General features: G+C 37.3%; 113 protein-coding genes, 1 other RNA gene and 2 pseudogenes (2 of these 116 only partly in view). 75 read left to right on the plus strand and 41 right to left on the minus strand.

What is annotated here, in order from left to right:
* The 5 genes from B1B04_RS03620 to B1B04_RS03640 all read left to right on the plus strand — a co-directional run.
* Positions 1–653, plus strand: partial view of a GNAT family N-acetyltransferase gene (locus B1B04_RS03620; RefSeq protein ID WP_079559969.1) — the 3' portion only. It extends 199 nt beyond the left edge of the window; only the last 653 of its 852 coding nucleotides appear in the window; the start codon falls outside the window, past its left edge; the stop codon is at positions 651–653.
* Positions 654–793: 140 nt separating this feature from the next.
* Complete coding sequence (locus B1B04_RS03625) at positions 794–1162, plus strand: hypothetical protein (protein WP_079559970.1); 369 nt, start codon at positions 794–796, stop codon at positions 1160–1162.
* A 66-nt stretch (positions 1163–1228) separates the two neighbouring features.
* Positions 1229–1450, plus strand: coding sequence for a DUF2829 domain-containing protein (locus tag B1B04_RS03630; RefSeq protein WP_079559971.1), 222 nt, complete (start codon positions 1229–1231; stop codon positions 1448–1450).
* A gap of 56 nt (positions 1451–1506) precedes the next feature.
* Positions 1507–2262, plus strand: coding sequence for a 3-oxoacyl-ACP reductase (locus B1B04_RS03635; RefSeq protein WP_079559972.1), 756 nt, complete (start codon positions 1507–1509; stop codon positions 2260–2262).
* Positions 2263–2414: 152 nt separating this feature from the next.
* Positions 2415–2924 carry a QueT transporter family protein gene (locus tag B1B04_RS03640; RefSeq protein WP_079559973.1) on the plus strand — a complete coding sequence of 170 codons (510 nt, stop codon included), beginning with the start codon at positions 2415–2417 and terminating at the stop codon, positions 2922–2924.
* Between the two features lie 105 nt (positions 2925–3029).
* On the opposite strand, the gene B1B04_RS26345 is transcribed toward B1B04_RS03640, so the two are convergent.
* The 4 genes from B1B04_RS26345 to B1B04_RS03655 all read right to left on the minus strand — a co-directional run bounded on the left by B1B04_RS26345 (position 3030) and on the right by B1B04_RS03655 (position 10035).
* Positions 3030–3161, minus strand: coding sequence for a hypothetical protein (locus tag B1B04_RS26345; RefSeq protein WP_276207737.1), 132 nt, complete (start codon positions 3159–3161; stop codon positions 3030–3032).
* Positions 3162–3424: 263 nt separating this feature from the next.
* Complete coding sequence (locus B1B04_RS03645) at positions 3425–6835, minus strand: copper amine oxidase N-terminal domain-containing protein (protein WP_079559974.1); 3411 nt, start codon at positions 6833–6835, stop codon at positions 3425–3427.
* Positions 6836–7299: 464 nt separating this feature from the next.
* Complete coding sequence (locus B1B04_RS03650; protein WP_079559975.1) at positions 7300–8643, minus strand: TldD/PmbA family protein; 1344 nt, start codon at positions 8641–8643, stop codon at positions 7300–7302.
* Positions 8644–8646: 3 nt separating this feature from the next.
* Positions 8647–10035 carry a TldD/PmbA family protein gene (locus B1B04_RS03655; RefSeq protein ID WP_079559976.1) on the minus strand — a complete coding sequence of 463 codons (1389 nt, stop codon included), beginning with the start codon at positions 10033–10035 and terminating at the stop codon, positions 8647–8649.
* Positions 10036–10275: 240 nt separating this feature from the next.
* Here B1B04_RS03655 and B1B04_RS03660 point away from each other — a divergent pair, with 240 nt between their 5' ends.
* The 3 genes from B1B04_RS03660 (at position 10276) to B1B04_RS03670 (ending at position 13065) form a co-directional block, all read left to right on the plus strand.
* The gene (locus tag B1B04_RS03660) at positions 10276–10500 is read left to right on the plus strand and encodes a transcriptional regulator SplA domain-containing protein (RefSeq protein ID WP_079559977.1); all 225 of its coding nucleotides are present in this window, start codon (positions 10276–10278) and stop codon (positions 10498–10500) included.
* A gap of 278 nt (positions 10501–10778) precedes the next feature.
* A complete protein-coding gene (locus tag B1B04_RS03665) occupies positions 10779–11714 on the plus strand; it encodes an arginine deiminase family protein (RefSeq protein WP_079559978.1) in 936 nt (311 codons plus the stop codon).
* A gap of 25 nt (positions 11715–11739) precedes the next feature.
* The gene (locus tag B1B04_RS03670; RefSeq protein WP_079559979.1) at positions 11740–13065 is read left to right on the plus strand and encodes an amino acid permease; all 1326 of its coding nucleotides are present in this window, start codon (positions 11740–11742) and stop codon (positions 13063–13065) included.
* Here the strand turns inward: B1B04_RS03670 and B1B04_RS03675 are convergent.
* Complete coding sequence (locus B1B04_RS03675; RefSeq protein WP_079559980.1) at positions 13062–13832, minus strand: YqcI/YcgG family protein; 771 nt, start codon at positions 13830–13832, stop codon at positions 13062–13064. The genes B1B04_RS03670 and B1B04_RS03675 overlap by 4 nt on opposite strands.
* Positions 13833–13929: 97 nt before the next feature.
* On the opposite strand from B1B04_RS03675, the gene B1B04_RS03680 reads away from it, so the two are divergent.
* Together B1B04_RS03680 and B1B04_RS03685 are read left to right on the plus strand one after the other, a co-directional pair.
* Entirely contained in the window at positions 13930–14826 is an 897-nt protein-coding gene (locus B1B04_RS03680; protein WP_240518185.1) for a GNAT family N-acetyltransferase, read from the plus strand.
* Between the two features lie 11 nt (positions 14827–14837).
* A complete protein-coding gene (locus B1B04_RS03685) occupies positions 14838–15239 on the plus strand; it encodes a GNAT family N-acetyltransferase (protein ID WP_079559982.1) in 402 nt (133 codons plus the stop codon).
* A 51-nt stretch (positions 15240–15290) separates the two neighbouring features.
* On the opposite strand, the gene B1B04_RS03690 is transcribed toward B1B04_RS03685, so the two are convergent.
* Complete coding sequence (locus B1B04_RS03690; RefSeq protein WP_079559983.1) at positions 15291–15728, minus strand: MarR family winged helix-turn-helix transcriptional regulator; 438 nt, start codon at positions 15726–15728, stop codon at positions 15291–15293.
* Positions 15729–15848: 120 nt separating this feature from the next.
* On the opposite strand from B1B04_RS03690, the gene B1B04_RS03695 reads away from it, so the two are divergent.
* Complete coding sequence (locus B1B04_RS03695; RefSeq protein ID WP_079559984.1) at positions 15849–16436, plus strand: NAD(P)H-dependent oxidoreductase; 588 nt, start codon at positions 15849–15851, stop codon at positions 16434–16436.
* A gap of 42 nt (positions 16437–16478) precedes the next feature.
* Here the strand turns inward: B1B04_RS03695 and B1B04_RS03700 are convergent, their stop codons facing one another.
* Genes B1B04_RS03700 through B1B04_RS03710 form a run of 3 tightly spaced genes read right to left on the minus strand, consistent with a single transcriptional unit; the run spans position 16479 to position 19998 of the window.
* The gene (locus B1B04_RS03700) at positions 16479–17552 is read right to left on the minus strand and encodes a HAMP domain-containing sensor histidine kinase (protein ID WP_079559985.1); all 1074 of its coding nucleotides are present in this window, start codon (positions 17550–17552) and stop codon (positions 16479–16481) included.
* A complete protein-coding gene (locus B1B04_RS03705) occupies positions 17549–18226 on the minus strand; it encodes a response regulator transcription factor (RefSeq protein ID WP_079560354.1) in 678 nt (225 codons plus the stop codon). Before B1B04_RS03705 ends, B1B04_RS03700 begins: the two co-directional genes overlap by 4 nt.
* 17 nt (positions 18227–18243) lie before the next feature.
* Positions 18244–19998, minus strand: a complete 1755-nt coding sequence (locus B1B04_RS03710; protein ID WP_079559986.1) for an ABC transporter ATP-binding protein — start codon at positions 19996–19998, stop codon at positions 18244–18246.
* Positions 19999–20388: 390 nt separating this feature from the next.
* Between B1B04_RS03710 and B1B04_RS03715 the strand changes: the two genes are divergently transcribed.
* On the plus strand, positions 20389–21651 hold the full coding sequence (locus tag B1B04_RS03715) for an MFS transporter (protein WP_079559987.1): 1263 nt from the start codon (positions 20389–20391) through the stop codon (positions 21649–21651).
* Positions 21652–21931: 280 nt separating this feature from the next.
* Here the strand turns inward: B1B04_RS03715 and B1B04_RS03720 are convergent, their stop codons facing one another.
* Both B1B04_RS03720 and B1B04_RS03725 read right to left on the minus strand, forming a co-directional pair.
* Positions 21932–22465 (minus strand): hypothetical protein, encoded by a 534-nt coding sequence (locus tag B1B04_RS03720; RefSeq protein ID WP_079559988.1) that lies wholly within the window; start codon positions 22463–22465, stop codon positions 21932–21934.
* 179 nt (positions 22466–22644) lie between these two features.
* Positions 22645–22836, minus strand: a pseudogene (locus B1B04_RS03725) (hypothetical protein); the annotation flags it as partial.
* Positions 22837–23027: 191 nt separating this feature from the next.
* Between B1B04_RS03725 and B1B04_RS03730 the strand changes: the two are divergent.
* Complete coding sequence (locus B1B04_RS03730; protein WP_079559989.1) at positions 23028–23792, plus strand: MerR family transcriptional regulator; 765 nt, start codon at positions 23028–23030, stop codon at positions 23790–23792.
* A 76-nt stretch (positions 23793–23868) separates the two neighbouring features.
* Entirely contained in the window at positions 23869–24048 is a 180-nt protein-coding gene (locus B1B04_RS03735; protein ID WP_079559990.1) for an efflux RND transporter permease subunit, read from the plus strand.
* A 118-nt stretch (positions 24049–24166) separates the two neighbouring features.
* On the opposite strand, the gene B1B04_RS03740 is transcribed toward B1B04_RS03735, so the two are convergent.
* Positions 24167–26170: a multicopper oxidase family protein gene (locus tag B1B04_RS03740; protein ID WP_079559991.1), complete on the minus strand. Its 2004-nt coding sequence runs from the start codon at positions 26168–26170 to the stop codon at positions 24167–24169.
* Positions 26171–26689: 519 nt separating this feature from the next.
* Between B1B04_RS03740 and B1B04_RS03745 the strand changes: the two genes are divergently transcribed.
* From B1B04_RS03745 to B1B04_RS03770, 6 genes are all read left to right on the plus strand, one after another.
* Positions 26690–27172 carry a cell wall elongation regulator TseB-like domain-containing protein gene (locus B1B04_RS03745; RefSeq protein WP_079559992.1) on the plus strand — a complete coding sequence of 161 codons (483 nt, stop codon included), beginning with the start codon at positions 26690–26692 and terminating at the stop codon, positions 27170–27172.
* Between the two features lie 16 nt (positions 27173–27188).
* On the plus strand, positions 27189–28382 hold the full coding sequence (locus tag B1B04_RS03750) for a pyridoxal phosphate-dependent aminotransferase (RefSeq protein WP_079559993.1): 1194 nt from the start codon (positions 27189–27191) through the stop codon (positions 28380–28382).
* A gap of 28 nt (positions 28383–28410) precedes the next feature.
* The gene (gene asnS / locus B1B04_RS03755) at positions 28411–29706 is read left to right on the plus strand and encodes an asparagine--tRNA ligase (RefSeq protein WP_079559994.1); all 1296 of its coding nucleotides are present in this window, start codon (positions 28411–28413) and stop codon (positions 29704–29706) included.
* A gap of 108 nt (positions 29707–29814) precedes the next feature.
* Positions 29815–30543: a DnaD domain-containing protein gene (locus B1B04_RS03760; protein WP_079559995.1), complete on the plus strand. Its 729-nt coding sequence runs from the start codon at positions 29815–29817 to the stop codon at positions 30541–30543.
* A gap of 12 nt (positions 30544–30555) precedes the next feature.
* Positions 30556–31218, plus strand: a complete 663-nt coding sequence (nth, locus tag B1B04_RS03765; protein ID WP_079559996.1) for an endonuclease III — start codon at positions 30556–30558, stop codon at positions 31216–31218.
* A complete protein-coding gene (locus B1B04_RS03770) occupies positions 31215–31529 on the plus strand; it encodes a YpoC family protein (protein WP_079559997.1) in 315 nt (104 codons plus the stop codon). The genes nth and B1B04_RS03770 overlap by 4 nt, the downstream gene beginning before the upstream one ends.
* Before the next feature lie 68 nt (positions 31530–31597).
* Here B1B04_RS03770 and B1B04_RS03775 read toward each other — a convergent pair whose 3' ends face one another.
* Positions 31598–34318 (minus strand): penicillin-binding protein 1A, encoded by a 2721-nt coding sequence (locus B1B04_RS03775; RefSeq protein WP_079559998.1) that lies wholly within the window; start codon positions 34316–34318, stop codon positions 31598–31600.
* Positions 34315–34965, minus strand: a complete 651-nt coding sequence (gene recU / locus B1B04_RS03780) for a Holliday junction resolvase RecU (protein ID WP_079559999.1) — start codon at positions 34963–34965, stop codon at positions 34315–34317. The genes B1B04_RS03775 and recU overlap by 4 nt, the downstream gene beginning before the upstream one ends.
* Before the next feature lie 423 nt (positions 34966–35388).
* On the opposite strand from recU, the gene B1B04_RS03785 reads away from it, so the two are divergent.
* The 3 genes from B1B04_RS03785 (at position 35389) to B1B04_RS03795 (ending at position 38787) form a co-directional block, all read left to right on the plus strand.
* Positions 35389–35583 (plus strand): endonuclease, encoded by a 195-nt coding sequence (locus B1B04_RS03785; protein WP_079560000.1) that lies wholly within the window; start codon positions 35389–35391, stop codon positions 35581–35583.
* Between the two features lie 578 nt (positions 35584–36161).
* A complete protein-coding gene (locus B1B04_RS03790) occupies positions 36162–36545 on the plus strand; it encodes a YppE family protein (RefSeq protein WP_079560001.1) in 384 nt (127 codons plus the stop codon).
* Positions 36520–38787 carry a DEAD/DEAH box helicase gene (locus B1B04_RS03795; RefSeq protein ID WP_079560002.1) on the plus strand — a complete coding sequence of 756 codons (2268 nt, stop codon included), beginning with the start codon at positions 36520–36522 and terminating at the stop codon, positions 38785–38787. The genes B1B04_RS03790 and B1B04_RS03795 overlap by 26 nt, the downstream gene beginning before the upstream one ends.
* Positions 38788–38822: 35 nt before the next feature.
* Here B1B04_RS03795 and B1B04_RS03800 read toward each other — a convergent pair whose 3' ends face one another.
* Complete coding sequence (locus tag B1B04_RS03800) at positions 38823–39131, minus strand: hypothetical protein (protein ID WP_079560003.1); 309 nt, start codon at positions 39129–39131, stop codon at positions 38823–38825.
* A 48-nt stretch (positions 39132–39179) separates the two neighbouring features.
* Positions 39180–40166, minus strand: a complete 987-nt coding sequence (locus B1B04_RS03805) for an ETX/MTX2 family pore-forming toxin (RefSeq protein WP_079560004.1) — start codon at positions 40164–40166, stop codon at positions 39180–39182.
* A 474-nt stretch (positions 40167–40640) separates the two neighbouring features.
* On the opposite strand from B1B04_RS03805, the gene B1B04_RS26025 reads away from it, so the two are divergent.
* Positions 40641–40775 carry a DUF4062 domain-containing protein gene (locus tag B1B04_RS26025; RefSeq protein WP_094075063.1) on the plus strand — a complete coding sequence of 45 codons (135 nt, stop codon included), beginning with the start codon at positions 40641–40643 and terminating at the stop codon, positions 40773–40775.
* A gap of 168 nt (positions 40776–40943) precedes the next feature.
* On the opposite strand, the gene B1B04_RS03815 is transcribed toward B1B04_RS26025, so the two are convergent.
* The gene (locus B1B04_RS03815; protein WP_079560005.1) at positions 40944–41534 is read right to left on the minus strand and encodes a copper amine oxidase N-terminal domain-containing protein; all 591 of its coding nucleotides are present in this window, start codon (positions 41532–41534) and stop codon (positions 40944–40946) included.
* A 402-nt stretch (positions 41535–41936) separates the two neighbouring features.
* Here B1B04_RS03815 and B1B04_RS26635 point away from each other — a divergent pair.
* Positions 41937–42038, plus strand: a pseudogene (locus tag B1B04_RS26635) (S-layer homology domain-containing protein); the annotation flags it as partial.
* Between the two features lie 132 nt (positions 42039–42170).
* Complete coding sequence (locus B1B04_RS26030) at positions 42171–42545, plus strand: outer membrane protein assembly factor BamE (RefSeq protein WP_240518186.1); 375 nt, start codon at positions 42171–42173, stop codon at positions 42543–42545.
* A gap of 160 nt (positions 42546–42705) precedes the next feature.
* Here the strand turns inward: B1B04_RS26030 and B1B04_RS03825 are convergent, their stop codons facing one another.
* On the minus strand, positions 42706–43296 hold the full coding sequence (locus tag B1B04_RS03825; RefSeq protein WP_079560006.1) for a hypothetical protein: 591 nt from the start codon (positions 43294–43296) through the stop codon (positions 42706–42708).
* A gap of 380 nt (positions 43297–43676) precedes the next feature.
* Between B1B04_RS03825 and B1B04_RS03830 the strand changes: the two genes are divergently transcribed.
* From B1B04_RS03830 to B1B04_RS03955, 26 genes are all read left to right on the plus strand, one after another.
* On the plus strand, positions 43677–44933 hold the full coding sequence (locus B1B04_RS03830) for a ribonuclease H-like domain-containing protein (protein ID WP_079560007.1): 1257 nt from the start codon (positions 43677–43679) through the stop codon (positions 44931–44933).
* A gap of 117 nt (positions 44934–45050) precedes the next feature.
* Positions 45051–45344 (plus strand): cell division regulator GpsB, encoded by a 294-nt coding sequence (gpsB, locus tag B1B04_RS03835; protein WP_079560008.1) that lies wholly within the window; start codon positions 45051–45053, stop codon positions 45342–45344.
* 60 nt (positions 45345–45404) lie between these two features.
* Positions 45405–45785: RNase P RNA component class B (gene rnpB, locus B1B04_RS03840), an RNA gene on the plus strand.
* 293 nt (positions 45786–46078) lie between these two features.
* A complete protein-coding gene (locus B1B04_RS03845; protein ID WP_079560009.1) occupies positions 46079–47818 on the plus strand; it encodes a putative bifunctional diguanylate cyclase/phosphodiesterase in 1740 nt (579 codons plus the stop codon).
* 3 nt (positions 47819–47821) lie between these two features.
* A complete protein-coding gene (locus B1B04_RS03850; RefSeq protein WP_079560010.1) occupies positions 47822–48958 on the plus strand; it encodes a THUMP domain-containing class I SAM-dependent RNA methyltransferase in 1137 nt (378 codons plus the stop codon).
* An 85-nt stretch (positions 48959–49043) separates the two neighbouring features.
* Positions 49044–50951: an ATP-dependent DNA helicase gene (locus tag B1B04_RS03855; RefSeq protein ID WP_079560011.1), complete on the plus strand. Its 1908-nt coding sequence runs from the start codon at positions 49044–49046 to the stop codon at positions 50949–50951.
* 256 nt (positions 50952–51207) lie between these two features.
* Positions 51208–52638: a sensor histidine kinase gene (locus tag B1B04_RS03860; RefSeq protein ID WP_079560012.1), complete on the plus strand. Its 1431-nt coding sequence runs from the start codon at positions 51208–51210 to the stop codon at positions 52636–52638.
* The gene (locus B1B04_RS03865; RefSeq protein WP_079560013.1) at positions 52631–53209 is read left to right on the plus strand and encodes an ANTAR domain-containing response regulator; all 579 of its coding nucleotides are present in this window, start codon (positions 52631–52633) and stop codon (positions 53207–53209) included. Before B1B04_RS03860 ends, B1B04_RS03865 begins: the two co-directional genes overlap by 8 nt.
* Before the next feature lie 81 nt (positions 53210–53290).
* Positions 53291–54544: an ethanolamine utilization protein EutH gene (gene eutH, locus B1B04_RS03870; RefSeq protein WP_079560014.1), complete on the plus strand. Its 1254-nt coding sequence runs from the start codon at positions 53291–53293 to the stop codon at positions 54542–54544.
* Between the two features lie 15 nt (positions 54545–54559).
* Complete coding sequence (gene eutS / locus B1B04_RS03875) at positions 54560–54901, plus strand: ethanolamine utilization microcompartment protein EutS (protein WP_079560015.1); 342 nt, start codon at positions 54560–54562, stop codon at positions 54899–54901.
* 10 nt (positions 54902–54911) lie between these two features.
* Positions 54912–55409 carry a EutP/PduV family microcompartment system protein gene (locus tag B1B04_RS03880; protein WP_079560016.1) on the plus strand — a complete coding sequence of 166 codons (498 nt, stop codon included), beginning with the start codon at positions 54912–54914 and terminating at the stop codon, positions 55407–55409.
* A 21-nt stretch (positions 55410–55430) separates the two neighbouring features.
* On the plus strand, positions 55431–56855 hold the full coding sequence (locus tag B1B04_RS03885; protein WP_079560017.1) for an ethanolamine ammonia-lyase reactivating factor EutA: 1425 nt from the start codon (positions 55431–55433) through the stop codon (positions 56853–56855).
* Positions 56856–56860: 5 nt separating this feature from the next.
* Positions 56861–58231, plus strand: a complete 1371-nt coding sequence (locus tag B1B04_RS03890) for an ethanolamine ammonia-lyase subunit EutB (protein WP_079560018.1) — start codon at positions 56861–56863, stop codon at positions 58229–58231.
* The gene (gene eutC, locus B1B04_RS03895) at positions 58232–59266 is read left to right on the plus strand and encodes an ethanolamine ammonia-lyase subunit EutC (protein ID WP_481817171.1); all 1035 of its coding nucleotides are present in this window, start codon (positions 58232–58234) and stop codon (positions 59264–59266) included. It begins immediately after the preceding gene.
* 11 nt (positions 59267–59277) lie between these two features.
* On the plus strand, positions 59278–59928 hold the full coding sequence (gene eutL / locus B1B04_RS03900) for an ethanolamine utilization microcompartment protein EutL (protein ID WP_079560020.1): 651 nt from the start codon (positions 59278–59280) through the stop codon (positions 59926–59928).
* A 14-nt stretch (positions 59929–59942) separates the two neighbouring features.
* Positions 59943–61433 carry an aldehyde dehydrogenase family protein gene (locus B1B04_RS03905; protein ID WP_079560021.1) on the plus strand — a complete coding sequence of 497 codons (1491 nt, stop codon included), beginning with the start codon at positions 59943–59945 and terminating at the stop codon, positions 61431–61433.
* A gap of 16 nt (positions 61434–61449) precedes the next feature.
* Positions 61450–61728: a BMC domain-containing protein gene (locus B1B04_RS03910; protein ID WP_053482447.1), complete on the plus strand. Its 279-nt coding sequence runs from the start codon at positions 61450–61452 to the stop codon at positions 61726–61728.
* A 238-nt stretch (positions 61729–61966) separates the two neighbouring features.
* A complete protein-coding gene (gene pduL / locus B1B04_RS03915; RefSeq protein ID WP_079560022.1) occupies positions 61967–62557 on the plus strand; it encodes a phosphate propanoyltransferase in 591 nt (196 codons plus the stop codon).
* 12 nt (positions 62558–62569) lie between these two features.
* The gene (locus tag B1B04_RS03920) at positions 62570–63436 is read left to right on the plus strand and encodes a phosphate propanoyltransferase (protein WP_079560023.1); all 867 of its coding nucleotides are present in this window, start codon (positions 62570–62572) and stop codon (positions 63434–63436) included.
* Between the two features lie 37 nt (positions 63437–63473).
* Positions 63474–63758: a EutN/CcmL family microcompartment protein gene (locus B1B04_RS03925; RefSeq protein WP_079560024.1), complete on the plus strand. Its 285-nt coding sequence runs from the start codon at positions 63474–63476 to the stop codon at positions 63756–63758.
* Positions 63751–64110: a BMC domain-containing protein gene (locus B1B04_RS03930; protein ID WP_079560025.1), complete on the plus strand. Its 360-nt coding sequence runs from the start codon at positions 63751–63753 to the stop codon at positions 64108–64110. The genes B1B04_RS03925 and B1B04_RS03930 overlap by 8 nt, the downstream gene beginning before the upstream one ends.
* On the plus strand, positions 64110–65057 hold the full coding sequence (gene mdh, locus B1B04_RS03935; RefSeq protein WP_079560026.1) for a malate dehydrogenase: 948 nt from the start codon (positions 64110–64112) through the stop codon (positions 65055–65057). Before B1B04_RS03930 ends, mdh begins: the two co-directional genes overlap by 1 nt.
* A gap of 292 nt (positions 65058–65349) precedes the next feature.
* Positions 65350–66174 (plus strand): MerR family transcriptional regulator, encoded by an 825-nt coding sequence (locus tag B1B04_RS03940; RefSeq protein ID WP_079560027.1) that lies wholly within the window; start codon positions 65350–65352, stop codon positions 66172–66174.
* A 16-nt stretch (positions 66175–66190) separates the two neighbouring features.
* Positions 66191–67204: a serine hydrolase domain-containing protein gene (locus B1B04_RS03945; RefSeq protein ID WP_079560028.1), complete on the plus strand. Its 1014-nt coding sequence runs from the start codon at positions 66191–66193 to the stop codon at positions 67202–67204.
* 301 nt (positions 67205–67505) lie between these two features.
* On the plus strand, positions 67506–67946 hold the full coding sequence (locus B1B04_RS03950) for a DUF1453 family protein (protein ID WP_079560029.1): 441 nt from the start codon (positions 67506–67508) through the stop codon (positions 67944–67946).
* A gap of 492 nt (positions 67947–68438) precedes the next feature.
* The gene (locus B1B04_RS03955) at positions 68439–69935 is read left to right on the plus strand and encodes a carboxypeptidase M32 (RefSeq protein WP_079560030.1); all 1497 of its coding nucleotides are present in this window, start codon (positions 68439–68441) and stop codon (positions 69933–69935) included.
* Between the two features lie 276 nt (positions 69936–70211).
* On the opposite strand, the gene B1B04_RS03960 is transcribed toward B1B04_RS03955, so the two are convergent.
* The 4 genes from B1B04_RS03960 to B1B04_RS03970 form a co-directional block, all read right to left on the minus strand.
* Complete coding sequence (locus tag B1B04_RS03960; RefSeq protein WP_079560031.1) at positions 70212–71873, minus strand: b(o/a)3-type cytochrome-c oxidase subunit 1; 1662 nt, start codon at positions 71871–71873, stop codon at positions 70212–70214.
* Positions 71857–72351, minus strand: coding sequence for a cupredoxin domain-containing protein (locus B1B04_RS03965; protein WP_079560032.1), 495 nt, complete (start codon positions 72349–72351; stop codon positions 71857–71859). The genes B1B04_RS03960 and B1B04_RS03965 overlap by 17 nt, the downstream gene beginning before the upstream one ends.
* Before the next feature lie 30 nt (positions 72352–72381).
* Positions 72382–72504, minus strand: a complete 123-nt coding sequence (locus B1B04_RS26350; RefSeq protein ID WP_255505077.1) for a hypothetical protein — start codon at positions 72502–72504, stop codon at positions 72382–72384.
* Between the two features lie 357 nt (positions 72505–72861).
* Positions 72862–73317, minus strand: coding sequence for a chemotaxis protein CheX (locus tag B1B04_RS03970; RefSeq protein ID WP_079560033.1), 456 nt, complete (start codon positions 73315–73317; stop codon positions 72862–72864).
* Between the two features lie 582 nt (positions 73318–73899).
* Between B1B04_RS03970 and B1B04_RS03975 the strand changes: the two genes are divergently transcribed.
* Positions 73900–74514 carry a pyroglutamyl-peptidase I gene (locus tag B1B04_RS03975; protein ID WP_079560034.1) on the plus strand — a complete coding sequence of 205 codons (615 nt, stop codon included), beginning with the start codon at positions 73900–73902 and terminating at the stop codon, positions 74512–74514.
* A 205-nt stretch (positions 74515–74719) separates the two neighbouring features.
* Here B1B04_RS03975 and B1B04_RS03980 read toward each other — a convergent pair whose 3' ends face one another.
* Positions 74720–75139, minus strand: a complete 420-nt coding sequence (locus B1B04_RS03980; RefSeq protein ID WP_079560035.1) for a DUF4183 domain-containing protein — start codon at positions 75137–75139, stop codon at positions 74720–74722.
* A 567-nt stretch (positions 75140–75706) separates the two neighbouring features.
* On the opposite strand from B1B04_RS03980, the gene B1B04_RS03985 reads away from it, so the two are divergent.
* Positions 75707–79318 carry a dynamin family protein gene (locus B1B04_RS03985; RefSeq protein ID WP_079560036.1) on the plus strand — a complete coding sequence of 1204 codons (3612 nt, stop codon included), beginning with the start codon at positions 75707–75709 and terminating at the stop codon, positions 79316–79318.
* A 10-nt stretch (positions 79319–79328) separates the two neighbouring features.
* A complete protein-coding gene (locus tag B1B04_RS03990; protein WP_079560037.1) occupies positions 79329–80138 on the plus strand; it encodes a sulfurtransferase in 810 nt (269 codons plus the stop codon).
* Here the strand turns inward: B1B04_RS03990 and B1B04_RS25290 are convergent.
* The gene (locus B1B04_RS25290) at positions 80043–80696 is read right to left on the minus strand and encodes a hypothetical protein (RefSeq protein ID WP_139376939.1); all 654 of its coding nucleotides are present in this window, start codon (positions 80694–80696) and stop codon (positions 80043–80045) included. The two genes, B1B04_RS03990 and B1B04_RS25290, sit on opposite strands and share 96 nt — an antisense overlap.
* Positions 80697–80811: 115 nt before the next feature.
* Here B1B04_RS25290 and B1B04_RS04000 point away from each other — a divergent pair, with 115 nt between their 5' ends.
* A complete protein-coding gene (locus B1B04_RS04000) occupies positions 80812–81642 on the plus strand; it encodes an MBL fold metallo-hydrolase (protein ID WP_079560039.1) in 831 nt (276 codons plus the stop codon).
* A 403-nt stretch (positions 81643–82045) separates the two neighbouring features.
* Positions 82046–83248: an NAD(P)-dependent malic enzyme gene (locus B1B04_RS04005; RefSeq protein WP_079560040.1), complete on the plus strand. Its 1203-nt coding sequence runs from the start codon at positions 82046–82048 to the stop codon at positions 83246–83248.
* Positions 83249–83308: 60 nt separating this feature from the next.
* Here the strand turns inward: B1B04_RS04005 and B1B04_RS04010 are convergent, their stop codons facing one another.
* The 3 genes from B1B04_RS04010 to gdhA all read right to left on the minus strand — a co-directional run bounded on the left by B1B04_RS04010 (position 83309) and on the right by gdhA (position 86366).
* Positions 83309–83962 (minus strand): Yip1 family protein, encoded by a 654-nt coding sequence (locus B1B04_RS04010; RefSeq protein ID WP_079560041.1) that lies wholly within the window; start codon positions 83960–83962, stop codon positions 83309–83311.
* 170 nt (positions 83963–84132) lie between these two features.
* Positions 84133–84819 (minus strand): phosphoribosylaminoimidazolesuccinocarboxamide synthase, encoded by a 687-nt coding sequence (locus B1B04_RS04015; RefSeq protein WP_079560042.1) that lies wholly within the window; start codon positions 84817–84819, stop codon positions 84133–84135.
* A 173-nt stretch (positions 84820–84992) separates the two neighbouring features.
* Positions 84993–86366: an NADP-specific glutamate dehydrogenase gene (gdhA, locus tag B1B04_RS04020; protein WP_079560043.1), complete on the minus strand. Its 1374-nt coding sequence runs from the start codon at positions 86364–86366 to the stop codon at positions 84993–84995.
* A 187-nt stretch (positions 86367–86553) separates the two neighbouring features.
* On the opposite strand from gdhA, the gene B1B04_RS04025 reads away from it, so the two are divergent.
* Complete coding sequence (locus tag B1B04_RS04025; protein ID WP_079560044.1) at positions 86554–87027, plus strand: YaiI/YqxD family protein; 474 nt, start codon at positions 86554–86556, stop codon at positions 87025–87027.
* A complete protein-coding gene (locus tag B1B04_RS04030; RefSeq protein WP_079560045.1) occupies positions 87017–88336 on the plus strand; it encodes a D-serine ammonia-lyase in 1320 nt (439 codons plus the stop codon). Before B1B04_RS04025 ends, B1B04_RS04030 begins: the two co-directional genes overlap by 11 nt.
* Positions 88337–88465: 129 nt before the next feature.
* Here the strand turns inward: B1B04_RS04030 and B1B04_RS04035 are convergent, their stop codons facing one another.
* From B1B04_RS04035 to B1B04_RS04050, 4 genes are all read right to left on the minus strand, one after another.
* Complete coding sequence (locus B1B04_RS04035; RefSeq protein ID WP_053482024.1) at positions 88466–88657, minus strand: hypothetical protein; 192 nt, start codon at positions 88655–88657, stop codon at positions 88466–88468.
* Positions 88658–88884: 227 nt separating this feature from the next.
* A complete protein-coding gene (locus B1B04_RS04040) occupies positions 88885–89826 on the minus strand; it encodes an alpha/beta hydrolase (protein WP_079560046.1) in 942 nt (313 codons plus the stop codon).
* A gap of 29 nt (positions 89827–89855) precedes the next feature.
* Positions 89856–90929: an LLM class flavin-dependent oxidoreductase gene (locus tag B1B04_RS04045; RefSeq protein WP_079560047.1), complete on the minus strand. Its 1074-nt coding sequence runs from the start codon at positions 90927–90929 to the stop codon at positions 89856–89858.
* 22 nt (positions 90930–90951) lie between these two features.
* Positions 90952–92169: an MFS transporter gene (locus B1B04_RS04050; protein ID WP_079560048.1), complete on the minus strand. Its 1218-nt coding sequence runs from the start codon at positions 92167–92169 to the stop codon at positions 90952–90954.
* A gap of 252 nt (positions 92170–92421) precedes the next feature.
* On the opposite strand from B1B04_RS04050, the gene B1B04_RS04055 reads away from it, so the two are divergent.
* Complete coding sequence (locus B1B04_RS04055) at positions 92422–93003, plus strand: TetR/AcrR family transcriptional regulator (protein ID WP_079560049.1); 582 nt, start codon at positions 92422–92424, stop codon at positions 93001–93003.
* 448 nt (positions 93004–93451) lie between these two features.
* On the opposite strand, the gene B1B04_RS04060 is transcribed toward B1B04_RS04055, so the two are convergent.
* Positions 93452–94633: a pyridoxal-phosphate-dependent aminotransferase family protein gene (locus tag B1B04_RS04060; RefSeq protein WP_079560050.1), complete on the minus strand. Its 1182-nt coding sequence runs from the start codon at positions 94631–94633 to the stop codon at positions 93452–93454.
* 214 nt (positions 94634–94847) lie between these two features.
* Here B1B04_RS04060 and B1B04_RS04065 point away from each other — a divergent pair, with 214 nt between their 5' ends.
* Complete coding sequence (locus B1B04_RS04065) at positions 94848–95540, plus strand: nuclease-related domain-containing protein (RefSeq protein WP_079560051.1); 693 nt, start codon at positions 94848–94850, stop codon at positions 95538–95540.
* A gap of 139 nt (positions 95541–95679) precedes the next feature.
* On the plus strand, positions 95680–95895 hold the full coding sequence (locus B1B04_RS04070) for a nucleoside triphosphate pyrophosphohydrolase family protein (RefSeq protein ID WP_346426983.1): 216 nt from the start codon (positions 95680–95682) through the stop codon (positions 95893–95895).
* A gap of 383 nt (positions 95896–96278) precedes the next feature.
* Here B1B04_RS04070 and B1B04_RS04080 read toward each other — a convergent pair whose 3' ends face one another.
* Positions 96279–96764 (minus strand): hypothetical protein, encoded by a 486-nt coding sequence (locus tag B1B04_RS04080; RefSeq protein WP_079560053.1) that lies wholly within the window; start codon positions 96762–96764, stop codon positions 96279–96281.
* Between the two features lie 432 nt (positions 96765–97196).
* Between B1B04_RS04080 and B1B04_RS04085 the strand changes: the two genes are divergently transcribed.
* From B1B04_RS04085 to B1B04_RS26035, 3 genes are all read left to right on the plus strand, one after another.
* Positions 97197–97940, plus strand: coding sequence for a hypothetical protein (locus B1B04_RS04085; RefSeq protein ID WP_079560054.1), 744 nt, complete (start codon positions 97197–97199; stop codon positions 97938–97940).
* Between the two features lie 364 nt (positions 97941–98304).
* Positions 98305–98526: a YdbC family protein gene (locus B1B04_RS04090; protein WP_079560055.1), complete on the plus strand. Its 222-nt coding sequence runs from the start codon at positions 98305–98307 to the stop codon at positions 98524–98526.
* 220 nt (positions 98527–98746) lie between these two features.
* The gene (locus tag B1B04_RS26035; RefSeq protein ID WP_240518187.1) at positions 98747–98854 is read left to right on the plus strand and encodes a putative holin-like toxin; all 108 of its coding nucleotides are present in this window, start codon (positions 98747–98749) and stop codon (positions 98852–98854) included.
* 165 nt (positions 98855–99019) lie between these two features.
* Here the strand turns inward: B1B04_RS26035 and B1B04_RS04095 are convergent, their stop codons facing one another.
* The gene (locus B1B04_RS04095) at positions 99020–99646 is read right to left on the minus strand and encodes a nitroreductase family protein (RefSeq protein ID WP_079560056.1); all 627 of its coding nucleotides are present in this window, start codon (positions 99644–99646) and stop codon (positions 99020–99022) included.
* A gap of 391 nt (positions 99647–100037) precedes the next feature.
* Positions 100038–101282, minus strand: a complete 1245-nt coding sequence (locus B1B04_RS04100) for a ferredoxin reductase family protein (protein WP_079560057.1) — start codon at positions 101280–101282, stop codon at positions 100038–100040.
* 204 nt (positions 101283–101486) lie between these two features.
* On the opposite strand from B1B04_RS04100, the gene B1B04_RS04105 reads away from it, so the two are divergent.
* Positions 101487–101975, plus strand: coding sequence for a metal-dependent hydrolase (locus B1B04_RS04105; RefSeq protein WP_079560058.1), 489 nt, complete (start codon positions 101487–101489; stop codon positions 101973–101975).
* A gap of 58 nt (positions 101976–102033) precedes the next feature.
* On the opposite strand, the gene B1B04_RS04110 is transcribed toward B1B04_RS04105, so the two are convergent.
* Positions 102034–102855, minus strand: coding sequence for a squalene/phytoene synthase family protein (locus B1B04_RS04110; RefSeq protein ID WP_240518188.1), 822 nt, complete (start codon positions 102853–102855; stop codon positions 102034–102036).
* Between the two features lie 770 nt (positions 102856–103625).
* Between B1B04_RS04110 and coaW the strand changes: the two genes are divergently transcribed.
* The 4 genes from coaW (at position 103626) to B1B04_RS04125 (ending at position 105409) form a co-directional block, all read left to right on the plus strand.
* The gene (gene coaW / locus B1B04_RS04115; protein WP_079560060.1) at positions 103626–104462 is read left to right on the plus strand and encodes a type II pantothenate kinase; all 837 of its coding nucleotides are present in this window, start codon (positions 103626–103628) and stop codon (positions 104460–104462) included.
* Between the two features lie 121 nt (positions 104463–104583).
* Positions 104584–104820 carry a hypothetical protein gene (locus B1B04_RS04120; RefSeq protein ID WP_386827991.1) on the plus strand — a complete coding sequence of 79 codons (237 nt, stop codon included), beginning with the start codon at positions 104584–104586 and terminating at the stop codon, positions 104818–104820.
* 14 nt (positions 104821–104834) lie between these two features.
* The gene (locus B1B04_RS25525; RefSeq protein WP_170938888.1) at positions 104835–104978 is read left to right on the plus strand and encodes a hypothetical protein; all 144 of its coding nucleotides are present in this window, start codon (positions 104835–104837) and stop codon (positions 104976–104978) included.
* Between the two features lie 101 nt (positions 104979–105079).
* Positions 105080–105409: a DUF3889 domain-containing protein gene (locus B1B04_RS04125; RefSeq protein ID WP_240518189.1), complete on the plus strand. Its 330-nt coding sequence runs from the start codon at positions 105080–105082 to the stop codon at positions 105407–105409.
* Positions 105410–105445: 36 nt separating this feature from the next.
* Here the strand turns inward: B1B04_RS04125 and B1B04_RS04130 are convergent, their stop codons facing one another.
* Positions 105446–106000 (minus strand): DJ-1/PfpI family protein, encoded by a 555-nt coding sequence (locus B1B04_RS04130; RefSeq protein WP_079560061.1) that lies wholly within the window; start codon positions 105998–106000, stop codon positions 105446–105448.
* A gap of 241 nt (positions 106001–106241) precedes the next feature.
* Between B1B04_RS04130 and B1B04_RS04135 the strand changes: the two genes are divergently transcribed.
* The 4 genes from B1B04_RS04135 to B1B04_RS04150 all read left to right on the plus strand — a co-directional run bounded on the left by B1B04_RS04135 (position 106242) and on the right by B1B04_RS04150 (position 110577).
* Positions 106242–106640: a MarR family winged helix-turn-helix transcriptional regulator gene (locus B1B04_RS04135; RefSeq protein ID WP_079560062.1), complete on the plus strand. Its 399-nt coding sequence runs from the start codon at positions 106242–106244 to the stop codon at positions 106638–106640.
* A gap of 5 nt (positions 106641–106645) precedes the next feature.
* A complete protein-coding gene (locus B1B04_RS04140; protein ID WP_079560358.1) occupies positions 106646–107833 on the plus strand; it encodes an MFS transporter in 1188 nt (395 codons plus the stop codon).
* Between the two features lie 379 nt (positions 107834–108212).
* The gene (locus B1B04_RS04145) at positions 108213–109490 is read left to right on the plus strand and encodes an IS110 family RNA-guided transposase (RefSeq protein WP_079560063.1); all 1278 of its coding nucleotides are present in this window, start codon (positions 108213–108215) and stop codon (positions 109488–109490) included.
* A 436-nt stretch (positions 109491–109926) separates the two neighbouring features.
* Positions 109927–110577, plus strand: a complete 651-nt coding sequence (locus tag B1B04_RS04150) for a hypothetical protein (protein ID WP_079560064.1) — start codon at positions 109927–109929, stop codon at positions 110575–110577.
* Between the two features lie 690 nt (positions 110578–111267).
* Here the strand turns inward: B1B04_RS04150 and B1B04_RS04160 are convergent.
* Together B1B04_RS04160 and B1B04_RS04165 are read right to left on the minus strand one after the other, a co-directional pair.
* Positions 111268–111906, minus strand: coding sequence for a C40 family peptidase (locus tag B1B04_RS04160; RefSeq protein ID WP_079560066.1), 639 nt, complete (start codon positions 111904–111906; stop codon positions 111268–111270).
* A gap of 336 nt (positions 111907–112242) precedes the next feature.
* Entirely contained in the window at positions 112243–112635 is a 393-nt protein-coding gene (locus B1B04_RS04165; protein WP_079560067.1) for a ribonuclease HI family protein, read from the minus strand.
* Between the two features lie 171 nt (positions 112636–112806).
* Here B1B04_RS04165 and B1B04_RS04170 point away from each other — a divergent pair, with 171 nt between their 5' ends.
* Positions 112807–112998, plus strand: coding sequence for a zinc-finger domain-containing protein (locus tag B1B04_RS04170; protein WP_079560068.1), 192 nt, complete (start codon positions 112807–112809; stop codon positions 112996–112998).
* Positions 112999–113259: 261 nt separating this feature from the next.
* Here the strand turns inward: B1B04_RS04170 and B1B04_RS04175 are convergent, their stop codons facing one another.
* Together B1B04_RS04175 and pepF are read right to left on the minus strand one after the other, a co-directional pair.
* Complete coding sequence (locus tag B1B04_RS04175) at positions 113260–114243, minus strand: SEC-C domain-containing protein (protein WP_079560069.1); 984 nt, start codon at positions 114241–114243, stop codon at positions 113260–113262.
* A 223-nt stretch (positions 114244–114466) separates the two neighbouring features.
* Positions 114467–115343, minus strand: partial view of an oligoendopeptidase F gene (gene pepF, locus B1B04_RS04180; RefSeq protein WP_079560070.1) — the 3' end only. It continues 932 nt past the right edge of the window; 877 of the gene's 1809 nt are visible here — the last part of the coding sequence; its start codon lies off the right edge, out of view; it ends in the stop codon at positions 114467–114469.

Raw genomic sequence — 115343 nt, forward strand, 5'->3', positions numbered from 1 at the left:
TTAGACAAATAGGTGGTAAGAAAACCTCTTGGAATGGAGGAACAGGTATCTCTCCAGACTTTCGCGGTAAAGGTGTTTCTCGTGTTTTAATGGAAGAAACCATCGCCATCTATGAAAGAGAGAATGTGGAAGTTGCAACGCTGGAAGCTATAAAAGAGAATAAGGTAGCAATTGCGCTATATGAGAAGTATGGCTATACCATTACAAATCAATTGCTCTTTTTAAGTGGCGAATATGAAGCAAAAGTAGAGAAGCCAGTCGGAATTCATGTGGAAACTATTCGTCCAGAGCAGCTACCGCATTTATCTTTTTATCTGGAGGATGTTCCTTGGCAATGTAGCTGGCAAAGCAATAAACAAGGAGAAGCTAAAGTTTTTTATAATGAGAATAATGAAGCAATTGGCTATATGTTATATAAAACTGTATGGAATCAGGAGGGAGCCATAGACAGCATAGTACTTTATCAATTAGAGCTATTAGGGAATGGCAATGTTGAACATATTCCACACTTTATCGCAAGCATTACAAAACACAAAGTAAAACTGGGAACAGTTAACTTTTTAGTAAGTAATCCTGCTACGAGCTATTTGATGGAAAACGGGCTAGAAGTGAAGACGGAGCAAGTGCAAATGAAGAAGAAAATGGATTCGTAGTTTGCGAGATGAGAAGAGTCAATTTCGACGTGAAGCTAGGTAAAATGATGTTGCTTAAATTTGGGGAGTTATAGATGTGAAGAGTTTTAAATTGAACCGTAATTGTTCCAAGTAGTTATAAAAAGAAGGTGTTATTAGTTATGAGGAAAATACTCATATGTAATTTACTAATATTGGTGTTGGTAGGTTGTACACCGGCTATAAATACCACTCCCACTGCGAAATCTATTCTTACAGAACATTCTCAAGCGGATATTCTTCAATATAATAATTTGATTTACATTAATACTACAAGCTTGGAATCGATGAAACAATTAGAATATACGAAATGTGAGATTATAGGGGAAATTATTAAAACTACAAATTCCTCTAAAAATTTTAACGATTTTTATGCTACTAAATTGGAAAGTGGAACAAAGATTTTCTCAACAAATGATAATAATACGGATACAATCATTGTGGATTTAAATGGGCAATATATACTTTATACGGTTTTGCTTGAGGGCTAGGTTGTAAACAATTGAGAATTCCAGTATACTAATCCGATAAAGAATGTAAATAAAGGATGAATTTAAATGACGTTTGAAGAAATTTTACCTCGCTTAAAGGCGGGCGAAAAAGTAATTCGTAAAGGTTGGGGCGGTGCCGAATTATATGTGAAGCTTGTTGGACAATGCGAACATGATGGCGAGACTTTGAATCCTTATTTTTTAATTAATGTACGCGGTGAGGGCTATACAATGTTCACACCGACAGTCTGTGATTTATTAGCGGAAGATTGGATAATTGTCAATTAATCGAAAGGAGCCATCTCAAATGAGGTGGTTTCTTTGTTTATAGAGGAGAGAGATCAATGACGTTCGAAGAATATATGGGCAAAACGATATTTGTGACGGGGGCTAGTTCAGGTATTGGTCAAGCTCAAGCTATTGCATTTTTAGAAAATGGGGCAAACGTATTCGGGTTTGATTTAGATGAGCAAGGGTTAGGAAAACTATATCACCAATACCCTGAACAATTTGCCTATAAAGTAGGTAGTGTATGTAATAAGGACGATGTAGAGCAAGCATTTGAAGCTGCAATTTCAAAATTTAAGCAGGTAGATATTTTATTAAATACCGCAGGCGTTTTAGATGGTTTTGCAAAAACACTCGATACAGATGAGACGCTTTGGGTTAAAATTATGAATACCAATGTTAAGGGAACTTTTTTTGTGACGAATACGGTATTACCCCATATGGTAAAACGAAAATCAGGCGTCATTGTTAATATGGCATCTATTGCAGGGCTTGTTGCTGGCGGTGGTGGTGCAGCGTATACAACATCTAAACATGCGATTGTCGGCTATACGAAGCAGTTAGACTTAGATTATTGTCGTGAAGGAATTCGCGCAAATGCCATTGCACCTGGGGCCATTCAAACACCGATGAATAAGGCAGATTTTGAAGGTGATGGGGAAATGGCCAAATGGGTCGCTAATGAAACGCCTGCTGGACGCTGGGCACAACCACATGAAGTAGCGAATTTAACACTTTACTTAGCAAGTTCGGCTGCTGATTATATTCATGGAGCTATTATGCCAATCGATGGTGGCTGGCTAACGAAATAAGATTGTTCAATCATAAATTCTTCTGATATAATACGCAGGTAAGCAAAAATCTGCTTGCACTACGGCACTTCAGATAGGGCGAAAAGCTCTCTTCCTTTGGTCGTAGTTATTACTAAAATAGCGGATGTGCTATTTTACAAAGGAGAATAAAATTGAATACATCTATTGTAAAAGATTCAAGCCGTACTTCTGTAACCGAGCTTACAAAGACGGCACTTGTTGCAGCTTTATATGTGGCTGTAACTGTTTTATTGTCAGTCATAAGTTTTGGGGCAGTTCAATTACGTCTATCGGAGATGTTTAACTACCTGGCCCTCTACAATAAACGCTATGTAGTAGCCGTGACTCTAGGAGTAGTACTCGCAAATTTCATGTCACCAACGTGGATATTAGATGTACCCATTGGTGGAATTGCGACATTCCTCGTTTTAGTTCTTTGCCGAAGAGTAACGAAAAATATAACAAATGATCTTGTGAAAATGGTTATAACTGCATTGATTTTTGCTATATCAATGTTCACCGTTGCAGGACAATTAACAATTCTCTATGATCTTCCGTTTTGGGCAACATGGTTTACGGTTGGAATTGGAGAGCTATTGTCAATGACTGTTGGTGGTATGACTATTTATTTATTAAATAAAAAAATTGATTTATCGAAATAATTTTATGCATAAAAAGTGAGTCTTTTTTATGAAGTAAGGGTGCTCAGTTTTGACCACAATCTTACCTAGTACACCTTGGGTTCAGCTCAAATACTTCCGCCTGAATCAGACAATATAAACCTCATCGCCCGGATTCTTACTGGTATATTCCAGCAAAAGATCCGGGCGATGATTTTTTTCGAAGAGGATCACGACTTCCAGTTCTTTAGCAATATTCCGCAGCTGTTCGTTAAACACTTTTGGACCCTGCGCCTCCACAAATTGCGCATCACTAAACCTACCTTTTTCATGAATCTATGTCCACGTTATCCTAAATTTTAGTGCTATAGTTTGTCTTATTATTGTCCATCAACTTGATTACCTATGCCAGTATAGACCAGACATTCATAGAAACAGTCGGAGGACAAATGAGCTGTGCCAACAAGAAGGGACTCCTCTTATGGTCCATGAAGCACCACCTGAGGAGTCCCTTCTGTGAAGAAGTTATTTTAGCCTCTCTCTTAAGATTGTAGGGTAGGTGTTACCACATCTAATGAGAAAGGTTCGGATAAAGCTGCTTTTTTAGCATTTACATTATCCGGTTTCGATAGAACGTAGAGCTTATAAGACCCAGGTGTCGTTAAATTAAGCTTGATGGGTTCCCCAGAATACTCTTTAGAAACTGTATTAATCATATAATTCGAATTAAGATTATTTACACTAAAATCCGTTACAGTACTCGGAACTGCATAAATCTCGTACCCACTAATATTTCCCTTGTTGCTCGGTGTACTAAATGTGAGTGTAATTTCGTTAGCTCCAGGAGTAGCATTTGTAATCGTAGCTGGATTTACAGCTGTATCAACTGGATTTGACTTGAGTGTCACTGCGTTAGATGGCGTTGACAACGCATTGGCTCCCACCTTAGCAACTGTAAGTACTTTAGCAACATACGAGGTTCCTGCTTTGATTGGATCGCCAAAGGCGTCATTTGATACCATCAAGGTTTGTCGGATGTTGTTATTACCATTGGGTTTAATGATGGTATACAAACTGATATTTTGAATTGATTCTGCACGCTGTTTAGTGAAAGTAGAGGCCTGCCCCTCTGGAATCAGAAACACTCTATACTCTAATACATTCTGCTCATCACTAACCTTCGTAAAGCTTACCTCGATATCAGTAGAGTTACTACTTCCTTTAGCATCCAAAGATACTGATCCTACTTCATCAACTTTTGCATTATTAACCAGTTTAATAACATCAGAAGGACCGGACAAGTTATACATTCCCTGGGAGCTTCCCGTACCTACTGACAATACATACACTCGATATTCTGTATCATTTTTAATCTGTTGGTTCTCAGTATCTTTATCACCAGCTTTCAAGATCGCACTATACTGACCTTTACTTATACTAGTATAAGAAGTAGCTTTAATGGCTTCATTTAAGCCAAAGCCATTCGCCTTTGACACAGGGACAACCAGAATACGGTAATTACTTAAATTCGATTCATCGGAAGGCTTCGTGAACAATACTTGTAAATCTCGGCCATCTCCATTATCACCAACATCGCTTGCTTTAACATTGCTTACCGCTTGAAGGGCTTTGTTCTTACTAAGCTTGATTCCCGATGCAGAAGATAGAGCATTTGGGATTGAAGAATTTCCATTCGCTACAGTCAATACATAGACACTGTAGCTTGTGCCTTCCGTAATGGAATTACCGCGAACATCTCGAGCCCCATCTAACGTTCTAGTTACTGATTTATTTCCGCCCTTGCTCTCTGAGATGTAATAAGAGCTGCTATTAGCTTGCGATAGGCTGAAACTGCTGTACTCCGCTGTAGGGACAATCAAAATGCGATATTGATTGACATTTGTTTCATCGGAAGGTTTCGTGAACGATACCTGTATATCACGGCCATTTCCATAATCACTTACATCAGTAGCATTCAGACTAGATACAGCCTGCACATTGATGTTTTTACCGAGCGTAATCGTAGACGTTGGCGAGGACAGCACATTGCTACCGGAATAATTGCCATAGCCTACCGAGAGAACATAGACACGGTAGCTAGTTCTATCCGTGATATAATTGCCGCGCACATCCCGAGTATTTCCCGAGAGCGTCAGCCCATAATTGTTATTTCCTGACTTGTTCACAGTCGTATAATTACTGCTGGATACATTATTAGCATCCGACAGACTGAAGCTACTGTAATAAGTTGTTGGCACAACCATGACGCGATAGTGACTAATATTAGACTCATTTGCCGCTTTAGTGAAAGAGACATAGAGATCACGACCGTCGCCATAATCATTCACATCGCTGGCATTGAGGTTCGATACTGCACCAACATTGCTACTATATAGTGTAATCGCATTGGAAGCCGACGATAATACGTTATTCCCTGAGTTTTTAGCTACGGCCATAACGAATACACGATAGCTGACCCCATTCTGAATGGCATAACCGTCTGTATCTCGAGCCCCTGAAGAGAGAACTTGAGAAATATTGTAGCCCGTCTTGTTCACTTGTGTGTAATTAGAGCTGGACAGACTGTTCGCCTTCGTCAATGTAAAGTTCGAATAGTTGTTTGCTCTTACAACAAAGATCCGGTATGCGCTAATGTTAGACTCATCGGATGCTTTGTTAAAGCTAACCCGCAGATCACGTCCATCCCCATAGTCATTGACGTCATCAACTTGAGTAATAACCGGAATAGGCAATGTATTCGCACTAAGCGTTACTGAAGATGAAGCAGAAGACAACTTATTACTAGCTGAAATAGTGTTGCTTACAGACAGAACGAACGCTGTATAAGGGACGCCGTTTTTAATATAATCACCGGAAGAGTCGCGCGACGAAGAAGTCAGAGTTCCTGTCAACGTGCCGCCATTGCTTCCCGATTTATTGACTGTCGTATAGGATTTACTAGTTAAATTATTCGCGCTAGAAAGGCTGAAATTGTTAGCATCCTTAGTCTTTACGATAAACACACGATAATTCGAAATATTATTGTCACTTTGTGGACGAGTGAAGCTAACCGAGATATCGCGTCCATCTCCAAAATCGCTAATATCGTTAATTTTTACATTTGTTACCTCTGTAACCGAAGACATGTTCGTTAAGGTAATCTTCTGAGAAGATTTCGATAATACGCTGGAATAAGAACCTTTTCCAACTGCAAGTACATACGCTACATAAGGCTCGTCATTTCTAATATAGTCTCCGTCCACATCCCGCGAACTTTGAGTTAATATTATGGAACGATCCGAGCCGGCAGGTGATACTTTCGTATAATTTGAAGCGGAGACCTTTAGGGCCGACGCCTGATTAAAGCTTTTTGAAGCCTTCACAACGAGAACCCGGTAATGATCCACAAGTGATTCAGTAGACGATTTGGAGTAGGTAACCTCCAGGTCACGCCCATCTCCTTGATTACCAATATCTCTAACCGACACATAGCTCACTGGAGAAATACTGATATTGCTCGGAGTGTCAGATTTAATAGATACGATCTGATTATACGGGTTCCAGTCAACATCCTGACCAAGCGCTTCACTAACGAAGCGTACTGGCACCATTGTTCTGCCATTTATTATCTGTGCTGGTACATCAAGCGTAACTCTCTCGCCATTAATAGTAGCTACCTTCGATTTAATCTTGAGAACTACCGTTGTACCTCCTTTAATCCCAGTAACGGTTTGATTCTTTCGATCCCAATCTACGTTTGCATCCAATGCCTCAAAGATTGCTCTAAGCGGCAGCATGACACGCCCTTGAACCATCACTGGCGGCTGGTCGGTCTTTAATTGAACCCCGTCCACATAAATAGTGATGGCCCTTGCCGCTTGAGCAGTTACTGGCTGCAGCAATATCGGTACAATAAGTATCGCTGCAAGAAACAAAGTCCATATTTTCTTCATAAATTCCACCCCTTCCGATACCCTTATATTAATCTGGCAATGATAAATATCATTGTATAATTAGTACGCACCAATAGGTGAAAAAGTTTCGTATTTTTACCTATATAAGAAAATTTAACCTGTAAGGTGATTCCATATCGGCCTTATTGGGCGTTTTCCTATATGAAATAATAAATGTACCTTCGTCGTGTCTTTCTCGACGTATTTTTCATAATACGAATGGAGAAGAATACATTTCTATGATTATAAAACGAATCGTAATGTAGGGATGATGACTTTCTTCATAATATGGGGGTCAAGTATACGAGGACAGACTACCGCCGTTGAAAGCGCTGGCTATTATCCCGGTCAAGCAGGTTGACAAGAACAATAGCAATTCAGCTGTAATTAAAAAGCTTGTCGCAATGATTAGCGACAAGCATTGCCGAGGAGTACAGTTTAAAATCCGACGCACTTTTACCGTTTTATTCCACTGTTACTGATAGCTCCTTCACAAGGAGGGAAGGGGAGCCGTACCCATCTGGTAGGAAGAAAAGCTCTGAGCTAATTTCTTCGATAGTATTTAAGAACTTAAAGAAGTTTCCGGCTATAGTCATTTGCTTCACAGGTGATGCAATTTTGCCATCTTGAATATGGAAACCTTTAGCTGCGACTGAAAAATCACCAGAAACCGTATTCGTTCCTGAGTGAAGGCCAGCTAATTCGGTAATAAGTACTCCTTCAGAGACTAAGGCGATTAACTCCTCTTGTGATCGATTACCTGGTGAAATATATAAATTTTGAGGTGCGATTGATAAAGTGCTTTTGTAAGAGTCTTTATGTGCATGTCCGCTCGTTTTGCAGCCTTCCTTCTTTGCCGTTTTTCTATTATGCAATAGTGTTTGCAGTGTTCCGTCTAAAATGATCGCCTGCTCCTTTGTTGCAACACCTTCACCATCAAAGCTTGCTCCTGATAAAGCTTCAGGATGGAATGGGGCATTCAGTAATGTCAAAGCATCTGACGCCACTTTTTGTCCGACTTTACCTTTTAATAAAGATTGATCTTTTTGTGCATTTTCTGCAGACAATATAGGCATAAAAGTACTTAGTAAAGATGCTGTCGCATCTGAGCGTAGGATGATTGGATATTTTCCAGATGGAATCGATTTTTCACCTAGGTTTGCAAGTGCTTCTTCGGCTGCTGCTTTGGCAATTTCATCAGCATTGAGAGAATGAAAATCACGAGTCATTTTCAAATAACTACCCGTTTTCAGTTCCTCTCCTTCTTTGACCACTGTGGAAAGGTAGATGACTAGACCATTCTCCTTATGTGATAGAGAAAGATTTTTACTATTCGCTAATGAACGTTCAGTAGTATATTCTTGAAGAAAACAGTAATCAAGCGTTACAATGCGCGAATCGTAGGCACGGATTTTTTGTTCAATTAAAAGTAGTAGCTCGATTTTTTCAGGAATCCCGATTGACTCTAATTCTTCATTGTAAAATTCATGTGGCGTGTATTCATTATTGCCTTCAAAAATATCTATGCCCTCATCTTCATCTAGAACGTCTGCATTTGCTTTTACACTGTTGATTAAAAAGGAAATAGAATCATCGTCTAGTTTCTCTGTATAGGCGTACCCCATTTTTCCGTTATGCAGCCCACGTAGACTTAGACCCCCATCCTCAGACGTTTCATAGCTATCAATCTGTCCTTCGTAAAGCATACATTGAAAAGAGCTTTTTCGTTCGAAATAAACTTCAGTCTCTGTAAAACCGGCTTCTATCGCCTGATCTAGTAGTTTTTCTTGATATTCAGCAATATTCATCAATTATTCCCCCTTTGTTCCTCCAACTGTCATTTCGCTAACACGAATCATCGGCTGACCAACATTGACAGGAAGACTACCACTAATGGATCCGCACATGCCAGCACCGTGCGCAAGATTATTACCAACACGATCAACTAGCTGCAATGTTTTTGCTCCGTTACCTATAAGTGTTGCACCACGTACAGGATGATCGATTTTTCCATCCTTCACAATATAAGCTTCCATAGCCGCGAAGTTATAGTCACCTGTTGATGGATTTACTTGCCCGCCACCCATATATTTTGCATAAATACCATATTCGGTAGATGCAATTATTTCATCAGGTGTAGAAGTGCCTGGCGCGATAAATGTGTTCGTCATTCGGGATGTTGGATTGAAACGATAAGATTGGCGACGTGAAGATCCAGTTGGTTCAGCATTCATACGGCGCGCATTAAATTTATCAATCAAGTAGCCTTTTAAAATTCCATTTTCAATTAAGATGTTTTTTCGCGTTTTTTCCCCTTCATCATCAATGTTAAGGGAACCCCATTCTTTTGGAAGTGTGCCATCATCAATATATGTAACAATGTCAGGGGCAACTTTTTCACCAAGACGATTTGCAAAAACGGAATTGTTTTTCGCGACGGCTGTAGCCTCAAGTCCATGACCACAAGCTTCATGGAATATAACACCGCCGAATTCATTATCAATGATGACTGGGAATTTTCCGCTAGGACATTCATCGGCATGAAGCATCGTGACCGCAATACGTGCAGCTTCACCAGCATAGTGCTCTAGATCTAGATTTTCGATAAATTCAAAGCCTGCATGTGCGCCAGGACCGTAGGAGCCAGTTTGCGTTTCTTTGCCCTCGGAGGCAGTTGCCTGGATAGTAAGTCGACTATAAATACGCGTATCTTCTACAAATTTTCCTTCTGAGTTGGCGATTAAAACATGCTGCTCATCGTCAAGATACCGAACTTTAACTTGACTGATACGTTCATCATAATTTCTAGCAATGTCATTAGCCTTCCGCATGATTGTTGCTTTTCTAGCATGAGCCACACTGTTTGGTAGGATGATAATGTTATGAACAGGTGTAATAATTTCTTTTTTTAGTGGTTGAATAGTTCCGGTAGCGCCGCCTTTAATAGCAAGTGCTGCTCGTTTTGCTGCTGCTAGTAAGCCTTCCTCTGAAAAATCGTTTGTGTACGTGTAGATGCTCTGAAGACCGGAAAAAATGCGTATACCAATACCAAAGTCACGACCTGAAATACTTTGTTCAATTTTTCCACTTAGCAATGTACATTCATTGACAAACTTATCCTCGATGAAAACTTCGGAAAAATCGCCACCTGTTGAAAGGGCAGCTTCAAGTACATTTTCAATAACTGATTGTTTTATCATATTTTTTCCTCCTTTTCTCAATTATACCAAGCAATCGGAATGTTCAGTGTTCGTATATTGGGATTAAATCTAGTGAAATTTATCACGTAAATTAATATATATTCTAATTGAGACGTTTTATGATAGGAGCGTTGGTAGGTAGGGCATATTTTTAATGAACATCTACACGAAAATCAAAAATTAATTATAATTTACTGCTTCTATCACCAAACTAATGGAAAATCAGAGGAAGGTGATGGAATGAAGCAGCAATATAATGCAGGGGATATTGTTTATATTTTTTATCGTCATCCATATTTTCAAGAAGTTGCGAACATACAGGAAGCGGCAGTTGTGAATAATCCGGATCACCCAAATGAACAGGTGCTTTTTCTATTTGAGACTTATTATCCGATAACAAACGATATTCTAATATTTACAAGCGAAATGGCAGCTGTGCAAGCTTATCATCAGTATTTTCACTGATAAAGGTTATGAAATGGAATTATTTTGTAGCGAGAGAAACTAGTTATAATTAATAGGTTTTTTCTCTAAATTTTAATACTGCGGAATCTCTTAGCTTTTTCCCAATTTCATTAAATTCCTTGGAAGCCTCAACCTCCATCGCATCTCTTATGCAACAATATCTCATTCTTATCTTTTGAAATGGATACTAATAGTTCTGCTACCTATTTTGTCTGTATAATCCCAGTTTTGATGGTAACGCTAAGCCGAGATAGTCATTCAAAAAGGGGAGAATCTATTTGTACTCATTTCAACCGAAATGTTTGTCGGAGCATGAAGAGCTTGAGGTTGTTATGCTTTGTGCGCCATCAAAATTAGATGTAACAGATTTAACAATAGCTGAAAATGTAGGGTGGAGTGCTACTGTCAATCACGTAAAAGCAATGGAGAATTTCATGGAATTAAAGACGACGCTAGAAAATGAAGGTGTCAAGGTTATTGATTATTCGAAAGAACTAACAAATGGTGAGAAAACAGTAAGTGAGCAGCTTATTAATAGGTACTTTGTACGCGATCTAGCCTGTGTTTTGGGAAATAGGATTTTCCTTGGAGAGGCGGGAAGCTCGCTAAGGCGACCGGAGTATCCACATGCGCACTCATTATTAGATAAATGGTTTCCAGCAAAAAATTTAAAAGTGAAACAACCTTCTACTGCTTTAGAATGTGGAGATGTAATGATTTTAAATAGGGATGCAGTGCTTATTAATATTGGTATGAGAACAACGTTAGAAGCTGTAGAAAGTATGAAGGATCACATCTTCCAAGAAGGATTTACAGAAATCGCGATTATTGATTTGCCGAGACGATCCGATACACTTCATTTAGATATGAATTGTAATGTGACAAACGCTAATCTAGTAATCGCTAAAAACTTTATGCGTTATTTTCCTGTACAGGTGTTAACGCCTCAAACAATTCGTTTCGAAATGACCGAGCAATTTTTAAATCATCATGGCTTTGATGTCTACTGGCTTGAAAAATATAATACAATCCCTGATATCAATTTTATCAATCTTAATCCCGAAACACTGTTGATTAGTAAACAAGCAACGAAGCAGCAATGGACGAAACATCCACTGTTACAAAAAAAGAACTTAATAGAAATTGAAGTCACAGAACTTGAAAAAGGCGGTGGTGGCATTCGTTGCATGACATTGCCATTGTTAAGAAAGTAAGCAAAAGGCAGGAGGGCTGATCAAAATGACATCTAAAACAAGTAAAGGAAGGTTGTCTTGGTGGCAACTTTCGCTTCTCGGTATAGGTTGTACATTAGGAACAGGATTTTTCCTTGGGACAAGTATGGCCATTCATAAAAGTGGTCCTGCTGTTTTAATTCCTTTTTTGTTAGCGGCGATTGCTACGTACATTGTCTATGATGCTCTTGTTAAGATGTCAGTTGACAATCCAGATAAGGGATCATTTCGTACTTATGCAAAGCAAGCTTTTGGAAATTGGGCAGGATTTAGTAATGGCTGGATTTACTTGATTTCTGAGATGCTTATTATGGGCAGTCAATTGATGGCGCTGGGTATTTTTACAAAGCTTTGGTTTCCAATGCTTCCATTATGGAGTGCTGCATCTATTTATGCAGCACTTGGATTAGCCGTTATTCTTATGGGCATGAAGGGCTTTGAAAAATTTCAAAATATTTTTGGGGCGTTAAAGGCTGCAGTGGTTGTCATGTTTATATTAGTAGCGGTTGTATTAATAATAAAAGGATTTAATACGGAAACTACTACACTCGATGCGCTGTATGCAAATTACGAAGAATTTTTCTCTCAAGGTGTGAAAGGGATTTGGCTTGGACTGCTATACGCTTTTTATGCATTTGGAGGAATTGAGGTTATGGGTTTAATGGTCATTGACTTAAAAAATCCTAAAGAAGCGCCGAAAGCTGGAAAAGTGATGATTATTGCTATTACTGTCATTTTTATAATAGCTATCATGCTTGCCTTGGCACTTGTTTCTTGGAAGGACTTTACTATTGAGGAAAGCCCATTTATTACAGCGCTTAATGGCTATCATATACCTTTTTTTGCAGATATTTTTAATGGTGTTTTAATTATTGCAGGTTTTTCAACAATGGTAGCCTCTTTATACGCGGTCATAACGATTCTTATTACACTCGCAGAGGATCACGATGCTCCAGCTTCTCTAGCGAAGAAGGGGAAAATGAAGATTCCATTTCCTGCATTTCTCTTTTTAGCTAGTGGTTTAATCGTAACGATTGTTATAGGATTCCTCATGCCAGAAAAGATATTTGAATATTTGGTTACAGCTGCAGGCTTAATGCTAATTTATAACTGGCTCTTTATATTAGTGACCTATATGAAGCTAATGGACCTGTCAAAGTGGGAGTATGTGAAGAATGGAATAGGGATGTTACTCATTGCGGTGACAGTGTCTGGAACGTTAGGGGAAAAAACAAGCAGACTCGGTTTTTTCGTGAGCCTGCTTTTTATCATCTTAATAGGGGTTGCGACTTGGATTGTAATGAAAAGGCAAAAACAAGGTAAGGAAGCTTAATGTTCTTTGTTCTGTGGAAAAATCAGAGAATTTTGCATACGTAAAAAAGGACATTTTGATGGACTAACATTATCATCGCTTAAAAAATACTGCTTCCATTCATTACTTCCTTCTTGCCCATACCATTTTAAATCAGGATGGGCAGGGATATCATCGTATTCGTTAATGCGTTGCCGAATAAGTTTCTTTAATTTTCGACCAAATGCAGTAGAGTCGTTTATTTCTTCAAATATCCAGCGTGGCTGGAATGCCATTAATAAAGTAGAGAAATGACGACTCTTTCTTAATTTGTGTGCGGGCGTTGCACAAGATACAAAATAAGGCTCACCGTTAAAACAAAATTCCCATTCATTATGTGATGGATCGGTTGGAATTTCCTTTGGCCAATCAATTTCATCGAATTTAGTTAAATTGTTTAAAACTGACCAAAATAAATTATTATAATCCGCAACGTCGAATTTATGCATCTCATTGGGCGTTTTGAAGAAAATGGTATGTGTTGTATAGTTGCCGAATGTTTGACAGTGCTTATTGTATTCCTTTAAGCAAAGTGCTAATGTCTTTATCGATTGTTCCTCTCGTGGATCTCCGATAAAACTGTAGCGAAGATGGTTCGATAAAAAACCTTTTCTTGCTGGAATACAGGGGAACGTATTTGCTTCATCTGCAACCATGGCAGCGAAGTCGGTATATGCTGACTGTTGCCATAATGGAAGTGTTTCAAAATGTTCTTCGATCCACCTCTTGTCTAACACTGCTACTTCCACTTGAGTCTCCTCCTTCTATACATCCTTATATTATTAAATAAAGTGGGGATGAGTGACGATGTATAGGCATTAACGTTAGTGTAAAAAAATTAAGAAGTTGAAAAAAATCCAAGAAAGGATGATCAGGCATTTGATTTCAACTAAAATAAAATTAACAAAGCGTATGTTAAGGATTATAAAGAATGCGGAAGAAGAAGCTTCCTCCTCACAGCAAAAATTGTTACGCCCAATTCATTTCCTGCTTGCTTGTTTCAAAGAAAAAGAGGGGGCACTTGGTGAATTAGTATTAAAATTTACTATCGATGAAGCGTCTTTAAGAAACTTGGTGAATGAATTTCATCAAAAAACAGAAATGAAAGTTACTAGCCATAGCTTATTTTCTATTCCAATATCAAATGATGTTTTAACAGTATTGGAACAAGCAAATTGCTATATGCGAAACTATAACCAGGTTTATTTAAATGAAGGTCACTTTCTTAAAGCTCTTATCAAGACGAAAATGCTTGAGGAATTCGTTTCAGAAGAAGATACGAAACTGATTTTAAAGCTTGCTACGACTTCGCGGGATATGGTTACTCATCTTCGCCATTACAATTTCCCCGATGCGATTTCTACTAATATTCGTAGAGTCAACCGAGATGATAAAAACAAGCTTATTCATTTTGTAGAAAGTCATTTTTCGCAAGAGTGGTCAGAAACGATTAAAAGTGCATTTTTAAATACTACACCTTCCATATATGTTGCTTTTGATGATAGAGGAGATCTTGTTGGATTTGCTGGATTTGACATTTATCAAAATAAAAAATGTTATTTTGGCCCAATGGGTGTAGCGAAAACTAATCGGGTGAAGGGGATAGGATTTTCCCTCCTCCATCATTGTTTAAAAGATATGAACGAGTTGGGGTATGAATATGCAATTATCGGAGGAGCGGGTCCAATCGAGTTTTATGAACAAGCTTGTAAGGCTGTTGTCATTCCTGCTACCGATTTTTAAGGAGATAAGAGATGAATATAGTTCAAGCAAACACTATTTCTCCAGCTATTAGAAAACTACTTTCATTTGCAACTTCAGATAAAAAAGTTCAACAAGAGTATGAAAAATATATACTTTTATCGAATAGGACTTTATATAGCTTTGAATCCGAAGGTGAAATAATTGGTTGTATTGGTATAGAACAATTCAATTTATCAAAGTGTGAGATTAAACATATCGCTGTATTTACTGATCAAAGAGGTAAAGGCATTGGCAATAAAATGATTAATTATATAGCAAGTAAGTACTCATCAATTGTTGCTGAAACGGATTGTGAGGCTGTAGATTTTTATCGTCGCTATGGTTTTTTCATAACTAGCCTTGGGGAGAAATACCCTGGTGTGGAACGCTTTTTATGTCAATATAATAAATAATGAAAAAACCTGCAATGCTTTTCTTATAGTGAAAAGCAATGCAGGTTCTTTTTATAATTTTGGATTAAAGACCTTTTCGTCAAGAATGTTTAATGCTTGATGAATGTCCTCTAAATCATTTGTAGATACATGTTGGATAAGCTGCTGAAAGCGCTCTTCTATACAGGAGAATGCTTCCTCCATTATTTCTTCTCCTACTTCTGTCAGGCAAATATAGTGCTTTCTTCGATCCTCAGTATCGCTAATTTTTTCAATAAACTTTCTTTCCTGTAGTTTTCTTAATTCACGGCTTGTATTAGGTAAGGACATATGCTGGCAATCACTAATTTCTGTAGGTGTAACTGGCTGGCTTACCTTTATATATTCTAAAATTTTATATTGTACAGGTGTAATATTATCTATTTTAACGTTTTGGGTTAGTTCGTGCGTTACTTGGTGTACCGCTGCTGTAAATGCTACGAACTGTTGAAATAATTGTTTTTTGTCCAAATGGGTTCACCTCTTACTGACAAGATAACAAAAAACTTATCTTAAAACAATTATCATTTGACAACTATAATTGGATAGTTTACTATTTTGTTATCAAATGATAACTAATGGAGGCGCTTAATGAATACATTAATTATTTATACATACCCCAATCATAAAAGTTTGAATTATGCTTTTTTGCAGGAGGTTATTAAAGGCTGTCATGACAATCCTTCCATAAAGGAGACTCAAGTTTTAGATTTATACGAGGAACAATTTAACCCGATTTTAGTATTTCATGAACATAAACGTCGTCGTGATATGTTTCGTGATCCAAAGCTTGAGAAATATCGTGAACAAATTAAGTGGGCTGATAAAATCGTTTTTGTTTATCCGATATGGTGGGGTAGACCACCAGCAATGCTTTTAGGGTATATTGATCAATTATTTGCGGCCAATTTTGCGTATAAAGATAAAAAGGGGCTATTTCCTGAGGGGCTTTTAAAGGGAAAATCAGTAGTGTGTATTTCGACAATGAAGGGGCCAACAAAGTATCCACTCTTATGGCTGAATAATGCGCATAAAGTATTAATGAAAAGAGCGTTATTTAATTATGTTGGCATTAAACAAGTGAAGTTTTTTGAATTTGGCAATATGGAAAGTAAGAAGGGGAGACAAAGCAAAAAACTCGAAAAAGTTTATCAATATTTTAGAAAAGTAGCTTACTAGTTCATCCGCCAAATAGACTCGTGCAGACAAAGTAAGAATCTCTTATTTGTTTGCATGAGTCATATTGATTTCTAGTGGCAGTGTTACAAAAAATGTTGTAAATTCAGCAGACTTGCTTTCAACAGTAATTGTGCCGTTATGCATATCGACGATTTTCTTGACAATAGATAGTCCTAAGCCACTTCCACCATTCTCAGCCGTCCTCGATTGGTCCGCCTTATAAAATCGTTCGAATATATGATTTTGTTGTTCTTCTGTTAAACCAATTCCATTATCATGAATGGCAATAGTTATCGTATCTATTTGCTTCGTCATAGATAGTGTAATAATGCCAGCAGATGGCGTGAATTTAATGCTGTTGCTTAGTAAATTCATCCATACTTGATTCATTAAGTCCTCATCCGCCACGACCGAAATGTTTTCCAGTTGAAGATCCAGGTCGATGTTTTTAGCTAGCCAATTTGGCTCGAGCGTTAATACGACGTTGCGCAATTGCTTATCGAGTCGGTAATGACTTGGCTCGAAGGGGTGATGCTGTGATTCTAATGAAGTAAGCTTTAGTAAATTGTCACTTATTTTTGATAGTCGATTACTTTCCATCTCAATGATTGCTAAATAATGCTGTCGCTTATCCTCTGGGAGGTCAATGTTTTTTAATGCTTTAGCAAAGCCATTAATAGAAGTTAGAGGTGACTGAATTTCATGCGATACATTCGAGATAAATTCTTGGCGCATTCTTTCCATTTCACCTAACTCAACCGCCATATGGTTGATGCCATGTATTAATTGACCAAATTGATCTTCGTCATCTGCTTTAAGATCTAATTTGACAGTGAAATCACCTTTAGCAATCCGACTTAATGCATCTACAATCGTATTCCAATAGTTCCGTTGTTTTTTTAGCCCAATTAAAAAGGTGATGATAACAGTGCAAGCAAAGAGAACAAAAACACCGACTACGGTCCATAATTGGAGCCAGAAACCTTGTGGATGCTTGCCTAACCAATCATAAAGCCAAGACGTTATGTGGTAGGAAATAAAAGCAAATACGATGCTAATGGTAAGAAGAAGCATTAAAATTAAAAAAAGCTTTAAACTATTTTTTAATCTTCTCATGAAACAAGTTCCAATCGATAGCCTAGGCCGCGAATTGTACGAATAATAAATCCACTTGTATCTTGTGGGAATCGTTGACGAAGTCTTTTAATGTGAACATCGACTGTACGTTCATCACCTTCATAGTCGTATCCCCAAATTTCTTCGATTAACTGTTCACGGGAAAAAGTTTTTCCAGCATAGCTTGCTAATGTAAATAACAGTTCAAATTCCTTTAAACGAAGTGTTAAAGATTTACCGTTATACAAAACCTCATGTGTATTACGATTTAACTTAATATTGCCAGCCTCCACAAGTTGAGAAAGGGAAATTTGGTATCTTTTAAGTATTGATTTCACACGAACAATCAGCTCTGCTGGTTCAAATGGTTTAACAAGATAATCATCTGTTCCAAGATTAAAACCTTTTACCTTTTGTGAAGTTTCTCCCTTTGCGGTTAACATCAAAATCGGTAGATTATCATTAAATGAACGTATTTCTTCGCATAATTCCCAGCCATCCATATTTGGCATCATAATATCCATAATAATCATATCCACCTTATCAGAATCCAATTTGGACAGTGCATCCACACCGTCCGTAGCTTCAATTACTTCTAAACCTTCATTTTGTAAAAATATCTTTACTAATTCTCGAATATGGGCGTCATCATCTACAACTAATAATTTTGTCATGCTAACAAATCCCTTCATTATTCCTCTTTAATACGTAATTGTTGTTTGGCAAACTCTCGGTACATATTATGCGTCTCAAATAAAGTCTCATGTGTGCCACTGCCTGTAATATGTCCTTTCTCTACAAAAAGAATTTGGTCTGCATCTACTACTGTTGAAAGGCGGTGTGCAATGACGAGCGTTGTTCTACCTTGCATTAAATTATCCAATGCTTTTTGAACATAGATTTCCGAGTTACTATCTAGACTAGATGTTGCCTCATCTAGCATTAATATTTGAGGGTCGCGTAAAAGTGCCCTAGCGATCGAAATTCGTTGTCGTTGACCGCCAGAAAGCTTTATGCCACGTTCTCCAACTTCTGTATCGAATTGTTCTGGTAGTTCATTAATAAATTGATCGGCATAGGCCATTTTAGCAACTCTTTCAAGCTCTTCATCCTGTACTTCTCTGTTAATACCGTAGCAAATATTTTCGCGAATCGTACCAGACAGGAGTGCACTCTCCTGAGCAACATAGCCGATTTGGCTTCTCCAAGAATGTAGGGAGTACGTGTTGATAGGGGTTTCTCCGAGTGTAATACTTCCATTAGTAGGTTGATAGTATCTTTCTAACAGAGAAAATGTTGTTGTTTTTCCTCCACCACTAGGCCCGACGATAGCCGTAACTTTTCCAGGTTCAATAGTAAAATTAATATCCGATAAAATCAGTTCTTCTCCATAAGCAAAGTCAACGTTTTTTACATAAATCGGCTGATTTACTTTTTCTAATGTTTTTCCTTCAAAAATATTCTCTTCTTCATGCTCAAGTAAAGCACTGATTCGCTCTGTAGCACCCATTGCTTTTTGAAGCTGTGTAAAGAACATCGTTAATTGGGTCATCGGCATAATAATTTGGATTAAATATAAAATAAAGGCTACCATGTCACCAGCTGTAAGTTCTCCTGAAGAAACTCGTACACCACCATAACCAATAATGGCTACAAGGACTGACATTAATACAAACGAAATTAGTGGCGAAATAAGTGCATGGATTTTTGCTTCTTTTAAGCCAAACGTAAAGAGGTTTGTAATTCCCTTTTTGCCACGCTCATATTCAATATTTTCGGCATTTGAAGCTTTTACTAATCGTGTTTCAGGTAAAACTTGATTGAGCACGGACGTAAATTTTGCTGTTTCATCTTGCATTCCTTTTGAAATGACAAACATACGTCTTCCTAGAAGCAATAAAATAACCATAGCAAGTGGAACAGCGATCAGCATCACTAAGGTCATTTTCCAATCTAAGATTAATAGAATGATGATGGAGCCAATAATGGAAATAACACCAGATAAACAGTTTGCAAGGTGTTCGGTAATGAGCTCCTTAACGACAGCTGTGTCATTCGTAACTCGACTTAATGTTTCACCTGTATCGTTCTCATCATAATAAGGGATAGGTAAATGAAGAAGCTTTCTCCAAAGCTGATCGCGTAATTTCGCGACAACATGATGTCCGATACGATTTAAATAATAAATGGAAAGTCCACTCGCGATGGCTTGCGCGATAAAAGCAAAACCTAATAAAATAATTTGCCAATAATCAAGTGACTCTAATGAAAATCCATCGACTAATTTTTTTGTAAATAACGGAACAATAAAGCCAACGCCTGTAGTCGCTAAGCTCATAATTAATGAAATAATTAAAAGCCACATCGGTGGCTCAGCCTGTTTGACTAAGCGAACAAAGCGTCGCCAATCCTTCGTTTTAGTAGTATCTTGCAATGTTTCTTGCAACGTTAAAATCTCCCTTCAATTTCTTCAACATTAAATATGAATCTTTTATTTATCTTACTATAGCATGTCTTTATGAACTGAATATGAAATGAGCAAGAGGTGATGACTCGATATGGACCTATTCCTAAAAGTATGATCAATTATAAATTTTTTGCGAAAGATCAAAATAAGTTCCTTTTTTTGGATAATTATCATACAATATCATAAACCGACAGTCGGTCTAGTTTTATTTTTGTCAATTTATTTCCATTTTAACTGATTGTAGCGTAGGGCTACTCGACTCCCGCAGGAAAGCTAGTAGCCCGTAGCGGAAATCAGAGCCTTCTCATTGGTTCAGATAGGCGTGGATGATTGTTACTTTAATAGTTCTAAAAGAAAGGGGTCTAATGTATGGAATCACAGATTAAAAGAAAAGGCTTTTCAAAAGATTTTAACCTGATGGTGATTGGGCAAATTATTTCTATTTTAGGTTCTGCGCTTTTAAGGTTTGCCTTATCACTTTATGTACTTGATATTACAGGACGTGCAGATCTTTTTGCAGTACTGTTTGCGATATCGAGCGTTCCAATATTACTAGCACCACTTGGAGGAGCCATTGCTGACAGGTTCAATCGACGCAACTTAATGGTGATTTTCGATTTTACGAGTAGCATAATTGTGTTTACTTTCTTTGCAATGCTAGCAATTGGTAATAGTTCTGTTTTGCTAATTGGTGTTGTGATGGTACTGCTTTCCCTTGTTAGTGCTATGTATGCACCTGCAGTGATGGCCAGTATACCAGTACTTGTAGAAGAGGAGAAGCTTGAGCAAGCTAATGGAATTGTTAATGGTATTCAAGCATTGTCTAATGTAGCTGCTCCTGTATTAGGTGGAATACTATACGGTTTGATTGGCTTAAAAGTGCTAGTCGTGGTGAGTGGTGTGTTCTTTTTCCTTTCGGCCATATTAGAGATGTTTATTCATATCCCATTTATGCAACGAGAGCAGGATGGTCATATTATACCGACGCTGGTAAATGATTTGAAAGAGGGCTTTAGCTATGTAGTGAAGCAATCTTTTATCTTCAAATGTATGATTTTAGCGGCATTATTAAATTTATTATTAACACCGCTATTTGTCGTAGGTGTACCGATTATTCTCCGTGTTACAATGCAAAGTAGTGATACATTGTACGGAGTAGGGATGGGGTTAATCGATTTTGCTACGATCTTAGGAGCTTTATCTATGGGGTACTTTGCAAAAAAAATGGGTATCACTAATTTGTATAGTTGGATTTTCATTACTGCTTTATTGATTATCCCAATGGCTATAGCGGTTACGCCTCTGTTGCTGAATATTGGCTATTATCCATCTTATATTTTATTTGTTTTGAGCGCACTTTTAATCGCTATGATTATGACAATCATCTCCATTTATGTTATTACGCTTGTACAAAAAGAAACACCTAATGAAAACTTAGGGAAGGTCATGGCTATTATCATTGCCGTTTCACAATGTATGGCACCAATTGGGCAAATTGTGTATGGCTTATTATTCGAAGCATTTAGTGTTAAAGTCTACGTTCCTATTTTAATGATATGTATTGCCATGGTAGTGATGGCAATTACCACGAAGAGGATTTTACGATTTGAAAAGAGCGAGGTAGCAAATTGATTCTCGCTATCCACATTTTCTCTGAGATTTTTATTATGTGTAAAGGAAAGCTTTTACAGGCAAGTTTCTGACGCAACCACATTTTTGAATAATAATAAAGTTGGCTGTTTTCTAAAAGATTGTTGCTGTTAAAGACAGATTTAATCTACAAAATGTGTAGGATAAATTTGTCTTTTCGGTTTGATATTTCGTGAATCGAAAATTTAACGAAGGCTCTGGTTAGTTGAAGAAAAAACATTCATTATTTTTAAAATATTTTACTTACTTCTATGTAAAATAACTATTTTCCTTGTGGCCAAATGAAATATGAAATAGATATGATAAAATCAATTCCCAGTACTAAAGACCATACTTTTAGTGTTTCAAAAAGTTTAGAGCTACGGTCCGCATCATTTACTAAGTATATCAATATTAATAAAAATCCTGCTCCGATGATATATGCAAATAAATGTTGAAAAGACCCTTTCAAAGAATTACGAGCATATGCGAAACCAGTCTTTTTTTCAGGTTTTGTTCCCTCTTTTTTTATGTAGTATAAGAACCTTTCATCAGCCCAACGAACGATACTCTTTCCAAAAGCAATCGACACACCTAAATAGATAGCAGCAATTGCGTGAGACGTAGTTGCATTTCCACCCTTTAATAGATCTATAGCAGTTACGATTAACAGAAACAAATCAATCACCGGTGTTAGAAGTAAAAAGAACGATCCCATTTTTTTAAAGTTATATACATAACGTAAAGTTAGACCGAGTATTATAACAATCCAAAAACCAATTTCTGCTGCAATAATTGACCAAGTAATAAAATTCAATTAACCACCCCACACTTTTACTTACAAAAAATCTAGTAGTATGAAAACACACGCTTATATATTGTATATTATAAGGAGAAACAATAAAAAATTCCACCTTTTATCAAATTTACCATATTAATTAAGCGAAAACCTCTTTTTGCTTCGCTAATTGAATAACAGTAAACCACTGAATCCGCTTAAAAAGCATCTGATAAATGGTGCTCTTTGCCTTTTCTTATTGCTTCAATTGTGAAATAGTTAGATTTTTGACAAGTTGAAATAAGCATTTGCTCTACCCGATTTTCAAATGCCAAGTATTTATGTAACTCAAGCCAACGACACCAGTAAAGGTAACTATCCAAATAATACGTACCAACGCCCTGAAATCGTTAGCTGACAATTAGGTTCCTGTTATCCAGGAAGGGGCATAGTCGGAACGAATATCGACTCAAAGTTACAAGGCGGGTCTTTATTTATTGGCGATAAAGGATGATTGTATAAAATAGAAAAATATCGCTAATATGTATTGACCTTCAAGTTGGTTGAAGGTTTACATTGGAATTAAGAGAGGTGTGATGATTTGAAGAAATATATGACCATTCAGGAATTCTCTGAAAGAACAGGTATAGCTAAAAGCACATTACGCTTTTATGAAACTAAAAAATTACTGTTACCGGAGGAAAGAAGTTCAAATGGTTATCGAGTATATACAGATAGTCAAATTGCGACAGTAAAGTTAATATCCACTTTGCGATTAGCAGATGTATCAATTCAGGAAATTCAAAATTATTTACACGAGCAGGATGAAACGATTCGCCAGGAAATGATGAAAACATGGATTCAAAAAATGAAACAAAAACGAAATCTGCTGGATATTAGCTTACGCTACTTGGAAAGTAACTCGATTCGAGATGGTATCTATTTGATTGATAAAAATGATGAAAAAATTATTTGGTATACAGCTCAATCAGCAACGGGTAAATTTGGCGCGCACTTTGAAAAAAGAGCAAACGAATTAAAACAATTAAATATAAGTATTAAAAGTTATTATTTAAATTATTTATCAGGTCAAGATGTAATCAAAGCTCAAATCGGCTTTGGTGTTCCAGCAGATACAAAAATACATGATCTTGTTGAAAGTGATTTTATTGAACATATGCCTTCTTGTATATGTCTGGCATTACCATTTAAAGAACAAATGACAACGATCAAGGATGGATACATAAAATTACTTCAATATGCGCTTCAACATAAATGGGTGCCGACACGCTCCATTCTTGAGTGGTATCGAGGTGATGACTTTACTCAATTAGATTTATTGTTGCCTGTTATACAAATGGAGTAGAAAATACTACTAGGAATAGTTTGAGGAAGGTGCAATATGAAACGGTTCACCGCTTAAGTATGAAAATGCTTAAACAATGATATTAGTAATACCACTTATTATTGTTGGAGGAATTTATTCATTACAAACTTTACATATTGAAAAATATCCGAGAATTGATATGCCATATTTAACAGTAGTTATCCCTTATCAAGGAGCTTCACCTAAACAAGCGATGAATGATATAGGGGGAGCAAATGGAAAGGGAATTGATTAATAAAAAAACCGCAGAAAATCAAATTTATAAACCTTGATTTCCTACGGTTTTATATTGTACGTTTCTTACTAAAAAACAATTAGTTTTCGACTTATGTCTCCGTTTTAGACCTGCAGTATTAAAACCATCTTCTCCGATGCCTAGGTGATATTCTTTGGCGTGTTTGGAACTCAGCAGACGAGTGGGTTGGCTGAGGGATACTTTCAATATCAGAAACTTTATGATGTTCTAAGTGTTCTACTTTTGAAAAAATGATATTTTTAGTATTGTTCAAAAATGGTTTAGATAGCTGATTATATTCCACATTGTTTTCTGAATAAGCTGTTTTAGTAGGGCGAGTGATGTTTTGGGCACTAGTTAAGAGAGGAATAGTTTGCGGAATATATTCTATTTCATCTTCTAAATAAGTTGTTTGCACAGAAGCATGTGTCGGAGTGATGTTTTGAATATTGTTAAGGAGCGGTACAGTGTGCTCATTATTGCTTGTTATAATAGTAGAGTCACCATGATTCTGTTTTGGCGAATGCTCAATTTCATGGTTCTCTATTTCAGTATGTGGCTCTTGCATAGGGGGAACCTCCTTCATGACGAGTATTGGTCGCATCATGTCATGATCTTCGTGCTCTAGAAAGTGGCAATGCCACATATAATGACCGACATGATCCTTCCAATGCATGATAATTTTCGTAACCTTTCCAGCTTCCACTTTTACAGTATCCTTCCAACCTTGCTCATAGATATGCGGATTTTCAGGGGGACCTGTAAACTCCAGTCTGTCTTCATTTTGATAGAGCTCCATATTGAAAGGGCGTCGTTCTAGTATTTTGAATTGAATTAAATGAAGATGGATAGGGTGATCAAACGGTGTAGCATTAATGAAATTCCATATCTCTATACTATCTAGTGTAGGTTTTTCAGTTACAGGGTCATGATACATTCGGTTATTTAATAATAACATTGGTCGACCAAAATCATCTGTCGCGGCGGATAAGGGTAAATGCCTTTCAGTATTTGCATCGTGGGGATGTAAATCCATTGATACTGCGAGTCTTTCAGGTATTTCACTAGTATCCTCACACTTTAGAGGAAGACATACTTTAAATTGCATGATGACTTTTGTATGTTCATCGAAAAAATCTTCATCAGAATTGATTAACGTTATATCCTGACCCTCAAATTTTGAAAAATCAACGATAACATCTGTTCGTTCTGCCGGCAATAACTCGACAGATTGAATTTCTTGAGGAGCTGTTAAAAACCCTCCATCTGTTCCGATTTGTATCATAGGCTCATCATTTGAAAGGCTAATGATATAACCTCTTCTATTTGAACCATTGAGAAAACGAAATCTATATTTACGAGGCTCGACATTTAAATATGGCCAGACCTTACCGTTTACGACGATTGTATTGCCGACGAAGCCAGGTGTAATAGATGGATGTACGGGAACGGGGAATGGTGGTTCATCAGGATAGAAAAGCGAGCCGTCTTCATTAAACGATTTATCTTGAATTAAAATGGGGTACTCATAGTCACCACAAGGAAGGTTAATACGCTCTTCAAGTGTATCCCGCAGTAAATAAAAACCTGCTAATCCCGCATACACATTTAAACGGGTGATCGCCATTGCGTGATCATGATACCACAGTGTTGTGCCGGGTTGATGATTGGTATATTCATGTATTTCTTTTTTGAAATTTGGACCTGTTTGTGCATAATCTCGTGTATACCATGCCTCGGGATGACCGTCACTCTCCCAATCTACATTTGCGCCATGTAAATGTGTAACAGTTCTTACTTCTTGAGAATCGTTTGCCGTATGAAGTGTAAAATCGATTGGTAAAAAGTGTTCTGAGGGCAATTGGTTTTGATAGCGTACATAAATGCTTTTGTCTTTTTTAGCTTCAATAGTTGGCCCGGGATAAAGCCCGTTATAGCCCCATATAATTGATTTTGGGAAATCTTCGTGGAAACAATGCTCTGCTTGCATCATTTTAAGTTCATAATAATCTTTTCTTTGAGGCCCCTTATAGTATTTTGGTTTAACGGTAACCGGTTTTGGCAGCTCATCCACAAATTTTGGTATTGTTGCTGGATCTGTAGGATTGACTTCTTTCGTCAAAACATCACGTCCCTTTTTTAATTCTTAAAATTGCTAATTACCTCATCATATGGGTAAAAATAATGGGCGACTAGGACAATAATGGAGATACTGTGCGAATATAAAAATACAAAAATTTTAGCATCTAAAGGAGTTCGATATTTTAAGCAAACAAGGCGTTTGAGCAAAAAAAACATTTCAATAAATAAAATCCAGTTGAGCAAGTAGATTGATTCCTGTATTCCTAATTGCAGTGGTGAATAGGGCTTTTTACATTAAAAAGGGTACTTTTTTTAGAGCTGAACGAAAAAGAAAAAAATTACTACTCGAATCATTTGAAAACGTTATGTTATCAACGTACAATATATGAAATTAAGAAACACGACAGCACAAAATTGTTGTATAATGTTGTGGTATGAGGAAAGAAAGCAGGTTGACAAAAATGGAAAGCAAAATGAATGTATACGCAGTTATAAACATGCAAAAGCATCAGGCATTCGTGTTAAAGAATAAGCTAGATGTGAAACATAAGGTGAATATATGAAAAACTGGTTGATTTTCATTTCTGTCTTTATGGTTTCGTTGTCACTTGTCATTAGTATTTTAGTACTCTGGAAAGCCGAGGCTCCATTCGATTCAATTGAAGAACAGGCTGAGCAGTTGGCACTTGATGCCAAAGCCCTCGCAATTGTCTCGGAGTCCTACACATATAATGGCAAACATTCGTATGTCACTGTGTTCGGGGTAGATGAATATGGTGATAAAAAAGCTGTCTTTGTTCCGACGAATCTAAAAGCTGATTCGATTAAGGATGTGCATTTAAAAGATGGTATTACGGAAAAGGAAGCATTATCGGTTTTAAAAAAGGAAGGAAATGTACAAAAAGTCCTCAATGTGAAATTAGGCTATGAGGAGCCAGGTGCTGTTTGGGAAATTTCATATCTAAACGATCACGATAAGCTCAACTATGTCTATATTATGTTTAAGGACGGCGACTGGTGGAAGCGCATTACGAATTTATAAGAGGAGTAGATCCCGTATGAAAAATTTATTAGCAAACCGTGTAAAAACTTTAACACCATCTTCAACTTTAGCCATTACTGCGAAAGCGAAGGAGTTAAAAGAGCAAGGTATTGATGTTATTGGCCTAGGCGCTGGTGAACCAGACTTCAACACGCCACAAAATATTTTAAATGCTGCCATTGATTCGATGGAAAAAGGCTTAACAAAATATACACCTGCTGGCGGTCTTCCGGTACTTAAGAAAGCTATTATCGATAAACTTCAACGCGACAACAATCTTACATACAAGCCGAATGAAGTAATTGTAGGTGTTGGAGCAAAACATATTCTATACACTTTATTCCAAGTTATTTTAAACGAGGGCGATGAAGTTATTATTCCGATTCCTTATTGGGTATCTTATCCGGAGCAAGTAAAATTAGCGGGTGGTGTACCTGTTTATGTGGAAGGCACAAGTGAGCAAGGCTATAAAATTACTGCAGATCAATTAAGAGCTGCTGTGACAGATAAAACAAAAGCAGTTATCATTAACTCTCCTAGCAACCCATCAGGTATGATTTATTCCCGCGAAGAGCTAGCTGAAATTGCTGCTGTTGCAGAAGAAAAAGATATTTTAATCGTGTCAGATGAAATTTATGAAAAGCTTGTATACAATGGTATTGAGCATTTTTCAATTGCACAGCTATCTGATGCGGTGAAAGCACGTACAATCGTTGTAAACGGTGTTGCCAAATCTCACTCTATGACAGGCTGGCGTATCGGGTATGCTGCAGGGGATGCGGACATTATTAAACCAATGACTGACCTTGCATCACACTCTACTTCGAACGCAACAACAACTGCACAATATGCAACAGTGGAAGCTTATAACGGATCACAAGATGCTGTAGAAGAAATGCGTCAAGCATTCGAAATACGTCTTGAAAAAATCTATCCACAGTTAAGTGCGATTCCTGGCTTCAACGTATTAAAACCACAAGGTGCATTCTACTTATTACCAGATGTAGCAGAAGCTATGGCTCATACTGGCTATGATTCTGTAGATGCATTAGCTGCGGATATTTTAACAGAAGCAAACGTAGCAGTGATTCCAGGTTCTGGCTTTGGTGCACCAACTACAATGCGATTATCTTATGCTACATCTTTAGACTTATTAGAAGAGGCAGTCCGTCGAATTGATTCATTTGTAAAATCAAAATGGCAAGACTAATCCTTTTAACCAATTTTGGAGGATTTCTATGAAAAAAATTATGATTCAAGATATGCCAAAGCATATCGGCGAAACAATCAAGCTAGGTGCTTGGTTATCTAACAAACGTTCAAGTGGTAAAATTGCCTTTTTACAACTACGTGATGGTTCTGGCTTTGTACAGGGCGTTGTTGTAAAAGAAGAAGTAGGCGAAGAAATTTTTGCAATTGCAAAAGGTATGTCTCAAGAAACTTCCATGTACATTACAGGTGAGGTTAAAGCAGATGAGCGTTCAAGCTTTGGTTGTGAGCTTGTTGTAACGGGTATTGAAGTACTACATGCTGCCACTGATTTTCCGATTACGCCAAAAGAGCACGGTCCTGAGTTTTTAATGGATAACCGTCACTTATGGCTACGTTCTCGTAAGCAACATGCGATCATGAAAATTCGTAATGAAATTATTCGCGCAACTTATGAGTTCCTTAACAACAAAGGCTTTACAAAAATGGATCCACCAATTTTAACGGGTTCAGCACCTGAAGGTACTTCTGAGCTATTCCATACAAAATATTTTGATGAAGATGCATTCCTCTCTCAATCTGGTCAGCTTTACTTGGAAGCGGCTGCGATGGCTTTAGGTAAAGTATTCTCATTCGGTCCAACATTCCGTGCTGAAAAATCTAAAACACGCCGTCACTTAATCGAGTTTTGGATGATTGAGCTGGAAATGGCATTTGCTGAATTTGAAGAAAACTTAGAAGTACAAGAACAATACGTGGAGCATATTGTGCAATCCGTTCTGGCAAATTGCAAATTAGATTTAGAGCGACTTGGTCGTGATACATCTAAACTTGAAAATATTAAAGCGCCATTCCCGCGTATTTCTTATGACGATGCTATAAAATTATTGCATGAACAAGGGTTTGATGATATTAAATGGGGCGATGATTTCGGTGCACCGCATGAAACGGCAATTGCTAATTCATTTGACAAACCTGTATTCATCACTTGCTACCCAGTAGGCATTAAACCATTCTACATGCAACCGCATCCAGACCGCGATGATGTAGTATTATGTGCAGATTTAATTGCACCTGAAGGTTATGGTGAAATCATTGGTGGTTCTGAGCGTATCCATGACTTTGATTTATTACAATCTCGTCTTGAAGAACATCATTTATCTTTAGACGCTTATGCATGGTATTTAGAGTTACGTAAACAAGGCTCTGTACCACATTCAGGCTTCGGTCTAGGATTAGAACGTACAGTGGCATGGATTTCTGGCACGGAGCACATTCGTGAAACAATCCCATTCCCACGTTTACTAAACCGCCTATATCCATAAGCTATAACTAGTTTGTTTTAGGTATTGAAAGTGTAAAATTAAAAAAGTCGCGTAGTGATATATCTACGCGGCTTTTCTACTTACGATGGAAAAGGAGTCAAGTATCATATGAGCGCAAATAATAATCGACTCCGTACATGGACTGAGCAGAGAATGATTCAAATTCCTCAGCTTTTTTTTCAGTTTTATAAGGAGTTAAAAATTGAGGATGATGAGGCACTGATTGTTATTCATTTACTTGCATTCTATACGGAGGGTAATGATTTTCCAACGCCTAATGATCTAATGAATCGTCTAACAATGCCTAGCAGTGATATTACTTCACATCTACAGCGATTAATGCAAAAGGGTTTCCTTGAAATAACAAGCGACGTTGACGCAAATGGCAAACTATATGAAAAATACTCGGTATACCCACTTTGGGAGCGCATTATGCAGATTATTGAAATGAAGGAACAGCAAAAATCAGCGGCATCACTCCGACAAGAAGAGGGGGAGATTTTCCGATTATTTGAAGAGGAAATGGGACGACTTTTATCTCCTTTAGAGCTAGAAAAAATAGGGTCTTGGTTAGATGACGATAAGCATAGTCCGGCGCTTATTAAAGAGGCGTTGAAGGAGGCTGTATTTGCTGGCAAGTTAAGTATTCGTTATATTGATCGAATATTACTGGAGTGGAAAAAGAAAAATATTACGACACCACAGGCTGCGCAAAAACAAAGCGAGCAGTTTCGCGAAAAGCAAACATTTAACAGACCGTCAGTTCGTACAATGCAGCAAGAATCGCAGTCAACAAATAAAGTACCATTTTATAATTGGTTAGAAGAAAGAGAATAGGGGGCTTCCGACATGTTAACAAAAAAACAATGGGAACATTGTCTAGCGGAAATGGATCGTATGTTCCCTGATGCACATTGTGAGCTAGTGCATGACAATCCGTTTGAACTAACTATTGCCACGCTATTATCTGCACAGTGTACGGATGTTCTTGTAAACAAAGTAACGAAAACATTGTTTCAAAAATATAAAAAGCCTGAAGATTATTTAGCAGTATCTTTAGAGGAGCTACAACAGGATATTCGCTCCATCGGCTTGTATCGAAATAAGGCGAAGAACATACAAGCATTATGTCAACGACTATTAGAGGAATACGGGGGAGAAATACCAGCAAATCGTGAAGCACTAGTTACGTTACCGGGTGTTGGTCGTAAGACGGCTAATGTCGTGTTGTCTGTAGCTTTTGATATTCCTGCACTTGCAGTGGATACACATGTAGAGCGCGTATCTAAACGATTAGGGCTTTGCCGCTGGAAGGATTCAGTATTAGAAGTCGAAGAAACAATTATGAAAAAAACACCGATGGACAAGTGGTCGAAAACACATCATCAGCTTATTTTCTTCGGTCGTTATCATTGTAAGGCTCAAAATCCTGGCTGTCACACATGCCCTTTATTTGATGATTGTAGAGAAGGGCAAAAGCGTTTGAAAAAAGGGCTGGTGAAGGAATCGTGAATGTAGAGGCAATCGCAAAGGAAAAAATGGATGCTTGGTTTGCAGAATGGACGGAACTTGAAGCCAAAATTCATGCAGCACATGATGCAAGGAATGGTGAAGCAAAAGGATTGATGGAAGAGGCCGTTGTATTGTTTGAGCGTTTAGTGCAGGAAGCAGGGGATGAAGTATTACCCATTAACGGTGTCGAACGACTAAACTTTATAAAAGCAAAGCCAAGCCAATATGCTTGTTATCGTCAGCTTGATGAATTATTTAAGGAAACAAAAAAACGAACAGCGCGACTACGTTTGCAGGCTACAAAAAAGTAATACAGATAAATAATCTCAGGAATCAGAACAACAAAAAAGTAGAGTAGCGGTAAGCTACTCTACTTTTTTTATTCAGTACTACCGGTACCATCATCCGGAGCGGTTGGGTCAGTTGGCGTTGTTGGTGGCTGGCTACCATTATTGTTGCCATTGTTACCTGGCGGGGTACCGCCATTTCCTGCATTGCCGTTGTTACCATTTCCATTTCCATTTCCATTGCTGTTCCCATTACCGTTGCCGTTGTTGCCGTTGCCATTGTTGCCGGTATTGCCATTGTTATCATTTCCGTTACCATTGTGGTTACCGTTGTCCTCGGTATTGCCATTTTCGTCCGGTTCCGTTGGTTCCTCAACATCAGGTTCCTCAGGAGTATCTGGCTCTTTATCTTCTTCAGCCGTACCTGTTACTTGGAAAGTAGTTGTACCTGGTTTACTGCGTGTACCATCTACAACTGCTACTACGGAAATCGTGTAGTTGCCATCTTCCAATTTGTTGCTAACTGTTAAACCTTTGCTATCCGCTGTACCAAGAGAAATAGTCTCTCCACCTTCTTTTTTAGCGGATACTTCGAAGGTTGTTGGTAGCGGTTCATTTGAATCCGGATTAAGCATTGCATCATGCTCCCAAGAAATATTAATAGATTGACCTTCTAAATCTAGGCTTGCACTTACATTGTAAGGTGTAGAAAGCTCTGGTGCAGCGTATTTATTTGATTCTTCATTAGGCTCTGAACCACGTACAAATAGCTCTGTTCGACGTAACTCATTCGGAGTAAAACTACTTGCTAATTTAAGTGGCTTTGATCCTACTTCAATTGTAGCTTCAACAACTGAATTTGGCTTTTTGAAACGTGGTGTTTCAACGTTCTCCGAAATATCTTGCATAATTTGTTTAAATAAAATTTGTGGTAAACGACGCTCATCCCAAGTTGTAATTGGATCAAAGTGTTCTTCATAACCACTCCAAATAGCGATTGAATAGTTTGTAGTGTACCCAGCAAACCATGAATCCGGTACACTTGTATCCGGTAAATTATGCTTGCTAAAATCAGCAGCTGCGTAGTTCGTTGTACCTGTTTTACCTGCGATATCTAATCCAGGTACATTGGCGTAAGTACCTGACGCATCCGGCTTATTGCCGACAACATCACGTAACATATCTGTCACCATATAAGCTGTATAATCGCTCATTGCTACATTAGACTCTGGTGTGTAGTCTTTTGTTGTTTTACCGTCACGGTAAACGATTTTTGTAATTGAATAAGGATCAGTGTAAACACCATTATTTCCAAATGCTGCAAAGGAAGCAGCCATTTGCGTAGGAGACATCGTAATATCCCCACCACCGATTGCATCAGATTCATAAACATTTTTAGCATTTATACCTAAACGACCAATAAATTCTTTAGCTTTATCAATACCAACTTCTTGTAATGCTTTAACAGCTGGAACGTTACGTGAAGCATATAAAGCTTTACGTGCTGTTATGGCACCCATATATTTATTATCCCAGTTTGTAATCGTTTGACGCGAATTAGTGTAGTTCATTGGTTCGTCCACAAGTGTTTGACCTGTTGACCATTTTAAATTTTCGATTGCTGGACCATAATCTAGTAATGGTTTCATAGTCGAACCTGGTTGATGTTGTAAGTCATATGCATAGTTCCAACCGCGTTCAGCCCCGTAATTGCGTCCGCCACCGATTGCTTGAATTTGACCAGTTTTCGTATCAATGACAGACACACCCGATTGGATTTCTTCTGTTGGGAAGTTACTGTCATCATTCATAATATTTTCAACAATTTGCTGAGCATTCGGATCAAGTGTTGTGTAAACTTTAATACCTTCTGCCATGGCACTACCATCACCGTTATCCTCTAGTTCATTAATAACGACATCAAGGAAGGCATCGTATTTAGAGCCAGCAAATTTTTGACGTGTCGCATCGTCAGCTAGACCAGCTGTAACTTTTACTTTCTTTGCTTCTTCCATCTCGGCTTTTGTAATTTTTTTATGTTGATACATTAATCCTAGAACGGTATTACGGCGTTTTTCCGCAAGTTCAGGATTTTTTAATGGATTGTAAGCATTTGGGCGCTGTACTAAACCTGCAAGTAATGCTTCTTCAGCTAAATCTAAATCTTTTAGTTCTTTCCCATAGAAATATTGGGCTGCTGTTCCGAAGCCATAAACACGACCTGACATCAGCATTTTATTAAAGTACATTTCAAAAATTTCTTCTTTTGAATATTTACGTTCTAATTGGTAGGCTAGCCAAGCTTCCTGTGCTTTACGTTTTAATTTTTTCTCATTTTGTAAAAATGAGTTTTTAACAACTTGCTGTGTTAATGTAGAGGCCCCTTGTGCCCCGAAGCCATCACGGAAGTTAGCGAGTATTGCTCCACCAAGGCGGTAAAAGTCCATACCACCGTGCTCGAAAAAGCGCACATCTTCCGTTGCAAGGATTGCATTAACCATATCCTTAGGTATATCTTCATATTTTACATATTTACGGTTTTCTGCACCAATTGTGGCAAATAATTCACCGTTTTTATCATAGAACTCAGAAGAAACGGGGTCCTTCAGTAAGCTTTCATCTAATTTAGGTGCGGTACTTGCGTAATAGGCGAATAATCCAGCACCACCAATAAAACATGCAGCCATAATTGCTACAAGTGTTAGCGTAATGCGCTTAAACCATTTTTTCTTCGATGGTTTCGGAGCGCTTTTTTTATTTTTTTGAGCGAGAGCTTTTTGATGCTCACCGCGTGTTGGACGACGTTCAGTCATTCTACTATCTCCTCACTTTCAGAACCATGACTTTGTGCTTCAATGAGCTGTTGGATAATCGGTAAATAATCGATACGTGGATAATAGCTTGTAGGAATTTCAAAAGCTTCCTTTTCTATAGTTGAAAAGGGAATCGATTTACGTTCACCGTTTTCCATCGCTAGCCAGGCCTTTTGTAAAACATCATATGGCACAATAAAATACCGTTCAAAAGCCGAGAAACGAACGATAATAAAGGCCACACCATTTTGTTCCGTCACTTGCTGCATATGTGTCATTTGATGTAAGTGAATATTCTTTAGGGGAAAACTGGTTTTTGAAGCGGTTTCCTTTGCATCAAAATCAATATAACGCCCGTTCCATACACCGTTGTAATCTGTTGTTGACGGTGTTCGAAAATAAGCCTCACGAATAACTGCAGCACTTCGTGATGGGTACTCTACTTTGACGATTTGCACGGGAACAGGTTTCTTATGAATGATAGCAAGTCGTCTTTTTACATAATAATCGTTTGCTTCATCAATTTCATCTTCTAGTGTTTTTCCTCGATTACTAAAAGAAACATCTTTTTCTTTCCCCTTTTTAACCGTTTTTTGAACAGTAGGATTGGGGGAATACAATTTCCCATTCGGATAACGAATTGTCATTTAGTTCACCCTCTATAATACTGCTATTATACAATAGTTTACCACGATTAAGTAGCAGTTCTCTACTTCCATTAATAGTATGATTGACGCTAGATTTTTTATAGTTAAATTTACCCGCAGATGATCAATCTTTGGGCAATTTTCGCCTCTTAAAGTCGAAAAATAGCAAGTAATTTAATTAGCTCTTTCACGCGAATCGCCAAAAAAACTGATGAAATTTTCAAGCGGATTTATAGAAAATACGGTATTCCACGCTAACTTCTCTATTTGATTCCAAGTTTCAAGACAAGGGAATTTAATAGACTAGTTCAACTTTTTATCGAAATACTTCTTCTTTCAGCTAACTTACGCTTATTTTGTCACGCATGAAGGTAATTTTATACATACGAGGAATACATAAATTAAAGCAAAGGAGGCGTTATTTTGAACAAGTTAAAACAATTAGTTGCGCAGTTGGATCTGGTCAATCAATTACTGTTAACAAGAGTGTCTTTGGAAAACAATGCACAGAGTATGCATTTTTTTGAGCAGCTCAAATCTGTTAGCCAGAAAGTAAGCTTAGCAGAAAAGAACTGGCAAGTAAAGAATGCTTGTTCGCCTATTAGTAGTGAAAAATGATAGACTTTGGTACACTTATCTCATATGCAGTGTAACTAACTCAATATGAGCATTTTTCATACATTATTTGTCAATGTTTGATTAGACATTTACTGAAACAGGGGACTCCTTGGTCAAAGGCGTGAGTGGGACGAAGGTTAAAAAGCATACGTTTTGTGATAAAGGCTTCAGGACTGTGGAACGAAAATCAATCCCGAGTTATGATGATGAGCCATAAATAAAGACTTCTATCTATTGTTGGGAGAAATTACTCATATAGCATAAATTATTTTGTAGACGAATTTTAAAATAGCAGGTTCGAAACTAGCTTATAATGAGATTATGCGTTTATATTAATGTAGTTCAATCTTATTTTAAGTAGTACTGACCTAATAATAAAAATATATTTTAACGCTCATCGCCAAAAATTTTGGGAGACATTTTTTAAATGTATGCCTTGTTATAAGGCTTGGAGCACCTATAGAGGAACAAAGTGATGCCCAAATGGCTTATCAAATGTCCTAAGCAAGTGCCCAGTTGGAACGGAAATTCACCCATTTTGGTGATGAGCCTTAATTGAATAAGAAGAGGTGCGAAATTTGTTATTATTACAGCAAACTTCCAAATTAATAGATGAATGTGAAAAATGTGTTTCACGCTTCTGGCAAATGCGTGAGGAGGATCGTACGCCCGACTTTTTTGAGGAGGTTAAACCACACGCAGATATCATTCACCAACTTTTAAAAGAATGGCAACAAGAGGCGAATGTGTGGATTCAAAAAAATCGACCAAAATATATGCATATACAACAAATTGCTTCAGCGGCAGAATCGATGGAGCAATTTGTTGTGCAATCCTTTTATAAAGAAACAAGTAAAAAGCGTTTTTTAGATGCGATTCATTCAACCTCATATACGCTGGAAATTTTAGAACGGGTAGTGAAGGAGACACAACCAGATGTTATCGAAAAAAAGGACCATTAGTGAACTGTTAAGCGAATGGAGATATGATGAGGAATTGAAGGAACGCATAGTACACTGGCAAACACTTGAAGGGCGAGAGGCTAAATATGCACCTTTCCCTGCCAACTTACATCCTTCACTTGTAAAGGCTCTTCAATCAAGAGGAATTGAACAACTGTATACTCATCAACGTCAGGCATTTGATTACGCAATGGAAGGTGTTTCTTTTACTGCTGTAACACCAACTGCATCTGGAAAATCATACTGCTACCATTTACCGGTACTTCAAAAAATAGTAGAAGATAAAAATGCACGCGCTATTTATTTATTTCCTACGAAAGCTTTAGCGCAGGATCAAAAAAATGATTTAAATGAATTAATCGAACAGAGCGGCGAAGAAATTTTAAGTTATACGTATGATGGGGATACTGCGCCAGGCATTCGTCAAAAAGTACGTAAGGCAGGGCATATTGTGATGACAAACCCGGATATGCTTCATTCGGGGATATTGCCACATCATACGAAATGGGTTTCACTATTTGAAAATTTACAGTATATCGTCATTGATGAGTTGCATACATATAAAGGTGTGTTTGGCTCACATGTTGCGCATGTTATTCGAAGGCTGAAGCGTGTTTGTGAGTTTTATGGTAGTAAGCCGATTTTCATTTGTACATCAGCAACCATTAAAAATCCAAAAGAGCTGGCGGAAGCTTTAACAAATGAAAGTCATGCCTTAATTAGTGATTCTGGAGCGCCTGTTGGGAAAAAGACATTTCTTTTTTATAACCCACCGATCGTCCATAAAACATTTGGCGTACGTCGAAGTGCTGTTTTGGAGGTGAGTGACCTCGCTAAAAGATTATATACAGCAGGTATTCAAACCATTATTTTTGCCAAAAGTCGTGTGCGAGTAGAAATGATTGTGACGTATTTAAAGGAGCTTACACGCAATAAGCTTTTAGATGAATCGGTACGAGGTTATCGTGGAGGTTATTTACCCTCTGAGCGACGTGTTATTGAACGAGGGCTTCGCGACGGTACTATTCAAACCGTAGTGAGTACAAATGCGCTAGAATTAGGCGTCGATATTGGCCAATTACAAGCATGTATCATGACAGGGTATCCGGGAAATATCGCAAGTGCGTGGCAGCAAGCGGGTCGTGCTGGCCGTCGTCAGGACGAGGCGCTAATTATTTATGTAGCACAATCAGCCGCACTTGACCAATATGTAGTGAACCATCCACTCTTTTTACTTGGTAGTGCACCTGAGGAAGCGCGTATTTATCCTGAAAATATGTTAATTTTAATGGATCATTTGAAATGTGCAGTGTTTGAGCTACCATTTTCCACGCATGATACGTATGGTGAATATGAGATTCAGGAGTTACTTGACTATTTAGCGGAGGAAGGCGTTATTTTTAAAACGAGTGAGAAGTGGCATTGGATGAGTGACCGTTTTCCAGCACATGATATTAGTCTTCGTTCTGCTTCGCAAGAAAATGTTGTAATCATTGATATGACTGTCCCTGCGCAAACAAAGGTTATTGGTGAAATGGATCGTCATAGTGCGATGACGTTGCTACATGAAGAGGCTATTTATTTGCATCAGGGCATTCAATTTCAAGTAGAAAAGCTTGATTGGGAAGAGAAGAAAGCCTATGTACGAGAAGTAGATGTCGATTATTATACTGACGCTAATCTAGCAGTTGAGATGAAGGTGCTAGAAGAAGATCGGAGCCGAGATTATAAAGGTGGCATTATTGGCTTCGGTGATGTCGGCTTAGTCGCACAGGCAACGATATTTAAAAAAATAAAGTTCAATGGAAATCATGATAATATAGGTTCGGGGCCGATTTATTTACCACCGGACGAAATGCATACAAGCTCGTCTTGGCTATCATTCAAAAATACATCAGAATGGTCGGAAGCGGAGCTTACAGACGCTATGGTAGGGGCAGCTTATGCAATGAATGCATTCATTCCGATATTCATTCAATGTGACAGCAGCGATGTCGCAGTAGTTCCACAAGTAAAGGCTGCTCATAATGAATTGCCGACGTTCTTTGTTTACGACAAGTATCCTGGGGGTATTGGTCTAAGTGAAAAGGTGTATGATTTATGGGAAGAGCTTTTAATTAAGACATTGGAGCACGTAGCAAATTGTGCTTGTAAATCCGGCTGCCCATCATGTATAGGGGCTCAGGATAGCTTGGAACAAGCGAAGAAAAGAGTAGTAGAGTTACTTCGAATTTTAAATTAGAGATAAAAAGAGGGCATGAGAGGAAAAGTCTAGCACTATTCCTTCAAGCCCTCTTCTTTAATTAATTTATAAATCATTTTACAGTTAATTCCTGTAATTTCTTCTAGTTGACGTCCAGAAGCGTTAGGGTGTTTTTTCAAAGTTGCGCGGAGTAACTTAAGCCTTTTTGTTCTCAACTCGTCACTACCTTTTGCTAGTGCTACATTTTTAAATTTCCCAAATCGACTCTGATCTGATTCAAGAATTGAAACATTTGAATGCATAATTTCGGAAAGTCGATGTAAGTTTTTGTTGAGAATGATGTAGTAATCTATCGATGTCATTGTATATAAATGAACACGCATAAACCAATGACAAAGCCCAGGTACTCAATTAATGGGGGAGCATATCACTCAATCTGTTAGTGATTTTATTTTAGGTTGTATAACTATATGTTCTGTTTTATCAATCTTTTTGGTTTTTATATTTATAAATTCAACTTTAACATTGAAAATACTGCCGTATTCTGATTCAAAGTTCCCCACTCCACTAGTTAAAAAGTAATCGGGATTATTAGTACTTCTTGAAAGAGCTTTAATCTCAGGTATTTCACTATACCCATCTTTTTCTGCTTGCTTGTAGGCATCGTCATAAATAGAACCAAGGCTTACCGAACCTTTTATACCTTCAAATACATGATACATTGTGATTTTATCGGAACCATATACTTCTTTATTCAATCCAATTTCTGAATGAAGGTCCATTTTACCTTTAATTTTTTTTACATCTAATGTTGCCGTTACACGAGCAATTGTTTGTGGTGGAACAATAATTGCTTGAGTTGGGGCTACATACTCTACAGTCTCAGTAGATTCATGCGTCTGAGTACTATTAAAATTATATTCTGCTTTTAAGGTGATTTTTCCTTCTGCTAGAAAGGGTATGCCAGTTGAAAGAGATGTTTCAGTCCCTAGCATAAATCCATGTTCTGTAGAAGAAGTTGTAGTGTTGGTATATGTTTTACGAAATTCTGTTGAATTTAAAGTTTGTTCACGGTCAGTCGCATTTTCTAAATCACTTTGTCCAGCCCAAAGTGGGGTAGTACTTATTACTTGGGGTTCCATTGCTAATTGACCATAAGAATTTTTAACTTCTAAATCTTCCGCAGTTACAACTGGAGCAACACGAAGTAATCCATTCGCTCTTAAATATTTATCGTAATATTGGAAAAGCCACTGAGTGCCTAGTCCTACATTAGGGAAACTATTCTCCCTCTGGTTAATCTGTGTAATCAATTGTTGCTCGTTATTATCCTCTGTTTTGGCGGATACCGCTAAGGGTGTTAAAATACTTATCCCCATAGTCGCACATAATAATGTTTTCGTAATTTTTTTCTTCATATCTTTCCTCCTAGCTTCCTCATATTTTTATTTTCCATTACATTACAATCATACATAACAATATTTTAAAATGCGAATTTTCCAAAAAGTTAGTAAAATTACCAAATATAACATAGTTTATTATTATATATAAGTTTATTTAGGGTATAAATGTTACTAAAATATACGAAAATACTCATAATTCTAATGAGGAGACTCATTTGATTTATATAAAATGTCACAAAAAATATAAAAGATAATATCCCAATATTTAACAAGGTTTAAGTGTAAGATAAATATTTTAATGGTTTAGATTGTATCCGCAAAATTTTGAATAATAAATCCATCTTCTCTTTAGAAAGCTAAAACTTTAATAAATTCCATATCAACATTAATTAAATGAGGCCTGTTTTTGATTTTTATCCCTTAACTGCATTGGGATATTTTACAAAAAATAATGCGATGTTTGTATAGTAAAGCTAGGAGACTGATTAAGTGGAAAAGAAATTGCAGGTTTTTGTTTCTTCAACATATCTGGATTTAAAAGATGAAAGGCAAAAAGCAGTTGAAGGGATTTTAATGAGGATAATAGAACTTCTTCGGATCTTAAATCAAATTAATCAAAATTAAATTAAAAAGAGGGCTTAAGGAATAACCAAGTTATTTCCTCAAGCCCACTTTATTTATCAGTTTAAAGATTATCTTACGGTTACGAGATCGCATTGTTGAATAAGACTTACTAGAAAGATATAAAAAATCACCATTAAATAATATGCTGCCCCGTGTGATTCAACCTAATTATTTTGTTGTAATATATACAGCTCCATCAAACGTAATACCTGCACCTAGTGCTTCGCTTACAAAACGTAAAGGCACCATAGTAGTTCCTTTATAAATTTCAGCTGCATGATTTAAATTAATTGTAGTTGTAACGCCGTTTGAATTAACGTATGCTTTTTTATTTCCAATGCCAATGACGATTTTTTTATTATCTTTGTGTGCAGTCACTTTTTTTGTTGCATTGTCATAAGTAACAGTTGCACCAAGTGATACAAAAATAGCTTTCATAGGAACTAAAGTTGTTCCGTTTTTAATATAAGCACTTGGGTTGTAATATTGCTTAACGTTATTGATATATACATCTACAGTTGTAAGCACTGGTTCTGGTGTGCTTTGATGTGTTGGTTTTTTCTGATTTATATTGGTAGAAGGCACTGGCTCGTTGGCTTTATTATGATAATGATAACCTGAGCAAAGACCTTTTTCTTTAGACTTATCAGAACAGTTATGACCACCATTACTATCAAGACGACCCGGGTGTGCATCAGCCGTTAAGGATGTCGCCATAAACAAAGACAACATTGTAATAAATAAAACTAATTTTTTCATAAATATCCTCCCATTAACAAAGTATGTAATTATTATACTAATAGTTGGGTTATATTAACATGGTTTTATAGCAAATATCTTCAAAATACAGATTCTTAATTGATTTGGACCTGGTCATTTTTGTATTTATTCAAGTTGCTTTTTTCTCTTAGATAAATGACCGTAATTCAAAATATTGGTTGTAATTGGAAAGAGATGGATGGCTTAGGTTACCAATATTTACTTGGATATTAATATCCGACTCTATGATAGCATCAATAATTGTGGAAAATATATGTACATAAGAGAGGAAATTGGATACGCAGAAGAAAACGTTAAAAGGCTTTGTTTTAGGATTTACATAGCGATTATATTAGGGGGGCTACACTAACTGTAAGCGCAGCGAGTGGAACATTTAAGGATATCAAAGCTGCGTGGTACGAAGATGCAGTTATTTGGGCACAAGAAAAGGGAATAGTTAGTGGTTATCCAGATGGTACGTTTAAACCAAATGGCAACGTCACGCGTGCTGAATTAACAGGTGTTGTACAAAACCTAGCCGAAGAGGGTTATATTGATACAGATGTTCCTTTAGATGGTATTGAGAAGTATGCAGCTATCGAAATTGGAAAAACAACATCAGACGATTCGATTAAGATGTTTGGAAAGTACAGTCCAGGCTCTAATTATGGTGAATATTATATAATTACAAAAGACTTGAGCATAACTGTAACGTTTAACAATGACGACACAGTAAGGTCTAAAGATGCTAGTGGTAATGAATCCTCCAATAAGAAATACCCTCAAGTAACAGAACAGAACTTAAAAAAGTTAGAGTCTGGTATGAGTTATGAACAAGTTAGTTTTTTACTAGGAGGAAAAGGTTTGTTTCAATATGAAACTACGAGTGAAAAATATTATGGTTGGATGGGCACCGAAGCTAAAACTTCTACAGGTGCCAGTTTAGTTTTCGATAAGATCGGAGATGGATTATCTTTAGCGCTTGATCGTAGTGTGATTATCTACAAGTAATAAGCAATGATTTAATCAAACTGTCGTTTTCATATTTGATCTATTAATCATCAACGCCCAGGTACTCAATTAATTTTGAGCCTGGGCTTTTTTATAGTATAGAGGTTTTTATCCATAAATTTGTGAGGTTTAGTGCCTTTACGGTTAAGTGAACTGTTAATTAGTCGATAGAATATTTTTGGAGAACATCATCTTTAAACTTCTTATCCTCTGAAGATTTTTTTTCTCCCATATCTAAAGCATCTTTATTATCTAAGTTAAATTTACCTAAATTATTATTAATTATTCCGTACTGTCCCTTTGAGTTTTGCTGTAAAAATATAATGTAAGAATTTTTTTCTTTGAGCTCCTCATATTGATTAGTGACTAGCTTTCTCTTCCCTGTACCTCGACCTACAATTCCAACAGGTTCAATAATTTTGATCATATTATTTTTGGAAAGATGAAAGTTGTTAGGTGCTTTAATAACTTTTTCAACTTGGACTTCTGTTAAAGTATAGTAGTCTTGGATTGTATCGTCATCAAAAAATGTTACCTTGTGTTCACGGTCCATAAACTCTTTAGATGGAGATGCGATCATAATGAGATCTGCCGCAGCATCCAGTTCTTCAGGAGTATTAAATGTAATTTCATTTGCGTCTACCTGAACTTCTGGAATCGGTTTTATATTCATTATTAATAACAAAGATAAAAAGATTACGAGTATAACAACGGTTAGTGCGATAGCACGTTTCGAAGAAGTGTTCAGCATACTAAAACCTCCTTAATTTCCCCATTTCTTAATTTATTTTTCATTTTCCTATGCATGTGTGCCGATAATTTGAATATCTTGTTTTTATGTTCCTTGATCCGGTTGCGCGAATTAAGTGTCCAATTTCGCTATATTCAATTATTTATTGTATTATAATACATCCTAACTATACCGTATAACTACATCATCCATAAGGCTTCATATATATATAGCCACTTAAATTTACCTGCGGAGAAAGAAAAGTGGTAAGAACACTCGTCTAACCTTACTACTTTTACCTTCTCTTTGTGCAGAAGCTAAAAGATGAGTTATGATTACAGTAAATGAGAAAAAATACTATAAGTTTTAGCAATATAAAATGTAGAAAATGAGTGAAGGTAATGTCTTACGAAAATAAAATTTTACAAATGAAAAAAATGCTCGGTAAAAAAACGACAACAACTATAAAAAAAGAGGCTAAACCCGCTTTTCAAAAACCTGTACCTCCAAGCTATACAGAGCAGTGGGAAAAGGCGGGACTGACAGTTGTTGAAAATGAATTCGGTATTGTTTTTAAACGGCAAGTGCGTTATCCATTTAGTTATCAGCATGGTCATTATAAATTGCAGTCATTTTTTGATGCATTAGTAAAATGGCAAGAGGCAAAGTTCGAACATCCATATGCGTTAGAAATGAATGAAAAAGTATTGTTTTTTGATACGGAAACGACTGGCTTAAAGGGTGTAGGTACACAAATTTTTCTTCTAGGTTTTTTAGAAGTGTCAGAGGAAGATGAAAGTTTTATTTTAACTCAATATCTTTTAGCGGATCCTGCTCATGAAGCAGCGTTACTTTTTGAATCAAAGCTTTGGCAAAAAACTGCGACGGTTATTACTTACAATGGAAAAAGCTTTGACTGGCCACAACTTGAAACACGTTGGACACTCCACCAAAAAGAGTTACCTAAGCTACGTACACAACGTCAAATCGATTTATTGCATAGTTCAAAGCGTTTATGGAAAAATGATATGGAGCGAATGAAATTAAAATCTGTGGAAGAAGAGAAGCTTGGCTTTTCCCGCATTGGAGATATACCTGGATATCTTGCACCTATTATATATTTAGATGCCATTAAAAGCGGTGTTCCTGATGCACTGATGAAAGTCCTTCTTCATAATGAATGGGATTTACTTTCACTGATTACGCTTTATGTCCATTCTACAAATTTGCTATTTGAAGAGACAGGTGAAGAATCGGCCAAAACGTTTACAAATATCGGTAAGTGGTATGCCGATTTAAAAGAGAGTTCGCAGAGTGTAAAGGTTTTAGAGAAAGTTACGACCCAATTTGATGCACTTGAAGCGGGAAATGCACAATATTATTTGGCCATACAGCATAAAAGAAATAAAAAGTTTAGTGAAGCGATCGATGCATTTGTTGCTTCTCTACATTTTGTTGATCAACGAAAAAAGTTGCACGTATTAGAACAGCTAGCTATGATATATGAGCATCAAATGAAAGATTATGACCAAGCCCTTTATTATACGCAAGAGGGTATAAATTTAATTAAGAAGAATGAGCAATGGAGAGTAGAACAAAAGCAAAAATGGGGAATTTCTTGGGAGAAGAGGTTGCTCAGGTTAGGAAATAAGAAATAATTTCCCGGGTAAGCGCAAGAAACGACAAGTTTTGCCTTACATTTGATGTTTTCAGACGATATAATGTGATGAAGTATGCTATAATGAAACGACGTAGTGTGAGGAAGGGCGATGTAAATGGATATTAAATTAACGTCAAAAATGATCCTTGAAAAGGAATTTAAGAAAAACTTTAAAGGCTACAATGTAGAAGAAGTCGATTCATTTCTTGATGAGATAATACAAGACTATGAAACGTTCGAAAAAGCGGTGGCCCAACTTCGTGAAGAAAATAAACAGTTAAAAGAAGAAATTGATAATACACCTAAGAGACAACCTGTCGCATCGACATCTGGTACGACTAACTTTGATATTTTAAAACGTCTTTCTAATTTAGAGAAACATGTCTTTGGTAGTAAATTGTACGAATAAATTTTTGTCAATAATGTTGTATTTATCATAAAACTCTAGTATAATCTTTTTATCATCATGAAATTCTGGTAATCGCTGCGGCGCTAGACGTCGTAGAGGAAAGTCCATGCTCGCACGGTTCTGAGATGACCGTAGTGTTCGTGCTTACTGAAAAAATAAGGTAAGGCAGCTGTAAAAGCTGACGGCGGAAGGAAAACCTAAGTCTTTATGATATGGTTGAAACTTCCTGAAAGTGCCACAGTGACGTAGCTTGTTTGGAAACATGCAAGGTGGAACGAGGTAAACCCCACGAGTGAGAAACCCAAATTATGGTAGGGGCACTCTCTAAAAGGAATTGAACGGATAGAGGGACAGAGTTCGCTCTGTAGATAGATGATTACTACCCGGTCGTACGAGGCGATAGCTGTTTGAGTACTCGGGAACAAAACATGGCTTATGGAATTTTTTTGATGCTTATTATGAAATGACAAGCGCTCTCCAATTTGGTGGAGAGCTTTTCTTTTGACTATAGTAAGAAAAAATTACTTGTGAAGCATGTCTAAACATGCGCGATATACGTTTGAGAATAAGGCTGTACACTGTTGGTCATGCCTCTGTCGCTACGATTCGAAACAAACATCTAGATCAAACTATTATCGCAACGATGTACATATTGTCTACATACGAGTAGACTGGCGCAAAAGCGCTTTTCTAAAAAATGAGGGTAGTAAAGAGAGATAGGATGGAGCGGAATCATGAGCGGAGTGAACGATAGTCTGGAGAAGCTAAATTCGATTTCCAAATATCCTACTGCCTTATTGACAAAAATCTTCGAAAGTGTATCTGAAGGTATCATGATCACGGATAAAAATAAAAGAATTGAATTGGTCAATCCTGCATTTGAATTTGTAACTGGCTATAAACGTGATGAAGTGATTGGAAAAACACCAGCCGTTCTACAGTCAGGTGTACATGAAATACAATTTTATTTAGATATGTGGCAAATGATACGACAAGAAGGCATTTGGCAGGGGGAAATATGGAATCGTCGTAAAACCGGAGACGTATATCCAGAATGGTTAACAATTGTCGGTGTAGCTAACGATGATGGAGAGATTACAAATTACTGTGGCATTTTCTCAGATTTGTCTGAAAGAAAAATCGTAGAAAATGAACTAGAAAAGCGATTGTTAACGGACTCATTAACGGAAGTATCAAATCGATTTGCTTATATTGAAAGAATGGATAATTTATTAGAATCAACTTCTACTATCTCTCATTCGGTACAGCATGCAGTCTATTTTTTAGACTTAGATCGATTTAAGCAAATTAATGATACGTTAGGAAATGCTGTTGGAGATACCATTTTAGTAGAAGTAGCAAAACGCTTAAAAACATTGTTGAAAAATAAAGATATCATCGCTAGATATGGCGGTGATGAGTTTATTATTACGTTGACAAATGTAAAAAGTGCTAAAGAAGCTGCAAATTTTGCTGAACAAATTATAGGTATTATTGAACAGCCTTTAGATATTAATGGCCAAGATATTTTTATTTCTACAAGTATTGGTATCAGTATGTATCCAATTGATGGTGAAACAACAGAGCAATTGATTCATTGTGCTGACAAGGCGATGACTTATTCAAAAAAGAATGGCCTTAACGACTATGCATTTTATTTTGATGAATTGAAGACGGACTCACAGCGTGTTTTATTATTAGATTCGGAACTACGGAGAGCCATTGAAAGCCGGGATTTTGAGCTGCACTTCCAACCTAAAATATCTATGGAAAATGAAGAGATACAAGGGGTAGAGGCACTTATTCGCTGGAAATGTGAAAGTCTAGGATTTGTCTCTCCAGCAGAATTTATTCCTTATGCGGAGGAAACAGGATTAATCATACCTTTGAGCGAAGTAATTATAGCAAAAGCTTGTGAAGCAGTTATAGAGATGCGTCAATATGGCTTTAAGACTCCAGTTGCTATCAATATTTCCAGCATTCACTTTAAGCAACAAAACTTTTTAGACTCTGTTCAAGCGATATTAGAGCGTTATAACACACCTGCTAACAATTTTGAAATCGAAGTTACAGAACGAACAGTGATGAACAGCGCAAATGAAACGGTTAGCAAGCTTGTGCGACTCAAGAACATGGGCTTTAAAATTTCTATTGACGATTTTGGGACGGGCTATTCGTCTCTTAGTTATTTAGTTCGTTTTCCCCTTGATTATTTAAAAATCGATCGGAGCTTTATTCAGCATATTGGCTCGCTCGATGAAAAACAGGCAGTAGTGGATGCGATTATTCAAATGTCGCATCGCTTAAAAATGAAAGTTGTTGCTGAAGGTGTAGAACAAGCACAACAAGTGGATATACTACGTAAAATGAACTGTGATATAATCCAAGGCTATTATTACAGTAAACCTTTACCACTTCACGAACTTATGGAGTTTCTGGAGTATTGGGAAATTGAACATCAAGGAAGGAATTAGTGTATGGCAAACTATAAATTAGTAGCAACTGCTGCAATGGGATTAGAGTCGATTGTGGCACAAGAGGTAAAGGCTCTAGGCTATGAAACAACAGTCGATAACGGTAAAGTGTATTTTGAAGGTGACGAGACGGCCATTGCAAGAACAAACTTATGGCTACGTGTAGCAGACCGAGTAAAAATCGTTGTAGGTCAGTTTCCGGCTAAATCTTTTGAACAATTGTTTGAAAGTGTAAAAGCGTTACCTTGGGAAAAATACTTACCCGTTGATGCAGCTTTCCCAGTATCGGGGAAGTCTGTAAAATCAAAATTATTTAGTGTACCCGATTGTCAAGCTATTACTAAAAAAGCAATAGTAGAGCGCATGAAACAGCATTATAAGCGTTTAGGATTTTTAGATGAATCTGGTGCAACTTATAAAATTGAAGTTTCAATCTTAAAAGATGTGGCTACACTTACTATTGATACATCGGGTGTGGGCTTGCATAAGCGTGGGTATCGTCAAGCACAGGGTGAAGCACCATTAAAAGAAACATTAGCAGCGGCACTCGTACAAATTTCAAAGTGGAATCCAAATCGACCGTTCGTTGATCCATTTTGTGGTTCGGGCACAATTGCTTTAGAAGCAGCAATGTTTGGACAAAATATTGCACCGGGCTATAATCGTGAATTTATTTCAGAGGAATGGCCATGGATGAAGGCAAAAATTTGGGATGCAGTGCGAGATGAAGCTGATAGCTTAGCGAACTATGATCAACCATTAGAAATTTTCGGGTCAGATATCGATCATCGCATGGTGAATATTGCACAAGAAAATGCACTAGAAGCGGGCTTTGGTGATATGATTACGTTCAAGCAAATGCAAGCACGTGATTTTACAACACAGCTAACAGATGGTGTTATGATTGGTAATCCACCATACGGGGAGCGTATTGGGGACATTGAGATCGTGGAGCAGGTAATTCGTGATTTAGGAAAAGTCATGAAAAACAACCCGACTTGGTCTGTGTACATGCTATCTTCAATGAAAAACTTTGAGGAGCTGTACGGTCGTCAATCGACAAAGAAACGTAAATTATTCAATGGCTTTATTGAAACGAATTATTACCAGTTCTGGGGACAAAAGTCTAAAAGAGATTAACGAATGATAACGGAAGATAAGATTTTTTCTTATCTTCCGTTTCGTCGCGTATAATAGGACCAGATAGTTAGAGGGGGAGCGTCAATTGCGTAAATCTTTACCATTTGTATTAACGAAGGACCGCTCATTTTTTGAGTCATTAGGTGACTGGATGGGGGACGTCCTTTACGATGAATTACCTGAAAAGGGCTTTGAATGCCGTGATGAACAAATCTTTATGGCTTATCAAATCGAGCAGGCCCTCAAAGAGAAAAACGTGCTTTTTGCAGAGGCAGGGGTAGGGACTGGTAAAACAATTGCCTATTTACTACCGGCTGTATCTTATGCACGCTATACTGGTAAACCAGCCCTTATCGCATGTGCTGATGAAACCTTAATTGACCAGTTAGTAAAAGAGGGCGGCGATATTTATAAGCTACAAAAAACGTTAGGTCTTGAAATCGATGTCCGCCTAGCAAAGTCACGTGACCAATATTTATGCTTAAAGCGTTTTGAGGAAGCTGAGAAAGTCGAAACTGATGAATGGATTGATGATATTTCGTTTTCTATACCTGATGGAGTGTATGCACAGGGCTCGATGATTGCAATACAACCCTATGGTGAAAGAAGCGATTATCCAACAGTTAGTGATGAAGATTGGCAAAAAGTAAATTACAACTCGATTATGCAGTGTTCAGTATGTGACCTACGTAATCGATGTGGTCAAACATTACATCGTGCACATTATCGTAAATCAGCGGATCTCATTATTTGTTCACAAGATTTTTTGATGGAACATTTAGCTACAAAGGAGTCGCGTGAACGTGAAGGGCAATTAGCTTTATTGCCGGATGTATCAATGATTGTGCTAGACGAAGGTCATTTATTAGAATATGCTGCACAAAAAGCAATGACGTATAAAGTACAGGCGACAACTATTGTTCAATTGTTAGAGCGTTTAATGGTAGATGGTGTGCGAGAACGTACATTATACGCGATGGAAAAATTACAAGATGACCATGAGCTATTTTTTGACCAACTACGAGACGATCTAGTCGCTTCTAAAGAAGAGCGTAAACGTATTAACAAATCGCCAAATCTATTGAAATACGGGAAACAACTTATTCAAGATGTCGAAACATTACTTGAGGAATTTGTCTTTGAATCTGAAATGTATATGATTCCGGAGTATGAATTAAATATGGCAGAGGAGTATTTAGAACAATACGAGGCTTCTTTACGTATTTTTATAGCACAAGGAGATGCAGTAGATTGGTTAGAGGAAACTGATGGGGAAGAAACGCTTGTCATTATGCCGCGTCTTATTACAGAAGTTTTAGCAGAAAAACTATTCTCTAAAAAACTTCCAATCATATTTTCTTCAGCAACTTTATCAGTGAAAAAAGATTTTTCATATATTGCCTATAGTTTAGGAATTCGTGATTATCAATCGTTTTCTGTTCCTTCTCCATTTGATTATGAAGAAGTTATGCGAATTTATTTACATGAACTTTCTCAAAAGGAGAAAACGTCGCGGGTTCAACAGCTATTACGTGACGGTGAAAAAACTTTAATTTTATTTAAATCCAAACAAGCAATGTTAGATTTCAAAGCGGAACTACCTCTTATGGAACGAATGTATGTAGCGTTTGAAGGGGATCGTGAACTGTCAGGAATTGTTCGTGATTTCCAAGAAGGCGCGATCAAAACATTATGCTCCTATCATTTATGGGAAGGTCTAGATTTGCCGGAGGAGGCATTAACACGAGTTATTATTTTTGATTTACCGTTCCCTCCACACGATCCATTATTTGATGCGAAACGTACATTTGCAGAAAATCCATATGAAGAAGTGGAATTACCATTTATGCAACTTCGTTTGCAGCAAGGAATGGGGCGTTTAATTCGTACTTCAAACGACCGCGGAGATATCCATATTTTAATGAATGAAGAAGAGGCAAAGCAGCGGGAAACATTTGAAGATATATTAGCTGTTACCCCAGAAATAAAGTAGAAAAAAGCGAGTTTGCACCTGTTGCATTCTCGCTTTTTTTATATATTAAAATAACATTTTTATCGTGGGATAATGTTGTGTTTGAAAAAAGTGTTGAATATTTCTCTTTTAAGCTATATAGTTCTTTGTAATGCAATGAAATTTAATAAAATAAATTATTTTTTATATTGAAAATAATTTTGCAAAAGGTTTATAATAATGACAAGAAATTTTAGAATAATCAAATTTAATATTTAATTATTCTGTGATAGGGGGCATGAACCTGTCGAACATTCAATCATTGTGTCGAAAATATACGAGCTTATCTGCAACGGATGTAGAGAAGTTAATAGAACTTGAAATTACATTATCGTATTACGCTGAGTTGACAGATTGTTATATGTTCATAGATTGTATGCTGGAAAACTTGCCACATGCAATTGTTGTGGCAGAGGCATTCCCAAAAACAGAAAGAGGCTTATACGAAAAATCTGTAATTGGCAAATTTGTCTTTGAAAGCTTTGAGCCAGCAGTATTTGCTGCTTTTAAAAATAAAGAAAAATCGTCAATGACTAGAGCAATCACTCAGGAAGGCATAACGGTTGAACAAAACGTTGTTCCTCTCTTTAATGACCAACAACAAGTTATTGCTGTGTTAATCCAAGAAAAAAAGGTGGAAATGAAAACAACACCTAAAGATGATTTTCAACAAATGCCTTTTGCATTAATTGAGCATATTGTTGAGCCGAACTCTCAACCGATTCCAGTTGTTTCTGATTTGCTAGTGGAATCGATTATTCTTACAAATCATGAAAACAAAGTCATCTATAGCAATCCTGCAGGCTACCAATTTATATCAGAGCTATCCGGACTTGAGCGTTTTAACAACGTTGCTTTGGATGAAATTTTACCTTTTTTACAGGAAATCTATGATAAAGGCGATGATGTCTTTTTCTTAGAAGTTACGATTGATCGTAAATCTTTTATTGTGAAGAAAATTCCTATTCGTGATCAACGTGATAAAGTGACACTTCTCATAATTCATGATCTTACAGAGCTTAAGCTGAAAGAAAATGAATTAATGATGAAAACATTCGCTATAAGAGAGATTCACCACAGAGTGAAAAATAATTTACAAACAGTCACGAGTCTATTGCGCTTGCAAATGCGAAATGACTTGTCAGCTTCCAGTGCGAGTGCTTTTCAAGAGGCATTAAATCGTATATATAGTATTTCATCTGTTTATGAACTTATTTTAGAAAATGAGGATAACGCTGAAGAGAAAGTAGATGTTATCGCGTTATCTAAAAAGATTGGTCATAAAATGGTTGGCACATCCAACACATCATCTATTCAATTAACCTTTCATCACGATAATATACAGTTATTTTGTCATTCTAAAAAAGCTGTTTCGCTCGCATTAATCATTTGTGAGCTACTGCAAAATGCACTGAAATATGCTTTTATTGGTCGTGAAGAGGGAACAATCGATATCCAATTTCAAAAAGATGCTTCTTCTATTTCACTTCATATTTCTGACAATGGCGTTGGAATGCAAGAGGTGAAGGCATCGTTTGGAATGGAGATTATAACAAGGCTTGTTGAACATGATTTAGCTGGCATATTTTCAATTATCCCTAGTGAACAAGGTACACATACTCAAATCCAGTTCCCTGTAAGTGAGGAGGTATTTATCCTAAATGACTAGGAAAGTTATGATTGTCGAAGATGAGTCCCTTATTGCAATTGATTTGAAGTTTATGTTAGAGGATAATGGCTACGAAGTGGTAGCGCAAGCAAACAATGGAGAATCAGCAATTGAGTTGGCTTTTACACATAAGCCACAGTTAATCTTAATGGACATTAAAATGCCAAAGCTAGATGGTTTAAAGGCAAGTAAAGTTATTGAACAGCAGCTTGGTATACCAGTGCTATTTATATCAGCTTATAGTGAAAAAGAATTGTTACTGTACATGAAGCAGGATAATATTTTAGGCTATGTTATGAAACCGTTTTCTGAGAAGAATGTCCTTCCGGCGTTGGAAGTAGCATTTCACCAGATTGATAAGTTCAACCGTTTAAACGGGGAATTACTGCATAAACAAACAGAAATAGAAAAGCGAAAAATAATCGAACGAGCAAAAGGTTTGCTCATGAAGTCAGAGAACCTTAGTGAGGACGAAGCTTATAAAAAAATTCGAAGTGAAAGTATGCAGACTCAACAGGAAATGGCGCTTATTGCAAGGCGCATTATCAATACTTTACAAGTAAATAGTTAAAGCAAAGACGCTTTAAAGAGATCTCCTCTTTAAATGCGTCTTTTTTTTATATATAGAAAAATAAAAGGGGTGATGAGAAGGATGGCAATGATAGGAACGGTGATCGTTTATATTATTATGATTTGTGCAGTATTAGGAGCAATTGGAGCAATTCGAGATGCTGAATATGGAATCGGTAAAGAGTTTATGAATGGAATTCATACGGTTGGACATATTTTTGTACCTGCTGCAGGGATCATGGCAGCTATACCTTACTTAACGTGGTTTATAAGTCATTTTATTAGCCCAATTTTTGAATGGATTGGTGCTGATCCAGCGATTGCGGCAACGACAATTTTAGCGTCGGACATGGGGGGATATCAATTAGCAAATGCTTTAAAAGAGTCCTATGAGGGATGGGTCATGGCTCTAGTTGTCGGATTTATGTCAGGTGCAACAATTGTGTTCTCTATTCCAATGGGGCTTGCCATGTTAGATAAGCGAGATCATAAATATATGGCTTTAGGTATTATGGCGGGTGTTTTAACAATTCCGATTGGAGCATTTATTTCTTCTATTTTGATTGTGATGTTCAATACGGAGGTTCGTGAAGTAATTAGTACAACAGCGGCACCAACATATGTTTTTGCCATTTCTGTTTTACAAATATTAATTAATTTATTGCCATTATTTATTTTTGTCGTGTTAATTGCGTTAGGTCTAAAACTAATTCCAAATGGCATGATCAAAGGCTTCATGATTTTTGGACGTGTGATGGATGCTGCTATCAAGCTTGTGCTAGTGTTCTCGATTGTAGAAATTTTCACAGGTATTTTTACGAAGGTTTTTGGTGCATGGGGCTTTGATCCGATCATGGCAGATAAAGTCGATCAATTCCGGGCACTTGAAACAGCTGGATACATCGGTATTATGCTAGCGGGTGCATTCCCAATGGTGTACTTAATAAGAAAATATGCATCGAAGCCTCTAGAGGCAGGAGGTAAAAAATTAGGCCTATCGTCAGTAGGGAGCGCAGGTATTTTAGCGACAATTGCTAATATTTTAGCCATGTTTACACTTGTTCGACATATGCCACCGAAAGATAAGGTCATTATCATTGCCTTTGGAGTTTGTTCAGCATTCCTTCTAGGAGATCATTTATCGTTTACAGCTAACTTCCAACCGACCATTATTTTACCGGTTATTGCAGGTAAGTTTTTAGCGGGTGTTATCGCAATTATATTGGCCTATAAGCTATCTGTTCCTACAGCTCTAAGGCTAGAACAAGAGGATCGTGAGGCAGGCATTATTAAAGAAGGAGAATATTTAACAGATACTAGCCTTGAAAAAACTTGAAAGAGGTGATGACGTGTGAGTGAAGAAAAGAAACGGTTTATTCAGGAGTTTGTGCCAGGAAAGCAGCTAACATTAAGTCATCTAATCGCAAACCCTGACCCTGATATGTTTCAAAAGCTAGGTATTCAAGAAGCAGGTGCACTTGGCATCATGACATGTACACCAAGTGAGACAGTTATTATCGCAGGGGATTTAGCAACAAAGGCAGCGAACGTAAAACTTGGGTTTTTAGATCGCTTTACCGGCAGTCTCGTAATTGTTGGCAGTGTTTCCGAGGTTGAAATGGCGATGTTAGAGATTAATCGTTTTCTATCAGAGAAGCTTGGCTATACGCCATCAAAAATAACGAAGTCATAGGATGTGCCGTATGAAAAATCGAGTAATGATCATAGGTGGTGTGCAAGCAGGGAAGTCGACATTAATGAATGCGTTATTAGGAAAAGATAGACAAGCCAATAAAACACAGGCGCTCGTTTATGATGACTGGATTGTTGATACACCCGGAGAATATATAGAAAATCCAATGTATTACAAAAACATCATGGCAACATCGCTTGAAGTGACACATGTAATTTATTTGCAGGATGCCACGTCATCAAGGAGTGTTTTTCCTCCGCAATTTAGCTTAGGAATTCCTAAAATACAAATTGGTGTTATTACAAAAATTGATGCACCACTTGCAGATGTAGAAAGAGCAACAGCGTTATTACAAAATGTCATGACACATGGTCCTATTGTGAAAACCTCTTCGTGGCAAAAGCTTGGTGTTGAGTTTATAGCGCCACTTATTCAGCTCAATTGTGACGAAGAAATTCGCCAATTTGTGAAGGATCGTGATAGTCCTTATCTCATGTATAGCCCGTAGTGGCGAGAGGGGGGGAGTAAGTTGAAGACCGAAAAAATTTATAGTGCAGGCATTGATATTGGAACAAGTACAACAAAAATGGTCGTCAGTAGTTTTCTGTTGAAAAACGTTGCAGGTGTAACGCATGTGCCTCGAATAGAAATTATTGAAAAAACGGTTTTACATCAAAGCCCGATTATTAAAACACCATTTATCAATAAAGAAATTATCGATATGGAAAAAATCGAGCAATTTATTTTTCAGCAATATCAATTGGCCCAAATTGCACCAGCAGATATTGCAACAGGTGCCATTATTATTACAGGCGAATCTGCAACAAAAGAAAATGCTAGCGAGGTGGTTCATGCGATCGCAGATACAGCTGGACACTTTTTAGTTGCTACTGCCGGACCCGATTTGGAGGGAATCATTGCAGCAAAGGGTGCGGGTACTTTACAACAATCTAAAAATACGGCCAAAGTTATCGCTAATATCGATATCGGTGGTGGTACAGCAAATATTGCGGTAATGCAGTACGGAGAAGTAATCGGTACGTGTACATTGCATGTCGGAGGGAGACTCATAGAATTTCAAAATGGCATTGTCCAATCGATTTCACCACCCATTATGAAACTGATGAAAAAATGGTCAAAGCCATTAAAGGTGGGTGATGCAGCAGAGGATGTACGTGTCACACAACTAATCCAAGAAATGGCGGATATAGTAGCGATGACTCTAAGCGGACAATTGACAGATGAACAACATCCGTTATTGCTAGGACATTTGCCAACTTGGAATAAACCAGTTGAAGCAGTCGTTTTTTCCGGTGGTGTAGCTGCTTGTATTTATGAACAGGAATGTACAAACCGTCAATATGATGATATCGGCGAAAAATTGGCGACATATCTTTTGCAGCACGAACAGTTACAATCCTTTTTATGGCTAAAACCAGAGGAAACAGCACGGGCAACGGTGACTGGTGCAGGTACCCAAACAACTGAGATTAGTGGTGCAACGATTCAAGTAGACGCGGAAATTTTGCCTTTAAAAAATGTGCCTGTTTTCGATTGTCATTTGGATACGAACAGCCAAGAATTCGACTATGCGGTAAAAACAGCGGTTGAACGAGCCGATGCTCTATTTTCTATACAGGAGAATCGCTCTCCGTTTGCACTCTATTTCAGCCAGTTACCCTATTTAAGCTTCCAGGATGTCCGTGCTTTATGTGAGGCTATTTTGAAACACTTAGCGACGATAAGCTCCAAGGAACTACCAATTATCATAGTCATTCAATCAGATTATGCAAAAGTTATTGGGCAAACGTTACAAGCGATTAATCAAACAGTTCCCATCATTTGCATCGATCAAATCAAAGTGGAAACAGGCGATTACATTGACATTGGGGAAGTACTGCCATCTGGAGTTGTCCCAGTCGTTGTAAAAACACTTGCTTTTCACTCAAAGTAAGGAGGATGAATGTGAATCTATCGGTGATATTTGGTGGAGAAAAATATAATTTTAAATCATTGAAGGATGTAATGGCCAAGGCCAATGAAGAAAAATCAGGAGATCAGTTAGCTGGAATTGCTGCTGAATCTGTACAACAAAGAATTGCGGCAAAGGCGGTTCTAAGTGAGCTGTTAGTGAAAGATATAAGAGAAAATCCATTAGTTCCTCCCGAAGAGGATGAAGTGACACGCATTATTGAAGGTGATGTTAATGAGCAAATTTATGGAGAAATTAAAAACTGGAGTATCGAGCAACTTAGAGAATACATTTTATCCAATGACACAGGCGACAGGGAATTAAAACGCTTAAGCAAGGGCATGAATTCAGAAATTATTGCATCCGTTACAAAGCTAATGTCCAACTTAGATCTTGTCCATGCGGCCAATAAAGTGGAAATACTGTCAACTTGTAATAGTACGATCGGACAAAAGGGCACACTTTCCTCAAGATTACAGCCGAATCATCCAACAGACAATATTGACGGTATTATTGCTTCATTAAAAGAAGGCTTGTCCTATGGTATAGGTGATGCGGTCATTGGGATTAACCCAGTAGATGATTCAGTTGAAAGTGTGAAAAAAGTATTGCAAGCAACAAAGGAGTTTATCAATGATTGGTCGATTCCTACACAAAACTGTGTGTTAGCACATATTACAACACAGATGAAGGCTATTAAACAAGGTGCACCTGCCGATATGATTTTCCAAAGTATTGCTGGAACAGAAATTGCTAACCGCTCGTTTGGTATTTCTGCTGACCTAATAAGAGAAGCAGAGGAGCTTGTGAAAAAGCAAGGCACAGGAACTGGACCGAATTTATTCTATTTTGAAACTGGACAAGGCTCGGAGCTATCTGCTGAGGCACATATGGATATTGACCAAGTAACACTTGAATCGCGCAATTACGGATTTGCTAGACATTTTAATCCGTATATTGTGAACACGGTAGTTGGCTTTATTGGACCTGAGTATTTATACAATAACAAACAGGTTATACGTGCAGGACTAGAAGATCACTTTATGGGCAAAATGCACGGCATTCCAATGGGCGTTGATATTTGTTACACAAACCATATTAAAGCAGACCAAAATGATGTTGAAGATCTAAGTGTTTTATTAACAGCTGCTGGTGTCAACTTTATTATAGCTGCACCAATGGGCGACGATGTCATGCTGAACTATCAGTCAATGAGCTTCCATGATGTCGCTACATTACTTCAAACGTTTGGTAAAAAACCAGCACCTGCATTTCTAGCGTGGTTAGAAAAAATGGGCATTTATGAAAATGGTCGTCTATCTGCAATAGCTGGCGATTTATCTATATTTGAAAGGTAGGTGAGTCCATTGAATGAACAATTAGTATCAATGATTACACAGCTCGTAATAGATAAGATGGGCAATCAAACGCCCGACGAACAATCTCATGATACGGCTGTACCACCAGAAGACCAAAAGGAAATACTTATTAAACTTCAAGCTAAGGAAACTAGTGTAGCTGATATAGTAGCAATTCCGAGCGCAACAGAATGGTCAAATGAACCATTAATAAAACTTTATCATTCTGAATCACATAACCATGAACAATCGTACTACAGCGCAAGTAATGATGAACCAACTGACACTATGGCACCTATTACAACCTTTAAATTTGAAGAGGATGAAGTGTCTGAAAGTGTTCAAGCTGCTAAAAAGCATACACCTGCAAGAATAGGTGTTGGGAGAGCGGGGACAAGGCCAAAAACCAAAACTTGGCTAAAGTTCCGTCTCGATCATGCAGCGGCAGTAGATGCAGTTTATGGGGAAGTGACAGAAGGGCTCCTACAAAAGCTTGATGTCTTTCAAGTAACAACAAGAGTGACAGATAAGGAGGAATACATTACTAGACCAGATTTAGGTCGTCGTTTATCAGCTGAATCAAAAACGCTTATCCAATCGAAGTGTGCAAAAAATCCAAAGGTACAAATCATCATATCTAACGGATTAAGTGCAAGTGCGATTGAAGAAAATGTGCAAGATGTTTATTTAGCGTTACAGCAAAGTCTTAATAATTTAAATATAGAAATAGGAACGACTTTCTATATTGATAAAGGGCGTGTAGCTCTTATGGATGAAATAGGCGAGCTTTTACAAGCAGAAGTGATTGTTTATCTAATCGGTGAGCGTCCGGGACTTGTATCAGCCGAGTCAATGAGTGCTTATATATGCTATCAACCTAGAATTGGCACAGTAGAGGCTGATCGAATGGTCGTTTCGAACATTCATAAAGGTGGTATCCCGCCGTTAGAGGCTGGAGCCTATTTAGGAACAGTCGTGCAAAAAATATTGCATTACAAGGCAAGTGGAGTTGGTCTTGTGGCAAAAGAAGGTTAGGGGGCCAAACGATGAATCCTCAAAAAATTATGGCAGAAATTTTAGCAATGCAAGTCATTCCAAGAGTGAATAGTGAACTAGCAGAGCAATTAGATTTAAAGCCATATCACAATAGCATTGGACTCGTAACACTAACAATAGATGATGTTGGCTATGTAGCTTTGGACGAGGCTACGAAAAAAGCAGATGTTGATGTTGTGTATGCGAAAAGCTTTTATGCTGGAGCGGCTCATGCATCTGGCCCATTATCTGGTGAAGTCATTGGCATCATTGCTGGTAGATCGCCTGATGAAATACGAAGTGGCTTCGATGCGATTCAGCAGAAAATTCAGTTTGATACGTATTTTGAAGCGATCCTTCAAAATGAGAACCACGCTCTTTTTGCACATACTGTAGCTAGCTGTGGCACGTATTTGGCAGAGCTAGCGAAAGTTAAGGTTGGAACAGCCCTCGCTTATTTAATCGCACCGCCACTTGAAGCTGTCGTTGGTTTAGATGCTGCATTAAAGGCGGCAGATGTAGAGCTAAAGGTTTTCTTTGGTCCACCATCTGAAACCAATTTCGGTGGCGGTTTAGTAAGTGGTAGTCAATCTTCCTGCCAAGCTGCTGCAAATGCTTTTAGAGAAGCTATTGAAAATTTAACAAGAAATCCAGTTGTTTAGAAAGGTGGGTCTTTATGGCCACATTTGATAAAGATTTATTAGCCATTCAAGAAATGAGAGACGCTGTGAGACATGCCAATATTGCACAGGCTACGTATATGCAGTATTCACAGCAGCAGGTAGATCATATCGTCAAAGCTGTTGCGGATGCCGCATTTAAAGAGGCAGAACGGTTGGCAAATATGGCCGTTCAGGAAACAGGGATGGGTGTTCCTAATCATAAAAAGATGAAAAATGAGGTTGCCTCTAGAGATGTCTATGAAGATATTAAAGATTTAAAGACTGTCGGTGTCGTAGGTTTCGATCGAATGAAGAAAGTGACAGAGATTGCAAGTCCGTTTGGCGTAATTGCGGGCATTGTCCCAACGACAAATCCGACATCAACAGCAATTTTTAAAACACTTATTTCATTGAAAACTAGAAATGGTCTTGTTCTAAGCCCGCATCCATATGCAGTTGAATGTACAAAGGAAGCTTTAGAGATTTGTAGAGTAGCAGCAGAAAAAGCGGGAGCACCAGAAGGCTTGCTACACTGTTTAACACTGTCTTCCATGGAGGCTACGCAGCAATTAATGAAGCACCCCGATATTCACTTAATATTAGCGACTGGTGGGGGTGCGCTAGTAAAAGCAGCCTATAGTTCGGGCAAACCGGCTTACGGTGTAGGACCAGGAAATGTTCCAGCTTATATTGAAAAATCGGCGAATATATCCAAAGCTGTTCGCCAGCTTGTCCAAAGTAAGTCTTTTGATAACGGTACGATTTGTGCTACAGAGCAGTCAATTATTGTAGATAAAGTTATTGCCGAGCAAGTTTTATCAGAGTTAAAGAAAAACGGTGCTTATATTTTGAGTGATGAAGAGAAGGTAAAAATGGAGAAGTTGATTTCTCCAATCCCTGGGAAAGTAAATCCTCAAATTGTAGGTAAGTCAGCGGCTTGCTTAGCAGATTCTATCGGTGTTACTGTGCCGGAAGATACAAAAGTACTTGTTGGTATGGAAACGATGATTGGCAAGAACATTCCATTTTCATTGGAAAAACTGTCCCCGATATTTGCGTTATACACAGTTGAGGACAGTACTGAGGCAAAACAGGTAATGATTGATTTGCTAAACATAGGAGGACGCGGACATACATGCTCGATCCATACAGAAAATACAGCTTTAGCTGAGCAATTTTCTATTGAATTACCAGTTTCCAGAATTGTGATCAATACATTATCATCTATTGGCGCTGTAGGTGGAACTACAGGCTTAGCACCATCTTTCACATTAGGATGTGGCACGTTTGGTGGCAATATTACGTCCGATAACATTACAGCGAGACATTTATTGAATATTAAACGTATGGCTTATGGCATTAAAGATGTAGAGGTACCAAAACCAAAGTTCTTAACAAAACCAGTAGTAGAGAACATTAAGGCACAAGATCCATCGCTGGATACAGCAGTGGTTCAACAAATTGTTGATCAAGTATTAAAACAAATAACATTACAAAATAAATAATTTGGAGGAATGACAAATGAGTACAGCATTAGGAATGGTAGAAACAAAAGGATTAGTAGGAGCAATTGAAGCAGCAGATGCAATGGTGAAGGCTGCTAGCGTTAATTTAGTAGGAAAAGTACATGTTGGTGGCGGGATTGTCACTGTATTAGTTCGTGGTGATGTAGGAGCGGTAAAAGCAGCTACTGATGCAGGTGCAGCAGCGGCACAACGTGTTGGAGAACTTCTATCTGTTCATGTAATCCCACGTCCACACCATGAATTAGAATTAATTTTACCAAAAGCAGAGGCTTAATTTCAGGTTGAGCTGAGCCGTATTAAAGGCGATGGAAAGAAAAGCCGAAGCGACGGATAGAACCATCGAAGCGATGGAAAGACCCGCCGGAACGATGGATAGAGTACGAAGCGACGGAAAGAAAAGCCGAAACGACGGATAGAACATCATAAAGTAAAGGGCAGGATGCTACACATTGCGCTTCATCCTGCTTTCATTTCCTATAACAATATAGCTAATAGATATAGAGGTGGCTAACGTGAAAACAGCAACAAAGATATTTCCTGTGGCCATTTCAGCTCGCCATATACATGTCAGTGAAGAGGATTTACAAGCACTTTTTGGTCCGAATGCAACGCTAACGAAGGATTTTGATCTTTCACAGCCAGGACAGTTTGCAGCCAAAGAGCGTGTCTCTATTGAGGGACCAAAAGGTGTTCTTCACAATGTGCGTGTACTAGGTCCTGTAAGAGCGGCAACACAGGTGGAAATTAGTCGAACAGATGCAATGAAACTAGGATTAACCCCTCCTTTAAGGCAATCGGGAGATATCGAAAGTTCAGCAGGCATCAAATTAATCAATCAAGAACAAGAAATCATAATTAAGCAGGGAGTCATTATTGCACAGGCACATATTCATATGACGGAAGAGGATGCAATAGCATTGGACGTACAAAATAATGAATTTGTATCTGTTGAAGTGGAAAGTGAGCGACCTGTGACGTTTCGTGGAGTTGTAGTTCGTGTGTCAAACGATTTTAGTTTGGAGATGCATATTGATACAGATGAAGCGAATGCAGGCTTTATTGAACAGCAAGCACAGGGGAGAATTATCAGATCATTAACGTAAGGAGGAGGTTAGATGCAGGAAAATTTAGTCCAAAAAATTGTCGAAGAAGTATTGCAACAAGTTTTAAAAAAACAGCCTTCTTCTCTATATGATGGAAAAATCCCTATTGGTGTTTCAGCACGACACGTCCATCTTGCTCAAGCGGAAGTGGAGAAGCTTTTTGGTGAGAACTATCAATTAACACCTAAGTTTGAACTTTCACAGCCAGGACAGTTTGCTGCAGAGGAAACCGTTGTTATTGCTGGTCCTAAGGGTTCCATTGAGCGGGTGCGAATATTAGGCCCAGCTCGTTCATTATCTCAAGTAGAAGTAAGCTGGACAGATGCGATGAAATTAGGGATGAAGCCACCATTAAGAATTTCAGGAGATATTAAAGGTTCCAGTCCTGTCACACTTATCGGTCCAAATGGCAGTGTCGTGCTAAATGAAGGGCTCATTATTGCGCAAGCGCATATTCATATGTCATCAGCTGATAGCGCTCGGTTCCAAGTAGCAGATGGACAATCGGTACAAATTAAAGTAGAAGGTATGAGACCGATTATTTTATCCAATGTAATTATTCGTGTTTCGGATCGTTATCGATTGGAGATGCATATCGACACAGATGAAGCAAATGCAGGATTAATTCAACAAGGTGCACTTGCTGAAATTATCTATGTACAAGCTAACGAACAAATGGATGTCAAAGAAATTCCTCCAGTCTTAAAACAAGCTGAAAGACCATCCAGCTATCAATTTGATAAGAAGCTACTTTCGCAAGTAGAAGTACTTGAAATAGAAGCGCGGGAAATTGTTGTTCCTAAAAACACAATTGTCACGGCATTGGCTTATGACAAAATACGAGAGTTAAATAAGACGTTAACAATTCGCTCGGAGTAATTAGAAAAGTCCATTCAGGATAAAGTAGGTGAAGTTCATGCAAATGGGAAGAGTGATAGGCAGTGTATGGGCAACACGTAAGGAGGAAGGGTTGAATGGCTTAAAACTATTAATTATTCAACCAATTGACTCCAATCAGCAGCCAATTCGTTCAGAGATTGTAGCAGCAGATCGTATCGGGGCAGGAATTGGCGATGATGTGCTTATTACAAGTGGTGGGTCATCACGATATATTATGAAAGAAAATCCGTTGCCTATCGATGCAGTTGTTATAGGTATTATTGATTCTACGGAAGTTATGAGAGGTGAGGAGAATGAGTAGCGCTATTGGAATGATAGAGACAAAAGGATTAGTAGGCTCTTACGAAGCTGCTGATGCAATGATTAAGTCATCAGATGTAACAATCGTCAAGCAAGAGTTCGTTGATGGCGGGATTGTAACAGTTGTCGTGAAAGGTGATGTTGGTTCTGTCCAGGCAGCAGTAGAAGCTGGAAAAGCCGCTGCAATGCGTGTTGGAGAACTATTAGGCGCTCACGTAATTCCGAGACCTGATGAAGATGTTTTTCAAATGATTAAAGGACCAGAAGCACCAAAGAAAAAGCCAGCAACAACATCAACACGTGCTAAAAAAACGACGGAAACAGCTGCAACTGATCAACGAGGTGAGGCATAATGTCTTTTCGGAAAAGTAAAATTGCTGTAATTGGTGCTGGTCATACTGGCGCAACTTTAAGTTTATTTTTGGCACAAAAAGAACTAGGAGATGTTGTCCTGTTAGATATTCCAGAAGCGGAGAATCCGACAAAAGGAAAGGCGCTAGATTTATTACAAACAGGACCAATCGAAAAGTTTAATGTTTCTATTAAAGGAACGAGTAATTATGAGGATATAGCAGGAGCAAATATTGTCATTATTACAGCTGGTATTCCCCGTAAGCCAGGCATGAGCCGGGATGATTTAGTGGCGACGAATGCAAAAATTATTCAACAGGTATCTAGACAAATAAAACATTATGCTCCAAACAGCATCGTTCTTATATTAAGCAATCCGGTTGATGCAATGACTTATGTTTGCTATAAAGAAACAGGCTTTCCGAAAAATCGGATCATTGGCCAATCAGGTGTGTTAGATACAGCACGTTTTAATACATTTGTAGCGCAAGAGCTGCAAATTGCACCAGAGGATGTGTCAGGATTCGTTTTAGGTGGGCATGGCGACGAAATGGTCCCTTTAATTCGATATTCCTATGCTGGAGGGATCCCTTTAGAAAAACTGATTCCTCAAGACAGACTGCAGCAAATCGTAGAGCGTACACGTAAAGGTGGCGGAGAAATTGTTGGTTTGTTAGGGAATGGCAGTGCTTATTATGCGCCAGCTGCTGCCTGTGCACAGATGGTCGAAATCATCATGAAAGATCAACGCAAAATAATTCCTTCTATTGCCCTTTTAGAAGGAGAGTACGGTTACCACGAATTATTTTTAGGTGTACCGACAATATTAGGCGGCAATGGTATAGAATCAGTTATTGAATTGCACCTGACAAATGAAGAAAAAACGGCACTCCACCAATCGGCAGAAGCCGTCAAACAAGTAATAACAATTTGTCAAAACATAGAGTAATCAGACGCTATGCTGCAATAAGATATGTAGGATCCCCAACTATATATCTGTTGTAAAAGCCTTTAGCTCTTAAAAATGTTTGGAAACTAAACATTGCACTTAAAAGCTAGTTAAAATTCCCCTTATTTATATAGAATAAGAAGCTCTCTTTGAACGTGAAAGTTCGAAGAGAGCTTCATTTTGTTGAAGAAGACGCCACAGGATAAAGTTAACTTTACCGTTGACTTTATCCTTAGGGGAAGGTGTATAAATGAATGGTAGCAAGTAACAAATAAATGAGTGAGGTGGTTTTGTGCTATCAATAGGGGAGTTCTCAAAAATATGTGGTGTCTCTACAAAAACACTTCGATACTACGATGAAATTGGATTAATTTACCCAGATGAGATTAATGCGGAAAGCGGTTATAGGTATTATTCCATCGAACAACTAAAAAGGATGCTCTATATCAATCGTTTAAAATCCTATCATTTTTCTCTTGAAGAAGTTAAAACGATGCTGGCATTAGAAGAGGGTCAATCCGAAGAAATACTTTGTTCAGCGTTGAACCAGAAAAGAAATGAAATTCTAGAGAAATTAAAGGCTTTTGAATATGTTGTAAAACAACTAAGTCAAGATATTTCAAATCTAGAAAAAGGGGTACCAATCATGTCGTATCTTGACGACTTCGAAGTACAACTAGTAGAAACAAAGCCAATGAATATCCTTTATAAGCGATTAATATTGAGCAGTGATGATTATGCATCGGGATATGGTCGTTATTTTAGCGAGTTATATGAAAGGATTGCGAAGGAGAAGCTCACTTTACTTAGTCAGGCGATGACGATTTACCATAGCCCTGAATTTAATCCTGCTGGCAATGATACCGAGTTCGCCGTTTCAATAGCTGAGTCTGTTAAGGGTACGAGAAATTTGCCTGGTAGCCTCTGTGCTAAATCTGTTTTAAAGGGGGCATATCCAGAATTGACATCCGTCTACGCTAATTTGATGAAGTGGATTGAAAACGAGGGATATGAGCTATTATTGCCACCATATGAAATATATGTAACAGACCCAAATCAAGCAATCGCCCCTGAGGAGTATGTTACTGAAGTATATTTTCCTGTAAAGAAAAAATGATAATTAGGAGGTTCCTATGCAAACAACAATAAATTGGCAAGCCGTAAAACCTGAAAGCATATATATGAACAATGAAAAACTTTCCAAGCTAGAACAGACGATAAAAAGTGATTATCACAATATTAATGGCATTATTATTATTAAAGATGGTCATTTAGCATATGAAAAATATTTTAATGGCAAAGGTTCTGATCATTGTCACCATATAGCATCAGTAACAAAAAGTGTACTTTCTGCACTTATAGGCATCGCAATTGATAAAGGCTATATTAATAGCGTTGAAGAAAAGGTGTTGGATTTTTTCCCAGAGTATATGTTTGCTTCTGATCAGCAGAAACAACAGATTACTATACGACATCTTCTCACGATGACAGTACCTTATCCATTTGAGGATTGGCATGAGCCACTAGATAAGCTATGTCAACAGCAGGATTGGATAAAATACACACTTGATTTAATGGGTGCAAATGGGGGTTTAGGTGCTTTTAAATACTCTACAGCTGGAGCACATGTCTTGTCAGCAATTCTTACTAAAAGTACTGGCAAGAGTGCACGAGCGTTCGCCAATGAACATTTGTTTACACCGCTTGGCATGAAAGAAATTCCGAACTACGAAATGAATGCCTATGGGTTTGATGATTTATTCGGGAAAAACGTCAAGGGGTGGGTCCATGATCCAAACGGTCTTTCAGCAGGTGGGTGGGGACTAACATTAACTACTCGTGATATGGCACGATTTGGCTACCTCTATATAAACAATGGCATGTGGAATAATAATAGGGTCCTCTCAGAAACATGGATTCGAGAATCCACGGAGATAAACTATCACAATTACGGTTATTTATGGTGGCTACGCCAAGAAGATGGATTATTTACATATTCAGCAATAGGGGATGGAGGCAATATGATTTGTTGTATACCGAAATTGAATATGGTTGTGGCAATTAGTTCAGAATTCATCATGAATCCTCGAGATAGATGGCCGTTAATGAAGGAGTATATAATCTCGGCTGTAATAAATAATCAATAATTTTATATTTCAAGTGAGGGGAATAATTCCTTTCCTATTAGGTGGATGCACGCTTGCTTCAAGTTCATCGGTACTATCCCCCAACGTATTTCGTAGTCTCGACCCCAATCAACTTATGACATAGGAAAAATTTTGATCCCATCAAATTAGACAATAGGCTATAATAAATAGTCTATTGTCTAATTTGATGAAGTTATCATTATGAAGAAGCGTATTGAAAGATCCCTTTTCTGAAGGTCGTGCTCACTACATCTTCAGTTTGAGGTTAAATTTTACTTTTAAAATAAAGTGAGGGAAAGAAATGGTTAGCTACTTGGTCGTCTTTATTGTCATTGTCCTTATAATGTTAAAAGAGAAACAAGTTAGACCAGCTCGATTGTGGGTCATACCAGTTTTGTTAATTGGTGTGGTGTTTTCTACTATTTCAAGTATTAAATTAACGCCTTTAAGTATTATGATGTATATCAGTTGTTTAATGGTTGGATTGGGTATAGGAGTATGGAAAGGAAAACTAGAAAAAATTCGTAAGAATCACACTAGAGGAATCGTTACTACAAAAAGCTCTATTGCTGGAATTATTTTGTTTTTCGGGTTTCTTCTTTTAAGGATACTGGTAGGTCATTGGAGTAGAGAGCATGCATTGCTATCATTAACAAATGCTCTTATGTTCATACCACTGGGTAGTATTTGTTCTCGTCGCTATATTATCTATTTGAGATACAAACAACTTATGGGCGAGTAAAGCAATATAAAGTATAGAATTGTTTTAAATCGAAGACTAATCATAGTGATTTATTATTCTGTATTCAGCTTTAATAAAGTCATCCAGTATATTTGGTGAAAAATAGCATATTCTTGCAGGAGTGATTTTAACAGAATAATTTGGCTCTAAGTTTGATAGATGCAGCCTTCTATTGTCCATGTTTGGTCAATGTAGACAAAGTTGTATTCTCTTTGTCTACTTCCTCAATAAGTATTTTTCACCAGATACATAACCACATAATTATGTGACATCGCCACTCATCTAGTATGCAGTGGCATAATAATCTCCTGAACGCATTATAGAAAATCCAATAGTAGAATCTTTATCCCCATGCATCCTTTTTTACATAGCCTTAAATTTTTGTAGAATCAATATTTAATTTAAGTAGAACTAGAAAAATACTAAAAGTCCATAATATACAAAATTTTCGAAAATATGATAAACTAATAGCGTGAAAAGGAGGATGTTAGCATGACTGTACAACAATTTACTGACTATGTAAAAAAAATGCAGCACTACGGAGAAGCACTGAGTGTGGTTTATTGGGATATGCGTACCGGTGCACCTAAGAAGGGGTTAGCTCAACGTTCAGAGGTAGTTGGAACATTATCTGCTTCCTTATTTGAGATGCAAACTAGTGAAGAGTTAGGGAAATTACTAACGGAACTAGAGGGGCAAAAGGCAGATCTCGATTATGTTACGCTGCGTTTAGTAGAGAAAGTACGTAAAGATTACGATCAAAATAAAAAAATTCCAGCTGATGAATATAAGGAATTTGTCATTCTACAATCTAAAGCAGAAACAGCATGGGAAAAAGCAAAAGCGACGAATAATTTTGCTTTATTCCTACCTTATTTAGAGGAAATTATAAGCTGGCAGAAGAAATTCATTCAATATTGGGGTATTAAAAACGGTTCTCCATACAATACATTACTAGATTTATATGAACCGGATATGACGACTGATGTTTTAGATCAAGTTTATGGTGAGTTACGTGAAACAATCGTTTCTCTTGTGCAAAAAATTGCAGATTCACCAAATAAACCAGATACAAGCATATTATTTAAACATTTCCCTCGTGAATCTCAACGTGCGTTATCATTGGAAATGTTAGCACAACTTGGCTATGATTTTGATGCAGGTCGCCTAGACGAAAGTGTGCATCCATTTATGATTGGCTTAAATCATGGAGATAATCGAATTACAACGAAATATGATGAAAATGATTTCCGCTCAGCAATTTTTGGAACAATCCATGAGTGTGGGCATGCTATGTATGAACAAAATATCGATGTGAAGCTTGATGGTTTACCGTTAGCAACGGGTACGTCGATGGGAATACATGAATCTCAATCTTTATTTTATGAAAATTTTGTTGGTAGGAATGAAAAGTTCTGGGAGCATAATTACGAGCGACTGCAAAACCATTCGCCAGCACAATTTGGTGATGTACCATTAACTGATTTCCTGCGAGCAATTAATATGGTGGAACCTTCATTTATTCGCATTGAAGCAGATGAGTTAACATATCCACTACATATTATGATTCGCTATGAAATTGAACGTGATCTATTTAATGGCGATCTTCAAGCGAAAGATCTTCCACAAGTATGGAATGATAAATACGAGGAATATTTAGGTATTCGCCCTGAGACAGATGCAAAAGGGGTTTTACAAGATATGCACTGGTCAGGGGGCATGTTTGGTTATTTCCCATCCTATGCTTTAGGAATGATTTACGCTGCACAATGGAAACATGCAATGGATAAAGATATTCCAAACTTTGATGAGTTATTAGAAAAAGGTGAGCTTCTTCCAATTCGTGAGTGGTTAACAGACAAAGTCCATCAATACGGAGCGCTGAAGAAACCGTTCGAATTGTTACAAGAGGCAACAGGGGAAGGCTTAAACGCCAAATATTTAGCAAATTATTTACAAGAAAAGTATACGAAGCTATATCAACTTTAAAGGACAAAGCGATTTCTCTACTATAGAGAAATCGCTTTTCACGCTTTGTTAAAGACTATTCTGTCAATAAGATTAAAATGAAGTATAGCTTTTCTGTAAAACGAGGGGGTGATATCCGTTCCGACTGGGCGCTTTGCTGCTGACGCTACGCTTTCGCACAGATAAAACATTTGTAGCTGACGCTACAGAAAACATTTGTTGTAGCTGTCGCTACAACTATAAAAAAAGCGATTTCTCTAGATGAGAAATCGCTTTTTATGAAGATGCAAAATATTGTTACCAGAGCTTATAGCCTTTAGAGCCAGGTGGAGAATTAGAAATAATATCGATAATTGGAATAGTATAAGCAAATAAAATTAATGCAACTAAAATAACTAGCCATACTTTAAAGTTCTCTAAAATAGCTGGTGTCGTACCACCGTTTTCATGTACCTCACCAACAGGGAATTCCTCTTCGCCTTTTGGTGCAAACCATGCTAATTTCACCACAATATAAAGAATGATTATGATGGCGATGAATAGAATTGTGCCACCAACAGCTTGAGCGATTTGATAAGGAATCCAATCATAAGCTTGCTGAGCTCCGCCATACTCAGAGTAATCAGATCGACGCGGTGCACCAATCAGACCAGCAATATGCATAGCAGAAGACATAATTGTCATACCTACCGCCCATAAAATAGCGGCAAAATTACCAAGATTGTTTAAAGATTTAGTCAGCGTACGACCTGTTAAATACGGAATTAACCAAAATGCCGCCCCAAAATAAGTTAATACGGCTGTTGTTGCAATTGTTAAATGGAAATGTCCTGTAACCCAAATAGTATTATGGATTAATTGGTTCATTTGATAAGAAGCATTGATGATACCGCCTGCACCACCAGGAATAAATGCTAACATACCGATAAATGGCACGAAGAAACGAGCATCTTTCCATGGTAATTTTTTAAACCAGCCGAAAAGCCCTTTTCCACCTAATTCTCGACCGCGTAATTCAAACATTGCAAACATCGAGAAGGCGGTCATTAAAGATGGTACGATTACGGCAAATGTTAAAACAACTTGTATGAATTTCCACGTAGCATCAATACCTGGCTCTGTTAATTGGTGATGGATCCCAACTGGTACAGAGAATATTAAAAACAGCATAAATGACAGTCTTGCTAAAGAATCAGAGAAAATTTTTCCGCCAATAACCTTTGGAATAATGACATACCAAACCATGTAAGCTGGTAATAGCCAGAAATACACAAGAGCATGACCAAAATACCAGAATAATGTACGGGAAAGTGCTACATCAACACGTTCGATAAAGCCTAAAGACCATGGAAGTAACTGGAATAGAACAGAAACAGCTACACCTAGAGTCGCTACGAACCACATTAAATTATTGACAACAACCATAAATGAAAGTAATGGGCTTCGTTGTCCGCTACCTTTGTTTTCTTTACGCCACTGAGCATATCGTAAAATTTGACCTGCGCCGCCAACCCAAGAACCAACAACGACTAATGTAAGGCCTAAATAGAAAATCCAGTGAGCTTTCAGTGGAGCATAGAACGTATATAAAACAGATGCTTCGTTCAATAGAACCATTACTGCAGCTGCAGCTGTACCGATAGTCATTAACCAGAAGCCGATCCAGCCAAGGCGACGTTGTCCATTTGAAAAAGTTCCTGATGTACGGCTAACACTGGCAATTTGGAAACCGAAAATAAAGAATGTTGTTAAAATAAGACCGAGTAAAACACCATGTACAGTTAAAACTTGATAGTAACCAATGCCTGCTGGTAATGTAAATTGACCAGAACGAACGAAAACCTGCAATAAACCTGCAAGACCCCCTAATAATAATGCGATGAATGCCACGTATATATGTGCCATTGCTAGCTTCGCATCACGACGATCCACTTTTGTCAAATTATTTTTGAGACTCATTTGGATCCACCACCTTTAGCATAGAGTGCATCATCGTATGTCCTGTACCACAGTATTCATTACATACAATTAAAAACTCTCCTACTTTATTTACTTCTGTCACATATTCAGAAATGTAACCAGGTTCAAGCATCATATTAATATTTGTACCTGCAACTTCAAAACCGTGCATGACATCCGCACTTGTTGCGATAAATTTCACCTTAGCTCCTAGAGGGACTTCTATTTCTGGCGGATTGTAATTAAATGCTGATGCTAAAACAACCACTTCATAGTCCCAATCCTTACCTTCTACTTTGTGAACACCAGGATTATCGAAGGGAGGGAATTCATTTACTTTCTCATAATCTAGTGTTTTTTTACCATTGTTCGGATGTGAGCCTTGATGAAATGCACCGATGCCGAGAATGATAAGGAATGCTACTAAAGTAGTAACTCCAAACACAAGCCAGTATTTCTCATACTTATGTAAGTGCATATGTCTCTGTCCTTTCTTATTCTTAGTAGATTAAAAACGATTGATGAACAAATCGAAGCAGTACACCCAAAGTAAGATAATAATGATTCCTACTCCAAATACCGCATAGAGTGAACCTTTTAAATTTTCATCTGACTTTTTTTTATTTGCCATTTTTGCTCCTCCTTCGCTTTTAGTGTGTCTTTCATATTGCCATGATATATAAATAAAATTCTTTTTGATGTGAAAAAAATCACACATCTTGACGAATAATGTGAAAAAAATGTGAAAAATTGAGGAGGAAATAAAAAAAAGCCATCTCAATAGTCATTGAGATGGCCGCATTTCGGTTGAAAATGAAGTGATTTTTATTGAAATCTATTATTTTTCAAGAAATTTTACTATATGATATTTGGACTTGAGCCTTATGGGGCATTCATCGTTTATTAAAGAGAATGATAAAGCGTGATCATAAATGTTTGATGTAGAGGCATAGGATGTATAAATTGAACAGTTCGATATTCTAGAATTCTATTCTTCTTCAATTGTTAAAAGAACTGTCAGTGGACCGACGCTTGGAATTGTGACAGGTAGTATAAAGGCCTTTTCAAAGCCGTATAATTTTGTGTTACCAACCATCACTGTTGGTGGTGTGATATCAATTTCTAAGCTTTCTTGTCCGACGGTAGTACATAGATTCCCTGCAATCATATTGCCAAATTCCCCTGTAAAGGATTCCAACATTTCTCCTTCGAGAGGCATACCAAACATCGTATTGCCGATGCCACTAAATGTTTCTGGAGACGAATCAATGATTACTCGACCCTTTAAATCTCCTATTAAACCAATTAAAACACCCATTTGCTGTTGTTGAAATGGTTCAGAAATAATACTCGGCGTTTTCACGTCTATCTCCATAGGTAGAATCGATTTTAAAGCGTGGATTGTCCCATTTAAAATAGTTTGAAAGTACTTCGAATTACTCATTTTTACCGCATCCTTTTTCCGACTTTTCTACATCTTACCATGTTAAATGGGTAAGATGAAAGTATGTCTTGACGAATTAATGGGAAATTTATATTATATTAATGAGAATGATTTTCAAAATCATTAAATGGACGATTAAGTTTTTTAAAATACAAATTTTTATAAAAAAGGAGCGGTTAGCGATGACATTCGTATTGATTGGAACGGTAGTGGTTATCTATATTGGAGTAGGGAAACACGTTATGAAACAGGCGACTGCGCATTTAAAATAAGAGAATGAACAATAACGACAATATTATTAAAGTAGAGCATGATCTAAGCAATTTAGAGATCATGCTTTTTTTTACGAAAATATTTATCTTACATACTTTAGAGAAAATAAAGAGGATAATTATTTGTTTTTTTTGAAAAATGTTGAAAATGAGAATTATTTTTTTGTAGTATGGTTACGAGGCTATTAATAAGACATTAACTTCATACAATGTTTATCTGATGCTAATGGTCGTTCTGGCAACTGTGGTATCAAAAAATAAAAATGGATAGGCAATCAAGCGACGTCCTATAGAAAATTAGGTGAAAAAAATGACGAAGATATTATTAACAGGGTTTGTGCCATTTCTTGAATATAAAATAAATCCAACGATGCAAATTGTAGAAAAATTAAATGGAGAAAAGATGGATGGCTATGAAATTGAAGGACGCATATTGTCTGTAGATTTTCAGCAATCCGCTCAGCAGCTGAAACAATATATTGCTGAGATTAAGCCACGAATCATTATTTCATTAGGATTAGCTGGAGGGCGTTTTAAAATAACGCCAGAGCGAATTGCGATTAATATTAAAGATGGGGAAGCAGATAATGATGGTTATACACCAGTAGATGAGAGCATTTATGATGATGGTGTAGATGCCTATATCACGAATCTACCTATTAGAAATATGGTAAATCGATTATGCAAAGAAGGATATCCAGCGGAGATTTCAAATACGGCGGGTACCTATTTATGTAATAATATTATGTATGAAGGGCTTGTTTACGCGAAGCAACATAAAGAGGTCCGTGCTGGATTTATTCATATTCCTGCGTCATTTGATTTGGCGATTCAACATGGGAAAATACCGGGATGGAATATCCAAGATTTAATCACATGTATTAGGCTCTGTATCGAGGAGACAATTCGTGCAACAAATGATTGACTTTCCTCAAACGATGGGGATAAATAAAGAAGTAAAATGGATGACCTAAAATGATAATCATCATTTTAGGTCATCCATTTTTAGTTAGATAAGTAATGAAACAAATTATTGGATAGTAGGATTGATTTGATATCAACGTACTCCCGTTTATTCTATCACTAATACAGTGTCTAGGCAGATAAAGTACCTATTTCAAGGTTTTATATTACTGTGTTGAAAACCCTATTGATTCTATGATGATTGGAGTACCACTATAAATTGTTGAATTACTTGGACTTAAGGTTAACGTGGTTGGAGTTAAGGTATAAATTCCACCTTCTTGCATGACGGCATTGATATAAAGATTGACGTAGCCATTCGGATTAAAAATGATAAATTCGGTTGCTTGGTTCCCATTATCCTTCCAAAATTGGCTAGCTGATAGAGTCGCCCCATTAGTCAAATCAATATCCGATGTAACAATATTGAAATATCTATTTACTGTTGGAATAATATTTCTACTAGGTTCAACAACTGGGGGAGGGTCTTCCAAAGGAATGGTACTAGCTTTTATACGTGGCCAAATAAATCGATCTTCACACTCACATTCTTGCTCGATTTTCCGTTGGTTCCTAAAGTTCACCATAAGTTTATCACTCCATTTAACTTCGTACTTATCTATTCACTATTAGATTTACAATCGCACACCAATCTTTTTTCTTACTTTAAAATATGAAGAAAATTATTAGTTGAATAGTTGGACATCCATTTTTGCAAATAGAAAATAACGTGTGGGTGATTTCTGTTCAGGCTGGGCGTTTTCCTAGTATAAGGTTTTAACAAACATCATTGCCTAGCAATAATGAGCGAGCCTATAATGCTTTAATTTTATAAATAAACAGGACGATATGGATGAATATGGCGTCTGAAATCCTGATATATATGCTTTTAATAGTAAATTAGTGTTATACTTTGCTTGTCGAATAAGGTAGAATATTATTTATGACTATCTTCATTCGTAAAAACTGCTTCCTTTGAAGTTGTAAGATGAATACGGATATAGTTCCTTCCCAAACATCACTGATTGAAGATAAAGCCTCCGGCGGATGTCACGGATTTTTAGAGGAGTGAATTGTGCTCCACAATTCAAAATCCGAACGCAATTACGCCAAGGCGAAATTGATTAATATGAATAAAGGGGTTACTGGTTTTTATGAAAGATTTTGAACAACAATTGGAGGCGCTTTTAAAGCAGGCTTCGTTACAATACATAATTTATCAGCATAATGGTGATACAGAGCGTATGGATAAGACATCACTTTTTGCTCGTAAAATACAGCAAAAAGAATATGTTATTGGCTTTGCAGGCCATTTCTCTGCTGGTAAATCGAGTATGATTAACGCATTATCTGGTGAAGATTTACTTGCGGCAAGCCCTATTCCAACGAGTGCAAATATCGTCAAAGTCCATAAATCAGAAGAAGACTTTGCGATTGTCTATATGCATAATGAAAAGCCTGTAAAATTCGAAGCAGGATATGATTTTAAAACAGTTAAAGAGCTTAGTAAAAATGGGGACCTAGTGTCACAAATTGAAATTGGTCATAGTACATCGACATTACCACCAGGTGTCACTGTTATGGATACGCCAGGTGTTGACTCGACAGATGATGCACACCGTATGTCAACAGAGTCTGCTCTTCATATTGCTGATATCGTATTTTATACAATGGACTACAATCACGTGCAATCGGAATTGAATTTTCAATTTACAAAGCAATTAATGAAGTACAATCCAAACGTTTATTTAATCGTTAACATGATTGATAAACATAAGGAAAATGAATTAAGCTTTGAGGAATTTAAAGCAACTGTTCACAATTCCTTTGCAGCTTGGGGAGTAGTACCAAAAGGCGTATTTTTCACTTCATTAAGAGAGCCGGAGCACCCTAATAACGATTTTGCGGTTGTAAAGAAAATCGTTATGGATAGTATGAATGATTGGCAGGAGCAGCTTGTACAAACTGCATCAAATACATTGCGTTTATTACAAAGTGAGCATGACAATTATTTAACGGAAGAAAGACAGGATCGTTTAGACATTGATGAAGATGTATTAAGTGCCGATGACTGGGCAAACCATAAGGATATTTTAGAGCAGTACAATAAGCTAAATCGTCAAGTTGAATTGTTCTCAGTTGAGGCATGGAATGAAATGTTCGAAGAGCAACGTAAAGAACTTCTTGCGAATGCAGCAATTATGCCAGCAGATTTACGCGATAAATTACGTCTTTATTTAGAAAGTCAGCAGGAAGGTTTCAAGGTAGGGGGCTTATTTACTGCTAAGAAAAAAACAGTGGAAGAGCGTAACCGCCGTAAAGAGGATGCCTATAGTGCCTATCAAAATGTTGTTCATGCGCAAATTACTGGACATTTAAAAGGGCTGATGAAAAAGGTGATAAAGGATGTTGGTGCGTTAAATGAAGAACGTGCTACAACTATTGATGCCTACGCCTTTGATTTACCTTTCTCCCTTGTAGAGCAGCAGGTACAAGTTGGCGCAATTTTAACAGGAGATGCTGTGTTGAATTTTGCCAACCGTGTGGCAGAAGCGACTAAGCGCTACTACATCCAGGAAACTGATAAGTGGAAAGATGCGCAAGCAACAACTTTGGAAGCATTAGCTACAGAAACGGCTGCTCCATCTAAATTAAAAATGGCAGGGATGCAAGAGAAAGTTGATGCCATTCAAGAAGTGCTTGAAATCGAGGGCTATCAGCAATATAGTGCAAGTATTATGCATCAGGCAAGCAATGAAATACGTAAAATAGCAAATCAACAGCTGACAAATTGGGAACATGCCTTTAAGCAAGATTTAGCAGATATTCGATTATTTGACGAATCGATGTTAAAGCCAAAAGAGGAAGCGTTAATTGAGGAAGAGGCACAGCAGGCAGTTAGTGCAACAAGTCTTCCTATTGAAGGTGTAGTGAAGCGTGCACTTCACACGGCAACTGCTGTAAAAGATGTACAAGGCTTTGCGGAGGTAGCAACTTACTTAGAAAATAAAGTAGAACGCTTACAGAAAAAGGATTTCACAATTGCGCTTTTCGGTGCATTTAGTGCAGGGAAATCTTCGTTCTCTAATGCGTTAATGGGTGCCAAGGTTTTACCTGTATCACCAAACCCGACAACAGCGGCTATTAATAAAATTCGTCCTGTGTCACCAGATCATCCGCATGAAACAGCAGATGTACAGTTAAAGACAGCTGACCAAATGCTAGAAGATATTCAAGCTTCATATGCAGCGATTGGTTTATCGGTTTCTTCGTTAGAAGAAGCATTCAATCGTGCAGATGAGGGACTTGCGGTGCAATTATCTGACGAACGCTTAAATGTGCATAAATCATTTATTCGCGCATATAAAGAAGGGTTCCCATCATTTAAGTCTGAGCTTGGAAAAGTATTACGTGTAAACCGTGAAGAGTTCGAAAAATTTGTTGCGCAGGAAAATAAATCATGCTTTGTCGATAATATTGATTTCTATTATGACAGTCCGTTAACACGCATGGGTGTAACACTTGTTGACACACCAGGAGCAGATTCTATAAATGCGCGTCATACAGGTGTGGCATTTGAATATATCCGTAATGCTGATGCAATCTTGTTTATTACTTATTATAATCATGCTTTTGCTAAAGCGGACCGTGAGTTTTTAATCCAGCTTGGTCGTGTGAAGGATGCCTTCGAGCTTGATAAGATGTTCTTTATCGTCAATGCGATTGATTTAGCGACAACAGAAGAAGAACAGGAAGATGTAAAAGGCTATGTGCGTTCAGAATTACAACGCTTTGGCATTCGCTTCCCACGACTTTACGGTGTGTCTAGCTTATTAGCATTAAAGGAAAAAGTAGAGGGTGCGGATTTAACATCTGGTATGCCACCTTTCGAAGATTCTTTCCACACATTCTTAAATGATGAATTAAGTGCATTGGCGGTTCAGGCACTTGCAGAGGAAGTCGATAAAACGGAGCAACGTTTAGGTGACTTAATTGCGCAAACAGAAGAGAACTTAAAACGTAAGGATGAGCGTTTAGAGGAATTAACAACTCTTGAACAACATGTGAAATCGAAATTCAATTCGCTTAATACAAGTATGGTAGAAAGTGAAACGAAGCAAGAGCTTGATGAATTACTGTATTATGTTCTTCAGCGTGTGTACTATCGTTACCCAGAGTTCTTTAAGGAAGGCTACAATCCGTCAACATTTGCAGCAATGCCGGTTCAGCAAGCATTAGAGCATGCTTTAAAGGAAGTAATGCAAAGTTTACGATTTGATTTTACACAAGAAATGCGTGTAACAAACTTCCGTTTATCACAGTTTATTAGTAAAAAAATGCAACTGCGCTTTAAAGATGAAGTGCGTGAGCTTAAAGAATTAAATCGAAGTTTCTCGTTTTTAGCGTTTGAATCTTCTGAGCCAGATTTACTTGATTTTGAAGGGCCATTTACAGGTATCACTAAATATTCAGGTGTGAAATCACACTTCCGTAATCAAAAGGCATTCTTTGAAAAGAATGAAAAAGTGAAGTTAAGTGAGGCGCTAGAGGTCTTAACAAAACCAGATGCGCAAGATTATTTAGATTCACAAAAAGTATCTCTCATGGCATGGGCGATTACCTATATTGCAGAGGAAGCAGAGAAATTACGTCTGCATATTTATCATCAGGCGCTTGAACAAATTGCAACAGAAAGACTTGCACTTCAGGAAGAAAGTCGTTTAGCTTCTTGGAAAGCTATTTATGCTCAATTACAATACGCATGAGGTGATTCATTTGGGAAAAGTATTCAAATCAGTTGAGGAAATTCAGTTTGATGAAGTCCGTTTCGTAGATGCTCGCTTTGATTTACAAAAGAAAGAGGCAGGTAGCAAAACATTTGAAGAAGGACATGCACCAGGAGCAATTTATATCGATCTAGAGCAAGATTTATCTGATATGGGATCCAGCGATGGTCGCCATCCCATGCCGAATAAGGAAAAGCTATCAGCAGTATTTCAAGGATTGGGATTAAACTATGAGGATCAAATTGTCGTTTACGACCAAGGAGCTGCTCCATTTGCCCCACGTGCTTGGTGGATGCTGAATTATGCAGGCTTTCCGAATGTCGTAATTGTGAATGGTGGCGCACCGGCTCTTGAGGAGAAAATACCTTTCACAAAAGACATTATCAAATATCCACCAACTACAATCGAATTTGTTTGGCGAGATGAACTATATGCTCCACGTGAAGCTGTGAAAGCTATTGTAGATGGAGAAGTCGATGCTACGTTATTAGATGCACGTGCCGCAGCTCGCTATCGTGGTGAGATGGAGCCTCTTGATAAGGTAGCAGGGCATATTCCAACTGCGAAAAACTTTGACTGGGAGCAGTTAAAGTCAGACGGTCATTTACAAGCGAATGATGCGTTACGTAGCAAGGTTACTCGTGATGAGCACGTTGTGGTATACTGCGGAAGCGGTGTTACAGCATCACCATTGTATGCAGTGCTAGCAGATGAAGGCTACGAAAATATTCAACTGTATGTAGGTAGCTATAGTGACTGGATTACACAATATGATGTTGAAAAAGGGACAAATGAATAAAAGATTATAGAAGAAACGCTCACTTTGGTGGGCGTTTTTTGCTTTTATTGGAGTGGAAAAGGTGGAAAGAAGAGCGGAGGTGATGGATAGAAATTGGAGCGACGGAAAGAAAGGCTGAAGTGATGGAAAGAAAGGTAGAAGCGACGGAAAGAAAGGCAAGAGCGACGGAAAGAAGAGCGGAGGTGACGGATAGAAATCAGAGCGACGGAATGAAAAGCCAAAGCCGTGGATAGAACCATCAAAAAGATGGATAGGCCCGCCAAAATCGTGGATAGAACCGTCAAAAAGATGGATAGCCCCACCCAAATCGTGGATAGAACCGTCAAAAAGATGGATAGGCCCGCCAAAATCGTGGATAGAACCATCAAAGTCGTGGATAGCCCCGCCCAAATCGTGGATAGAACCGTCAAAAAGATGGATAGGCCCGCCCAAATCGTGGATAGAACCGTCAAAAAGAAGGATAGCTCCGCCTAAATCGTGGATAGAACCGTCAAAAAGAAGGATAGCTCCGCCCAAATCGTGGATAGAACCGTCAAAATGAAGGATAGCTCCATCCAAACCGTGGATAGCCCCACCAAAGCGAAATTATACTAACGAACCGAGTTTTCATGTATTAATGAAATGACTGAATATTCATTTTATGCTAAACTCTTTTTACAAAGGGGGAGAAAGGATGTTTGAACGAGAGAAAAGTATAGAAATTCAACAGAATCGTGATGTGCAATGTGCTCATGGGAAAGTGGCGGTTCAGGGTATTGGCATGAGTGTTTTTAGCTTTTTTGTAGATGGGTTATTAATTGATACAGGCTCATACTCACTTTCTCAGGAGTTCCAATCTTTTTTTAAAGAATTACCGATTGAACAATTGGCGCTCACTCATTCTCATGAGGATCATTCGGGAAATGCGGCATGGATTCAGCAACATACGGGTGTACCTATCTATGTTCACTGTGATTCAGTGAGCCTTTGCGCAAAGGATGGGGAGTATCCATTTTATCGACAGGCATTATGGGGTGAGCGACCGGCGTTTATAGCTCAACCGCTTGGCGATACGTTACAAACGAATTCAGCTACTTGGGATGTTATTGAAACGCCAGGGCATACGACAGATCATGTATCATTTTATAATCGGGAAACGGGTGCTATGTTTACAGGCGATTTGTATATACAAACGAAAACTAAGGTTGTCCTTGATGAAGAAAATATCGTACATACCTTAGCGTCTTTGAAAAAAATAGCAAACTATGATTTTGAGGTAGTATATTGTTGTCATGCAGGCTTTATAGCGGATGGTCGAGCGAAAATACAAGAAAAAATTGCTTATTTAGAAGAGATGGAGGCGAATATAAGGCAACTGTTTCATAAAGGTTATTCGGTAGAGGAAATGACAAAATCAATCTTTTCTCGAGAATACCCGATTACAAAAGTATCAGGGGAACAATGGTCTTCCAAGCATATTATCACCGCATTTATAAATCAGTTTACGCAAGAGTCCTTGAAATAAGGGCTCTTTTTTGTTGATTAACGTGACACTGCTAAGGAATGAATATAATAAAAAACTTTGTGAAAAAATGTGGAGAAAATGTGACGAAACTAGATAGAGTAATGGATGCGCTTACATAAGTTTGTGAAAAAATTCTCATTTACATAAGAAAAATACTATGTGAAAAGTTGAGCAGGTTTAATGCCGGTATTTATACATTTATTGAAAGGCTAATAGTTGTAAATTTTATATTGAAATAATTGATTGTGAAGGGGATAACAAGACGATAAATAGGAATGAACGATTAAAAATGGCGCTATTTCGAAGACGAAATATAATTGACAGAAAATTCGTTGACTTTACTTTCACAAAGTATTATGATTCTGGAATATATAATAAATTGAAAAGAAAAGGATGGGATTGAATGGACATTATGAAAAAGGCTTTAGAAATGCACGAGTATTATACTGGGAAATTAGAGGTGATTTCTAAAGTACCTGTGCAAGATTCATATGATCTAAGTCTTGCGTATTCTCCGGGGGTAGCTGCGCCTTGCGTAGAGATTGAAAGAAATCCATCGCTTGTTTACGACTATACAATGAAGGGAAATATGGTGGCTGTTGTTTCAGATGGTACAGCGGTATTGGGATTAGGAGATATCGGTCCGAAGGCGGCATTACCGGTAATGGAGGGGAAGGCGATTTTATTAAAGCGCTTTGCCAATGTTGATGCTTTTCCTATTTGCTTAGATACGAAGAGTACGGATGAAATCGTCAGCATTGTGAAGGCACTTGCTCCAACTTTTGGTGCTGTAAACTTAGAGGATATTTCAGCACCAAGATGCTTTGAAATTGAAGATCGTCTGCGCCAAGAATGTGATATTCCTGTATTTCATGATGATCAGCATGGGACAGCGATTGTAGTAGGTGCAGGGATGATTAATGCCAATCGTATTGTGAAGAAAGATGTGGCAACGATGAAGGTTGTGATTAATGGTGCAGGAGCAGCGGGTATTGCTATTTTGCGTATTCTTGTGCAAATGGGCTATAAAAATATTTTTATGTGTGATACAAAGGGACTCATCTATGAAGGCCGCGCTGAAGGTATGAATCCGATTAAAGAAACGGTTGCCCATTTAACAAATCCAGAAAAAATACATGGTACATTGGAGGATGCCATTAAAGGTTCTGACGCCTTTATCGGCGTATCGGTTGCCAATTTATTAACAGAAGCACATATTGCTTCAATGAATGAAGATCCGGTCGTGTTTGCACTTGCGAATCCAAATCCTGAAATTACGTATGATAACGCCAAGGCATGGGGAGTGCGTGTTATGGGGACAGGACGCTCGGATTATCCGAACCAAATTAACAATGTACTCGCTTTCCCTGGTATTTTCCGAGGGGCATTGGATGTTCGAGCGACAGATATTAATGAAGCGATGAAGATAGCGGCAGTGGAAGCGATAGCGGCTCTTGTTAGTGATGAGGAATTAACCGAAGAATATATTGTACCTAAATCATTAGATGAGCGGGTTGTTGAAATTGTTTCGCAAGCTGTAAGTGGTGCAGCTGTTGAGTCAGGTGTGTCGGAGCTCTTCCAACAAAATACAGTGCTTTCAGTTTAACATTTACGTATACAGGTGAACCTAAAAAAGCTCCCACTCTCATAGAGAGGGGAGGTTTTTTTACATCATTCCGATAAAAATGCCGAAAATGAAAAATAGAACAATAATAAGAATAATGAATAGTATACCGAAAATAATGGTTGGAATTAAGAGCGTTAAGAAGGCCATCCAATTTGGAATTTGATGTGCTTCGGCAACAATTCCTACTGTAATAACGAGGGACCAAATTACAACCACAAGGGTTAATAAAAGTGCTGGCCAAATAACCCAAGGATAAGTTCCAGCGAAGTCAGAATTCATTAAAGACTCAGGTGATGTAAATAACCAAATTAAATAAAAAGGAATAAGTACTATAAATGGGATAGAAGTTAAACTTAGCCCTTTGAATAAGTGTGAGTACGTACCTGTTCCTTTAAAAAGTTTACCGAACAGCCAAGTGACTAGTGCAGAAAAAGCCGTACCAATTAGCCCTAAAATCGGTGCTGCAATAACACAAAAAATGACGATAAACCAAGGAGACACGTCTGACAAAAATGTGCTATCAATAAGGTCTGTAAGTGTAACGCCAATATAACCAATTGACATGAGAAGAATCGCAAAACCTATTGATTTTTCTTCAATCATGTAACGGGTTGTTTTCTTTGGATGCAACCAAATAGACAAAAATGGATTAACCTTTGGCCTTTCTTGTGATGATTCATTATAGTTATCCATCAAATTACCTCCAAAATAATAGGATAAATTTATGCGTATAATGAGTATACGGAATGACCTAGTGAAAAGTTTCAAAAGAAATCATTTTATTAACAAAAAGAGCCGCAAAAAAGCGACTCTTTTGATTACTCGTAACTAGTCTTACATAGCATATTAATAGAATGGTTTTTTTATTCAGCTAACATAATTTTTTCAAGCTCTAATGGTTCTATGTATTGTTCACCTTTGTAAGCGCGCATATTACCACCTGAAATTTCATCTATTAATAAAATTTCATTTGTTTGAGCATCACGGCCAAATTCTAATTTAATATCGTAAAGAGTTAACCCTTTTTTGGCAAGTTCTGCAGCAACAAATTTAGCAATTTCAATTGTACGTTGTTTTAAAATTGCATATTCTTCGTGTGTTAACAGGTCTAACATTGCTAAAGCATCTTCAGAAATAGGAGGATCTAGTCGATCATCATCTTTGATGGTAACTTCTACGAAAGAATCTAAGTCTTGACCTTCTTTCACGTAAGCACCATAGCGACGTAGGAAAGAACCTACTGCCTTGAAGCGGCAAATGACCTCTAACCCTTTACCGAAAACAGTTGCAGGTTTTACCGTCATTGTTGCATCGTTGAAGTTTGCATCAACATAGTGAGTAGGAACACCTTGTTCGTTTAGTTTTGAGTAGAAATAAGAAGTTAAGCGAAGACCAGCCAAACCAGCACCGTCGATTGTTAATCCAATAGTATTAGCACCTGGGTCGAATACGCCGTTTTCACCAGTTACATCATCTTTAAATTTTAATAAGTAATGACCATCTTCTAACTTGAACACATTTTTCGTTTTACCTGTATACAATAATTCCACAAAAAACCCTCCAATATGTTGTAGTACTCCAATATTATAACACGAATGTTTTGATTATTTAATAGTAAAATCGTTCGTTTTAATGTAAATTTCAAGCGTATTTCAACGCTTTTTTTATTAAAAAATAAGATGATAACGAATATTCGTTATCATCTTAGGGTGAGGTAAAGTTATTAATATACGCCTTCAGCAAGCATACCATCAGCAACTTTTACGAAGCCAGCGATGTTCGCGCCAACTACAAGGTTCCCAGGGTAACCATATTTTTCAGCAGCCGCTTTACTATCTGCGTAAATATTTTTCATAATTTCGTGTAATTTAGCATCTACTTTTTCAAATGACCAGAATACGCGACTTGAATCTTGCGCCATTTCAAGAGCAGATACAGCAACACCTCCGGCATTAGCCGCTTTTGCAGGACCAAATAATACGCCAGCATTTAAAAATTCATTAATTGCTTCTAAGTCTGATGGCATGTTTGCACCTTCACCAATAGCTTTTACGCCGTTTTCAATTAAAGTACGAGCCGAATCGCCATTGATTTCATTTTGAGTAGCACATGGAAGCGCGATGTCACAAGGAATCGTCCAGATACCTGTGCAGCCTTCTTTAAATGTAGCATTTGGACGATAGTTTAAATAAGTGGAGATACGATCGCCTTTTACTTCTTTAATTTCTTTAATTGCATCAAGGTCTAAACCTTCTGGATCGTAAATATAGCCTGAAGAGTCAGAGCAAGCAACAACTTTTGCACCATAGGATTGTGCTTTTTCAATTGCATATGTTGAAACGTTACCAGAACCAGAAACTACAACTGTTTTACCCTCGAAAGAATCGTTGGCATCTTTTAGCATTTCATTTACAAAATAAACAGTACCATAACCAGTTGCCTCTTTACGGGCTAAAGAACCACCATAGCCAGGAATTTTTCCAGTTAATACACCAGATTCACTTGCTTTTGTTATGCGCTTATATTGGCCCCATAAATAGCCAACTTCACGAGCGCCTACACCAATATCACCTGCTGGAACATCGACATCAGGACCAATATGGCGGTATAATTCAGTCATGAACGCTTGACAGAAACGCATGATTTCTGAATCTGACTTACCTTTAGGGTCGAAGTTTGAGCCGCCTTTACCACCACCGATTGGTTGGCCAGTTAAAGCATTTTTAAAAATTTGTTCAAAGCCTAAGAATTTGATAATGGATTCATTTACGGAAGGGTGGAAGCGAAGGCCGCCTTTGTATGGCCCCATTACGTTATTGTATTGTACACGGTAACCACGGTTTACTTGAACTTGATTGTTATCATCTTGCCAAGCAACACGGAAGGAAATGATTCGATCTGGCTCAACGATACGAGATAAGATATTGGCTTCTATATATTCAGGGTGTTGTGCAAATACAGGCACTAATGAAATAAAAATTTCTTCAGCTGCTTGTAAGAACTCTGCTTGATAGCTATTTTGGTTTTTTAGTTGCTCAAATACGCCATCAACGTATTCTTTTGCTAATTGTTCGTTGCTTACAGTTAAAGTTGTCATAGTAAAAAACCTCCAGTAAGTTGATAGGTGTATCGTATATCTATTTTTCACACTATTCAATAAAATACTTTTTTTAACAGTCTTAAGTTTGTGAAAAATTTAACAAACGGGGGCGAAGGTTTGTTATATTAAAATAATAATAATGTGATTGATCTATCTAATTATGAGAAAGGAATGATGCTTTATTGTGAAGGTTTTAATTGACGCTGATGCTTGTCCAGTCGTGGATTTAGCACTATCTATATCATCTGAGTTTGAGATTGAAACAATCTTGTTTTGCGATACATCCCACCGTGTTGAACGTGATAATGTAATAACAATTACTGTTCCTAAGGGACCAGATTCGGTTGATTTTACGCTAGTGAATGCGCTTTCAAAGCATGATATTGTCATTACACAGGATTACGGATTAGCAGCAATGGTTTTGGCAAGAGGTGGTTATCCAATCGATCAAAATGGAAGAGAGATGTCCGATGAAAATATCGAACGTTTGCTCGATATGCGCCATGTTGGACAAAAAATTAGACGTGCAGGTGGACGTACGAGAGGGCCTAAAAAACGAACACAAGAAAACAATATTTCGTTCGAATTGAAATTTCGACAAATTTGTGAACGAGCAATTTTAGCTAAAAAAGTGGAGGAATCTAAAGGTGAAAAATGAACTTAAACACGAACTATTTAATCGATTTCCGAGATTAGAAGAGCTAGCGAATCATGAAACTGTGCTATGGGAAAATACAAATCGAAAAAAAGGGGGGGAAACCAATCTTTTTTCAATGGAAGAGGTTGAGGAAGCAGAAGAAACACTTAAACGTTTTTCTTCCTATTTGATTATTGCATTTCCTGAGCTTTTGGAAAGTAAAGGACTTATTGAATCATCTATAAAAGACATAGCTTTGATAAAGAAAGCTCTTGAAAAGGAATTTGACGTTTTCATACCAGGTCAATTGATCTTAAAATGTGATCATACTTTGCCAATTTCAGGCTCTATTAAAGCTCGTGGGGGTATTTTTGAAGTATTAAGGCATGCAGAGCGCCTTGCCATCGCTAGTGGCAAACTAACAAAAGAGGACAATTATGCTGTATTGGCAACAGATGATTTTCAGTCATTCTTCCAGCAATACACAATTGCCGTAGGTTCTACAGGTAATTTAGGATTAAGTATCGGCATTATGGGCAAAAAACTCGGCTTTAATGTCGTTGTACATATGTCGAGTGATGCAAAAGAGTGGAAAAAAGCATTGTTGCGTGAAAAAGGTGCGACAGTTATTGAATATGAAGCAGATTATAGCGTTGCTGTGGAACAAGGGCGTCGAGAAGCTGAACTTGACCCTATGTGCCATTTCATTGATGATGAGAATTCGAAGGACTTATTTGCTGGCTATGCAGTGGCGGCGAAGCGTTTAAAAGTACAGTTTGAAAAGACGAATATTACAGTGGATCAAGCCCATCCATTGTTCGTGTATTTGCCGTGTGGTGTAGGTGGTGGACCAGGCGGTGTTGCATACGGTATACGTGAAATTTTTGGAGAACATGCCCATGTTTTCTTCGCTGAGCCCGTAGCTTCTCCTTGTATGACAATGGGCTTGATGACGGGTTTACATGACGCCATCAGTGTAGAAGATATTGGTCTTGATAATAAAACAGAAGCAGATGGCCTTGCTGTTGGTCGCGCTTCTAAGTTTGTTGGGAAAGTAATGGAAACTTATATTAGTGGCTGCTACACGGTAAAAGATGAGCAATTATTTAAATCGCTTGCATTAGCGATGGAAGTAGAAGGTTTATTTTTAGAGCCATCTGCACATGCAGGGATGTTCGGACCAATTCAGTTAATGAAAAAAGGACAAAGTTATTTAGAAAAGCATGATTTAGTTAATAAGATGGAGCAAGCTACCCATCTTATTTGGGCAACAGGTGGAAGTATGGTGCCGGTGGAAATGCGTGAGGAATACATGACAAAGGTAGTGTAAGTAGCAAGGATTGATGATTAAAATATTTAATAAGAAAACGCAAGAATGCGATCGGAATCAACATTCTTGCGTTTATTACTTTTAAACAATTGATTTGAAATTATTAAAAGTGTATTTGCTCATTGAGAGTTATTTATATAAATAGTCCAACGCTTGATAATCTTGCTGATAGCGTCCACCGTCCGCTACTTCAGCGTGATATAGAGCTTTTAAAGCATAATTTTTTTGTAAATCCATTTCGGCCATTAATTCTTTTAGGCGATCATGTAATTCACGGTTTTCTTTCACAAGTTGCTGCATTTGTGGTTTAAAATATTTCATTCTGTCTAACTCCTCATTTTATAACGTGCTTATAAGTATAACACTTTTAGCTTTTGAAAATGCACTCATATTCATAATTCTAGCTTTAAAAGATTATTCAGTCGCTGCCATGAAATATTGGCCTAAATTGCAATTTTACTTAGGTGTATCGTTCTCTTACGCAGTCCAACTTTTTCAAATCAGCCAGTAGGGGAGAGGGCTTCATTTGAAGTTAAGGTTATCCGATATTAAGAATGAAGAGCGCGTGCCATGACATCTAAATAATTCTGACTAGCTCGTTGACTTACTTCTGCATCTGGCACAAAGACTTCAAAGCAATGGAAGCTACCAGGGTAGAGTTGGAATTCAACATCTACTCCTGCTTGGGCAAGACGAGTCACGTAATCAATGGTTTCATCTCGAAATAAATCGAGTTGACCTATACATGTATAAGTTGAAGGTAATCCTGCTAAGTTATCTGCTCTTGAAGGGACCGCATACGGAGATAGCTCATGGGTGTCCTTTTCCTCACCTAAGTACATACCCCAAGCGGTCAAATTATTAGTTCTATTCCATGTTGCATGGTCCTCAGTAATCTCATAGCTGGAAGGTGTTTCATTTCGGTTATCAAGCATTGGATACAGTAGCATCTGGAATATAATTGAAGGTCCTCCTTTATCGCGAGCCAATAATGCTAGAGCTGCTGTTAGTCCTCCGCCACCACTTGCGCCTGCAATCGCCACCCGTTTGACATCGATGCCGAGGGATGGTGCCTCGGTTGTCATCCATACTAACCCTGTATAACAATCTTCTATAGCCGCCGGGTAGGGATGCTCAGGAGCAAGTCGATAATCAACCGAAACGACAACGCAATTAGCAGTCTGAACAAAGCGTTCACATAAAATATCATCCATATCAGGGTGTCCCATAACGAAACCACCGCCATGAATCCAAAGCATCGCTGGAAGTTGATTAATATTTCGTTCAACTGGTTCATAAATTTTAACCAACATCTCGTCTCCATCCCCTCTGGGAATCATACGGTTTGATGTGTGGACAAGTTCTGACTTCTCCGAAGGTGGGGTGGACAAGAGACTTCGACTCCACTCTAAATCTTTCTCCAACCGAAAGCCTGGAAATTGGGAGTAAGCCTGTCTTAATTCTGGCAAGACTCGATTATTGATCGACATATAATTTCCTCCTGTTAAATAATGATATCTTAAAGAAATGGATGTCCTTCTAGTGCTATTTTCGCCTCCCAGTTGGCAACTTCCTCACGTACACGAGGAGCAACTTTTGTTCCGAGCAATTCTATAGCTTGCATAACTTGATCATGTGGCATTGTACTTAATGGTACGTACAGCATAAAACGTGTAATCCCTACGTGTTTACGAAGATGGATGATTTTTTCAGCAACTGTATCTTCATCACCTACATATAACGCACCTTCGAAACTTCGTGCAGCATCATAGCTAGAGCGATCATAATATCGCCAACCCCGTTCTTTGCCCAATTTATTCATACCTGCCTTTGTTGATGGGAAAAACGTATCCGCTGCCCATTCAGTATTCGGGCCAACAAAACCTATCGAATGAGATCCAACCTGAAGTTTTGATAGATCATGCCCTGCTTGAGCGGCTGCCTTTTTATAGAGCTGTACGATAGGTGCAAACTGCATTGGATTGCCACCGATGATTGCTAGCATAAGTGGTAATCCTAAAAGTCCAGCACGGATGGCAGATTGTTGATTTCCTCCGCTACCAACCCATATTGGTAAGGAGTTTTGAACGGGTCTTGGATACACACCTAAATTATTGATTGCTGGTCGATGTCTACCTTCCCATACTACTTTTTCTGACTCGCGAATTTTGAGGAGTAAGTCCAAATGTTCCTCAAATAGTTCATCATAATCATTTAAATTGTAGCCAAACAAGGGGAAGGATTCGATAAAGGAACCACGACCTGCCATAATCTCAGCACGCCCATTCGATAGTCCATCTAATGTGGAAAAATCCTGAAAGACACGTACAGGATCAGCTGAAGATAGAACTGTTACCGCACTTGTAAGCCGAATCTTTTTTGTTTGTGGAGCTGCAGCAGATAGCACCATTGCTGGAGAGGATGCAGCATAATCTTCTCGATGGTGCTCGCCAACACCAAACACATCCAGCCCCACTTGATCTGCAAGAATGATTTCTTCAACCACTTCACGCAAACGTTGTGCATGACTAATCACTTCACCACTATGAACATCTGGTTTTGTTTCTACAAAAGAGGTAATTCCTATTTCCATTTGTTATCTCTCCTAGTCAAATCTAATATTTTGTAAACCGTTTAGTCGTAACCCAAAAAATTAGAGCAATTGCACTGATTAAAGCTCCGAGGAAACAAACCCCTTCCCAACCAAAGTGTGCATACATCTGTGTAGAAGCAAATGAGCCGCCAGCACTGCCGATGGAATAAAACATCATATATCCCGCGGTAAGTCGACTCCGTGCCTCTGTACGTAATGGAAGAATCATCGTCTGATTAGTGACATGTACTGCCTGTACGGCCAAATCAAGCAACACAATACCTACAATTAATGCCAATAACGACTGTTCTAGATAGTCGATAAACAACCATGAAATGAGTAATAGAATTAAAGCAATACCTGTCGTTCTTTGTCCGTAACCTCGATCGGCCAGTTTCCCAGCCTGTGCTGCAGCTAGTGCACCAGCCACTCCAACGAGACCAAATGCGCCAATTACACTATGTGAAAGAGCGAATGGTGGCGCACTAAGTGGCAGAACAAGTGAAGTCCACAAAATACTGAAATCAGCAAAAATTAGCATGGCTAAAACTGAGCGGATGCGTAATGTTCTTTCTTGCATAAACAGAGTGAAAACGGATTTAATTAGCTGATGATAGGGGAGTGATTTTACTTCACGCTCCACCTTTGGTAACACCTTCAGAAACATACAAACCATTACAAACATGAGGGCGGCAGAGACTAGATAGACGGAACGCCATCCTGTAAGGTCTGTTAATAGACCAGCAAAGGTTCGAGCGAGAAGAATGCCAATGACGATCCCGCTTGTAACAATACCAACAACACGTCCGCGTTCTGTAGGGGAGGCCATAGTTGCTGCAAACGCCACAAGTGTCTGCGTCACAACTGCAAGTAGACCAACTAAGGCCATACCTGTAAAAAGTACCACGCTAAAAGAAGCGGTACTAACTATAACCAAAGCCGTTGTGGATAATAGCATCTGTCCGATAATCAAGCGTCGCTGGTTTAGTAAATCTCCAAGAGGCACTAGAAATAATAAGCCCAACCCATAAAAGATCTGCGTGATGGTAATTACAACACCTATTGTCGAGTGATCAATATTAAATTCATTAGACAATTGATCAAGTAACGGCTGTGCGAAATAAATATTGGCGACAGACATTCCACAGGCTGTAGCGAATAATAAAGTTACAGTTCTAGACATAGAGGGTTGTAGAATCATCACAGAAGCATCCACTTCTGGCCTCAGATCATTGTCCATACCCTATCCTCCATTCAATATTGGATTTTAATTATAACATACCGTTCGGTACAATATAATTATTGGTAAATATATCTTAGTGCTGTTTATAATGTCAAGTGTTTATTTAAAATTATTTTACTCCGTATTTACCTAACACAATGAAAATTGACAATAAAAGCAGCTGATTATACAATATTTACATACTGTTTGGTATTTAAAAATTTAAAGTGACAAACTCACTAACTCTTAAACAATGGAGGTGGATTTTTTATGGCAAGAACCCGTGAATTTGATGAGGAAAAAGTTTTAGAGGCTGCCATGCAGTTATTTTGGGAGAAGGGCTATGAAGCTACTTCTTTAAGTGATCTCACTGCTAGAATGGGGATTCAACGTCCGAGTATATATTCAACGTTTGGTGATAAAAAAGAACTATTCGAAGCAGCACTTCGTAGATATACGACATCTCGTGCAGCTGATATACGAGCTAGACTTCAAGGTCATACCTCTGTAAAACAGACATTTGCTATTTTTTTTGAAGAAGTGATTGCTGCTGAATATACGAAAGATCTTAGTAACGGCTGTTTTTGCATCAATACAATGGTTGAACTAGCTCCTCATGATGAGAGATTTGAAATCTTAACGAGAGAACATCAACTTTATTTAGCAGTCATTTTTCAGGAGACAATTGAACGAGGAATCCAATCAGGTGAATTAGAGGAAGGCACGGATGCAAAGTCTATAGCACAGGCTCTAATCGTAGCGTTAATTGGATTAACGGTCATGATGAAATCTCAACCACAAAAATCATTTGTTGACAATGCAATCGCAACAACTCTCACATTACTTAAATAAATTTTGTAAACTATTACGAATAAAATTAAATGGTACATGTAGAGGCTGAGACAAAATAAATTTCTGAAATAGCCGTGAATATTCGAAAATATAAGACAAGGTGGCAAAGCCTTGTCTGCCTCTTTCAAAAATAATAAAAAAAGTGAAATCGACGACGTGATTTCACTTTTTTTATTCCTTCTCGAGACTAATTATGTCCCAGCCTCAATATAAAAAGCTGTAACGAAAAATTTGTTTCGGGCCCATTGAAACTAGAGGGATTAAATTTATGAAATTAACTCAAATAAATAAACAAACCTCCAAATCCATATATAGATTTGGAGGTTTAAAGCTTTATCCCACGTTACAAGCAATAAGAATGAAAACAACAAGCTAGATGGGAGATTAACTGCTCGTATAAGCCCAATTGGTGAAGACTAATCTCTGGGAATACAGAAGACCTCACTGATTAAAGTCTCGCTTTTTCGTGGCATTGTTTTCGCTGGGCGGTTAAAAATACTTCTTGTGCTGCCCGTACACCTGCGCCTGGCTCAAAGTCATATTCAAAGTCTCGAAGTGCTGCTTCCATTAAAGAAACGGCCTGTAAAATATCACTTGGGAAACAATAGCCCATATGACCGAATCTGAAAATTTTACCCTGCAAATGACCAAGTCCTCCAGCGAAATCTAAATGATATTGCTGCTTTAAATGTGACAAGAAGTCACCGAGAGTTATTCCTTTTGGTGCCATAATCGCTGTAATGGTCGGAGAAGCCTGCTCATCAGTAGTGAGAAGTTCAATATTAAGGGCGTTCATTGCATGACGAACCATGTTTTTCATAAGTTCATGGCGGTCAATTGTTTGTTCAATGCCTCCTTCTTCCTTTATAAGCTTACATACCTCATGAAGTCCATATATTAGTGTGACAGTAGGCGTATTCGGAGTCATTCCTTTTTCTGCCCAGCTACGATAGCTCAATAAGTTTAAATAATAGGATGGTGCTTTATTTTCTTCAATAACTTTCCAAGCTCTTTCGCTTACACTGACTAAAGAAAGTCCAGGAGGTAGCATCATGGCTTTTTGAGAGCCAGTAACAAGAATATCGATGCCCCAAGCATCCATTTCAGCAGGAGCTCCACCAAGGCAACTTACACCATCGACAATACATAATGCATCCGTTTCTTCACGAACAACTTGTGCTAATTCAGCAATTGGGTTTATGATCCCAGTCGAAGTTTCATTGTAAGTGATAAAAACAGCTTTAATCTCTTGTAACGGCTGCAAAAATTCTCGTAGCTCTTTCGCTGTGCAAGCTTGTCCCCATTCTTTTTCAAGCTTATGTACATGAAAACCGTATTTCTCACAAATCGAAACGAAATAGTCTCCGAACGCTCCAACAGTGATTACAACAACATTTTCACCAGCAGAAACAGTGTTAATCGCAGCAGCTTCTAAAGCGGCCGTACCACCTGATGGAAGGAGTAAAATATCCTGTTTTGTCCCGAAGACAGGTTTTACTAATTCAATTGTTTCACGGTAAAGCTCCACAAACTCATTGCTTCGATGACTAATAATATCACGATTCATCGCAAGCTGAACCTTTTTTGGGATAGGAGTAGGCCCAGGATGTCTTAAAATATTTTCGTACACTATCATAACCCCTTTGCACTAAAATTTGTAGATTCTAAATATTCTAATTATAGTATAACATACTTTTTGATAGCTAACTTCTTTTTCAAAAATACAGTGGTAATTGATAAGGAAAATAGTTGAAGAATGTAAAAACATAATTGGTAAAATTGGTATAATGATTTTGGGAATTATTGCCTTTATGGAGTAAAAAAATTATAAGATAGGGGGATTTATGTTGCTAATTATTTTCTTTGTATTGATAGTTTTAAGCTTTTACCTCATGGACAAAAATTATCGGAAAAGTGTCTATTATAAACTGACAAAAAATAATTTCTTTGCAGTTAAATTCAATAAAGGGAGAAATGGTGAGTACTTAACATCGAAAATTATTGAGAAGCATGCTTTACAGAGTCATAGGCAATTATTAAATGTATATGTTCCAAAGAGAAATTCAGATGAATTAACGGAAGTTGACCTTCTATTTATTGATCGAACGGGACTATATGTGATTGAGTCAAAAAACTATAGTGGTTGGATTTTTGGTAATGAAGCACAACAGCAATGGACACAAACGATGCCGAATAAGAAAAAATATAAATTTTTCAATCCGATCCGTCAAAATGCTACGCACATACGTGCAATTCAAGATTTCCTGGAGCTTCCGATAGAATCAATTCATTCAGTCATTGTGTTTAGTGAGCGCTGTACATTGAAAAAAGTGGCTGTAACTTCCCAAAATGTACATATTGTAAAACGAGAGAATTTAAGGCGTTTTATCCAAACACAAAAGCAAACTGCAAGACAGCTTTTCTCTCAAGACGATATTCAAGCAATTTACAATAAGCTTGTGCCTCAAATGCAAGTATCAGATGAAGTCAAAAAACAACATATTCAAATGATTCAGCAGAAGTATGGTGAAAAATAAGATGTTAAAAGGGAGACTGGGGACATGCCAATATACAATAAATTAGTACGTGATTTAATTCCACAAGTAATTGAGGCGAGAGGTATGTAACATAAGAATACTAGAGCAGAGTGAACATTTAGAAGAAATAAAAGTGAAAATGCAAGAAGAAGCATTAGAATTTCAAAAGGCAACCTCTCCAAAAGAAGCCATTGAGGAACTTGCAGATATTTTAGAACTAGTACATACAGCTATACAAATGTACGATGTTTCCTACAAACAATTAAAAGAAATACGGACTCAGAAGAAGAGGAAACGAGGAGGGTTTTCAAAAGGTATATATTTAATTGAAGTAAAGGATGAGGAGGGAAGCTAAAATTATAATGATATACATTTACATAGGATACTGAAGAACATTTACTATGATCGATTCTATAATTTTATTTATAGGGGTGATTGGAATGAAAAAAAAATTTTATCCATTTTGATTGTACCTCTTTTGAGTGGATGTAACGGTTTTCCAAACGGTACTGTTAGTCAGCCTGGAGGCAAAGTTATTGTGAATGGAGAACAATATACAATGATTTCTCAAGTAATTTCGAATAACTACAATGGTAGGATAGAGGAATCAAAAATTCAAAAGTTAAAACGTGAGATAAGGTCTTCCCTAAAAATCAGGAGATTCTATAGTAAAAATAAGTTCAAAACCTCTTATACCCTTTTAAAGGTGTAAAGAGGTTTTTGTACTTGCATATGTATTTATGCAACGAAAGGTTTATTCATTTTCATTAAGCCGTAAATATAATAGAATAGTCCGAATGTAATGAATGATAAAATGATATAAAGTATAGCTTTGCCAGTTTCACCAGTCCAACGATAGAAGAGACGATAAGTGAAATATAAAGTAAAGCCCAAAAGACCTAATGAAGCAATAATACCTATAAGCGGAATAAATGAAACAATTATTAATCCAACGTAAATAAGAGCATTCTTTTTCGCTGCACCACGGACAGTTGCGTTATCTTCACCCTTTGCAGTTAATAGGAAAAGGCTATAAACGTTAATAATTGGAATCCATGCAATATAAGCTAAATCGCTAAAACCATTTATTTTTGAAGCCTTATAATAAATGAGTGAACTAATAACATAGCTTACAATACTCAGCACAAGCCCAATTAACATAATAATGATAAATATACCTCCGAGAGCCGCATCGAAATCATCGTAATAATAAGAATCGTACACAAGATAACCTCCTTTCTAAAAAATACTTTTTTATGATAACAGTGCTAAAGTAATAAATCTACAGTTAAAAATATCCGGAACTTAATGTTAAAAACATATTTTTATTATTTTCTTGGAATTATATTTGATAATAATGATGTGTTTTTGCTACCGGATTATAAGACAAGCCATGAATTAGTGATTGAACCAAAAAAGGAAGTAATGACAAAGGATGGCTTAGCCTTGTCGTTACTTCCTAGTTCGGTAGTAATGTTGCTGCCGCTACGTTGGAACTAGGCTTTAGCACAAAAGAATATCTGTTGTCCTAAAGCCTTCGGTGATGTTATTTTAAAAATGAATGTTGTTTTTATCCTTTATTTTACAGTAGAAGAGAGTACATGTTATATTGCATGTAGCACGTGTAAAATAATAGGCGGAAGGGGCGCATAGAAATTGAAAAAAGAAATTGGAATATTGATGTTGTTGAGTATTTTTACACTATCTGGATGCAGTTTAGATAAGTCAACAGCAAGTACAGTAAAGGCTTCTGGTGAACAGGAAACAACGCAGTCGGAGCAACAGAAAGATGAAAAGTTGATTGAGACTTCAGATGATAAAAAAGTTAAACTTTACGCACTTAATGAAGAAAACAATGAAATAAAAAGCGTAGTTTTGGATATTGATGGTAAACGAAAAAACTTTGATTGGGAAATCCCTAATACAGGAACTAAACCCCAGCTTTTCTATACAGATCTTACAAATGATGATAAGGAAGAAGCCGTAGTTATAATCCAAACTGGACGAGGAACAGGATTAGATAACTATGATATTCATGTTATTAATGTTGAGGATTTATCAGAGTTTAAAGTACAAAGTTATGAAGACATTGTGGCTAATGAAATTAGATCAAAAGTTGTTAAAAATAATGATGGTACATTAACGATTACAGCTACAGCGCAAGGAAAAGAATCTAAATTTGATTATGATTTTGATCCAGCGCCAAATCTAGATCAAGATGAACTTGCTTTCGGCGGTGTAGTTGTTTATACATTGGAAAATCAAAAAATAAAATTAAATATGCCTGGGTCTGTAGGAGTATCTCCAGTATATGTAGGTGATTTCAACATCACATATAAATTCGATAGTGCCAAGAATGAATTCATTGTTGATCAAATTGAAATGATTCCTACAAAATAATAAAAAGAAAAACTAACAATAATATAATGTGTGTCCTTTGTAAAAGACAATACGCTTTAGGTAACTAAAAAAGATGATGACTGTATCGTGCAGGCGTTATCTTTTTTTTATGAGCATTGAAGGAATTTCAATGGGGCAAAGACTAAATTGGGAAGGTTGTTGCCATTAGTACTTGAAGTATAGAAACCAAAGAAAGTACACAAATTGAAGTAATAATTTGATTACTTTAAGGAAGACCATAGAAAAGTCCAGATTTCGCGATCTAATTTCTATACAATTCCATTATTTCATGCTTTGTCACGTTTGATAATCCTATTATTTCAAGATATAGTTCTTATTACAGATGCATTAAGGAGGAATACATATGGCAGAAATTAAGTACGAAATTATTGAAACGATTGCGGTGTTATCAGAGGGCAATAAAGGCTGGAAAAAAGAATTGAATTTAATTAGTTGGAATGATCGTGAACCGAAATACGATATTAGAGATTGGTCGGAGGATCATACAAAGATGGGAAAGGGTGTTACGTTATCAATGCCCGAACTGCAGCTTTTGAAAGAGTCGTTAGCTAAATTGTCAGAATAACAAAGGAATCTTTTCGTGTTTATTAGGCACAACGTAAGTCGGGATTCGTGCTCCTGAAGCGGCAAATGAGAATATAGCCTTTCCTGACTATCTGCGAGGAAAACATAAATCTTCTGAGGATTTTTCGTAGAATATATTTCAAAAAATTGGTAGACTATCAATAGCAACAATTCATAAAGCAGGTGGCGGCTGAACTCCCTTTTGAAAGGGGGTGAGGCGGATGACAGTATTTGAAGCATTCAGTTTGATTGTACAAAGTAGCCTTTTGCTAATTGCAGTACTTACACTGATGCTTAGCATTATTGTCTCTCAAAATAAAAAGAAATAGCCACCCTGCCGGCTAAGTAAGGTGGCGATTGCTATAACTTTCACTTGGTCAGCCGCTATGGTTGCGGCATGATTGTTGCTTTTGGCTGGATGTTAACGCATCCAGTCTTTTTTATTCTATAGTCAGTGTATCATATTTATTCTAAAAAGAACATTTTGTATAGTCTTAAATGAATTTGGCAATGTCATTTAACGCTAAACGAGATGAGCCGTAAGCTGGTGCTGCTGCTTTTCCGATGGCGATTAAGACGATTGGCACTAGATTATCTGTTAATTCGAAGTGTTTCGCAAAAGCCTCTTTATTGAAGCCACCCATTGGTACTGTATCATAGCCCATATCTTTTGCTAAAAGCATGATTTGCATAGAAATTAAGCCTGCATCAAATGTAGCAATATTTTTTAGAACCTCTTTAGGAAGGTTTGAATAAAGCTTTAATGAATTTTCAATCATCATATTCGATGTTGCTTCATCCATATAGCCAAAATCGAAATTTTTTGTATAGACTTCTTCTACATTATTGTACATTTCAGTATCGCCTAATACCGCAATGATGGCAGAAGCAGTTTCAACTTGCTCCTGGTTATTAGCAATCAAACGTAGTTCTTTTTTTACTGCTTCATCTTGGATGACTAAAAAGCGCCAAGGTTGTAAATTGCTTGATGATGGAGCGGTTGTTGCCTCAACAAGCAAGTCCTCTAATTCAGATTGTGGAATTTTAAAATTTGCCTCATATTTACGAACAGATTTACGATCGTGCATTACTTTATTTAAATAACTTTTAGTTGTAGTCATGTTAAAAAATCTCCTTTAAATTTGATGAGATTTTTACTATACGATATCCTTTTTAATATTCCAAGTAAATTGCTCGAATTAGAGAGTTTTGACTTCTTTTAGCGGGTATCCAAACATCTGCTGAAATAGTGGAACTCAGTCTAAAAACGCCACACCCTGTGGCAACGGCTGAGTGACCAACATCGTGTTGGCCTAAAGCCTCCGGCGGATGTCACGGAATCGGAAAGGAGTTCACTTAGGATGTTAGCCTAAAATCATCGCATCCATGCGATAACGGCTAACTGACCTGCATCGGTAAAAATGCCACGTCCTGTGGCATTACCGAAATGACCGACATCGTGTAGGCCCTCGTGTAGGCCTAAGCACAAAGCCGATTCCGGACATTGATTAATTACTTAAATTTAAATGCTTCGAAGTGAATGCTTAGATCTTTATTGCAGGTTTTCAATTGCTTTGCAAAACGTTTAAGCATCTTTTGGGGGCCACACATAAAAATACTCGTATGCGCGGGCACTGAAATATTTTCAAAAGAAAGCCTGTCCATTTGGGCAGTATCAATAAAATTCACGCTAAATTGTTGATTTGTTTGTGCATACTCCTGTAAAAATTCCTTATAGATTGCGTTGTCTTCGCCATGATAAGTGTAAAATAACTCGATATTACGATCGACGGGCTGTGATTGCAAATAAGATAAAAATGGAGTAATGCCTATGCCACCTGCTATCCAAACTTGTTGTTGTGAGGCATTTTCAAAATTAAAATGACCATATGGACCATCAAGTGTGACTGGTGTGTTCAGTTGCACGGAATCATATACTTTTTTTGTGAAATCACCAAGTACCTTCATAGAGATAAATACTTTTTTTTCATCGCCACCTGAAATAGAAAATGGATGAGGCGCCTTTTCTATGCCATCTTGCAAAATCTTGATAAAAATAAATTGTCCATGTCGATACGGTAATGTTTTATCAAGTGTGAGTTCCAGCTCAATAACATTTGGCCCCAATTTTTTGATCCCCGTAATGTTGCCATTATATTTAAAAAACATATCCTGATACATCGTCAACATATATAATGCTGACATAAATCCAATAGTAGCCGTTATTACGGTGAAAATTCCTAAAGGTGTAGGCTGTAATAAATCGTATCTGCTTGAAAAATAAGCATGATAAATTCCAAATGTATAAGGGATAAGCAATAACCGATGAAAGATCCGCCAATGTTCATATTTTAGAAATTTAGCTAAAAGTGCAATTAAAATAAGCGCAATGAAGCCATATTGGCCAAGTGACCCTAGTTCTTTCGCAAATTCACTGAATGAAGTTCTTTCTACTTTATCGAAGCGGGGGACTAGATCTTGTAATTGCCCATGGATAATCACCAATACTAGTGAAAATATTGCTAAATATTTATGATAAAAATAAACATTCTCTAGCCCATAGAACCAACGCTCAAAAATTTTTATTCTTGTTGCTAAAAAGAAGACAAGAAAGAAGCCTGTAATGGCCATGCCTCCAATGATATGACTAAGCCTGTTAATAGCATGGATAGGTTCTATAGGTGTAGCAAAATACCACAGGTAAGCACTACTACTCATTATTAGTATAATAAACAAAATTCCTTTGATAGATTTCATATATAACCTCCAATACTCATTTTTATCTCTAATCATCTTATATATACAATAAGAACGTGAAATGTTTCTGATTTTTATGAGAGTTTTTTACGAGTAAATATAAAAAAGGGGGATTGTTTGTTCGGAATATACGTTCCCTTTTGGGCTGGGGTGTGATAAATTAAGAAAGGTAAAAATATAGAGACATAAGGAGTGGAAGTAAATATGCAAGGGAATACACATATTATCGGAGGCATCACGGCAAGCCTTGCTTTTGCACAAATTTCTAATGATAATCCTCTTGTTTTAGTAGGAGCAGGAGTTATCGGTGCATTACTTCCAGATATTTGCCATGGCGGCAGTAAAATTGGGAGGAAGCTTCCCATTATTTCAAAGATTGTCAATACTATGTTTGGACATCGTTCCTTTACACATAGTTTGCTTTTTTTATTTCTAGTTGGAATGCTACTACATACATTTATACCTTACAAATCCATTTCACTAGGTATTTTATTAGGGATGGCCAGTCATATACTTCTTGATATGGGGACGAAGAAGGGTGTTAAACTGTTCTTCCCAGTTTCCATTTCAGTGCGTCTACCCATTACTACAAAAACGGGTAGTAAAGCTGAAAAGGTAGTGTTTATGTTGTTAACAATACTTTCAGTCTTTTTTAGCTATGAAATTATGATTAAGCTAATACAGACAGTATAAAAAAGAAGCCCTGTACGAAATTTTTTTCGTACTAGGGCTCTTTTTAAAGGAGAAGGTTTTAGTCAGCTTGTACCTCTTCGACCGTTTGTTCTACTTCTGCTCGTGTCATTTTTTCACGCCCATCTTGCATCGCCTTCAATGTTTTATGAGCTAAGGCAAGCGGTAATCGACAGAATAATAATACCGTTCGTTTATTAATATCTTTCATATAAAGATCCGCTTTCGCAAGATTTTCCTCCGCGTATGCAAATAAATCATCGCGTGTCCATCCGTCGGGAACGAAACTTACGCCGCGCTCATCCAGATCTTCGTGCTGATTGCGTAAAATATTGACTGCTTGGAGACCTCGACCATAGCCAATTGCTAAATCGCGATCTGTTTGAATGTCTGCACCCCACGCCCAAAGCTCAGACAGCATTGTTCCAACAAGCCCTGCTACGTAGTATGTATAATCATCTAAATCCTCTCGCGTATGCACCTGCCAGTTTGCCTTTGCCCATTTTGCCATCCCGAATGCCATTTCACTCGTTGAATCTAGAACAATTTTTCGTGAGCCTTCAGGACAAAAAATTAGCCAATCTGCTAAACGAAGAGATACTTCAGGTAGCTGATCTGCATATGGCGCTAATAATGCTTCATATGCTTCGGCATTAAATGTATCTTTTAATAATTCACTCGTTGCAGTTAGTAAATCAAATTTTACATCATTTGAAAGTTCTTCATGATCCTCAATCTCATCTATAGCGCGCATTGCTAAATATGCGGCTGCCACTGACAATTTTAAATCATTCTTTAAAAAAGTAATTGGTATATAAAAAGTGCGACTAGTTTCCTTTAAAACTTGCATCGCTTCTTTGTAAAGTTTCTTTTGCTCTTTCACTTGTATTCCTCCGTTCAACTGGTAACGCATCTATAGTATATCGTATCGTAAAAGTGAAGAAAGATAAAACAGATTGTTCAATTTATAACTAACTATTTTCAAATGGGACAGAAAGGATGGATAACGAAGTTGCGAATAGTAAAGGTTGTACGTCAAAGATGGCCGTAGCACTGGAGAAATTGTTTAGGTTAGCAACAAAAATTACCTAGTGAATGATGAGGATATCCGCTCGTTAATTACAAGAATTCCTTTAGAAGTGAAAATGTATCAGCGTGTTTTCGCTTCTTTTGTTTTTTTAATAGAATAATGTTAAAGTTATAAAAATGCGACGAAAATCGCGTGAATAATAGAAGAAATTTGATGTTTTTCGTGTTTTTTTCATGAAAGTTTGCTAAGTTATTGCACAATTATTTCAACAGCGTTAAAGTTTAGGAAGGACAAATATGCAGCTACATCTTTCAAGAAATTGCGGCTGCCGCTTCGCTTTCGCGCAGAAAACATTTGTTGCTGCCGTTTCACTTTCGCACAGAAAACATTTGTTGCTGCCGTTTCACTTTCGCACAGAAAACATTTGTTGCTGTTGTTTGCTTTCGGTACTTAAATACAATACATCGGATTTTGGCACAATAACTCCTTGCAAAATCCGTGACATTTGTGGAGACATGAACATTATTCAACTGGCTTCTAAACGTCTCTTGAATAAAAGCAAAATCTAGTATATATCTCACCATCTGAAATAGAGATTGTACGTAAAGTCAAAGGAGAATGGTATGCCAAAGGCTATAGGTATTGATGCAGGCGGAACATTGACAAAAGTTGCTTATTTAGATGAGCATAACGAGCTTGTTTTAACAACTTTTCCGTCAAATGATTTGCTCGCTGTGAAGAATTGGATTATTAATCATCCAGATATTGAGGATATTGGAGTTACGGGAGGGCGTACGGAACAATTACTTGATGTCATTAAAACAATGAAATCGATTCATTATATAGTAGAGTTTGAAGCCACTTTAAAGGGCGTTCGATTTTTGTTGCATAAAGAGGGCTACTTCTTCGATCGAAGTATGATTACGAATATTGGTACTGGTACTTCAATTCATTATATGGAAGATAATACACATGTCCGTGTTGGTGGGACAGGCGTTGGTGGTGGAACATTGATTGGATTGTCAGCGCTTACAACTGGAATCACGGATTATAATGAAATAAGAAATCTGGCCTCTATGGGAAATCGTGAAAGTATAGATTTACTTGTAAAGGATATTTATCAAGGGATGGACACACCTATTGATGGGCATTTGACAGCTAGTAATTTTGGGAAAGTTGGTATTACGGAGTCAGTCAAACATCCAATAGAAGATATTATCGCAACTGTACAAGGGCTTGTTGGTGAAGTTATTACTACACTTAGTATTCAATATGCTGAAGAGAAAAATGCTCAGCATATCGTTTATATCGGTTCAACTTTAAGTAATAATGATCATCTTGCACGTGTTATTGCCAATTACACACGAACGAAAAAACATACACCAATTTTTATAAATGACCACGGTTTTTCTGGTGCAGTTGGTGCATTATTAAATATAACTGAATATACGATTGTCTAAATACAATGTACATTACTAATTAATATTGGTGATGTACATTTTTTTTTGGCAATGTCTGCAGTAATCCCCAAAGCATAAATCGTTCTATCCTGAGCACATTACAATTAGGAGGTGAACATCCGTGGGCAATAGAAACACGAATAAAAACAACAAAAATAACAATAAAACAATGAACATTAGAACGCATAATCCTTTTGATACCTACAAAAAAATAGACCTCGATCAGTCAAATAGTAATAACAATAACCCGAATGACAATCTAAATGAAGAATTCTCTGCAGAATTCGATGCGAAAGCCAAAAATAAAGATAATAAAACGAACCATAAGAAAAATCAACAGTCCAACAAAAACAAATAGTGGAGGCTTAAAAAATGGCAAAGAAGGGTAAAACGAGCTTCAAAAAGAAAAAGAAAGAAGATACACATAAAAGAAATGATCGTGAAGAATATTCAGCAGAATTTAATCAAGTAATTCATAACAATCCTCAACAACCAAAACAATCCAGCAAAAGATAATAAAAACTGCTCCTTAAGTAGATTGACAAAATACTTAGGGAGCACTTATTTTATGCTGTTTTGGCGACTTTATGCCAAAAAAATAGGAGAGGTTGATTCACTTGCGAAAATTTTTTGTAATGTTAGGATTTTCTCTTGTATTGTTTGCCGTATCGACCCACTTCCCAACAAATGTCTATGCTCAACAAGAAATACCAGCCCATGCTCAATGGGGAAAAGTAGCGATAAAAGAAACGCAGGCAAAATACCCTCAAGCTAAAATTATCGATTATTTGCATGAGGGAAGCGAGGTTAAAGGAGACACCACGATTGAGAAATTTAAGCTTTGGATAAAACTAAGTGATAAGGAATTCGGTATACAAGTTCGTATCAAATATGTAACCAATACAAATAAATTGGTAAAGATTGAACTCCGAGAAATCACTTCATAAATAAGAGGATGCCTAACTTCAGGCATCCTTCTTCTACTAGTTTTCTAGCTTATGAATAAATTCTCGCATTAATCCAGGTAAATCTGGCCATGCATGACCACTAATCAAATTGCCGTCTGTATGAAGATTAGCATCGATGTACGTTCCTCCAGCTACTTGAACTTCTGGCTTGCAGGCAATATAAGCTGTTAGCTCACGACCTTGCAGAACTTTTGGAATGGTCGCGAAAATTTGTGCTGCGTGACATACAGCAGCGATTGGTTTATTTGCTTCAAAGAAATGGCTTACTAGTGCTGGCACATGCTCATTTAAACGAATGTATTCCGGCGCTCGTCCACCAGGAATGATGAGCCCGTCAAATTGTGTTGGGTTTACTTCCGCAAAGGATGAGTGCGCTTCTAAGCCATATGCTGTACGCTCGATGTAAGTATCAACTCCATCGACAAAATCGTGCGATACAGTTTGTAATTTCTTTGCGGATGGTGCTGCAATCGTTACATCATAGCCAGCCTCAAGACAACGATAATAAGGATAAAAAATTTCTAAAGCTTCAACTGCGTCTCCTGCGAGTATTAATACCTTTTTCCCCATGCTTCCATCTCCTTTTATTGTAATCTAGTAGCTAAATTCGACACTTTCAAAAAATTCCCTTCTAATATGATAGAAAAGCTAGAAGAAGTAGTGAAATCGCTGATTAGAATAACCGATACCATCCAGTAAACTCTGGATCATTGCCACTAAATGCACTACATAAACAGCTTGCTTTACAACGAAAAAAATGAGGCGTATAGTATTTGTTTAGCTAGGTAAATAAATACGGGAGGTCACAATCATGAATCCATTATTTCATGCGTTATTCCAAAAGAGTCGTTATATAACGAATTGTTTAAATGAAGTACTGAAACAGCATAATTTGTATAGCTCACAATGGACTATTTTATATTGCTTACATAATCACGGACCAATGACATTAACACAAATATGGAAGTATTTGAACGTTGAAGCGCCGAGTATAACAAGAGCAATAACGCGACTCGAGACTTTAGGCTGGGTGCTAAGAATAGATGGTGAAGATAAACGGGAAAAAATTGTTACCTTATCACCATATGCAGAGAAACATTTGCCTGTTATTACTAAAACCATTTTAGCTTTTGAGGAAGAAATGATAGGGGCATTGACGGTTGAGGAACAGCAGCAATTTATGATTTTATTGGAAAAAATGAAAGGTTGATTGATATGCAGCAAGAGGGAAATACAAAAATATGGACGAAGCGATTTATTAGTCTCTTTTTCACAAATATCTCGGTATTTTTTGTTTTCTATGGGTTAGTAACGACTTTGCCGCTTTATGCGATTGGTGAGTTGGATCAGACTGACAAGGAAGCGGGATTGTTACTGTCAGGATTTTTATTATCGGCTATAATCGTTCGTCCCTTTTCAGGTAAGCTATTAGATGTATTTGGGAAGAAAAAGCTTTTAGTCATTTCAATTATCGGCTATTTTTTATGTACAGTTTTATATTTATTTATACATCCTTTTGGACTTTTACTAGGATTACGTTTTATTCAAGGGATCTTCTTTAGTATTATTACAACGGCAGCCGGCTCATTAGCAGCGGATATTGTGCCAGCCAATCGGAAAGGTACAGGTCTAGGCTATTTTACAATGTCTACTAACCTAGCAGTAGTTTTAGGGCCATTTATCGGTTTACTGCTTATTCAATATAGCAGCTTTAATGTACTATTTATTGTTATGAGTATTTGCATATTAGTAGGGGGCATCCTAGCTGTAATGATGAAAACGGATGATTTACCTAAGCCTGATCATCAAGGTAAGTTGACATTTAAATTTGATGATTTATTTGAACGTCGTGCACTTCCAATAGCGGCTATTGCTAGTTTAGTAGCTTTTTCATATGCGAGTGTTTTATCGTTTTTATCAGTATACGCACAGCAAAAAGATTTAATGGATGTAGCGAGTCTTTTTTATGCGGTTTTTGCAGCGGCAATGCTTATAACAAGGCCATATACAGGTAAGCTTTATGATACAAAAGGGCCGCAATTTGTTATTCTGCCGGGTATTATATTTTTTGCAATCGGACTTGTTATGCTTGCATTTGTCTCAGGACCGGCATTGTTTTTATGTGCAGCCATCTTTGTTGGAATTGGCTACGGAGCGGTGAATACAAGCTTACAAGCAGTAGCTGTACAGTCCGCATCACATACGCGTAGTGGTTATGCAACCGCAACGTACTTTACGATGTTTGACATGGGCATTGCACTCGGCTCTTATATTTTAGGTATGGTGGCCGTGCAAGCTGGCTATAGCTCTGTTTATCTAATCGGAGCAGGCATACTAGTCGTTGTCTTTATCATTTACTTAGCGCGTTTAACTTCTTTCAGCGGGCAAACATCCGCTGAATAGAGGAACTCAGTCTAAGAACGCCACGTCCTGTGGCAACGACTGAGTGACCAACATCTTGTTGGCCTAAAGCCTCCGGACGCAATTATACCGAGGCATAATTGATCAAAAAATAAAATCGAATAAAGTAGCGCATGTCTAAGTGCAAAATAAAACAGTTGGTACTCTGTAAGATTAGTACATGTAATTGTACATTATGTCTTATTCGTGCTTTGCTTGAAGATCATTGAGTTGCAAAGGCAGCTCTTTTTTCTTTATTGAACTAACGGTGCAGCATTCCTGTTTGAAGGATGTTCGAGGTCTTGAAAGAAAAGGAGCCCTCTAGTATGATGCATGAGTGTCAACGACCATTGACCCATCATCAAACAAGGGGGACTCCTTTATGCATTTTAAATGGAATAATAAAATTAATCAAGTTACTGAAAATACACTCGTTGTCGGCATGGATATTGCCAAGCATATTCATTACGCATGCTTTGTCGATGAACGCGGGCGAGTAATAGAAAAAGCTTTTGCCGTACATCAATCGAAAGAAGGCTTCGAAAATTTGTATGAAAAGATTCTTCAAACGATGAAGGAAGCTAAGAAAACTGAAGTAATAATAGGTATTGAGCCTACAGGCCACTACTGGATGAACTTAGCCTATTTCTTAGATCAATACGGAATCCCACTTGTCATGGTGAATCCAATGCACGTAAGACGTTCGAAAGAACTTGATGATAACTTACCGACAAAGCACGATAAAAAAGATGCACTAGTCATCGCTCGCTTATTAAAGGATGGACGTTTCAGTTATCCGCGTATACTGAAAGACATTGAAGCTGAGCTTCGTATTGGTTCTACTCTTCGTTCAAAATTGACGGAGGATTTGGCTAGTATTAAAAATCTAATCATTCGTTGGCTTGATCGTTACTTTCCAGAGTTTACTCAAGTCTTTCCTAATTTCGGGAAGATGGCACTTGCAACACTAGAAATGACGCCATTACCAAAAGATATTAAAGAGAAAACAGCTGAAGAGCTGGTCTTTCTTTACCGACAGGTAAAGGGAATGAGAGCTCCACAGTTACCGAAAGCCAAGCTTCTCATTGAAGTCGCGCAAAACTCTATCGGACTGACAGAAGGAACACAGATGGCCCAACATGAAATCGCCACGCTCTTACGTCAGTATCGGTTATTAGAAACTGAAATAGAAACTATTAATAATCAATTAGCAGAAATGGCACAAACAACAATGGAATATGAAATACTGGCTTCAGTTCCTGGTTTAGGAGATGCGACAATCGTTGCTTTACTATCAGAAGTAGGATGCTTCGCACTTTATGAAAATCCACGCCAACTTATAAAACTAGCGGGATTAACATTACGTGAGAGCTCGTCTGGTCAACATAAGGGGCAAAAACATATTTCTAAATGGGGACGAAAGAAGCTCAGAAATACCCTATTCAAAGTAATAGTACCGCTAATTCGTCATAACGAAGCGTTTAAACAGCTTCATGAATACTACACAACAAGACAACAAAATCCCTTAAGGGGAAAGCAGTCAATGGTGATACTCTGTGGTAAATTACTGAAGGTATTACATGGCATATGCAAAAAGAAAGTCTTTTTTAACGAGCAACAAATGATGAAGGACCTCTACTGTCTCGAAGAGGCAGCGTAATCAATTCTTTCATCGAACTATAAAAAGAAGGATGACACGGAGAAGCCAGCAAAATAACTAAACTCAGACTATGAGTCTCCGGTGCAGCATAGCAGGCCTCTGTCTTATGAATAGACCGAACGAAGGAATGTAAGCGCAAATGACGCTAAGAGACATGGGAGGGTACGTCGTCATAAGTATCGCAGAGATCCATTGTGCATCACATAGTGGATTAAAAAGCTAATGATTTCCATTAGTTTTAGCGAAGCGTACACTCAGATTGTAAGTTATAACTATAAATTAAAAATACTGTTTATAAATCAAGTGAAAAAATATTTTTTCTTCATCACAAAGTGGTAGAAATAGTTGATACATCAATGTTTATAGAGGGAGGTTAGTGCAAGTAGGGATAAGATGAGAATATGCGTGTAAAAATATTTATTAAAGGGCTGTTTGTATGCTTCATATGAATGTAATCAAAAAATTTAAAACCTCTTATCAAATTAAATTTTCGAATGCCTATCGTTTTTTATGCCATACAATGGGCAGTAAAACAATTATTTATGATACAGGTTCTTGGGAAAAAATAAAGGAGCTTAGTAAACCCAATAATCCAGGAGATATTCATTTTTCAGACAATGATGATTATTTATATATAAAAAACACAATCGGTACTGTATGTGTGTATGAAACGGTTGGATTTCAGTTAATCAAAAGCATTAAATCAAATAAAAAATATCAACTTGTTGAAGGGGACTTTGTTTTAACTAATACTTCATTCATTATCCTTGATACATTGAAAACGAAAGACGGACATCAACTGGCATTAATCAACATTGAGAAGGGTGAGTTTAGAGTACTAACGCAATTTAAAGATTCAATTCCCCTAATTTATTTTAATCACTTTATCCAGGCTGAAAGTGCCTATTTATTTACTTTGAGTTATGTAAATAATGAAGATTACCGAGTCGAAAAAATAGTAAAAGTTAAAGAACCAATAAATAAAGAGTCCATAGAAATATTAGATAACTTAGAAATTCGGAATTGGGATTCCATCATCTTTAACTCTATTAAAACGTATATATTGTGGTTCAAGATTATGACATAGTTATACTTGATGGACAGTTTAAAGAAATTTTAAAGAAAGTCTGTTTATCAGAACAAGATTATCCTGACCACTTCGGTTATTTTCAACATATGCACCAGTCAAACGATGGACGATATATTATCCTTACATATAGTGAGACAGTTTTAATCCTGCGATACGATGATTTAGAACCCATTTTAGTTGAAGAACTACAATATGCTTGTTTTGGGGAATTCAGCAACGATGATCGATTTATACTTATAGGAACGTGGGAGAATGGTTACATCCTTGAAAACACCCTACGTTAGTGTCTTTGGAGAGGTGAAGGTCACCGTTCTTCTCTTTCTAATAAGGGTTGTGAAATTCTTCACTTAAAGTAATGGGGTGCTTTAATTGAATATTCTCATCCCGAAATAATCAAACTTTTTTATAAAAACCAAACTAGATAAATAAAGAACCAACTGTTTTGATCAAACCTTGTTTCAAAACAGTTGTTCTTTCTGTAGAAAATCAGCGTTTGCAACTTACTTTTAATTGAACTTTATTAAAAAGCTACATCTATATAAAAATAAAAGCAGAATTAGTCCTTCAACTAATTCTGCAAAAAACTATTATAATGTGTAACATTCTATTTGTCATATTGTTAAATCTTTAACAGTAGAAAATAACTTGACTTTTAATAAAAGATATCCCAACTGTTTTTCTTTTGCATTATAAACGACCATATCCAGCAAAATGCTTTTTCCAATAAGTGCTATTGATGTTAGCAGTGGAAACACCATTGTTACTCGCGCTAATCATTTGGTTATTTCCAATATAAATGCCTACATGTGAGATACCAGCTTTATACGTATTAGAGAAAAATACTAAATCGCCTGCTTTGGGTGAACTTACTTTTTTAGCTGTACTATAAAAGCCTGCTGCTGACTTACGAGCAGTCGAAATACCAGCATTATTAAAAACGTAAGTAACATAGCCTGAACAATCAAAACCTGTACTTGGTTTACTCCCGCCAAATGTATATCTTACGCCTAATTGTTGTTTAGCAATTTGTACTAGACTAGCAGTTGGTTTAGGTGTAGATATTGGTTTTGGTTTAACTGTTGATGTTGATGTAGTATTAACGTTTAACTTTTGTCCAACGCGAATGGTTGAAGAAGATAAGTTATTCCATTTCATTAAAGTTTGATAGGAAACACCGTACTGATTGGCAATCTTCCATAAAGAATCACCAGATTTTACAGTATAAGTTGCCGCCGATGCTGTGTCAATTGTTGAAAAAAGTACAGATGAACTTAAAACCAATGTAGCTAATTTCATACCCCATCTATACTTTTTATTCTTTTTCATAATATGTATCCTCCTAAATATTCAAAAACTTAATACATAAATGATATTAACATTGTAATATTACAATAGTATGTCAATAAAATAACATTAAAGATACAAATTTTACTAATAATAATTAGGAAATCATCCACTTTATGGCTCATTATCTAAAGTCAGGGATAATAGAAGGTAAACGTATTTCTTATGGAAGGGGAATGACATTTATAGGAACGCAGTTTTATAGAAAAATGTATTTGAAGATGATAAAAATGAAATATTGGGGGATATTAAGTATCTAAATAAAGTGAATGTGGAGAGACCGGCTCTTGGTTTAAGACAAGGGACAGTCCCCGAAGTTTAATTTTTTTCCTTTTGAATGGCTTTACGTGCAAGTGCATCTGCAGCTTTATTTTGCGTGTCTGGAACCCATTTGATAAAAAATAAATCGAAGTTACTTACAAGTGTAAGTGCCTGCTCAAGATAAGGTTTAAATTCCTCATTTTTCACATATTCTTTTTCCATAGAGGCTACAACAATTTTTGAATCAGAGCGCACTGATATTAGGTTTGAACTAATCTTGAGTGCTTCCTCAAGTCCGCGTACTAATGCAGTAAACTCGGCAATGTGGTTATTGGTCTGTCCTATATACTCACTTATTTGTATATGGTGGCCCTCACCTTTAATAAATATTCCAATACCACTGGGGCCAGGGTTTCCTGCACTAGCAGCATCAATGTAAACTTCTAACATAAAATCCCTACTTTTTGATTTAGATTTTACATTAATTGTACATCAATAGTGCTTTTTCACAATATTTTAGTTGAAGATAAATATGGATAAACAAAATAGTTGCTTGTTCAAAATGTTAACTTCATAATAGTAAGAAGCGAAATTTGGACGTGAAAGGAGCGAGAGTTCAAATTGGATAAAGTGACGGTTATGAAAGATATTGATGAACTACATGATATGTATTGTGTTGATTGCTTAGTGATCAAGCAATTACGAAAAGAGCGTGGAAAATCTGGAGCTCATCGCTTCTGTATTGAAGCCTGCACAATAGGCGAGCGACTACAATTTCTTGGAGAAGAGCTCATGAAGGTATATAGTAAATAATGTTTTCACATATTGCAAAAATGTCTTTGAAGTAATCATAGTACTAAACGGTCTATGTTTAAATAAAGTAAAGCTTAATGATAAAAAATTTTTAACTTAATTTGATGCATAAATAACAATATGTTCGAAAGAATTACCGTAAAATAAGCTACTTTTTTGTTGGTTCACTACCGATAACAAATGTAGCTTTTCTATGGTGAAAAAATGCGCCACATACTCTAAGATCTGTTTAGAGCGTGTAGCGCAATATAATTTTAAGTATTATTTAGTTTCAGCATAGGTACTTAAGTCTTGGTAGTATTTTGTGAGAGAGGAAGCTGAAATATCGAACGTCGCTGCAATTTCTTTTACTGTCATTGATAGCGGCTCGAACAGCTCTTTCTCTTGACCATATCGAATCGCACCAGCAGCGATCGCAGCCTCTTTGCGCGCAGATGGTTGTCCTTCAATTAAGTAGTCTTCTAAAAGCTCTAACATAGGAGCTGTTTCACGATCATTTTGCTCAAGGAAATCTTTTACTTGTGTGATTACATTGCTCTCAAAATTCGTGAATTCCTCGCCTTTATAACCGTTTGACACTAGTAATTCCCAGAAGGATAAATGCTCTTCTTTTAAGAATGCGCCAATCTTCTTCTCAGAAGCCTCGAAATTTTTATTAAATTGCTCAAACACTTTAGCGTGATCTTCCGGGAAGAAGATTAGCGTTGAAACAGCTAAATAATGCTCTGATTTTTTTGTACCATCCGGTAAGATGAATGCAAAGACATGCATACCTTCAGGGATTGGTTTATCATTTTCACGACGAATATAAATTTCTTCTTTTGATAACACATGTGTAGCCTTGAAATATTTTTCTTCTACAACAGACACAGAACCAATAAATAGACGAGGTTGTGACCAGCCTTCTAACACTTTTACTGTAGAAGGTCTTACCGCTTTTTTCTTTGTTTTCTTTAAGTAACCTTTCCAAATAGATGGCTCTTGATGGAAGAAGAAGTCGTCTAACGCGATTGCTTCAATTAGCTCTCTTTGTAGTACGCTCTCTAATTTAGGCTGCCATGTACCTACATGCTCGATATAAGCACGAACATCTTTGCGTTCTGGATATTCTAAGTAAAATGTTTGTAGTACACGTTCTAATTCTTCGATTGCTACAGTTTCTACTGTAACCTGCTGTTTGCCTTCACAACATTTTTTGTATTTTTTGCCGCTACCGCAAGGGCATGGATCATTACGTTTTACCATAATTAGAAACACTTCCTTTGAAAATTGTTAGTCGAATTTTGCTAAATAAATTGCATCTACTTAATAATAACGGTACATTTGTATGAAGAAAAATGATTGTCTATTTAGAAATATCAAAAAAAGGACGCCCTGATTCTATTATATGAACATATTTTCCAACTTAGAACTAGAAAAAGAAAACCATCTACGCTTTAGAAATAGCATAGATGGTTCTAAGCTTTGTTTAACTTTTGATAGCTTCCATTTCTGTCGTTAATCGTTCAAGCTCATCAACGAGGTGACCAATGTAAGCTATCGTATCTCGAAGCGGCTGGTCTGTTGTAACATCGACACCCGCCATTTGAGCTAGCTCTACAGGTGATTTCGTACCGCCAGCTTGAAGGACTGCTAACCACTCATCTACCGCCAGCTTACCTTCTTTTAAGATACGCTTGGATACTTGTGTAGAAATTGTTAAGCCAGCACTGTATGTGTATGGATATAAGCCCATATAATAGTGTGGCTGACGCATCCATGTAAGTTCTGCACCTTCAGAAATGTCGACAGCTTCGCCCCAGAAATCTTCAAGGACAGAACGTTTTAATTGATTTAAAACTGAAGCATTAACAGCTTCACCTGCGTCAATTAATTCATATACTTTTCGTTGGTATGCTGCCTCTAGTAAGTGTGTGACGAAATTATGATAGTATGTTTTGGACACAATGTTTGAAATAACCCAACGTTTGAAACGAGGATCTTCGTTATGGGTTAATAAATAATTGGCTAGAAGCATTTCATTCATTGTTGATGGTGCCTCGATAAAGTATAACGAAGGACGACTATTAAAATAAGATTGATGGGCATGTGCATTTACAAAGTGACCTGCATGTCCTAGCTCATGAATTAGCGTAAATACTTCATTCATACGTTCATTCCAAGACATTAAAATATAAGGATGATTACCATATGGACTTGAACAGAATGCCCCAGTAGATTTTCCTTTGTTTGTTGCATAATCAATCCAGCGCTCGTTAAATGCTTTTTCAATCATGTTCTTGTAATCCTCGCCCATAACCGATAATGCATTTTCAACATATTCTTTTGCTTCCGACATTGTTAAT

The sequence above is a fragment of the Lysinibacillus sp. KCTC 33748 genome (assembly GCF_002237755.1).
Lineage (GTDB): Bacteria > Bacillota > Bacilli > Bacillales_A > Planococcaceae > Lysinibacillus.

Bases quoted from the DNA above. Each gene is read 5' to 3' on its own strand.
- B1B04_RS03745 (WP_079559992.1), top strand. From the start codon at position 26,690: ATGAAAAACTGGTTGATTTTCATTTCTGTCTTTATGGTTTCGTTGTCA.
- B1B04_RS04065 (WP_079560051.1), top strand. From the start codon at position 94,848: ATGTTGCTAATTATTTTCTTTGTATTGATAGTTTTAAGCTTTTACCTC.
- recU (WP_079559999.1), bottom strand. From the start codon at position 34,965: ATGACAATTCGTTATCCGAATGGGAAATTGTATTCCCCCAATCCTACT.
- B1B04_RS03960 (WP_079560031.1), bottom strand. From the start codon at position 71,873: ATGAGTCTCAAAAATAATTTGACAAAAGTGGATCGTCGTGATGCGAAG.
- B1B04_RS03760 (WP_079559995.1), top strand. From the start codon at position 29,815: ATGAGCGCAAATAATAATCGACTCCGTACATGGACTGAGCAGAGAATG.
- B1B04_RS04000 (WP_079560039.1), top strand. From the start codon at position 80,812: ATGTTTGAACGAGAGAAAAGTATAGAAATTCAACAGAATCGTGATGTG.
- B1B04_RS03695 (WP_079559984.1), top strand. From the start codon at position 15,849: ATGAATACATTAATTATTTATACATACCCCAATCATAAAAGTTTGAAT.
- B1B04_RS04160 (WP_079560066.1), bottom strand. From the start codon at position 111,906: ATGAAAAAGAATAAAAAGTATAGATGGGGTATGAAATTAGCTACATTG.
- B1B04_RS03735 (WP_079559990.1), top strand. From the start codon at position 23,869: ATGATATTAGTAATACCACTTATTATTGTTGGAGGAATTTATTCATTA.
- eutH (WP_079560014.1), top strand. From the start codon at position 53,291: ATGGCAATGATAGGAACGGTGATCGTTTATATTATTATGATTTGTGCA.
- B1B04_RS04145 (WP_079560063.1), top strand. From the start codon at position 108,213: ATGCATTTTAAATGGAATAATAAAATTAATCAAGTTACTGAAAATACA.
- coaW (WP_079560060.1), top strand. From the start codon at position 103,626: ATGCCAAAGGCTATAGGTATTGATGCAGGCGGAACATTGACAAAAGTT.
- B1B04_RS04070 (WP_346426983.1), top strand. From the start codon at position 95,680: ATGCAAGAAGAAGCATTAGAATTTCAAAAGGCAACCTCTCCAAAAGAA.
- B1B04_RS03910 (WP_053482447.1), top strand. From the start codon at position 61,450: ATGAGTACAGCATTAGGAATGGTAGAAACAAAAGGATTAGTAGGAGCA.
- B1B04_RS04105 (WP_079560058.1), top strand. From the start codon at position 101,487: ATGCAAGGGAATACACATATTATCGGAGGCATCACGGCAAGCCTTGCT.
- B1B04_RS03970 (WP_079560033.1), bottom strand. From the start codon at position 73,317: ATGAGTAATTCGAAGTACTTTCAAACTATTTTAAATGGGACAATCCAC.
- B1B04_RS03655 (WP_079559976.1), bottom strand. From the start codon at position 10,035: ATGATAAAACAATCAGTTATTGAAAATGTACTTGAAGCTGCCCTTTCA.
- B1B04_RS03750 (WP_079559993.1), top strand. From the start codon at position 27,189: ATGAAAAATTTATTAGCAAACCGTGTAAAAACTTTAACACCATCTTCA.
- B1B04_RS04135 (WP_079560062.1), top strand. From the start codon at position 106,242: ATGAATCCATTATTTCATGCGTTATTCCAAAAGAGTCGTTATATAACG.
- B1B04_RS03650 (WP_079559975.1), bottom strand. From the start codon at position 8,643: ATGAATATTGCTGAATATCAAGAAAAACTACTAGATCAGGCGATAGAA.
- B1B04_RS03950 (WP_079560029.1), top strand. From the start codon at position 67,506: ATGGTTAGCTACTTGGTCGTCTTTATTGTCATTGTCCTTATAATGTTA.
- mdh (WP_079560026.1), top strand. From the start codon at position 64,110: ATGTCTTTTCGGAAAAGTAAAATTGCTGTAATTGGTGCTGGTCATACT.
- B1B04_RS03815 (WP_079560005.1), bottom strand. From the start codon at position 41,534: ATGAAAAAATTAGTTTTATTTATTACAATGTTGTCTTTGTTTATGGCG.
- B1B04_RS03630 (WP_079559971.1), top strand. From the start codon at position 1,229: ATGACGTTTGAAGAAATTTTACCTCGCTTAAAGGCGGGCGAAAAAGTA.
- B1B04_RS03925 (WP_079560024.1), top strand. From the start codon at position 63,474: ATGCAAATGGGAAGAGTGATAGGCAGTGTATGGGCAACACGTAAGGAG.
- B1B04_RS03930 (WP_079560025.1), top strand. From the start codon at position 63,751: ATGAGTAGCGCTATTGGAATGATAGAGACAAAAGGATTAGTAGGCTCT.
- B1B04_RS04165 (WP_079560067.1), bottom strand. From the start codon at position 112,635: ATGTTAGAAGTTTACATTGATGCTGCTAGTGCAGGAAACCCTGGCCCC.
- B1B04_RS03860 (WP_079560012.1), top strand. From the start codon at position 51,208: ATGAACCTGTCGAACATTCAATCATTGTGTCGAAAATATACGAGCTTA.
- B1B04_RS04055 (WP_079560049.1), top strand. From the start codon at position 92,422: ATGGCAAGAACCCGTGAATTTGATGAGGAAAAAGTTTTAGAGGCTGCC.
- B1B04_RS03645 (WP_079559974.1), bottom strand. From the start codon at position 6,835: ATGAAGAAAATATGGACTTTGTTTCTTGCAGCGATACTTATTGTACCG.
- B1B04_RS04150 (WP_079560064.1), top strand. From the start codon at position 109,927: ATGCTTCATATGAATGTAATCAAAAAATTTAAAACCTCTTATCAAATT.
- B1B04_RS03700 (WP_079559985.1), bottom strand. From the start codon at position 17,552: ATGAGAAGATTAAAAAATAGTTTAAAGCTTTTTTTAATTTTAATGCTT.
- B1B04_RS03955 (WP_079560030.1), top strand. From the start codon at position 68,439: ATGACTGTACAACAATTTACTGACTATGTAAAAAAAATGCAGCACTAC.
- B1B04_RS04035 (WP_053482024.1), bottom strand. From the start codon at position 88,657: ATGAAATATTTTAAACCACAAATGCAGCAACTTGTGAAAGAAAACCGT.
- gdhA (WP_079560043.1), bottom strand. From the start codon at position 86,366: ATGACAACTTTAACTGTAAGCAACGAACAATTAGCAAAAGAATACGTT.
- B1B04_RS03805 (WP_079560004.1), bottom strand. From the start codon at position 40,166: ATGAAGAAAAAAATTACGAAAACATTATTATGTGCGACTATGGGGATA.
- B1B04_RS04090 (WP_079560055.1), top strand. From the start codon at position 98,305: ATGGCAGAAATTAAGTACGAAATTATTGAAACGATTGCGGTGTTATCA.
- B1B04_RS04045 (WP_079560047.1), bottom strand. From the start codon at position 90,929: ATGGAAATAGGAATTACCTCTTTTGTAGAAACAAAACCAGATGTTCAT.
- B1B04_RS03830 (WP_079560007.1), top strand. From the start codon at position 43,677: ATGTCTTACGAAAATAAAATTTTACAAATGAAAAAAATGCTCGGTAAA.
- asnS (WP_079559994.1), top strand. From the start codon at position 28,411: ATGAAAAAAATTATGATTCAAGATATGCCAAAGCATATCGGCGAAACA.
- B1B04_RS03965 (WP_079560032.1), bottom strand. From the start codon at position 72,351: ATGCACTTACATAAGTATGAGAAATACTGGCTTGTGTTTGGAGTTACT.
- B1B04_RS03635 (WP_079559972.1), top strand. From the start codon at position 1,507: ATGACGTTCGAAGAATATATGGGCAAAACGATATTTGTGACGGGGGCT.
- B1B04_RS03825 (WP_079560006.1), bottom strand. From the start codon at position 43,296: ATGCTGAACACTTCTTCGAAACGTGCTATCGCACTAACCGTTGTTATA.
- B1B04_RS03975 (WP_079560034.1), top strand. From the start codon at position 73,900: ATGACGAAGATATTATTAACAGGGTTTGTGCCATTTCTTGAATATAAA.
- B1B04_RS03705 (WP_079560354.1), bottom strand. From the start codon at position 18,226: ATGACAAAATTATTAGTTGTAGATGATGACGCCCATATTCGAGAATTA.
- B1B04_RS03945 (WP_079560028.1), top strand. From the start codon at position 66,191: ATGCAAACAACAATAAATTGGCAAGCCGTAAAACCTGAAAGCATATAT.
- B1B04_RS03625 (WP_079559970.1), top strand. From the start codon at position 794: ATGAGGAAAATACTCATATGTAATTTACTAATATTGGTGTTGGTAGGT.
- B1B04_RS03845 (WP_079560009.1), top strand. From the start codon at position 46,079: ATGAGCGGAGTGAACGATAGTCTGGAGAAGCTAAATTCGATTTCCAAA.
- B1B04_RS03670 (WP_079559979.1), top strand. From the start codon at position 11,740: ATGACATCTAAAACAAGTAAAGGAAGGTTGTCTTGGTGGCAACTTTCG.
- B1B04_RS26035 (WP_240518187.1), top strand. From the start codon at position 98,747: ATGACAGTATTTGAAGCATTCAGTTTGATTGTACAAAGTAGCCTTTTG.
- B1B04_RS26350 (WP_255505077.1), bottom strand. From the start codon at position 72,504: ATGGCAAATAAAAAAAAGTCAGATGAAAATTTAAAAGGTTCACTCTAT.
- B1B04_RS03715 (WP_079559987.1), top strand. From the start codon at position 20,389: ATGGAATCACAGATTAAAAGAAAAGGCTTTTCAAAAGATTTTAACCTG.
- B1B04_RS03980 (WP_079560035.1), bottom strand. From the start codon at position 75,139: ATGGTGAACTTTAGGAACCAACGGAAAATCGAGCAAGAATGTGAGTGT.
- B1B04_RS25525 (WP_170938888.1), top strand. From the start codon at position 104,835: ATGGCAAAGAAGGGTAAAACGAGCTTCAAAAAGAAAAAGAAAGAAGAT.
- B1B04_RS03795 (WP_079560002.1), top strand. From the start codon at position 36,520: ATGTTATCGAAAAAAAGGACCATTAGTGAACTGTTAAGCGAATGGAGA.
- B1B04_RS03985 (WP_079560036.1), top strand. From the start codon at position 75,707: ATGAAAGATTTTGAACAACAATTGGAGGCGCTTTTAAAGCAGGCTTCG.
- B1B04_RS04005 (WP_079560040.1), top strand. From the start codon at position 82,046: ATGGACATTATGAAAAAGGCTTTAGAAATGCACGAGTATTATACTGGG.
- B1B04_RS04175 (WP_079560069.1), bottom strand. From the start codon at position 114,243: ATGGTAAAACGTAATGATCCATGCCCTTGCGGTAGCGGCAAAAAATAC.
- B1B04_RS04100 (WP_079560057.1), bottom strand. From the start codon at position 101,282: ATGAAATCTATCAAAGGAATTTTGTTTATTATACTAATAATGAGTAGT.
- nth (WP_079559996.1), top strand. From the start codon at position 30,556: ATGTTAACAAAAAAACAATGGGAACATTGTCTAGCGGAAATGGATCGT.
- B1B04_RS03905 (WP_079560021.1), top strand. From the start codon at position 59,943: ATGGCCACATTTGATAAAGATTTATTAGCCATTCAAGAAATGAGAGAC.
- B1B04_RS03800 (WP_079560003.1), bottom strand. From the start codon at position 39,131: ATGCGTGTTCATTTATATACAATGACATCGATAGATTACTACATCATT.
- B1B04_RS04010 (WP_079560041.1), bottom strand. From the start codon at position 83,962: ATGGATAACTATAATGAATCATCACAAGAAAGGCCAAAGGTTAATCCA.
- B1B04_RS04040 (WP_079560046.1), bottom strand. From the start codon at position 89,826: ATGTCGATCAATAATCGAGTCTTGCCAGAATTAAGACAGGCTTACTCC.
- B1B04_RS03890 (WP_079560018.1), top strand. From the start codon at position 56,861: ATGAATGTGAATCTATCGGTGATATTTGGTGGAGAAAAATATAATTTT.
- B1B04_RS03775 (WP_079559998.1), bottom strand. From the start codon at position 34,318: ATGACTGAACGTCGTCCAACACGCGGTGAGCATCAAAAAGCTCTCGCT.
- B1B04_RS26030 (WP_240518186.1), top strand. From the start codon at position 42,171: ATGTTTGGAAAGTACAGTCCAGGCTCTAATTATGGTGAATATTATATA.
- B1B04_RS04095 (WP_079560056.1), bottom strand. From the start codon at position 99,646: ATGACTACAACTAAAAGTTATTTAAATAAAGTAATGCACGATCGTAAA.
- B1B04_RS03920 (WP_079560023.1), top strand. From the start codon at position 62,570: ATGCAGGAAAATTTAGTCCAAAAAATTGTCGAAGAAGTATTGCAACAA.
- B1B04_RS03685 (WP_079559982.1), top strand. From the start codon at position 14,838: ATGAATATAGTTCAAGCAAACACTATTTCTCCAGCTATTAGAAAACTA.
- B1B04_RS04140 (WP_079560358.1), top strand. From the start codon at position 106,646: ATGCAGCAAGAGGGAAATACAAAAATATGGACGAAGCGATTTATTAGT.
- gpsB (WP_079560008.1), top strand. From the start codon at position 45,051: ATGGATATTAAATTAACGTCAAAAATGATCCTTGAAAAGGAATTTAAG.
- B1B04_RS03865 (WP_079560013.1), top strand. From the start codon at position 52,631: ATGACTAGGAAAGTTATGATTGTCGAAGATGAGTCCCTTATTGCAATT.
- B1B04_RS03850 (WP_079560010.1), top strand. From the start codon at position 47,822: ATGGCAAACTATAAATTAGTAGCAACTGCTGCAATGGGATTAGAGTCG.
- B1B04_RS03880 (WP_079560016.1), top strand. From the start codon at position 54,912: ATGAAAAATCGAGTAATGATCATAGGTGGTGTGCAAGCAGGGAAGTCG.
- B1B04_RS04130 (WP_079560061.1), bottom strand. From the start codon at position 106,000: ATGGGGAAAAAGGTATTAATACTCGCAGGAGACGCAGTTGAAGCTTTA.
- B1B04_RS03660 (WP_079559977.1), top strand. From the start codon at position 10,276: ATGAAGCAGCAATATAATGCAGGGGATATTGTTTATATTTTTTATCGT.
- eutL (WP_079560020.1), top strand. From the start codon at position 59,278: ATGAATCCTCAAAAAATTATGGCAGAAATTTTAGCAATGCAAGTCATT.
- B1B04_RS04050 (WP_079560048.1), bottom strand. From the start codon at position 92,169: ATGGACAATGATCTGAGGCCAGAAGTGGATGCTTCTGTGATGATTCTA.